Annotated in this window: 107 protein-coding genes, 3 tRNA genes and 5 pseudogenes (2 of these 115 only partly in view); 72 read left to right on the top strand and 43 right to left on the bottom strand. The window is 64.5% G+C overall.

Translation table 11 applies throughout. The features are described 5' to 3' along the window. The 7 genes from V3C33_13985 to V3C33_13955 form a co-directional block, all read left to right on the top strand. Positions 1-116: the 3' end of an ABC transporter substrate-binding protein gene (locus V3C33_13985; GenBank protein ID XAS66590.1), read on the top strand. It extends 1,081 nt beyond the left edge of the window; the window shows 116 of its 1,197 coding nt (coding positions 1,082-1,197); its start codon lies beyond the left edge, outside the window; it ends in the stop codon at positions 114-116. 77 nt (positions 117-193) lie between these two features. Further along, complete coding sequence (locus V3C33_13980; protein ID XAS66589.1) at positions 194-919, top strand: ABC transporter ATP-binding protein; 726 nt, start codon at positions 194-196, stop codon at positions 917-919. Then, positions 909-1,910, top strand: coding sequence for an ABC transporter permease (locus tag V3C33_13975; protein XAS66588.1), 1,002 nt, complete (start codon positions 909-911; stop codon positions 1,908-1,910). The genes V3C33_13980 and V3C33_13975 overlap by 11 nt, the downstream gene beginning before the upstream one ends. Positions 1,911-2,028: 118 nt before the next feature. Then, the gene (locus V3C33_13970; GenBank protein XAS66587.1) at positions 2,029-2,184 is read left to right on the top strand and encodes a hypothetical protein; all 156 of its coding nucleotides are present in this window, start codon (positions 2,029-2,031) and stop codon (positions 2,182-2,184) included. 102 nt (positions 2,185-2,286) lie between these two features. Continuing rightward, the gene (locus V3C33_13965; protein ID XAS66586.1) at positions 2,287-2,931 is read left to right on the top strand and encodes a DNA alkylation repair protein; all 645 of its coding nucleotides are present in this window, start codon (positions 2,287-2,289) and stop codon (positions 2,929-2,931) included. A 90-nt stretch (positions 2,932-3,021) separates the two neighbouring features. Then, entirely contained in the window at positions 3,022-4,293 is a 1,272-nt protein-coding gene (cobA, locus tag V3C33_13960; protein XAS66585.1) for a uroporphyrinogen-III C-methyltransferase, read from the top strand. A 129-nt stretch (positions 4,294-4,422) separates the two neighbouring features. Beyond that, a complete protein-coding gene (locus tag V3C33_13955) occupies positions 4,423-5,889 on the top strand; it encodes an FAD-dependent oxidoreductase (protein ID XAS66584.1) in 1,467 nt (488 codons plus the stop codon). Between the two features lie 104 nt (positions 5,890-5,993). On the opposite strand, the gene V3C33_13950 is transcribed toward V3C33_13955, so the two are convergent. The 4 genes from V3C33_13950 to V3C33_13935 form a co-directional block, all read right to left on the bottom strand. Continuing rightward, positions 5,994-6,611: a hypothetical protein gene (locus V3C33_13950; protein ID XAS66583.1), complete on the bottom strand. Its 618-nt coding sequence runs from the start codon at positions 6,609-6,611 to the stop codon at positions 5,994-5,996. Positions 6,612-6,786: 175 nt separating this feature from the next. Further along, positions 6,787-7,467, bottom strand: a complete 681-nt coding sequence (locus V3C33_13945; protein ID XAS66582.1) for a FadR/GntR family transcriptional regulator — start codon at positions 7,465-7,467, stop codon at positions 6,787-6,789. Further along, positions 7,464-8,720, bottom strand: coding sequence for an MFS transporter (locus tag V3C33_13940; GenBank protein XAS66581.1), 1,257 nt, complete (start codon positions 8,718-8,720; stop codon positions 7,464-7,466). The genes V3C33_13945 and V3C33_13940 overlap by 4 nt, the downstream gene beginning before the upstream one ends. A gap of 137 nt (positions 8,721-8,857) precedes the next feature. Further along, the gene (locus tag V3C33_13935; protein ID XAS66580.1) at positions 8,858-10,294 is read right to left on the bottom strand and encodes a PucR family transcriptional regulator ligand-binding domain-containing protein; all 1,437 of its coding nucleotides are present in this window, start codon (positions 10,292-10,294) and stop codon (positions 8,858-8,860) included. A gap of 158 nt (positions 10,295-10,452) precedes the next feature. On the opposite strand from V3C33_13935, the gene V3C33_13930 reads away from it, so the two are divergent. The 3 genes from V3C33_13930 to V3C33_13920 all read left to right on the top strand — a co-directional run bounded on the left by V3C33_13930 (position 10,453) and on the right by V3C33_13920 (position 14,426). Beyond that, a complete protein-coding gene (locus V3C33_13930; GenBank protein XAS66579.1) occupies positions 10,453-11,883 on the top strand; it encodes a gamma-aminobutyraldehyde dehydrogenase in 1,431 nt (476 codons plus the stop codon). A 60-nt stretch (positions 11,884-11,943) separates the two neighbouring features. After that, positions 11,944-13,299 (top strand): 4-aminobutyrate--2-oxoglutarate transaminase, encoded by a 1,356-nt coding sequence (gene gabT / locus V3C33_13925; GenBank protein ID XAS66578.1) that lies wholly within the window; start codon positions 11,944-11,946, stop codon positions 13,297-13,299. A 254-nt stretch (positions 13,300-13,553) separates the two neighbouring features. Then, positions 13,554-14,426 (top strand): universal stress protein, encoded by an 873-nt coding sequence (locus tag V3C33_13920; GenBank protein ID XAS66577.1) that lies wholly within the window; start codon positions 13,554-13,556, stop codon positions 14,424-14,426. Between the two features lie 36 nt (positions 14,427-14,462). Here the strand turns inward: V3C33_13920 and rarD are convergent, their stop codons facing one another. Continuing rightward, the gene (gene rarD / locus V3C33_13915; protein XAS69742.1) at positions 14,463-15,422 is read right to left on the bottom strand and encodes an EamA family transporter RarD; all 960 of its coding nucleotides are present in this window, start codon (positions 15,420-15,422) and stop codon (positions 14,463-14,465) included. Between the two features lie 226 nt (positions 15,423-15,648). Here rarD and V3C33_13910 point away from each other — a divergent pair, with 226 nt between their 5' ends. The 9 genes from V3C33_13910 (at position 15,649) to V3C33_13870 (ending at position 30,594) form a co-directional block, all read left to right on the top strand. Next, positions 15,649-17,085 (top strand): FAD-dependent oxidoreductase, encoded by a 1,437-nt coding sequence (locus V3C33_13910; GenBank protein ID XAS66576.1) that lies wholly within the window; start codon positions 15,649-15,651, stop codon positions 17,083-17,085. Between the two features lie 212 nt (positions 17,086-17,297). Continuing rightward, on the top strand, positions 17,298-18,668 hold the full coding sequence (locus V3C33_13905) for a GAF domain-containing protein (GenBank protein ID XAS66575.1): 1,371 nt from the start codon (positions 17,298-17,300) through the stop codon (positions 18,666-18,668). Positions 18,669-18,733: 65 nt separating this feature from the next. Then, positions 18,734-19,078 carry a DUF1801 domain-containing protein gene (locus V3C33_13900; GenBank protein XAS66574.1) on the top strand — a complete coding sequence of 115 codons (345 nt, stop codon included), beginning with the start codon at positions 18,734-18,736 and terminating at the stop codon, positions 19,076-19,078. Between the two features lie 166 nt (positions 19,079-19,244). Beyond that, on the top strand, positions 19,245-20,768 hold the full coding sequence (locus V3C33_13895; protein ID XAS66573.1) for an aldehyde dehydrogenase family protein: 1,524 nt from the start codon (positions 19,245-19,247) through the stop codon (positions 20,766-20,768). A 61-nt stretch (positions 20,769-20,829) separates the two neighbouring features. After that, positions 20,830-21,852 (top strand): alcohol dehydrogenase AdhP, encoded by a 1,023-nt coding sequence (adhP, locus tag V3C33_13890; protein XAS66572.1) that lies wholly within the window; start codon positions 20,830-20,832, stop codon positions 21,850-21,852. Next, positions 21,852-22,268 carry a DUF779 domain-containing protein gene (locus V3C33_13885; GenBank protein XAS66571.1) on the top strand — a complete coding sequence of 139 codons (417 nt, stop codon included), beginning with the start codon at positions 21,852-21,854 and terminating at the stop codon, positions 22,266-22,268. Before adhP ends, V3C33_13885 begins: the two co-directional genes overlap by 1 nt. A 349-nt stretch (positions 22,269-22,617) precedes the next feature. Then, entirely contained in the window at positions 22,618-28,089 is a 5,472-nt protein-coding gene (locus V3C33_13880; protein ID XAS66570.1) for a peroxidase family protein, read from the top strand. A gap of 341 nt (positions 28,090-28,430) precedes the next feature. After that, positions 28,431-29,963, top strand: coding sequence for an amino acid permease (locus tag V3C33_13875; GenBank protein ID XAS66569.1), 1,533 nt, complete (start codon positions 28,431-28,433; stop codon positions 29,961-29,963). Positions 29,964-29,988: 25 nt separating this feature from the next. After that, a complete protein-coding gene (locus tag V3C33_13870) occupies positions 29,989-30,594 on the top strand; it encodes a TetR/AcrR family transcriptional regulator (protein XAS66568.1) in 606 nt (201 codons plus the stop codon). An 80-nt stretch (positions 30,595-30,674) separates the two neighbouring features. On the opposite strand, the gene V3C33_13865 is transcribed toward V3C33_13870, so the two are convergent. The 4 genes from V3C33_13865 to V3C33_13850 all read right to left on the bottom strand — a co-directional run bounded on the left by V3C33_13865 (position 30,675) and on the right by V3C33_13850 (position 35,741). Beyond that, positions 30,675-31,310 (bottom strand): DUF2461 domain-containing protein, encoded by a 636-nt coding sequence (locus V3C33_13865; protein XAS66567.1) that lies wholly within the window; start codon positions 31,308-31,310, stop codon positions 30,675-30,677. 81 nt (positions 31,311-31,391) lie between these two features. Continuing rightward, positions 31,392-33,533, bottom strand: a complete 2,142-nt coding sequence (locus tag V3C33_13860) for an acyltransferase family protein (GenBank protein ID XAS66566.1) — start codon at positions 33,531-33,533, stop codon at positions 31,392-31,394. Between the two features lie 215 nt (positions 33,534-33,748). Next, positions 33,749-35,248: a catalase gene (locus V3C33_13855; protein ID XAS66565.1), complete on the bottom strand. Its 1,500-nt coding sequence runs from the start codon at positions 35,246-35,248 to the stop codon at positions 33,749-33,751. A 25-nt stretch (positions 35,249-35,273) separates the two neighbouring features. Then, positions 35,274-35,741, bottom strand: coding sequence for a Fur family transcriptional regulator (locus V3C33_13850; protein XAS66564.1), 468 nt, complete (start codon positions 35,739-35,741; stop codon positions 35,274-35,276). Positions 35,742-35,928: 187 nt separating this feature from the next. Between V3C33_13850 and V3C33_13845 the strand changes: the two genes are divergently transcribed. The 3 genes from V3C33_13845 to htpX all read left to right on the top strand — a co-directional run bounded on the left by V3C33_13845 (position 35,929) and on the right by htpX (position 39,967). Beyond that, complete coding sequence (locus V3C33_13845) at positions 35,929-37,680, top strand: putative Ig domain-containing protein (GenBank protein XAS66563.1); 1,752 nt, start codon at positions 35,929-35,931, stop codon at positions 37,678-37,680. Between the two features lie 83 nt (positions 37,681-37,763). Further along, the gene (locus V3C33_13840; GenBank protein ID XAS66562.1) at positions 37,764-39,035 is read left to right on the top strand and encodes an MFS transporter; all 1,272 of its coding nucleotides are present in this window, start codon (positions 37,764-37,766) and stop codon (positions 39,033-39,035) included. Between the two features lie 65 nt (positions 39,036-39,100). Then, positions 39,101-39,967, top strand: coding sequence for a zinc metalloprotease HtpX (htpX, locus tag V3C33_13835; GenBank protein XAS66561.1), 867 nt, complete (start codon positions 39,101-39,103; stop codon positions 39,965-39,967). A gap of 170 nt (positions 39,968-40,137) precedes the next feature. Here htpX and V3C33_13830 read toward each other — a convergent pair whose 3' ends face one another. Further along, a complete protein-coding gene (locus V3C33_13830) occupies positions 40,138-40,629 on the bottom strand; it encodes a YajQ family cyclic di-GMP-binding protein (GenBank protein XAS66560.1) in 492 nt (163 codons plus the stop codon). Positions 40,630-40,832: 203 nt separating this feature from the next. Here V3C33_13830 and V3C33_13825 point away from each other — a divergent pair, with 203 nt between their 5' ends. Beyond that, positions 40,833-41,087: a hypothetical protein gene (locus tag V3C33_13825; GenBank protein XAS66559.1), complete on the top strand. Its 255-nt coding sequence runs from the start codon at positions 40,833-40,835 to the stop codon at positions 41,085-41,087. 135 nt (positions 41,088-41,222) lie between these two features. After that, positions 41,223-41,304, top strand: a tRNA-Tyr gene (locus V3C33_13820). Positions 41,305-41,381: 77 nt separating this feature from the next. Here the strand turns inward: V3C33_13820 and V3C33_13815 are convergent. Both V3C33_13815 and V3C33_13810 read right to left on the bottom strand, forming a co-directional pair. Beyond that, complete coding sequence (locus tag V3C33_13815; protein XAS66558.1) at positions 41,382-42,605, bottom strand: tyrosine-type recombinase/integrase; 1,224 nt, start codon at positions 42,603-42,605, stop codon at positions 41,382-41,384. Beyond that, positions 42,593-43,177, bottom strand: coding sequence for a helix-turn-helix transcriptional regulator (locus V3C33_13810; GenBank protein ID XAS66557.1), 585 nt, complete (start codon positions 43,175-43,177; stop codon positions 42,593-42,595). The genes V3C33_13815 and V3C33_13810 overlap by 13 nt, the downstream gene beginning before the upstream one ends. A gap of 129 nt (positions 43,178-43,306) precedes the next feature. Here V3C33_13810 and V3C33_13805 point away from each other — a divergent pair, with 129 nt between their 5' ends. From V3C33_13805 to V3C33_13730, 16 genes are all read left to right on the top strand, one after another. After that, positions 43,307-43,498 (top strand): helix-turn-helix domain-containing protein, encoded by a 192-nt coding sequence (locus tag V3C33_13805; GenBank protein ID XAS66556.1) that lies wholly within the window; start codon positions 43,307-43,309, stop codon positions 43,496-43,498. A gap of 103 nt (positions 43,499-43,601) precedes the next feature. Next, positions 43,602-43,922, top strand: coding sequence for a hypothetical protein (locus tag V3C33_13800; protein ID XAS66555.1), 321 nt, complete (start codon positions 43,602-43,604; stop codon positions 43,920-43,922). Next, on the top strand, positions 43,919-44,098 hold the full coding sequence (locus tag V3C33_13795; protein ID XAS66554.1) for a hypothetical protein: 180 nt from the start codon (positions 43,919-43,921) through the stop codon (positions 44,096-44,098). Before V3C33_13800 ends, V3C33_13795 begins: the two co-directional genes overlap by 4 nt. Beyond that, positions 44,092-44,367, top strand: coding sequence for a hypothetical protein (locus V3C33_13790; protein XAS66553.1), 276 nt, complete (start codon positions 44,092-44,094; stop codon positions 44,365-44,367). Before V3C33_13795 ends, V3C33_13790 begins: the two co-directional genes overlap by 7 nt. Continuing rightward, a complete protein-coding gene (locus tag V3C33_13785) occupies positions 44,364-45,458 on the top strand; it encodes an AAA family ATPase (GenBank protein ID XAS66552.1) in 1,095 nt (364 codons plus the stop codon). The genes V3C33_13790 and V3C33_13785 overlap by 4 nt, the downstream gene beginning before the upstream one ends. Before the next feature lie 439 nt (positions 45,459-45,897). Then, positions 45,898-46,110 carry a hypothetical protein gene (locus tag V3C33_13780; GenBank protein ID XAS66551.1) on the top strand — a complete coding sequence of 71 codons (213 nt, stop codon included), beginning with the start codon at positions 45,898-45,900 and terminating at the stop codon, positions 46,108-46,110. Next, on the top strand, positions 46,107-46,421 hold the full coding sequence (locus V3C33_13775; protein XAS66550.1) for a hypothetical protein: 315 nt from the start codon (positions 46,107-46,109) through the stop codon (positions 46,419-46,421). Before V3C33_13780 ends, V3C33_13775 begins: the two co-directional genes overlap by 4 nt. Next, positions 46,418-46,915, top strand: a complete 498-nt coding sequence (locus V3C33_13770; protein ID XAS66549.1) for a hypothetical protein — start codon at positions 46,418-46,420, stop codon at positions 46,913-46,915. Before V3C33_13775 ends, V3C33_13770 begins: the two co-directional genes overlap by 4 nt. 40 nt (positions 46,916-46,955) lie before the next feature. After that, positions 46,956-48,398: a terminase family protein gene (locus V3C33_13765; protein XAS69741.1), complete on the top strand. Its 1,443-nt coding sequence runs from the start codon at positions 46,956-46,958 to the stop codon at positions 48,396-48,398. A gap of 17 nt (positions 48,399-48,415) precedes the next feature. Beyond that, a complete protein-coding gene (locus V3C33_13760; protein XAS66548.1) occupies positions 48,416-48,826 on the top strand; it encodes a helix-turn-helix domain-containing protein in 411 nt (136 codons plus the stop codon). Beyond that, positions 48,823-49,605, top strand: coding sequence for a hypothetical protein (locus tag V3C33_13755; protein ID XAS66547.1), 783 nt, complete (start codon positions 48,823-48,825; stop codon positions 49,603-49,605). Before V3C33_13760 ends, V3C33_13755 begins: the two co-directional genes overlap by 4 nt. Then, entirely contained in the window at positions 49,602-49,814 is a 213-nt protein-coding gene (locus V3C33_13750; GenBank protein ID XAS66546.1) for a hypothetical protein, read from the top strand. Before V3C33_13755 ends, V3C33_13750 begins: the two co-directional genes overlap by 4 nt. A gap of 10 nt (positions 49,815-49,824) precedes the next feature. Further along, the gene (locus V3C33_13745; protein XAS66545.1) at positions 49,825-49,986 is read left to right on the top strand and encodes a hypothetical protein; all 162 of its coding nucleotides are present in this window, start codon (positions 49,825-49,827) and stop codon (positions 49,984-49,986) included. Beyond that, positions 49,976-50,314: a hypothetical protein gene (locus tag V3C33_13740; protein ID XAS66544.1), complete on the top strand. Its 339-nt coding sequence runs from the start codon at positions 49,976-49,978 to the stop codon at positions 50,312-50,314. The genes V3C33_13745 and V3C33_13740 overlap by 11 nt, the downstream gene beginning before the upstream one ends. A 65-nt stretch (positions 50,315-50,379) precedes the next feature. Further along, entirely contained in the window at positions 50,380-53,094 is a 2,715-nt protein-coding gene (locus tag V3C33_13735; protein ID XAS66543.1) for a hypothetical protein, read from the top strand. Between the two features lie 420 nt (positions 53,095-53,514). Then, positions 53,515-53,934 carry a hypothetical protein gene (locus tag V3C33_13730; GenBank protein XAS66542.1) on the top strand — a complete coding sequence of 140 codons (420 nt, stop codon included), beginning with the start codon at positions 53,515-53,517 and terminating at the stop codon, positions 53,932-53,934. Positions 53,935-54,213: 279 nt separating this feature from the next. Here the strand turns inward: V3C33_13730 and V3C33_13725 are convergent, their stop codons facing one another. Then, positions 54,214-54,531 (bottom strand): hypothetical protein, encoded by a 318-nt coding sequence (locus tag V3C33_13725; protein ID XAS66541.1) that lies wholly within the window; start codon positions 54,529-54,531, stop codon positions 54,214-54,216. Between the two features lie 391 nt (positions 54,532-54,922). Between V3C33_13725 and V3C33_13720 the strand changes: the two genes are divergently transcribed. Both V3C33_13720 and V3C33_13715 read left to right on the top strand, forming a co-directional pair. After that, positions 54,923-55,306, top strand: a complete 384-nt coding sequence (locus tag V3C33_13720) for a helix-turn-helix domain-containing protein (GenBank protein XAS66540.1) — start codon at positions 54,923-54,925, stop codon at positions 55,304-55,306. A 406-nt stretch (positions 55,307-55,712) separates the two neighbouring features. Continuing rightward, a complete protein-coding gene (locus V3C33_13715; GenBank protein ID XAS66539.1) occupies positions 55,713-56,069 on the top strand; it encodes a type II toxin-antitoxin system PemK/MazF family toxin in 357 nt (118 codons plus the stop codon). Positions 56,070-56,496: 427 nt separating this feature from the next. Here the strand turns inward: V3C33_13715 and V3C33_13710 are convergent, their stop codons facing one another. Next, on the bottom strand, positions 56,497-56,718 hold the full coding sequence (locus V3C33_13710) for a hypothetical protein (GenBank protein ID XAS66538.1): 222 nt from the start codon (positions 56,716-56,718) through the stop codon (positions 56,497-56,499). A gap of 162 nt (positions 56,719-56,880) precedes the next feature. On the opposite strand from V3C33_13710, the gene V3C33_13705 reads away from it, so the two are divergent. Further along, on the top strand, positions 56,881-57,426 hold the full coding sequence (locus V3C33_13705) for an acyl-CoA thioesterase (GenBank protein XAS66537.1): 546 nt from the start codon (positions 56,881-56,883) through the stop codon (positions 57,424-57,426). 10 nt (positions 57,427-57,436) lie between these two features. Here V3C33_13705 and V3C33_13700 read toward each other — a convergent pair whose 3' ends face one another. After that, complete coding sequence (locus V3C33_13700; GenBank protein XAS66536.1) at positions 57,437-58,237, bottom strand: ABC transporter permease subunit; 801 nt, start codon at positions 58,235-58,237, stop codon at positions 57,437-57,439. Continuing rightward, a pseudogene (locus tag V3C33_13695) lies at positions 58,234-59,025 on the bottom strand (ABC transporter ATP-binding protein). Before V3C33_13695 ends, V3C33_13700 begins: the two are co-directional and overlap by 4 nt. A gap of 128 nt (positions 59,026-59,153) precedes the next feature. Between V3C33_13695 and V3C33_13690 the strand changes: the two are divergent. Beyond that, positions 59,154-59,582 carry a thioredoxin family protein gene (locus tag V3C33_13690; GenBank protein XAS66535.1) on the top strand — a complete coding sequence of 143 codons (429 nt, stop codon included), beginning with the start codon at positions 59,154-59,156 and terminating at the stop codon, positions 59,580-59,582. A 97-nt stretch (positions 59,583-59,679) separates the two neighbouring features. Here V3C33_13690 and V3C33_13685 read toward each other — a convergent pair whose 3' ends face one another. After that, positions 59,680-59,958 carry an antibiotic biosynthesis monooxygenase gene (locus V3C33_13685; GenBank protein ID XAS66534.1) on the bottom strand — a complete coding sequence of 93 codons (279 nt, stop codon included), beginning with the start codon at positions 59,956-59,958 and terminating at the stop codon, positions 59,680-59,682. A 102-nt stretch (positions 59,959-60,060) separates the two neighbouring features. Between V3C33_13685 and V3C33_13680 the strand changes: the two genes are divergently transcribed. Both V3C33_13680 and V3C33_13675 read left to right on the top strand, forming a co-directional pair. Beyond that, positions 60,061-61,737 (top strand): AMP-binding protein, encoded by a 1,677-nt coding sequence (locus V3C33_13680; GenBank protein XAS66533.1) that lies wholly within the window; start codon positions 60,061-60,063, stop codon positions 61,735-61,737. 139 nt (positions 61,738-61,876) lie between these two features. Further along, positions 61,877-62,797, top strand: a complete 921-nt coding sequence (locus V3C33_13675) for a hypothetical protein (protein ID XAS66532.1) — start codon at positions 61,877-61,879, stop codon at positions 62,795-62,797. Between the two features lie 81 nt (positions 62,798-62,878). On the opposite strand, the gene V3C33_13670 is transcribed toward V3C33_13675, so the two are convergent. After that, entirely contained in the window at positions 62,879-63,853 is a 975-nt protein-coding gene (locus tag V3C33_13670) for a 3-methyladenine DNA glycosylase (GenBank protein XAS66531.1), read from the bottom strand. Positions 63,854-64,019: 166 nt separating this feature from the next. On the opposite strand from V3C33_13670, the gene V3C33_13665 reads away from it, so the two are divergent. Further along, on the top strand, positions 64,020-64,412 hold the full coding sequence (locus V3C33_13665) for a VOC family protein (GenBank protein XAS66530.1): 393 nt from the start codon (positions 64,020-64,022) through the stop codon (positions 64,410-64,412). Positions 64,413-64,442: 30 nt separating this feature from the next. On the opposite strand, the gene V3C33_13660 is transcribed toward V3C33_13665, so the two are convergent. The 3 genes from V3C33_13660 to V3C33_13650 form a co-directional block, all read right to left on the bottom strand. Next, entirely contained in the window at positions 64,443-64,604 is a 162-nt protein-coding gene (locus V3C33_13660) for a hypothetical protein (GenBank protein ID XAS66529.1), read from the bottom strand. A gap of 19 nt (positions 64,605-64,623) precedes the next feature. Then, complete coding sequence (locus tag V3C33_13655; GenBank protein ID XAS66528.1) at positions 64,624-64,872, bottom strand: VOC family protein; 249 nt, start codon at positions 64,870-64,872, stop codon at positions 64,624-64,626. Positions 64,873-65,003: 131 nt separating this feature from the next. Continuing rightward, positions 65,004-66,137 carry an SLC13 family permease gene (locus V3C33_13650; GenBank protein ID XAS69740.1) on the bottom strand — a complete coding sequence of 378 codons (1,134 nt, stop codon included), beginning with the start codon at positions 66,135-66,137 and terminating at the stop codon, positions 65,004-65,006. A 121-nt stretch (positions 66,138-66,258) separates the two neighbouring features. Between V3C33_13650 and V3C33_13645 the strand changes: the two genes are divergently transcribed. From V3C33_13645 to V3C33_13635, 3 genes are all read left to right on the top strand, one after another. After that, complete coding sequence (locus V3C33_13645; protein ID XAS66527.1) at positions 66,259-67,644, top strand: cystathionine beta-synthase; 1,386 nt, start codon at positions 66,259-66,261, stop codon at positions 67,642-67,644. A 68-nt stretch (positions 67,645-67,712) separates the two neighbouring features. Next, entirely contained in the window at positions 67,713-68,909 is a 1,197-nt protein-coding gene (locus V3C33_13640; GenBank protein ID XAS66526.1) for a cystathionine gamma-synthase, read from the top strand. Next, a complete protein-coding gene (locus V3C33_13635) occupies positions 68,906-70,210 on the top strand; it encodes a glycosyltransferase 87 family protein (protein ID XAS66525.1) in 1,305 nt (434 codons plus the stop codon). The genes V3C33_13640 and V3C33_13635 overlap by 4 nt, the downstream gene beginning before the upstream one ends. A 77-nt stretch (positions 70,211-70,287) precedes the next feature. Here the strand turns inward: V3C33_13635 and V3C33_13630 are convergent, their stop codons facing one another. Beyond that, positions 70,288-72,420, bottom strand: coding sequence for a phospholipase C, phosphocholine-specific (locus tag V3C33_13630; protein ID XAS66524.1), 2,133 nt, complete (start codon positions 72,418-72,420; stop codon positions 70,288-70,290). A gap of 183 nt (positions 72,421-72,603) precedes the next feature. Next, entirely contained in the window at positions 72,604-72,972 is a 369-nt protein-coding gene (locus tag V3C33_13625) for a hypothetical protein (protein XAS66523.1), read from the bottom strand. A 700-nt stretch (positions 72,973-73,672) separates the two neighbouring features. Between V3C33_13625 and V3C33_13620 the strand changes: the two genes are divergently transcribed. The 3 genes from V3C33_13620 to V3C33_13610 all read left to right on the top strand — a co-directional run bounded on the left by V3C33_13620 (position 73,673) and on the right by V3C33_13610 (position 75,996). Next, positions 73,673-73,966, top strand: a complete 294-nt coding sequence (locus tag V3C33_13620; GenBank protein XAS66522.1) for a hypothetical protein — start codon at positions 73,673-73,675, stop codon at positions 73,964-73,966. Between the two features lie 135 nt (positions 73,967-74,101). Beyond that, positions 74,102-74,629: a helix-turn-helix domain-containing protein gene (locus tag V3C33_13615; GenBank protein XAS66521.1), complete on the top strand. Its 528-nt coding sequence runs from the start codon at positions 74,102-74,104 to the stop codon at positions 74,627-74,629. After that, positions 74,626-75,996 carry an MFS transporter gene (locus tag V3C33_13610; GenBank protein ID XAS66520.1) on the top strand — a complete coding sequence of 457 codons (1,371 nt, stop codon included), beginning with the start codon at positions 74,626-74,628 and terminating at the stop codon, positions 75,994-75,996. Before V3C33_13615 ends, V3C33_13610 begins: the two co-directional genes overlap by 4 nt. A 76-nt stretch (positions 75,997-76,072) precedes the next feature. Here the strand turns inward: V3C33_13610 and V3C33_13605 are convergent, their stop codons facing one another. Next, positions 76,073-77,350, bottom strand: coding sequence for an amidohydrolase (locus tag V3C33_13605; protein XAS66519.1), 1,278 nt, complete (start codon positions 77,348-77,350; stop codon positions 76,073-76,075). Positions 77,351-77,514: 164 nt separating this feature from the next. Here V3C33_13605 and V3C33_13600 point away from each other — a divergent pair, with 164 nt between their 5' ends. Then, the gene (locus tag V3C33_13600) at positions 77,515-78,288 is read left to right on the top strand and encodes an SDR family oxidoreductase (protein ID XAS66518.1); all 774 of its coding nucleotides are present in this window, start codon (positions 77,515-77,517) and stop codon (positions 78,286-78,288) included. An 80-nt stretch (positions 78,289-78,368) separates the two neighbouring features. Here V3C33_13600 and V3C33_13595 read toward each other — a convergent pair whose 3' ends face one another. The 3 genes from V3C33_13595 to V3C33_13585 are packed head-to-tail and all read right to left on the bottom strand — an operon-like array spanning position 78,369 to position 81,726. Continuing rightward, positions 78,369-79,898, bottom strand: a complete 1,530-nt coding sequence (locus V3C33_13595; protein XAS66517.1) for an APC family permease — start codon at positions 79,896-79,898, stop codon at positions 78,369-78,371. Further along, positions 79,895-81,106: a glutathionylspermidine synthase family protein gene (locus V3C33_13590; protein XAS66516.1), complete on the bottom strand. Its 1,212-nt coding sequence runs from the start codon at positions 81,104-81,106 to the stop codon at positions 79,895-79,897. Before V3C33_13590 ends, V3C33_13595 begins: the two co-directional genes overlap by 4 nt. Positions 81,107-81,108: 2 nt before the next feature. After that, positions 81,109-81,726 (bottom strand): Tat pathway signal protein, encoded by a 618-nt coding sequence (locus tag V3C33_13585; protein ID XAS66515.1) that lies wholly within the window; start codon positions 81,724-81,726, stop codon positions 81,109-81,111. Between the two features lie 170 nt (positions 81,727-81,896). Here V3C33_13585 and V3C33_13580 point away from each other — a divergent pair, with 170 nt between their 5' ends. From V3C33_13580 to V3C33_13550, 7 genes and pseudogenes are all read left to right on the top strand, one after another. Continuing rightward, positions 81,897-82,550 (top strand): MOSC domain-containing protein, encoded by a 654-nt coding sequence (locus tag V3C33_13580; protein XAS66514.1) that lies wholly within the window; start codon positions 81,897-81,899, stop codon positions 82,548-82,550. Positions 82,551-83,123: 573 nt separating this feature from the next. Further along, positions 83,124-85,403, top strand: coding sequence for a DEAD/DEAH box helicase (locus V3C33_13575; protein ID XAS66513.1), 2,280 nt, complete (start codon positions 83,124-83,126; stop codon positions 85,401-85,403). A 305-nt stretch (positions 85,404-85,708) separates the two neighbouring features. After that, a complete protein-coding gene (locus V3C33_13570) occupies positions 85,709-86,083 on the top strand; it encodes a LysM domain-containing protein (protein ID XAS66512.1) in 375 nt (124 codons plus the stop codon). A 119-nt stretch (positions 86,084-86,202) separates the two neighbouring features. Further along, positions 86,203-86,274: transfer RNA gene (locus V3C33_13565), tRNA-Thr, on the top strand. Positions 86,275-86,336: 62 nt separating this feature from the next. Continuing rightward, positions 86,337-86,410, top strand: a tRNA-Met gene (locus V3C33_13560). A 120-nt stretch (positions 86,411-86,530) separates the two neighbouring features. Then, on the top strand, positions 86,531-87,190 hold the full coding sequence (locus V3C33_13555) for an NAD(P)H-binding protein (GenBank protein XAS66511.1): 660 nt from the start codon (positions 86,531-86,533) through the stop codon (positions 87,188-87,190). Positions 87,191-87,280: 90 nt separating this feature from the next. After that, positions 87,281-88,843: pseudogene (locus V3C33_13550) on the top strand (sodium:proton antiporter). Here the strand turns inward: V3C33_13550 and V3C33_13545 are convergent. Further along, complete coding sequence (locus V3C33_13545; protein ID XAS66510.1) at positions 88,830-90,038, bottom strand: ROK family protein; 1,209 nt, start codon at positions 90,036-90,038, stop codon at positions 88,830-88,832. The pseudogene V3C33_13550 and the gene V3C33_13545 sit on opposite strands and share 14 nt — an antisense overlap. A gap of 201 nt (positions 90,039-90,239) precedes the next feature. Here V3C33_13545 and V3C33_13540 point away from each other — a divergent pair, with 201 nt between their 5' ends. Both V3C33_13540 and V3C33_13535 read left to right on the top strand, forming a co-directional pair. Further along, positions 90,240-91,952: a glycoside hydrolase family 13 protein gene (locus V3C33_13540; protein ID XAS66509.1), complete on the top strand. Its 1,713-nt coding sequence runs from the start codon at positions 90,240-90,242 to the stop codon at positions 91,950-91,952. Beyond that, positions 91,952-92,893 carry an aldo/keto reductase gene (locus V3C33_13535; protein XAS66508.1) on the top strand — a complete coding sequence of 314 codons (942 nt, stop codon included), beginning with the start codon at positions 91,952-91,954 and terminating at the stop codon, positions 92,891-92,893. Before V3C33_13540 ends, V3C33_13535 begins: the two co-directional genes overlap by 1 nt. A 76-nt stretch (positions 92,894-92,969) precedes the next feature. On the opposite strand, the pseudogene V3C33_13530 reads toward V3C33_13535, so the two are convergent. From V3C33_13530 to V3C33_13515, 4 genes and pseudogenes are all read right to left on the bottom strand, one after another. Further along, positions 92,970-93,889: pseudogene (locus V3C33_13530) on the bottom strand (TauD/TfdA family dioxygenase). Positions 93,890-93,944: 55 nt separating this feature from the next. Beyond that, positions 93,945-94,847 carry an ABC transporter permease gene (locus V3C33_13525; protein XAS66507.1) on the bottom strand — a complete coding sequence of 301 codons (903 nt, stop codon included), beginning with the start codon at positions 94,845-94,847 and terminating at the stop codon, positions 93,945-93,947. Beyond that, positions 94,847-95,723: pseudogene (locus V3C33_13520) on the bottom strand (ABC transporter ATP-binding protein). The gene V3C33_13525 and the pseudogene V3C33_13520 overlap by 1 nt, the downstream one beginning before the upstream one ends. Before the next feature lie 2 nt (positions 95,724-95,725). Next, positions 95,726-96,781: an ABC transporter substrate-binding protein gene (locus V3C33_13515; protein XAS66506.1), complete on the bottom strand. Its 1,056-nt coding sequence runs from the start codon at positions 96,779-96,781 to the stop codon at positions 95,726-95,728. 581 nt (positions 96,782-97,362) lie between these two features. On the opposite strand from V3C33_13515, the gene V3C33_13510 reads away from it, so the two are divergent. Next, a complete protein-coding gene (locus tag V3C33_13510; protein XAS66505.1) occupies positions 97,363-98,226 on the top strand; it encodes a CoA ester lyase in 864 nt (287 codons plus the stop codon). Between the two features lie 36 nt (positions 98,227-98,262). Beyond that, complete coding sequence (locus V3C33_13505) at positions 98,263-99,204, top strand: DUF2797 domain-containing protein (GenBank protein XAS66504.1); 942 nt, start codon at positions 98,263-98,265, stop codon at positions 99,202-99,204. Here V3C33_13505 and V3C33_13500 read toward each other — a convergent pair. Further along, on the bottom strand, positions 99,201-99,719 hold the full coding sequence (locus tag V3C33_13500; protein XAS66503.1) for a hypothetical protein: 519 nt from the start codon (positions 99,717-99,719) through the stop codon (positions 99,201-99,203). The two genes, V3C33_13505 and V3C33_13500, sit on opposite strands and share 4 nt — an antisense overlap. Positions 99,720-99,813: 94 nt before the next feature. Here V3C33_13500 and V3C33_13495 point away from each other — a divergent pair, with 94 nt between their 5' ends. The 6 genes and pseudogenes from V3C33_13495 (at position 99,814) to V3C33_13470 (ending at position 104,357) form a co-directional block, all read left to right on the top strand. Further along, positions 99,814-100,038 (top strand): DUF3188 domain-containing protein, encoded by a 225-nt coding sequence (locus V3C33_13495; GenBank protein XAS66502.1) that lies wholly within the window; start codon positions 99,814-99,816, stop codon positions 100,036-100,038. A 40-nt stretch (positions 100,039-100,078) separates the two neighbouring features. After that, complete coding sequence (locus V3C33_13490) at positions 100,079-100,540, top strand: MaoC family dehydratase N-terminal domain-containing protein (protein ID XAS66501.1); 462 nt, start codon at positions 100,079-100,081, stop codon at positions 100,538-100,540. Between the two features lie 2 nt (positions 100,541-100,542). Beyond that, positions 100,543-100,995 (top strand): MaoC family dehydratase, encoded by a 453-nt coding sequence (locus V3C33_13485; protein ID XAS66500.1) that lies wholly within the window; start codon positions 100,543-100,545, stop codon positions 100,993-100,995. A 14-nt stretch (positions 100,996-101,009) separates the two neighbouring features. After that, positions 101,010-101,922: pseudogene (locus V3C33_13480) on the top strand (MFS transporter). A gap of 55 nt (positions 101,923-101,977) precedes the next feature. Further along, positions 101,978-103,045: a UDP-N-acetylmuramate dehydrogenase gene (locus V3C33_13475; protein XAS66499.1), complete on the top strand. Its 1,068-nt coding sequence runs from the start codon at positions 101,978-101,980 to the stop codon at positions 103,043-103,045. A 205-nt stretch (positions 103,046-103,250) separates the two neighbouring features. Continuing rightward, positions 103,251-104,357: a winged helix DNA-binding domain-containing protein gene (locus tag V3C33_13470; protein XAS66498.1), complete on the top strand. Its 1,107-nt coding sequence runs from the start codon at positions 103,251-103,253 to the stop codon at positions 104,355-104,357. Between the two features lie 161 nt (positions 104,358-104,518). On the opposite strand, the gene asd is transcribed toward V3C33_13470, so the two are convergent. The 6 genes from asd to V3C33_13440 form a co-directional block, all read right to left on the bottom strand. Then, entirely contained in the window at positions 104,519-105,649 is a 1,131-nt protein-coding gene (gene asd / locus V3C33_13465; protein XAS66497.1) for an aspartate-semialdehyde dehydrogenase, read from the bottom strand. A gap of 71 nt (positions 105,650-105,720) precedes the next feature. Beyond that, positions 105,721-105,939, bottom strand: a complete 219-nt coding sequence (locus V3C33_13460) for an NF038396 family protein (protein XAS66496.1) — start codon at positions 105,937-105,939, stop codon at positions 105,721-105,723. Beyond that, positions 105,940-106,542, bottom strand: coding sequence for a dihydrofolate reductase (locus V3C33_13455; GenBank protein XAS66495.1), 603 nt, complete (start codon positions 106,540-106,542; stop codon positions 105,940-105,942). Next, positions 106,539-107,342 carry a thymidylate synthase gene (locus V3C33_13450; GenBank protein XAS66494.1) on the bottom strand — a complete coding sequence of 268 codons (804 nt, stop codon included), beginning with the start codon at positions 107,340-107,342 and terminating at the stop codon, positions 106,539-106,541. Before V3C33_13450 ends, V3C33_13455 begins: the two co-directional genes overlap by 4 nt. Positions 107,343-107,448: 106 nt before the next feature. Further along, entirely contained in the window at positions 107,449-107,844 is a 396-nt protein-coding gene (locus V3C33_13445) for a GntR family transcriptional regulator (GenBank protein XAS66493.1), read from the bottom strand. Further along, positions 107,841-108,428: a hypothetical protein gene (locus V3C33_13440; GenBank protein ID XAS66492.1), complete on the bottom strand. Its 588-nt coding sequence runs from the start codon at positions 108,426-108,428 to the stop codon at positions 107,841-107,843. Before V3C33_13440 ends, V3C33_13445 begins: the two co-directional genes overlap by 4 nt. Before the next feature lie 50 nt (positions 108,429-108,478). Between V3C33_13440 and V3C33_13435 the strand changes: the two genes are divergently transcribed. Beyond that, positions 108,479-108,652 (top strand): hypothetical protein, encoded by a 174-nt coding sequence (locus tag V3C33_13435; protein XAS66491.1) that lies wholly within the window; start codon positions 108,479-108,481, stop codon positions 108,650-108,652. An 841-nt stretch (positions 108,653-109,493) separates the two neighbouring features. Here the strand turns inward: V3C33_13435 and V3C33_13430 are convergent. The 4 genes from V3C33_13430 to V3C33_13415 form a co-directional block, all read right to left on the bottom strand. Beyond that, positions 109,494-110,462 carry an NUDIX hydrolase gene (locus V3C33_13430; protein XAS66490.1) on the bottom strand — a complete coding sequence of 323 codons (969 nt, stop codon included), beginning with the start codon at positions 110,460-110,462 and terminating at the stop codon, positions 109,494-109,496. 10 nt (positions 110,463-110,472) lie between these two features. Continuing rightward, positions 110,473-112,722: an RNA degradosome polyphosphate kinase gene (locus tag V3C33_13425; GenBank protein XAS66489.1), complete on the bottom strand. Its 2,250-nt coding sequence runs from the start codon at positions 112,720-112,722 to the stop codon at positions 110,473-110,475. 117 nt (positions 112,723-112,839) lie between these two features. After that, the gene (gene mshD, locus V3C33_13420; protein XAS66488.1) at positions 112,840-113,811 is read right to left on the bottom strand and encodes a mycothiol synthase; all 972 of its coding nucleotides are present in this window, start codon (positions 113,809-113,811) and stop codon (positions 112,840-112,842) included. Positions 113,812-114,053: 242 nt separating this feature from the next. Further along, positions 114,054-114,137, bottom strand: partial view of a response regulator transcription factor gene (locus tag V3C33_13415; GenBank protein XAS66487.1) — the 3' portion only. It continues 615 nt past the right edge of the window; only the last 84 of its 699 coding nucleotides appear in the window; its start codon lies beyond the right edge, outside the window; it ends in the stop codon at positions 114,054-114,056.

Genomic DNA, 114,137 nt, shown 5'->3' with positions numbered 1-114,137 from the left:
ACGGCGTGGACGCCGGCACCACCAAGCAGGCTGACATCAACGGCATCTTCGACCTGACGGCACTCAACCAGATCACTGGCAAGAAGACCTCCGCGGCGGGACTCGGCAAGGACTAGCACTCCACGCCAGGGACCATCACGCACTATGCACCATGACGCTTCACCGCCAGACACCACAAACGAAGGACGGGACCATGCCAGTCGTACTGGAAAACCTGGGCAAGCGCTTCGGCGACGGCGCCCCGGTGCTGGACGACGTCAACGCCACCATCGGGCAGGGCGAGTTCGTCGCCCTGCTCGGTGCGTCCGGCTGCGGCAAGTCCACCCTGCTGAACATCATGGCGGGGCTGGAGGCCCCGACGTCGGGCGCCCTGGAAGTGCCCAGCGATGGCGCCGCCTTCATGTTCCAGGACGCGGCCCTCTTTCCCTGGCTGACTGCCCGGGAAAACGTGGAGCTGGCCCTGAAGCTGCGCGGTGTCGGGAAGGCCGAGCGCCGGGTGAAGGCGAACGAGCTCCTGGATCTCGTGCACCTGGGCGGGGCCGGGGACAAGCGTCCGCATGAGCTCTCCGGCGGCATGCGCCAGCGCGTGGCCCTGGCCCGGTCCCTGGCTCAGGACCGTCAGCTGCTGCTTATGGACGAGCCCTTCGCGGCCCTGGATGCGATCACGCGAGACCTGCTCCATGACGAACTGGAACGGATCTGGAAGGAAACCGGCCGCACCATCGTGTTCGTCACGCACAACGTCCGCGAAGCAGTCCGGCTGGGCCAGCGCGTGTTGCTGCTGTCCTCCCGCCCGGGCCGCGTAGTGGAGGAGTGGGATGTTTCCGAGGAACACCGAACCGATGCCGGACTTGCCGGACACCTGACCGGGATCATCACCGCCCGGCTGCGAGAGGAGATCCGCCGCCATGCCAAATAAGGTTTCCAGCGACGCTGCACGCGTCGAGACGAGTCCGGTGGTTGAGCCGGCTGCGACCGCGATTTCTGCAAGCTCAATTGCCGCCCCCGCCGGAACGCGGCACCTCACCGCTGCCCTCACCCGCTCCTCGTCCGGGTCCGAAGACCTGCGCGAGCTTGAAGCCGGGCTTGACTCTCTGCAGTCGGATACGCTTCGGAAGACGCGCGTTGACTGGAGCAGGGTCCTGCTGCCGGTGGCCGCCGTGGTGGTCCTCATCATCATCTGGCAGTTCTACGTTTCGCTTGGCCTCAAGCGCCGCGACCTGGTTCCCGGGCCGTTGGATGTACTGGGCCAGTTCGGAGTTCTCTGGGGCGAGGGCAAGCTCCAGGAAGCCGTGGGGACCTCCCTGCAGAGGGGCCTGATTGGCTTCCTCATCAGCGTTGCCATCGCGACGCCCGTTGGACTCCTGCTGGCTCAGGTTGCACCCTTGCGCCGTGCATTTGGCCCGCTGATTTCCGGGCTGCAGGTCCTGCCTTCCGTGGCCTGGGTGCCTGCTGCAATCATCTGGTTCGGCCTCACGGACGCCACCGTCTACTTCGTGGTGTTCATGGGCGCCATTCCTTCGATCATCAACGGGCTCATCTCCGGCGTGGACCAGATCCCGCCGCAGTACCGCAGCGTGGGCACCGTGCTCGGCGCATCCAGAGTGCAAATGGCGCTGCAGATTGTCCTGCCTGCAGCGCTTCCGGGATACCTCAGCGGACTCAAGCAGGGCTGGGCCTTCTCCTGGCGCTCGCTCATGGCCGCGGAAATCATCGCCGTGGGGGGCACCATCGGCTTCGGGCTCGGCTCCATGCTGAACCAGGGCCGCGACCTCGCCGACATGACCATGGTGATGTCAGCCATCCTGCTGATCCTCGCCGTGGGCATCATGATCGAACTGCTGGTTTTCGCCCCGGTGGAGAAGCGGCTCCTTCAGCGCCGTGGCCTCCTGGCGGGCAGCACCCGCTAAACCCCGGACCCCCTTCAACTCCCTGCAACGCGCTGCAACGCGGGGTCACTTACGGCCCATAATCCCTGGCGACATGGGCCGTAAGTGACCCCGCGTTGCTGTCTGGCAGGCTGGTGGCATGACCGTCAGCTTTGTGTGCCGCACCGAATCCGCCATGGCCCGAGAGCGTCTCTTCGACCTCGCACGAAGCATCGACGAACACCTCGGCTCCATGCAGGCCTCGCGGGAACGCGCCGTCGGGGGAGTGACGTCAGGGCTGATCGAGGCCGGCTGATTAGAGAGCGGGGCCGCTACCTCGCCGGTCGCTAGACATTTCGGAGTCCCCGGCGCCCTGCAATCGGACGCCGAACAGGCCAAGTACCGCCGCTACTTCAAGATGGACCCCGGGGACTACGCGGAGGGCGACTACTTTATGGGCGTCCGCATGGGCGAGGTCTTCACGCTCGGCAAGGAATTCGCCGCCATGGAGCTGCCGGAGATCGAGACGCTGCTGGAGCAGGACATCCATGAGGCCCGTGCCTGTGCCGTCAAGATCATGGCGCTCCAGGCCTCGGGGAAGAAAACTCCCGAAGTCCGTTGCCGCGGGCTTTATGAGCTGTATCGGCGCCGGCATGACCGCATCAACAACTGGGACCTCGTGGACCTGGGCGCCGGACGGATCGTCGACGGCTGGCTAATGGACAAGCCCCGCGATGTTCTCTACCAACTGGCCCGCTCGGCTGACATGTGGGAGCGCCGAACGGCCATCGTGGCTACGTCCCGGTTCCTGCGCAGCGGCGACCTGGCGGACACCTTCGCCATCGCGGAACTTCTGCTCGGAGACAAAGAGGACCTCATCCACAAGGCGCTCGGCGGGTGGGTCCGCGACGCCGGCCGCGGACCGCCGTCGGCTCCTCGACTTTCTGGACGCGCACGCGGCCACCATGCCGCGGACAGCGCTCCGATACTCGATCGAGCACCTGGACAAGTCGCAGCGCGAGCACTATCTGGGCCTGAAAAGCCGCTGATTCCGCCTTTTTGAGGCGGCCCTATGTGACGCAGCGTTACCTTACGTGAACTGGTGTTTCCGCCGCCGTTGCTGGGGATTGTGGCGCCCCTCTATCGTCGATCTATGGCAATTCAGGACATTTACCCCACGGCACTGCGGCTATTGGGCCGCCCCGTGCTGGTGGTGGGCGGCGGACCCGTGGCGACGCGCCGGGCCAAAGGGCTGCTGGACGCAGGCGCCCTCGTCACTGTTGTGGCGCCTGTTGCCTCGGCCGCGCTCACCGAACTGGCCGACGCCGGCCTGCTTGTCTGGGAGCCGCGCCCTTACGTTTCGTCGGACGTCGACGGCGTCTGGTTCGTTCAGACCGCCACTGGCACTCCCGCTGTGGACAGCCAGGTGGCGGCTGACTCGGAAGCGCAGCGCATCTGGTGCGTCAACGCCTCCGACCACGAGGCCTCGGCCGCGTGGACTCCAGCTGTCGCCGTGGTGGACGACGTCAAGATTGCCGTCAACGCCGGGGGAGATCCGCGCCGTGCCATGGCCCTGCGCGACGCTGTTGCAACCGCCCTGGAAACGGGCGACCTGCCGCTGCGCCGTCGACGTGTTTCGAAAGACACCGCCCCTGCCGGTTCTGTTGCCTTGGTTGGCGGAGGCCCCGGCGATACCGGGCTCATCACCGTCCGCGGCCGCCGGCTGCTTGGCCAGGCGGATGTTGTTGTAGCCGACCGCCTCGGCCCGCGCGAACTCCTCAGCGAACTTGCCCCCGATGTGCGCGTGATCGAGGTAGGGAAGACCCCCGGCCACCATCCCGTCCCCCAGTCGGAGATCAACCGGATTCTTGTGGATGAGGCTCTCGCCGGAAACCGGGTTGTAAGGCTCAAGGGCGGCGACCCCTACGTACTGGGCCGCGGCGGCGAGGAAGCAGAATTCTGCCGGCAGAACGGCGTCGAGGTTGCAGTGGTTTCCGGCGTGACGTCGGCGATTTCCGTCCCCGCAGCCGCCGGCATCCCTGTTACTCACCGCGGGCTGGCCAAGGGCTTCAGCGTGGTCACCGGCCATGAGGAGCTGTCCGAGGTTCCGGCGCGCGCAGACCACACGATCGTGCTGCTGATGGGAGTGTCCCAGCTCCGCGAATCGGCGGCCGCGCTCGCGTTCGCGGGTCTGCCGCTGGAGACCCCGGTTGGTATTGTGGAAAACGGCTACTTGCCGGACCAGCGCGTGACCATCGGTACTCTCGGCAGCATCGCAGACCAGGCCCAGGCCACCGGCGTCGCGAATCCTGCCGTGATTGTGATCGGTGACGTGGTACGCGTCAGCCCGTTCGCGCCGTCGCACTTCAAGACCGCCGACTACAGCACCACCACCCCCAACAGCCCCCGCGTCCTCACACCGTAACCCCCGCCCGTAACCCCCGCCCGAAGCCCCCGCTCACCCAACTAGCTCGCATTAGATGTCGTTTTGAGCCGTCAAAACGACACCTGCTGCTACCTAGTTGGGCGGGACCGAAGAAAAAGGAACACAGCCGTGTCAATCAGCACCACCGTAGGAACTGCCGCCCGCCCTATGCGAGTGGCCGTCGTCGGCTCCGGCCCGGCAGGTGTCTACGCCGCGGACATCCTCACCAAGAGCGAAGCCGTCAAGAACGGCGAGCTGACCGTGAGCATCGACCTCTTTGACCGCTACCCGGCACCCTACGGCCTGATCCGCTACGGAGTTGCGCCGGACCACCCCCGCATCAAGGGCATCGTCAAGGCACTGCACAAGGTTCTGGACCGCGGCGACATCCGCTTCTTCGGCAACGTGGACTACGGCACGGACCTGTCCATCGAGGACCTGCGCACCCACTACGACGCCGTCATCTTCGCCACCGGCGCCATTAAGGACGCGGACCTGAACATCCCTGGCATCGAGCTCGAGGGTTCCTACGGCGGCGCAGACTTCGTGTCCTGGTACGACGGGCACCCCGATGTTGCCCGCGAATGGCCGCTGGACGCCAAGGAAGTCGCGGTGATCGGCAACGGCAACGTGGCACTTGATGTGGCCCGGGTCCTCTCCAAGCACGCCGACGATCTGCTGGTTTCCGAGATCCCGGAAAACGTCTACGCCGGGCTGAAGGCCTCGCCCGTCACGGACGTCCACGTGTTCGGCCGCCGCGGCCCCGCCCAGGTGAAGTTCACCCCGCTGGAGCTGCGCGAACTGTCCCACTCCAAGGACGTGGACATCATCCTGTACGCCGAGGACTTCGAGTTCGATGAGGAATCGGACCGCCAGATCCAGAGCAACAACCAGATCAAAACCATGGTGGGCACCCTCACCAACTGGATCGCCGAGCAGCCGGAAGACCTCTCCGAACTCACGGCCTCCCGCCGCCTTCACCTGCACTTCCTGCACAGCCCTGTAGAGATTTACGACGACGCCGATGCCCCCGGCCGCGTCACCGGCATGAAGTTCGAGCGCACCGAGCTGGACGGCACGGGCAACGCCCGCGGAACCGGCGAGTTTGTGGACTACCCGGTCCAGGCCGTGTATCGCGCGATCGGCTACTTCGGTTCGGCCCTTCCGGAGGTCGAGTTCGACCACAAAAAGGGCGTGGTCCCGAACGCCGGCGGCCGCGTGCTGGATGCGTCCGGCGAACACATTCCGGGCATCTATGCCACCGGCTGGATCAAGCGCGGCCCAGTGGGACTCATCGGCCACACCAAGGGCGACGCCCTGGAAACCGTGACCTACCTCCTGGAAGACCGCGAAAACCTGCCGGTTGCCGAGGCACCCGGGGCCAGCGCCGTCGTCGAACTTCTTGAAAGCCGCGGCGTGCAGTACACCAGCTGGGAAGGCTGGCTGGCACTGGACGCGCACGAACTTGCTCTGGGCGCCGAGGCCACAGCGGCCGGCGGTTCGCACGGCGTGGAGGTCAAGCGCGAACGCATCAAGGTTGTGCCGCGCGCGGACATGGTCGCTATTTCCCGCGACGGGGTTGCCGCAAACGTCTGAGCTGACTTAAACGTCGACTCAACCTCAACGCGGGGTCACTTACAGCCCATTCCAGTCGGATTAATGGGCGCTAGGTGACCCCGCGTTGGTGTTTGGAGGCGTGTTCAGAACAAGGCGTTGGCGAATCCGATGAGGATCGCCGACCACCAGCACAGCTGCGACACCGACAGGCACGCCAGCATGTGAAAGCGCTGGCCAGGGGTGAGTCCTCCGAATGACGTGGTGGGCGGCATAATGACCAGGCGCCGCATCAGGGGAATCAGCATGATGCCATTGATGATGAGGACCAGGACGGCAACCAGCTTGAACACAGTCAGCGGGTTGCCCAGATTCGGGCTCAGAAATACTCCGGTGACCAGCATTCCGCCGATTCCGATCCAGATGAGCGGACTGGCTGCACCGTCCAGGCGGATCGTCTCGGAAAGTTCACGGCGGCCGATCAGCCAGAGGAATCCGTGCCAGTCGACGAGGAGGATGGCTCCGAAAGCAACAACCATGGACAAAATATGGACGGCTGAGGCAATTGCATGGGTCGGACCTTGTACATGGACCACGGTGCCGAGCAGGACGGAGATGGCCCACGCTATGGCGGCGCAAATGCTCAGAATTGCGACGAGCCGGCGGCTCCTGTCCGGGATGCGTTGCCGGACAGCTCCAGCAGTTCCGGCAGCTCCAGCAGTTCCAGCAGCTCCAGCAGTTCCAGCAGCTTTACTGTAAGTCATGGGGGTACCTCCAACTGGTTGAAGGACTATATGACGGAGCCAGCAGGCGCAGACGCCGGTCCCCGGGTGCTGGCCCCATTTGTCAGAGCATGGGTTCAGAACCTTGTAAAAACCTTGGGAAAACCCTGGGAAGGCACCGGCAGACCCCACGAATGGGCCCCACGAATGGGTCCCCCTATTCGTGGAGCCACTCCGCGCAGGAGTTCAGGTTGCGGTTGACGCTGGCGACGGCGGCTGCCTCATTCCGGGCCTCGATGGCCTCCACCAGTTCGCCATGGCCTTCGTGCGGCAACCCGTTGAAGCCGCCGCGGCGTTGCTGCCGGAGGAGGTCATCGTGGAAGACGCCGCCGAAACTGACATACAGTTCGTGCAGCAGCGGGTTGCCGGAGGACTGGGCCACCAGTTCGTGGAAATCCCAGTCGGCGCGGGCCCAAGCGGCGTAGTCTTCGGAATGCCAGGCGTCCCGGCGGAGGTCCAGGAGCTGGCGCATGGCAGCGGCGTCAGCGGCCGTGGCGTGGCGTGCGGCCAGCCTCGCGGCCTGTGTGTCCAGCCCCACCCGGACTTCCAGGATGTGCTCCTGCGTATGATCCTTGTACATCCGCTGGGCCGCGCCGGAGATCTCGCTGGTGGAGCGCACATAGGTGCCATCGCCGCGCCTGACCTCCAGCATCCCGCTGTGGGCAAGGGCCTTGATGGCTTCGCGCAGGGTCCCGCGGGAAACGCCGAGCCCGGCCATGAGTTCGGGTTCGGCGGGAATCCGGTGCTGCACGGGCCATTCCCCGGAGTGGATCATCTGGCGCAGTTTGGCCGTGACTTCCTCGGCGAGGGGCTGTCGATGCGAGGGCGTGAGGCTCATGCGACGCTCCGGGGCCCGGCGGTCAGCCGGGTGCGCTTGCTGGTCAGCAGGTGGCAGGACACCATCAGTGCTCCGCCGATGACAATCAGCAGCCCCAATGGCAGGGTCCAGGTGCCTGTGGCACTGTGCAGGATTCCGACGCCGAACGGGCCCAGAGCAGCGATCAGGTAACCCAGTGACTGCGCAATGGTGGAGAGGGCGGTGGTCTCCGCGGTCGAACGGCCGCTGCGGCTGATGATCATCAGTACCAGCGGAAAGATGCCCAGCCCCACGCCCACCAGCACGGCGGGAACCGCTGCAAGTGACGTCGGCAGCCACAGCATGGCGGCAACGCCTGCCACCGTGGAGCCGCTGGAGATGTACATGGCCGGGCGAAGCATCCCCCTGCGGGATCCGAGAGCCAGCAGCAGCATGCCTGCGGCGACAGAGACGAGTTGCATCAGGCCGAACTGCAGACCGCTTTCGGCCGCGCCCAGGCCTTCGCTGGTCAAAATGTAGGCGAACCAGCTCATCAGGCCATAGGCCAGGAAGGCCTGGAACGTGAAGATTGCGGTGATCAGGAAGCCCAGCCGAGTGCGCAGCAAGGGCAACATGGACACCCGCGCCGTGTCTTTCCGGGACGAGTTCCGGTGGGTATGGAGCACCACGGGCAGGAAGCCGAGCAGGGCAGCGACGCCGAGGATCCCCCACATGGCCAGGCCCAGGGACGGCGAGCCCAGCTGTTGCGCCAGCGGCACGCTGACTGCGGCCGCCAGTGTGGCTCCGCCTGACATGGTGAAGGTGTACAGCCCCGTCATCAGGGAGGTCCTGGACGCGTAGTGCTCGCGGATGAACGACGGCATGGCCACATTGCAGACGGCAAGCCCCGACATGGCCACGACGGTTCCCGCCAGCAGCGCCCCGGTGGTGGGAACCGCGCGGATCAGCAGGCCGGCCGCGAGCAGGAAGAGTGCCACCAGGATGGACTTCTCCACGCCGATCCTTCGCGCCAGCCAGGACGTTCCCAGTCCGGCAAAGGCGAAGCACAGCAAGGGAATGGCGGGCAGGACCGAGGCCACCAGTGCGCCGTAGCCGAGCATTTCCTGCAGGTCGTGGAACAGGGCAGCAGCGCTGGTGATACCGGCGCGGAGATTCAGGCCGATCAGGACTACAGCGACCAACCCCGCGACGACTACCACCGGTCGACGGCGTGCTGCCGCGCCGGGAGAGGGTGTTGGTGAGGTCTCTGTGGATGCTTCCGTGCCGTTTGCCATTCTTAAAGATTAGACGTTAGACGTTTGATGTCTAGCCTTCTGTGGGGAATGTCTCCAGCAACGCGGGGTCACTTACGGCCCATCTGAGGACCCGGCATGGGCCGTAAATGACCCCGCGTTGCTCTTCAGCGGAGGGATCAGACCGGGTGCCGTGCGCCCAGCCGGGACACCGCCAGCGCCAGCCACAACTGCACCCGGTCTGCCGTGACCGAGGGATCATAGCCGGTCATTTCGGTGATCTGCGCCAGCCGGTACCGGACGGTATTCCGGTGCAGCGTGAGGGCTTCGGCGACGGCGGCCACCGAGCCGTTGTTGCTCAAGTAGCTCTCCAGCGTGGTCATCAGCTCCGAGCCGTGGGCGGCGTCGAAGTTCCGCAGCGGATCCAGGGATTCATTGGCCATGTCCGCCAGAGGCACGTCCTCACTTGCCAGCAACAGCGAGGTCAGGCTCAGGCGTTCCGGCTCATTGACCGGCAATCCGCGGCTCGCGGCGTCACGGGCTTCGAAATAGCTCCAGCGCAGCCCGTTCGGTTTGGTGTAGGCCCCGCCGATGCCGATCGTGGCGTGGATTCCGGCCTCGGCCAGGTGATCGCCCAGGCTCCGGGCCAGCGCGGCGGCACCGCTGCCGTCGTCGTGAATAACAACAACCAGATCCTTCCCGACGACGGCGGCCACTGCGTTCTCGAGCAGCCGCGGTACCGATGTGCTCACCACCTGCTTGTGGTGCGCGGCGGACACGGCAAGGAGGACCACGTTTTTCCGGGTGCTGTTGACGCCGATGCCGGCGAGCCGGCGCGAGGCTTCGCTGGGCTCCAGCGTCCCGTGGATCACGTCCTCCAGGACCTGGCCGGCCAACGCCCGTTGGGCCTGGCGCTGTTTGACCATGTTGTTGAGCTCAACGCTGATGAGGTTCTGGGCGTAACCCACTATGCCGGAATCCTCGAAGGGCTGCTTTGCCCACAGCGTGCAGGCATCCCGGCGACCGGTGGGAATCGGGTAGGAGGACCAGCTGTCCGCTGTGGGGTGCCCGGTGCCGCTGTTGTACAGCTGTGCCGTGAACTGGGTCAGCACAATGTCAGTGCGGAGCATGGTGGCGAGATGCTTGAGCAGTTCGGAGAGCCCGCCGCCGGTCAGGAGGGCGCGTGCGAGAATCTGGTGCCCGGCTATAAGCCGTTCCAGCTTGGCGTAGTGATCTGCCGATTGCGCGTCGGCCACGAGCTTTCCGATGGCAATAAACGGGGTCTCGTACGGGACCTCGACCACCGGCAGGCCCCAGCGGTTGGCTTCGGCGATCAAAGCCGGCGGGACGGCGTCGTGCGTTAATCCCACACCGAATCCGATCCCCACGGCGCCGGCGCGCTGGACCTGGCGCACAAAGCGGCGCTGCTCCGGAGCGCTCCGCAGCCGCATGCCGGTGGTGAGGACCAGCTCGCCGCCGTTCAGGAAGCGCTGCGGATCCTCCTGCTCGGTGACCGCAACCCAGTGGATGTCCTGATGCCAGGTGGTCTCGGCCAGCCCTGACTTCTTCAGTTTCAGCGAGTTCACGGCCAACAGGGCGGCGAGGGAGATTGCCATGTCCACCAGAATAGCCGCAGGCTGGTCAACCGCACTAAACACTTCCCTCAAGGGTGTGCAGGTGGCTATTCCCAGTGTTCATGCCCTGGCATAGGCTCGAGGCAGTCGCATCACCAATGCTCACACCTGATGGGCCAGTACGAAAGAGGTTGTACACCGTGGTTCAAACCTTGCAGAACTTCATCAATGGCGAGTTCGTCACCCCCGCCGGCACAGCGCTGCTCGACGTCGTGAATCCCACCAACGGCGAAGTGGTGGCCAAATCGCCCATCTCCGTGGAGGCCGATGTCGACGCCGCAATGACGGCCGCCAAGGATGCCTTCAAGAGCTGGAAGCACACCACTCCAGGCCAGCGGCAGCTGATGCTGCTCAAGCTTGCCGACGCCGTGGAAGCCAACAGCGACGAACTCGTGGACGCCCAGCACCGCAACACGGGCCAGGTCCGTTCCCTGATTGCCTCGGAGGAAGTCGCGGCCGGCGCGGACCAGTTGAGGTTCTTCGCAGGCGCCGCACGCATTCTCGAAGGCAAGTCCGCCGGCGAATACTTCGAGGGTCACACCTCTTACGTCCGGCGCGAGCCGATCGGCGTTGTGGCCCAGGTGGCACCGTGGAACTACCCCTTCCTGATGGCTATCTGGAAGATCGGTCCCGCCCTCGCGGCCGGCAACACCGTGGTGCTGAAGCCTTCCGACACCACACCGGAATCCACTCTGGTGCTCGCCAAACTGGCGGCGGAGATCTTCCCAGCCGGCGTGCTCAACGTTGTCCTGGGCACGGGTGCAACCGGCGCCCTGATGGTGGAGCACAAGGTCCCCGGCCTGGTCTCCATCACCGGTTCCGTCCGCGCCGGCATCGCGGTTGCCTCCGGCGCCGCCAAGGGGCTCAAGCGCGCGCACCTGGAACTGGGCGGCAAGGCACCCGCCATCGTGTTCAAGGACGCCGATATCAAGAAGAGCGCCGCGGCGATCGCCGAGTTCGCGTTCTTCAACGCCGGCCAGGACTGCACGGCGATCACCCGCGTGCTCGTTGAGGATTCGGTCCACGACGACGTTGTGGCAGCCATGGTGGAACACACCAAAACGCTGCACACCGGCTCGCAGAACGATGAAGACAATTACTTCGGTCCGCTCAACAACGTGAACCATTTCAACGCGGTCAACGCCGTGGTGGAGTCGCTCCCGGCGAACTGCAAGATCGAAACCGGCGGCCACCGCGCCGGGGACAAGGGCTTCTTCTTCGAGCCCACCATCATCACCGGCGCCAAGCAGACTGACAGCGTGGTCCAGCAGGAAACCTTCGGCCCCGTCATCACAGTCCAGAAGTTCAGTACTGAGGAAGAAGCAGTGGAGCTGGCCAACGACGTCGAATACGCCCTCGCGTCCAGCGTCTGGACCACCGACCACGGCACAGCCATGCGGGTGAGCCGCGATCTGGACTTCGGCGCGGTGTGGATCAACACCCACATCCTGCTCACCGCCGAAATGCCCCACGGCGGCTTCAAACAGTCCGGCTACGGCAAGGACCTCTCCATGTACGGCGTCGAGGACTACACGCGCATCAAGCACGTGATGTCCGCGCTCGACTCCTAGTTCACTCTTCCCGTGGTCGAGCGTGCGGCGACCCAGGCACAGATCCAGAAAGGCAGTCCCATGACTACAACCGCCAATGAAATCACCTACCGTCTCGAGCAGAAGCGCCGCGTCCAGGCCGACTTCCCGGGTCCCAAATCCGTGGCCCTGGCCGAGCGGCGCAAGGCAGTTGTTGCCGCCGGCGTCGCCTCCAGCGTCCCGGTTTATGTGGCAGACGCCGACGGCGGCATCATCCACGACGTCGACGGCAACTCGTTCATTGACCTGGGTTCCGGCATTGCCGTGACCAGCGTCGGAGCGTCTGATCCCGCCGTCGTGGGTGCCGTGAAGGAAGCCGTGGAGCACTTCACGCACACCTGCTTCATGGTCACGCCCTACGAAGGCTATGTCGCCGTCGCCGAGCAGCTTAACCGCCTCACCCCGGGCAGCCACGAAAAGCGCACCGTGCTCTTCAACTCCGGTGCCGAGGCCGTGGAAAACGCGGTCAAGGTGGCCCGCCTGGCCACGGGGCGTGACGCCGTCGTCGCCTTTGACCACGCCTACCACGGCCGCACCAACCTGACCATGGCGCTGACCGCCAAGGCGATGCCGTACAAGACCAACTTCGGCCCGTTCGCGCCCGAGGTCTACCGCATGCCCATGAGCTACCCCTTCCGCGAGGAAAACCCGGAGATCACTGGTGCCCAGGCGGCCCAGCGCGCCATCACCATGATCGAAAAGCAGATCGGCGGCGAGCAGGTTGCCGCGATCATCATCGAGCCCATCCAGGGCGAGGGCGGCTTTATTGTCCCGGCGGACGGCTTCCTGCCGGCGCTGGCTTCCTGGGCCAAGGACAAGGGCGTTGTGTTCATCGCTGACGAGGTCCAGTCCGGGTTCTGCCGCACCGGTGAATGGTTCGCTGTCAACCACGAGGGTGTTGTCCCGGACATCATCACCATGGCCAAGGGGATCGCCGGCGGCATGCCGCTGTCGGCCATCACCGGCCGCGCGGAACTGCTCGACGCCGTGCACCCCGGCGGCCTGGGCGGCACCTACGGCGGCAATCCGGTGGCCTGCGCCGCGGCACTCGCCGCAATCGGCTCCATGGAGGAGTACGACCTGAACGCCCGGGCCCGCCACATCGAGGAAATTGCTGTGGCGCGCCTGCGCACTTTGGCTGAGGAGGTCCCCGTGATCGGTGACATCCGCGGCCGCGGCGCCATGCTGGCCATTGAGCTGGTCAAGGCCGGCACCAACGAGCCGGCTGCGGACCTCACCAAGGCTGTGGCTGCCGCGTGCCTCAAGGAAGGCGTCATCATCCTGACGTGCGGCACCTACGGGAACGTGATCCGTCTGCTGCCGCCGCTGGTCATCAGCGACGAGCTGCTGAACGACGGCCTGGATGTCCTTGCCGCAGCCATCAAGGCCAACGCCTAGCCCTCACCCGCGCAAAGAAGGATGGACATAGCCCCGGCTCTGTCCATCCTTCCTGCGTTTAAGTGGCCGTGCGACGCGCAGGCGGGCTGGAATCGCCCGGCAGAATCGCCCGGCAGAATCGCCCCGCAGAAGGGAGCGCCCGGGCAGCTGCTGCGCGGGTAGAGTCATCCCTACCACTGCACGAACGCAGACCGGACAGCGTCGCCGGGAAACCTGGCGCTGCTGGCGTCTGCCTGAAACCGAAGAGGGGTTCCATGCGATACGTAGTTGGCTACACACCAAACGAGCGCGGCGCGGACGCCGTCGCCCTGGCATCATCCATGGCCCGGGCGCAGGGCGCCCATCTGGATCTTGTCTATGTTGTGAAAAAGGACGCCCCGTATGTGGCGCTGAACCCGGACGGCAGCCGGGTCAGCGCTGCTGAGCAGGCCGTGCTGACAGCCCGGCGTGAGGGGCTGGCGCTTGTGCCGGAGGGCATCGACGCCGAATTCCACGTCCGGGATGCCGAATCGTTTGCCGCCGGCCTCATTGACGCGGCGGTGGAACTCCAAGCCGGCCTGATTGTGGTGGGTGCGGCCAGGAACGGACTCTTCAAGCGTTTCACCGTGGGCAGCGTGGCCAACGCGCTGCTGCATGCCGCGCCCGCACCGGTGGCACTGGCGCCGCGTGGCTACCAGCGGACCGAGGCCATAACACGGCTGACTCTTGCCGTGGGGAAGCGCTCCGGGGCCACTGAAGCAATTGACACGGCGATCGGCGCCGCCAACCGGCGGGGCGTGCCGCTGCGGCTGGTGTCCCTGGTGGAGCTCGATGCTTCCGGCGACAGCGGCGAACCAGTCAACGCCGCACACATCCACGCCAACACAGTTCTCACCAATGCAGCGCACCGGCTCCCCGCAGGGCACGATGTCAGCGTTGTGGTGGCCCACGGGCGCACTATCGAGGAAGCCATTGACGGCCTGGAATGGGACGATGGCGAGATCCTGGTGGTGGGATCTTCACGTCTCGCGGAAAAGAACCGGATGTTTATCGGCAGTACCGCCAACAAGGTGCTGCGCGCTCTGCCTGTGCCTATGGTGGTTGTGCCGCGGGACTATGTCCGGGTTGACTCCATCCCGGAAGCCTGAGCCAGCAGTACCGGTACTCGCGTGGGTGCGGGAGCGTCAGGCGGACCGGCGGGTCAGCTTCTTCGCGATGGAGTTCTTCCGGGCCGTCAGCAGCATGTCCACCGTAAGGACCAGCAGTGCCAGCCAGACGATGCTGAACCCGATCCAGCGGTCCGTGGTCATGGCTTCCCTGAAAACAACCAGTGCCACAACAAACTGCAGCAGCGGAGCGAAATACTGCAGCAGGCCGATGGTGGTCATGGGCAGCCTGCGGGCCGACGCCCCGAAGAACAGCAGCGGTACGGCGGTGATGATTCCTGAGGCCGCCAGCAGCCAGAAGTGACCGGCGCCGTTGTCGGCCAGTGTGGCGGTTCCGCTGACGGCCAGGAAAATCATGGTGGCGGCTGCCAAGGGTGTGAGGACCACGGTCTCCACAGTGAGGCTGGTGATCGCGTCCACCTTGCGGCCAACACGCTTTTTTACGAAGCCGTACAGGCCGAAGCTCAAAGCCAGGGTCAAGGCGATCCAAGGCAGCTTTCCGTAGGACACGGTGAGTACGGCCACGGCAATAAAACCGATTCCGACGGCGGCCCATTGCAGGGGGCGGAGCGTCTCCTTGAGGACGAACACACCGAGCAATACGGACACGAGGGGGTTGATGAAATACCCGAGCGAGGCTTCTACGGCCTGCCCGGTGGTCACGCCGTAGGTATAGGTCAGCCAGTTCACCGCGATGAGTCCGGCGGCAATGCCGAGTGTCGACAGAACTGAACGGTCCCGGAATGCCGCTGCCAGTACCCGCCAGGACCGGGTGACGGTGATCAGCAGGGTGCAGAACAAGAGGGACCAGACCACACGGTTGGCCACGATTTCAACGGCCCCCGCAGGCTGCAGCACAAAGAAGTACAGCGGCAGCAGCCCCCACAGCCCGTAGGCGCCGATGCCGAAGAGGATCCCCGCCCTCGACTCCCTGTCCACGGCCTTGACCGCCGTTGTGGCCGGACCGGGGGACTTCAAGACCGGAGCAGCTACGGCGGAACGGGACTGGGACGTATCGGGGGTAGGCACAAGATCAATAACACCATCTTCCGGGACAGTATTCCTCCCGTTCAGCTGTGCCCCGGGAGATCAGTCGGGTGCGATCTGCGTCACGGGGTTCACCGCGGGATCCCGTGGACAATTAGAATAGGAAACTGTGCGCTAACTGATCAGGCGCAGTCTCCATGTTCCAGAAGGGCTCCCGGTGTCCAACTCAGCCGAAACCACCTCCAAACGTCCTCTCCGCGTCGCCATTGTGGGCGCAGGACCGGCCGGTGTCTATGCTGCGGACATCCTGACCAAGTCCAACGAGGTCAAGGACGGCGACTTCGAGGTCAGCATCGATCTCTTCGAGGCTTACCCGGCTCCCTATGGACTGATCCGTTACGGCGTGGCACCTGACCATCCCCGCATCAAGGGAATCGTGAATGCGCTCCACAAAGTCCTGGACCGAGGCGATATCCGTTTCCTGGGCAACGTCACCTATGGCCGCGACGTCACACTGCACGACTTCCGCGCCTTCTACGACGCAGTGATCTTCTCCACTGGAGCCATCAAGGACGCTGACCTAAACGTGGCCGGCGTCGAGCTGGAAGGCTCCTTCGGCGGCGCGGACTTCGTCTCCTGGTATGACGGCCACCCGGACGTCCCCCGCGACTGGCCGCTGGATGCCAAGGAAATAGCGGTGATCGGCAACGGGAATGTGGCCCTGGATGTGGCCCGCATGCTGGTCAAGCACGCTGACGAACTACTGGTCACCGAAATTCCGGACAACGTCTACCGGGCCCTGAAGAACTCCCCGGTCACTGATGTGCACGTCTTCGGCCGCCGCGGCCCGGCCCAGGTGAAGTTCACACCCCTGGAACTGCGCGAACTAAGCCACGCCGAGGATGTGGACATCGTGCTGTACCCGGAGGACTTCGAATTCGATGAAGCCTCGGACGACGCCATCCGCAGCAACAACCAGATCAAGACCATGGTCAACACCATGACCAACTGGCTCGTGGAGGAACACGCCGAAGCGGAGCAGCCTTCCTCCCGCCGCCTGCACCTGCATTTCCTGCACAGCCCCGTTGAGATTGTCGACGACGCGGCGCACCCCGGGCGCGTTACCGGCATCAAGTTTGAGCGCATGCAGCTGGACGGCACGGGAAATGTCAAAGGCACCGGGGAGTTCCCGCAATACCCCGTGCAGGCGGTGTACCGCGCAGTCGGCTACCACGGCTCCCCGCTGGACGAGCTGGAATACGATGCCAGGCGCGGTGTGGTCCCCAACGAAGGCGGCCGTGTCCTGGATGCCGGCGGCAACCCTGTTCCCGGCATCTACGCCACGGGCTGGATCAAGCGCGGACCCGTGGGCCTGATCGGGCACACCAAGGGCGACGCCCTGGAAACCATTGGATTCCTGCTCGAAGACCGGCTGACGCTGCCCCCGGCGAAGAACCCGGATCCGCAGGCCATCATCCACCTCCTGGAAGAACGCGGCATCGAATACACCACCTGGGAAGGCTGGAACAAGCTCAATGCGCACGAAGCAGCCCTCGGGGCCGCATGGTCGGAATCCGAGGCGGCCGACGGCGTCGTGCGTGAACGCGTCAAGGTTGTTCCGCGCGAGGAAATGATCGACATCTCCCGCGCCTGATGCACACTGCGTCAGGCGGACAGGAAATTAAGTGGGGCCAGACGGTCTCCTACGTCCGCTGCCCGGACGGAACCTTCGTTGACCTGAGTTCGCCGGTCGCCCCCGGTAGGGTGCCCGGCGGGTAACGCCATAGCCGGGGAGGGCAAGCCCCGGTAGACTGGCCGGACTAGATTTTGTCGGGCTTTTTCATGTGCCCGGCAGGTGGGAGTTCGATGAGGAACCTGATCCATCCGGCGGCACCCGGCGGCGACGCTGCGGAGCTGATCCAGCGCAATGCCCTGGCGGGTCATGAGCACCTCGGTGTCAAGAGCCTGGTTTCCCCCCAGGCACAGGAGATTCCGGGTCTGCGGAGCCTGATCCAGGAATCGTGGCAGCGGTCTGCCGAGCTCCACGCAAATCCGGACAACCCCGAGGCGCCGCTGGCCATGGACCGGGAAGAGCTTGAGGAATACCGCCGCCAGCACCCGCTCGCCGCCATCATGCCGGTGATCCACAAACTTCTGGTCCAGCCCAGCCATGACAGCGGACTGCTCGTGGCCGTCGGCGACGAAGTGGGCCGGCTGCTCTGGGTGGAGGGCGATCCCGTGATGCTGCGCCGCGCCGAGGGCATGATGTTCGTCCCGGGCGCCGACTGGTCCGAGGCCACGGTAGGCACCAGCGCCCCCGGCACCGCACTGGCGCTGGGCCGGGGAATCCAGATTTCCGGTGCAGAACACTACAAACGCTCCGTTCACCCGTGGAGCTGCACGGCCGTCCCGTTCCACGACCCGGACTCCGGCGCGCTGCTGGGGGTTGTGGACATCACGGGAACGGCGTCGGCGGTGGCCCCGCATACGCTCTCGCTCGTGGAAGCAACGGTTGCAGCAGCGCAGGCGCAGCTGCGCGTGGAACGGCTTCAGCTGGCGGCATCCCAGTCGCGGACACCCGCACGACGGCGGAACTCCGGTTCCGCGGCAAAATCCGGAAACGCCTCTGAAAGCAGCCTGTACCGCAACAGCCTGCAGGTTCTGGGGCGCGACCAGGCGCTCCTGAGCATTGAGGGCCGGACCATGCCGTTGTCCGCGCGGCACAGCGAAATCCTTGCCCTGTTGAGCACCCATCCCGACGGACTCAGCGCCGAGGAACTCAGTGTCCTGCTCTATCCGGGCGACGGCTCCACCATGACCCTGCGCGCGGAGATGGTGCGGCTGCGCAAGATCCTGCAGCAACTCAACCCCGCTGCCGTCCCGGAATCGCGCCCCTACAAACTCACCATGGACCTGGTCCCGGACAGCGGACAGGTGCTGAACTGCCTGCAGCGCGGAGCGCACCGGATCGCCCTGGAAATCTACCGCGGGGCCGTACTGCCACGTTCTGAAGCTCCCGGCATCGTGGAACTGCGGGACCGCGTCTCCTCGCTGATGCGCGAGGCCGTCTTGACGGACGGCAGCGCTGAGTCGCTGCTCAAGTACGCCGGGCTGCCCGAGGCAAGGGACGACGTCGGCGTCCGCATTGCCGCGTTGAAGCTCCTGCCGCCGCGCTCGCCCAAGCGGGCCGCCGTCGTCGCAGATCTTGAACGCCTGGAAACCGAACTGAGCGCGTGACGCCCGCGGCACCGCACTGTTAGTCAACACATCTAATCAACACGCCGCCAGCGGAAGGAAGCACCGTGCCAGCCACCATCGAGGAATTCAACCGGGGCCTTGACGGAACCATTGCCGAGGTTGCCAGGAAACTTGAGCCGCTGATCGGGCGCGGGCTGCCCGGGAGCGAAGCGAAGGTGTGGCACGGGCATCCCGTGTGGTTCCGGGGCAAGGACCCGTTGGTGGGCTACAAGCCTTATCCCAGGTTCGTGACGCTGATGTTCTGGCAGGGCCAGCAGTTTGCCGATCCGGGCGACCTGAAGCCGGCATCCAACCAGATGGCCGTGATCAAATACGCCAGCCCGGATGAAGTGGATGAGGCGGCGGTCCTGGAGTGGGCGCGGCAGGCACAGTCCCTGGCAGCGGAGTAGCCGCGCGGCACCCGCCGCAGGGCCGCCGCGCGGCACCCGCCGCAGGGCCGCCGCAGGGCATGGAACGTGAGCTGACTCACAGGGTTGCAACCTGACTGCAACCTCCCGGCTCCTACGCTGAAGGCAACGGTGATCGCCACCATCATGCGCAGCAAAGGAGCTAGCAATGACTGTCTATGCACAGCCCGGTACGGAGGGCTCGAAGGTCACGTTCAAGGACCGCTACGAGAACTGGATCGGCGGCGAGTGGGTCCCTCCCGTCAAGGGCCAGTACTTTGAAAACATCACGCCCGTCACCGGCAAGGCCTTCTGCGAGGTGGCCCGCGGCACCGCGGAAGACATTGAACTGGCGCTGGACGCCGCCCACAAGATCGCACCGTCCTGGGGCAAGACCTCCGTGGCCGAGCGGGCCGCGATCCTGAACAAGATCGCCGACCGGATCGACGAGAACGTCGAAATGCTGGCTGTGGCCGAGTCCTGGGACAATGGCAAGCCGATCCGCGAGACGCTCAACGCCGACATCCCGCTGGCAGCGGACCACTTCCGCTACTTCGCCAGCGCCGTCCGTGCACAGGAAGGCCGGCTTTCCCAGCTGGACGACGACACCACGGCCTACCACTACCACGAGCCCCTCGGCGTCGTGGGCCAGATCATCCCCTGGAACTTCCCCATCCTGATGGCCGTCTGGAAGCTGGCGCCGGCACTCGCGGCAGGCAACGCCGTGGTCCTCAAGCCCGCTGAGCAGACGCCGTCGTCCATCCTGGTGCTGATGGAACTGATCGGCGATCTGTTGCCGGCCGGCGTTCTCAACGTGGTCAACGGCTTCGGCGTGGAGGCCGGAAAACCGCTGGCCTCCAGCCCCCGGATCCGCAAGATCGCCTTCACCGGCGAGACCAGCACCGGCCGGCTGATCAGCCAGTACGCCAGCCAGAACCTCATTCCGGTCACACTGGAACTGGGCGGCAAGAGCCCCAACATCTTCTTCAACGACGTTGCGGACTCCAACGATGCGTTCTACGACAAAGCGCAGGAAGGCTTCGCGCTCTTTGCCTTCAACCAGGGCGAAGTCTGCACCTGCCCGTCCCGCGCCCTGGTCCAGGACGACATCTACGATTCCTTCATGGCCGACGCCGTGGCCCGGGTGGAGAAGATCATCCAGGGCAACCCGCTGGACACTCACACGCAGCTCGGCGCGCAGGCCTCCAACGACCAGCTCGAAAAGATCCTTTCCTACATCGACATCGGGAAGCAGGAGGGTGCCAAGCTGCTCACGGGCGGTGCCCGCGCCGAGCTGCCCGGGGACCTGGCCGGTGGCTACTACGTCCAGCCCACCATCTTCGAGGGCCACAACAGGATGCGCATCTTCCAGGAGGAGATCTTCGGACCGGTGGTCTCGGTGACGCGCTTCAGCGACTACAACGACGCCATGGGAATCGCCAACGACACCCTCTACGGCCTCGGCGCCGGCGTCTGGTCCCGCAACGGCAACGTGGCGTACCGCGCAGGCCGCGAGATCCAGGCCGGCCGCGTGTGGGTCAACAACTACCACGCCTACCCGGCCGGTGCCGCGTTCGGCGGCTACAAGTCCTCGGGCATCGGACGTGAAAACCACTCCATGATGCTGGACCACTACCAGCAGACCAAGAACCTCCTGGTCAGCTACAACGAAAACAAGCTCGGCTTCTTCTAAGCCGCACTTCCTGCACCTGCCACAACAACACCCAAGCTCCAACGACGCAAGGATTTCGCCAATGATGACGACAATGCAAGCAGCCGTAGTAACTGAATTCGGCAAGGATCTTCAGATCCAGACGCTCCCCATCCCCACGCCTGGCCGCGGGGAGGCGCTGGTGAAAGTACTCACCACAGGCGTCTGCCACACAGATCTCCACGCCGCAGAAGGCGACTGGCCGGTCAAGCCGACACCGCCGTTCGTACCCGGCCACGAAGGCGTAGGCGAAGTGGTTGCCCTCGGAGAGGGGGTCACGGACCTCGCCGTAGGTGACCTCGTAGGCAACGCCTGGCTCTGGTCCGCCTGCGGCGACTGCCAGTACTGCCGCACCGGCTGGGAAACCCTCTGCGAAGCCCAGCAAAACGCCGGCTACAGCGTGGACGGTTCCTTCGGAGAGTACATGCTGGTGGACACCCGCTTCGCCGCCCGCATCCCTGCCGGCTCGGACCCCGTTGAAGTGGCACCGGTGCTTTGCGCCGGCGTCACCGTCTACAAGGGCCTGAAAATGACCGAGGCCAAGCCCGGCCAGTGGGTCACCATCTCCGGCATCGGCGGGCTGGGGCACATCGCCGTGCAGTACGCCGTGGCCATGGGGCTCCGGGTCGCTGCCGTGGACATCGCTGATGACAAGCTGGCTCTTGCCAAGAAGCATGGCGCCGAACTGACGGTCAATGCACTGCACGAGGACCCAGTGGAAGTCATCCAGCGTGAAACGGGCGGCTGCCACGGCGTGCTCGTCACCGCTGTCCACCCGTCCGCCTTCGGCCAGGCGATCGGCATGGCCCGGCGCGGTGGAACCATCGTGTTCAACGGCCTGCCGCCGGGTGACTTCCCTGCTCCGATTTTCGAGATCGTCCTCAAGGGGTTGACTGTCCGCGGTTCGATCGTGGGCACACGGCAGGACCTCGAGGAAGCCCTGGATTTCTACGCTCAGGGCAAGATCCACCCCACTGTATCCACTCGGGAACTTTCCGAGGTCAACGCGGTTCTTGACGAGATGAAGCACGCCAAGATCGATGGCCGCGTGGTGCTCAGGTTCTAATGTCCCAAACCAGGCTCGACGCCGCAGTGACGCTGCCCGGGGAGGAGTTCTCCCGGGTGGCGCTCACCGCCGAGACGGTGGAATTGCTCAGGAAGCTGTGGCTCCAGCACGGACCGCTGATGTTCCACCAGTCCGGCGGCTGCTGCGACGGCTCCTCGCCCATGTGCTACCCGGCCGGGGAGTTCATCACCGGCGACGCGGATGTCTTGCTCGGATCATTTGAGATTTCCGACGGCGGTTCTTCCGGGGGAGCCCAGCCGCTGGAGTTTTGGATGTCCCGGGAGCAGTTCAACTACTGGAGCCATACCCACCTCACCGTTGATGTGGTGCCTGGCCGGGGGAGCGGCTTCTCGGTGGAGGCGCCGGAAGGCAAACGCTTTCTGATCCGCTCCACGCTGATGAACTGGCCCGTATGAGCCCTCACTGACGGTCACAGCTGACTCCCACCCACCCCCCATCCTCTTGCTCTCCTGACGCCCGGGCGAAGCCGCGAACAGCGGTTTCGCCCGGGCGTTCTTGGCTGTTCCGGGTGCGGGGCCCCCCATATGGGTGGCCCATATGGGTGGGACACCACTTCGAGGCATTCAAAACCACCAAGGTTTTTATGGGTGGGGCGGAACACCATGGCACTGTTCCATCCCTCCTAGCGGCAGGCGTGCCATGAAACTCTTAGCCTGGAAGTCCGACGGTGCGGCAGAGCAATACCGGTCTGCCGCCCACAGCAACCCACCACCGAATCGCAGTCAGCGACGGAGACGCGGCAAGATGCCCGTCCCCTTCCGTCTGATGGCAGCGGCAACCACCCTGATGCTGCCGATTGCCATGGGGCTGCCCGTGGTGGCAGCCAATGCAGTGGCGGCTCCCGTCGGTCAAGGGTTTACAGTCACCCCCTCTGATCTGTCCTTCATCCTGAAGCAGATCAAGATCGCCGAAGCCCATGTGGCCAACACCACCTCGGCGACGGGCCCGTGTGGTGCGCTCGTTGGCAACGGCCCCAACCAGCTTGCCAGCCCGCTGCTTTCGTTCGGTCTGCGGACGGTGGACGGCAGCTGCAACAACCTCCAAGCAGGCCAGGAAACCTTTGGTTCCGCGGACCAGACATTCCCGCGTCTGGGATCCAAGTCCTTCCGGCCCGCTGAGTCGGGATCGTTCGGCGGTCCGCCCACGGCGACCAGCTATGCGCAGAAGTCCGGAAGCGTGTTCGATTCCCAGCCGCGCGTGATCAGCAATCTGATCGTCGACCAGACCTCCACAAACCCGGCAGCCATCGCGGCGGCTGGCTTCCCGGTCAGAACCCAGGGCAACCAGGGTGTCGTCCCGTGTACTACGGACCCGACGCCCACGGCCGCCGGAATCCCCGCAGGCTGCGTGCCGTCACACAACACGTTGTTCATTCCCAACGTCACCACCGACGTCGGGCTGTCGCCACCGTACAATTCCCTGTTCACGCTGTTCGGCCAGTTCTTTGACCACGGTGTGGACCAGACCGTCAAGGGCGGCGGAACCGTCTACGTTCCGCTGAAGGCCGACGACCCGCTCATTCCAGGTCCGGACCATATCCTCGGCACCGCCGACGACCTCAATCCGAACCTGCGCTTCATGGTGCTGACCCGCGGCCAGAACCAGCCCGGTCCGGACGGCATCCTCGGCAACGCGGACGACGTGCAGGATGCGACCAACACGGACTCGCCCTGGGTCGACCAGAGCCAGACCTACACCTCGCACCCCTCGCACCAGGTATTTGTGCGTAAGTACGTGAATAACACCGCTGGCCGGCCGGTATCCACCGGCGAGCTCCTTGGCGGACCGGCCGGCCCAACAGCCGGTGGCATGGCCACCTGGACCACGACAAAGGCCCAGGCGAGGACTCTTCTCGGAATCCAGCTTGTTGACCGGGATGTAACGAAGATCCCGATGATGGCCGCCGACGCGTACGGCAAGTTCATTCCCGGCCCCGCCCGGGGTCTTCCGCAGTTCGTGACGGCTACTGGCCTCGTGGAGGCAAACCGTGCCGCCAATGGCGGGCGGGGAACCTTGGTGCCGTCGAACGTGCGGTACTTCAACACCCCGTTCCTCACCGACATTGCAAACAACGCTGATCCGTCACCGCAGGACACGGACCACAACCCGGCCACCCCGCCGGTTGCCCCCGTCCCGGACGCGGATACCACGGCTTCGGCTGACTTCGCGAGCCAGCCGGCGGGCACCTACGACGACGAGATGCTGAACGCGCACTTCATCGCCGGTGACGGCCGGGTCAATGAGAACATTGGGCTGACCACCATTCACCAGATCTTCCACTCCGAGCATGACCGCCTGATCGGCGACATTAAGAAAGTGCTCACCACCGACACCTCAGCAAGCGGTAATGCAGCTCTCGCCGAATGGAAGTCGGCTGCCGGCGCAAGTGGCTGGAACGGCGAACGGTTGTTCCAGGCAGCACGCTTCATCACAGAGATGGAGTACCAGCACCTGGTCTTCGAGGAGTTCGCGCGCAAGATTCAGCCCGCGATCAACCCGTTCGCGGTGTTTGCTTTCACCCAGACGGAACTCAACCCGGCGATCAAGGCCGAATTCGCCCATGCCGTGTACCGCTTTGGTCACTCCATGCTGACGGAGACGATCTCCCGCCGGAACGAGGATCTGCCCGGTCCTGACGCCGTGTTCGGTACTGCCGACGACGTGAGGGGAACCGAAAACGACATCTCCCTGCTCCATGGATTCCTCAACCCGCCGGCTTACACGGATGGCGGCCCAGCTGGTGTCCTGACCTCGAAACAGGCCGCAGGCAGCGTCATCATGGGCATGTCGGACCAGGTCGCTAACGAGCTCGACGAGTTTGTCACCGACACGCTGCGTAACAACCTGCTCGGCCTTCCGCTGGACTTGCCGACCATTAACATGACGCGTGCCCGGTCCGAAGGCATCCCGACGTTGAACGTCCTCCGCCGTGAGCTGTTCAACTCGACGAACGACGGCCAGCTGAAGCCCTACATCAACTGGATCGACTACGGCGAAAACCTCAAGCACCCGGAGTCGCTGATCAACTTTGTGGCGGCCTACGGCAAGCACCCGTCCATCACCGGCGAAACGACGCTGGCGGGAAAGCGGACTGCTGCACGGAAGATCGTCAGCCCCGATGCCCTCGCAGGTGACGTGGCTCCTGCCGACGCCGCGGCGTTCATGAACAGCACGGACGCCTGGGCGAACAACGGAACCGCATCGATCACGGGACTCGACAACATCGACCTCTGGGTCGGTGGTCTTGCCGAAAAGACCAACCTGTTCGGCGGCCTGCTCGGCAGCACCTTCAACTACGTGTTCGAGAAGCAGCTGACAGATCTGCAACAGGGTGACCGGCTGTACTACCTCGCGCGCACCCCCGGGATGAACCTGAGGGCACAGCTCGAAGGAAACTCCTTCGCCGAACTGATGATGCGCAACACGAACGCCCACAGCCTGAAGGCCGACGCGTTCGCCACGGCGGACTGCAAGTTCGAGCTAAAGAACCTGGCAGGTACCGCTGCCGGCTTCACGGCGTCCGGCAATACTGTTGCGGACGATCCGGCATCAGAGTGCAATGAGACGGCTCTGCTGATCCGCATGCCTGACGGCACCATCAAGTACAAGGCCGTCAATAGCGTTAACCCTGCCGGGATCAACGGCCAGAGCGTCTACAACGGCACTGCCGGCGTGGACCGAGTTTCTGGCGGCAACGACAATGACACCTTCTGGGGCGGCCTCGGCAACGACATCATCGAGGGCGGTGGCGGCGCCGACATCGCACTTGGCGGTGAAGGAAACGACATCATCACCGACTTCGCCGGTGACGACGTGCCCAAGGGCGGACCCGGTAACGACGCGATCGACGCCGGCCCGGGCCTGGACATCATTATGGGCGGCGACGGCAATGACTTCACCAACGGCGGGGCAAACATCAACGAGACCTTTGCCGGGGCGGGCGATGACTTTGCCATCGCAGGTCAGGGCGAGGACGCAGTCTTCGGTGACAGCGGGAATGACTGGGAAGAGGGCGGCGACAGTCCCGACCTTCTGATCGGTGACTCCAGCAACCTGTTCTTCCTTGATGATTCGCAGAAGCCAGGGCATGACATCCTGATCGGCCAGGGAGGTGACGATGACTACGACATGGAAGGTGGCGACGACATCGGTGTCGCCGGTCCGGGCGTCGAGAAGGTCGCCGGTGCATCGGGTTATGACTGGGAAATCGGCCAAAGTGACCCGCAACCGCAGGATGCCGATCTGGCCCTGCCCATCGCGCCCCTCGGCATACTTCAGGTGGGCGTACGTGACAGGTTCAACGAGGTCGAGGCGCTCTCCGGCGGAAACCTCAACGACACCCTCCGCGGTGACAGCATTGTGCCGTCAGCGCGCGGCGGCGCAGGGTTCATCGGGTGCGACGTTTTGGATCAAGCAGGTCTTGACCGCATTGCCGGTCTTGACGCACTGGTGCCGGCGCTGAACACTCCGGCGGATTCGGTCATTGCGGCGTCGGCATCGAAGGACTGCCCGCTGCTGACTCCCGGTACGAACGTCTGGGGCGATGGAAACATCCTCCTCGGCGGTGCCGGCAGCGACCTGATCGAAGGACGTGGAGGCGACGACATCATCGACGGCGACGCATACCTCAGCGTCCGGCTCAGTGTTCGCACTGACCCGAACAACCCGGCGACACAGATCGGCAGCGCCGGTATTGAAGGGCCAGGGCAGAGCGCCATGACCAGCCAGTACCTGCGCGATGCAGCCGGCGCCCTCACGGGCCCGACGCTTCAGGAGGCTGTCTTCGCGGGAACCGTGAACCCCGGCAACATTGTCGCGGTCCGCGAGATCCTGACAGGCTCTGGTGGAACCGACTCCGCAGTGTTCTCCGACATCCAGGCCAACTACACCGTCACCACGGTCCCGCTTGGCGCCGCTCTGGGCTCGCCGGGATCCGTGACCACTGTGGTCCACAACGGCGGAGGCGCCGACGGCACCGACACCCTGAGGAACGTCGAACGCCTGGTGTTCTCCGATACGGTCGCTCCAGCTGCTCCGATCATCGGCGCGGCAACGGCCGGCAACGGCCAGGCTACGGTGAACTTCACTCCTGCGGCGGGTGGTCTCGCCACGGGCTTCTCGGTTCGTGTGGTCAACGCAGCCGGTACCCAGCTGGGCGCTCTCCGGAGTGCTCCAGCAGGCGCTACCAGCCTGGTCGTCACCGGGCTGGCCAACGGCACCCCTGTGCGGTTCCAGGTGTCGGCATCCAACGCCATCGGGACGAGCGCTTTCTCCGCTTTCTCAAACACCGTGACTCCTGTGGCTCCAGTGGTTCCGGGGGCTCCCCGAATCGGCACCTCCGTCGCGGGTAACGCCCAGGTCACCGTCAACTGGCTTGCGCCACTGCCGGTTGCCAACGCAGCACCCATCACGGGATACCGGATCCGGACCTTCGTCGGTGCTAGCACCACGCCGGTCCGCACAACGGCCGTCGGCAATGTGACCAGCGCGGTAATGGGCACGCTGATCAACGGAACGAGTTACACCTTCATTGTCAATGCCGTCAACTCGGTTGGCACGAGTGTGAATTCGGCCCCCTCAGTGGCAGTGACTCCGCGCACGGAGTTCGTTGCCCCGACTGTGACGGCGAGGACCCCGGCCGCGGGTGCTACGTCGGTCAGCCAGACGGGCAACCTCACGGTGACGTTCAGCGAACCGGTGACGAATGTCAGTAGCACAACGTTCGTCCTGCGGCTCGGCGCCACGGTGATTCCTGCAACGGTGACGTACAACAATGCGACGCGGACCGCGACGCTGGATCCGACCAGCACGCTCACCGCCGACCGGACGTACACGCTGGCACTCTCGTCGATCCGTGACACGGCCGGGAACACCATCGCGTCCACGTCGTGGCAGTTCACTACCGGACCGGCTCCGACCATCGTCGCAGTCACCCCGGGGTTGGGTGCCACGAACACCAGCCGGACGGCAAACGTGACGGTTCGGTTCAGTGAACCGGTCACGAATGTCACCGCCGGAACGGTGGTCCTGCGGCTCGGCACCACAGTGGTCCCGGCAACGGTTACGTACAACAGTGCGACAAACACTGCCACACTGAATCCGTCGTCGACGCTGCTTGCCAACCGCACGTACACCATGGCCGTCTCCTCGGTCAGTGACCTGGCAGGCAACCGGATAGCGTTCCGTTCCTGGACGTTCACTACGGGGGCGGTGTAGGCCAGTAGGACGGCTGGCGGCTCTATCCGGGGCCGCCAGCCGGACTTCACTAATTAGCAATTGACAAAGTGAGGGGTGTGACATCAGTCCGGGCGCCAGGGGCATGATGTCACACCCCTTACTATCGCAACCGTGTTGCCGTTGCCGCCTGATAACAGCACGGCCGCAGCAATCCAGGCTCCACGTCCGGCCCCCACAGCGCAGCCGCAGCGCTGGGGGAGCCGGACGTGGTTTTTGCGTGTGACCGTCTCACTATTCGGGACAACTATGACCGCCCGCTGGCTGGACATTACGGTTGATAAGTCTGTTTCCAACACGCAATCAGGATTGTGGAACTTCTTATGAACCTTCTCCGGACCAAATCAATCGAGCAGTCAATGGCCGACGCCGATGAACCCGGACGCAAACTCAAGCGGTCCCTGAGCACCTGGGACCTGATGATCATGGGCGTCGCCGTTGCCGTCGGCGCCGGTATCTTTTCGGTAGGCGCAAAGGCCGCCGCGAACTTCGCCGGGCCGGCCGTGACGGCTTCCTTCGCTGTTGCCGCGGTCACCTGCGCACTGGCCATCATGTGCTACGCCGAATTCGCCACGGCCATCCCTGTTGCGGGCTCGGCCTACGTCTTCACTTACGCCACCATGGGCGAAGTCCTGGCCTGGATCATCGGCTGGAACCTGATTCTGGAACTGTTCACCGCAGCCGCCGTGATCGCCAAGTACTGGGGGATCTACCTCAGCAAGGTGTTCGCGCTGACGGGCATGGATATTCCCCCTGCCATCGCGCTGGGCGGCGTTGACCTCTACTGGGGCGCTTTCCTGATTGTCGCCATCTTCACGGTGCTGCTGGTGCTCGGGACAAAACTGTCCGCGCGCGTCGGAAACATCTTCACCATGGTGAAGATCGCCGTGGTGGTGTTCGTGATCATCGCCGGGTTTGCCTACGTCAAGTTTGAGAACTACACCCCGTTCGTGCCGGCCTCGGAGCCCACCGGCGGGACCGCGGCAGCAGACGTGCTGAAGCAGTCCTTCTTCGGTTTCCTGACGGGAGCTGCACCGGCCCACTACGGCACCCTGGGCGTCTTCGCCGGCGCCGCAGTGGTCTTCTTCGCCTTTATCGGATTCGATGTTGTTGCCACCTCGGCGGAAGAGGTCAAGAACCCGCAGAAAACCCTGCCGCGCGGTATCTTCGGCGGCCTCGCCCTGGTGACGGTCCTGTACATCCTGGTGTCCCTGGCACTGACCGGCATGGTGCCCTACACCGAGCTGGCCAAGGCGGACAATCCCACGCTGACCACGGCCTTCGAAGCCGTGGGGAACACCGACGCCGCAAAGATCATCGCCTTTGGTTCGCTGATTGGCCTCACCACGGTGATCATGGTGCTGCTGATGGGCCTGTCCCGCGTGGTGCTCGCCATGAGCCGCGACGGACTGCTGCCTCGCTCGCTGTCCAAGACCAGCGCCAAACGCTCGACGCCGGTGCGCCTCCAGATCATCTGTGGCGCCGCCGTTGCACTCGTGGCCGGTCTGACCGAGGTGGACCTGCTCGAGGAAATGATCAACATCGGGACACTGTCCGCCTTTGTGATGGTGAGCCTGGGCATACTGGTGCTCCGCAGAAAACGACCCGATCTGAAGCCCGCCTTCCGCGTGCCGTTCGGCAAGGTACTGCCCGTGGTTTCCGCCGTTCTGTGCCTGTACCTCATGACCAACCTCACCGTGGAGACATGGATCTTCTTCGGCATATGGATGGCGATCGGTCTGGTCATTTACTTCGCGTACGGCCAGCGTCACTCCCGGCTGAACGAGAAGTTCGCCGAGGCCAGGGCGGCCGTCAACGGAACTAGTGCCGACGAGGATGACCTGGCAAAAGTCTGACGTTCCGGCCGAATAAGATGTAAGCATGGCCCGCCCAGCAAAACCGGAACGCAAGGCAGAACTGCTGTCCGCGATTCTGGACTATCTTATGGACAGGACGCTGGCCGGGCTGACGTTCCGGACCCTGGCTGACGGGCTGGGCATCAGCAGCTATGTCCTGGTGTACCACTTCGGCAACAGGGAACAGCTCGTGAACGAGATCATCCGTTCCATTGAGTCCCGGCTGGACAGCATGCGGGGCACTGACATCCGGGACATCAGCCGCGATGCCTGGAAGTCCTTCCTGCTGGAGTCATGGCAATGGACCATGGCCCAGCGAAACCGCCACCTGGCGAGGCTCGAGTTTGAAGCCACTGCCCAGGACATCGTTGCCGCTGAACCCCGCGGTACATCCCAGGAGCACTTCCGGATGCTGCACGAAAAAGCCAGGGACTGGCTGGTGGAACAGGGTATCCGTGAAGAGTTCGCGGACACCGACGCCCGGCTGTTTACGTCCACGTTCTACGGGCTGCAGTTCGACTTTGTGGTGATGAACCAGGCTGAGGCGGCCACGAAGGCGTTCGAGCTGATGCTGACAGTATTCTTCGGCAACCTGGACCACAGGCTGGCCACCGAGGGCCAGCACACCTGACACGCGCCCAGCCCTGCTGAACAGGCGGTCGCACGTGACAACCAGCCAGCTCCCGAGCAACACCAACACAGGGCGCCCGCTCAGGGGGCTGCATGCCGTCCCACCCAGTCCACCAGCGGACGCAGCTGCTCCCAGAGCCGGGCGATCTCCCGGCCGGCCGACGCCGTGGACAGCCAGTCCGGCTGGCCCAGGGTGACGCTGGCGGACAGTGACTTGTGCTTCAGCAACTCCGCCCTCGGATGTTCCCGGGGAAAGCCATGCGGCACGGTCTTCAGCCTTTCGCCCTCAATCTCAAACCCGGCTGCGATGATGGCGTCCACTATCTGCTGCAGGGATTCTCCGGTCCCCGATGCATCCGCTGAGTTCCGGTAGCGGGCCAGTTGCGCGGGGGAGTGCGAGTGGTAGCCGCCGCCCACCAGCAGGCCGTCCGCACCCAGTTGAAGGTAGTACCCGACGCCCTCCTGGTAGGAGGCGAACGCTCCCTGGACCGTTTTGTAGGGTGACTTGTCCAGGGAAAAGCGGATGTCCCGGTTGGGCCGGAAGATCTTGCCCGGACCGAACCGTGGTTCCAGCTCGGCCAGGAGGGCAGCCAGCGGCTCCTTGACCGACTGGTTGTAGGCGGTCTTGTGCTCCAGCCACCAGTCACGGTTGTTGTTGAGCTCCAGCTGCGCATAAAACCCGATGGCAGCGGCGGGGATGCCGTGGAATGTGGTCATGAATCAAGCCTAGGGACCCCCAACCCCTTCAGGCCACAGCCCCGGGCGCCTATGTGGAAAACAGTGCCGAACCGCCGGACGTCAACTGATCCTGTCCAGCAGGATCGGAGCCAGGAGTTCGCTGTATCCACGGTTCAGGTGGTTGGCGTCGTAGTAGACATTGACACCGCCTACAACCGTGTAGCACTTGCCCGGCGTACAGAAGAAGTCGGTGAAGTCCAGCAGCCGGACATTGCCGTTGCTTGATATCCGGGCCGCAAGGGTCAGGGGGTCCTCGGGCTGTGCCGCTTTGCGGTCAACTGCGCATTCGGCAGGCGCTGCGGCGTGCAGGGTCGTGCAGTCAGGTGGGCGGACGGCCTGATTCAGCGGCGGGTCGGCCAGCACGTAGACCTTGGCGCCGGCATCGGTCCAGTGTTTCCACGTAGCGTTCAGGCCGGTGGCGAATTGTTCATTCCGGGGTTTCCCCGAGCCGTCATCGGCTGCCTGCTTCCGCGCGAACATGGAGGTGAACACGGCCGAGGGACGGTCGGCGGCGACGGCGTCGGTTACCTCATGGGCCCAGCCCATGCAGGCCTCTGCGACGGCCGGGTCCTTGTTGCCGTCATATCCCTTGAACTTGATGTCCGCTACCGGGCAACCGCCCAGGAGCGCGGTCTTGACGATCCAGTGACGCGTCTTGGCGGCCGCAAAGACCATTGCCTGCCACTGCTGGCCGTGGGAGTCGCCCACCAGCCAGACAACCGGCGCGCCGTCACGGCCTCCGGAGAAGTCACAGCGCAGGTGCGTCTTTGTGCTGCGGGACATCAGCTCGTCGCGGGCCTGTCCGCATTCCGGCGGCAGGTTCCAGTATTGGTTGGGTTTGGCCATCACGGGCGTGGCTGACGGGCCAAACCTGTCCGCGCAGTCGGAGCCAGGGAGGAGCGCCCGTGGCCCGTGGCATGGCTGCAGGGCTGCCGCCGCGGCTGCCCGTTCCGCGGTGGCAGTGTGCTGGTCGGTTGCCTGCAGCTGGAAAACCACGAGGCCCGCGAGCAGCGCCATGCCGGCGGACATTGCCACGAAAGTCCGCAGATTCGAGGAGGTGAGGAACTTGGAGGACTGGCCCCGGTCCTCCACGAGAACCTTCGTCAAGCCGGCCAGCAGGACGGCAGCCACGATGATGAGCCCCTTGTCCAGCGTGGCCAACGGACGTCCCAGTGCGAACGGCGCAATCACAATGATCGGCCAGTGCCATAGGTACAGGGAGTATGAAATGTTGCCGAGGTACTGCAACGGCGCCCAGCTGATCAGCCCGTTGAGCGCGGGGCGGCGGTTGTCGCTTCCCGCAATGATGGCCATCACGGTGCCGAGCACGGGGATAACGGCCAGCCAGCCCGGAAAGGGAGTGGCTTCGCTGAATGCCAGCGCCGAGTATCCGATCAGCAAATAACCGGCCAGGCCGGCGGCCTTCGCCGGAAGGGACGGCAACCGGACCCTGCCCGCGGCCAGCGCAGCAAGGGCCCCGGCTCCGAACTCCCAGGCCCGGACCGGCGTGACGAAATAGGCCTGGTTCGGCGAGAGCTCCGTGGTGAGGACGGACGCCATCAGCCCCAGGACAGTGACGGCGGCAATGCCGGCAAAGACCGCGCGCACCATCGGTTTTCCTCGCCTCGCGGCCAAACCGAACAGCACCATCAGGAGAACGGGCCATACGAGATAGAACTGCTCCTCCACAGACAACGACCAGTAGTGCTGGGCCACCGTGGCAGACGCGGTGGAAGCCGAGTAGTCAACCGATTTCGCCGCCAATACCCAGTTCTCGGCGTAGAGGGCGCTGGCAAGGACCTCGCAGGCTGTATCCACCCAGCGCGAAAACGGCAGCCAGATCATCGAGGCAGCCAGGGATACGGCCAGGACGAGGAACGCGGCCGGCAGCAGTCTGCGGATCCGCCTGGCATAGAAGGACGCCAGACGGACTTTGCCTGTGGCCGTCAGTTCTTTGAACAGGTGCGAGGTAATGAGGAACCCGGAGATCACAAAAAAGACGTCGACGCCCACGTATCCGCCCGTTATGCGGCTGGGCCAGAGGTGGTTCAGCACTACGAGAACAACAGCCAGAGCGCGGAGGGACTGTATGTCGGCTCGGAAAGAGCCTCGCTGACGCGGCCCGGCGCCGGGCCTGGCCTTACTCGCTGTGGCTGTGGCGGTTTCCGCGGCGTCGCGGGGCGCCTCGTCGACAATACTCATGGTTTCCTCACTGTTCCAGCCATGATTTTGTCATGATCGGCCCGCACCTTCGGTTTACGGCCGCAGGTGCGGCCCGAAATACCCGCAGGTGCGGCCCCAAATACCCCGCAGGCGCGTTCCCTGAATCCACATCCCCACAGCCCGGAAACCCCGCCGCGGTCAGACCGCGGCGGGGTTTCGGATGCCGGTGAGGGGCATCCACAGGATGAGCGGTATCAGCCGATCTTGTTGGCTGCTTCTGCGTCGGAGCCCAGCTGTGCAACGCCGAGGTTGGCACGCAGCTTGGTACCCAGATCCGCGTCCACGTTGGTCCAGTACTGGATGGCGCGTTCCTTGATGTCGGCGTTCTTCACGCCGCCCACGGCACCGGTGATGGTGTCCAGCAGACGGGCCTTGGCGCCGTCGTCGTACACCTCGCGGTACAGGGTGCCGGCCTGGCCGAAGTCGCCGTCCTCAACGTGCAGGGAGTGCGCGGCGAGCGTCAGCGCGCCGTCGTTCTCCCAGCCGCCGCCGGCAACAGCCGGCTCGACAGCAGCAGGGCCGCCGAAGGAGTTCGGTGCGTAGACCGGAACGGACGCGGCGTTGAAGTGGAAACGCCCGGCGCCGTCCTGGCTGTAGTTGTTGACCTGGTTGACGGGCTGGTTCACCGGGATCTGGGCGTGGTTGGTGCCCACGCGGTAACGGTGTGCGTCGGCGTAGGAGAAGATTCGGGCCTGCAGCATCTTGTCCGGCGATGCTGCAATGCCCGGGACGAAGTTCGACGGCGCAAAGGTGGCCTGCTCGATCTGGGAGAAGTAGTTCTCCGGGTTCTTGTTCAGCTCCATGGTGCCCACGTGGATCAGCGGGTAGTCGGCGTGCGGCCACACCTTGGTGAGGTCGAACGGGTTGAAGCGGTACGTCTTGGCGTCCTCGTACGGCATGACCTGCACGTGCAGTTCCCAGGACGGGAAGTTGCCGGCCGTGATGTTTTCCTGGAGGTCGCGGATGTAGAAGTCGGCGTCGGAGCCGGCCAGTTCTTCTGCCTGGTCGCCGCTGATGGACTTCACGCCCTGGTTGGAGCGGAAGTGGTACTTGACCCAGAAGCGTTCGCCTTCGGCGTTGATCCACTGGTAGGTGTGTGAGCCGTAGCCCTGCATCTCGCGCCAGGAGGCCGGCAGGCCGCGGTCGCCCATGAGCCAGGTGACCTGGTGTGCGGACTCGGGGGACAGCGTCCAGAAGTCCCACTGCATGTCGGCGTCGCGCAGGTGGGTGCCCGGGAGCCGCTTCTGCGAGTGGATGAAGTCCGGGAACTTGATGCCGTCCCGGATGAAGAACACAGGGGTGTTGTTGCCCACGAGGTCGTAGTTGCCCTCGGTGGTGTAGAACTTGACGGCGAAACCGCGCGGATCGCGCCACGTGTCGGGGGAGCCTGCCTCACCGGCAACCGAGGAGAAACGGATGAGCATGTCCGTCTCGGTGCCCGGCTGGAAAAGGGCTGCCTTGGTGTACTTCGAGACGTCCTCGGAAGTCTTGAAGGTACCGAAAGCGCCGCCGCCCTTGGCATGGACCACGCGCTCCGGCACACGCTCGCGGTTGAACTGGGCGAGCTTTTCCACCAGGTAGTGGTCGGTCAGCATGATGGCACCGTCAGCACCGACGGACTGTGCGTGTGCGTCGGAAGTGACGGGGGCGCCCGACTGGGTAGTCGAGATGGGCGCAGAGATGTTCGCAGTCATCTTTCTCCTATTTCTTGATTACTTGTTATTTACGTTCAGAAGGAAGTTTTTGGGTCCGCTGACAGTCCTGGCAGATGCCCTGGTACATCACATCGGCGATCTGGATGGTCATCGGCTTGGAGTTTTCATCCCAGTGCGGGGTCAGGCAGGGGGCGTGGCCCACCGCGCAGTCAACGTCCTCAACCCGTCCGCAGCTGATGCAGATGGCGTGGTGATGGTTATCGCCCACCCTGGTTTCGTACAGTGCGGGGGAGTGCGGGGGCTCAAAGCGGCGCAGCATTTCGAGATCGGTCAGGTCGCCAAGAACCACGTAGACGGACTGGGCGGTCAGCTCCGGAAGGTCCTCACGCGCAGCGGCAAGGATGCTTTCCGCGGGGGAATGAGGGTGATGTTCGACGGCGGCCAGCACCGCCAGCCGCTGTTTGGTCACCCGGCGGCCGTGGGTGCGCAGAGCAGCAGCCCATGCGTCCTGGCCGTCATGATGTTCCGTCATGACTCCATTGAAGCACTTATTATGACTACTTCACAATAAGGCCGGGCTAATTTCCGGGGAATGCATTTTGTATTGCCCTGGTTGGGTCGCCTGCCTAGACTGATTTTATGGCCACCGGGCTGACTGGTGGCGGGGCGGAATGCATGCCATGTTAAGAGTATGTTCGGCCAGTATTTTCCAGGGATTTATGCGGCGGTCCGCGATCGCCGCTGCGCTCCTTCTCGTCTTGTTCTCCACTTTTATTGTCGCTGGGCCTGCTTACGCCGCAGTCTCGGTGTCGCGGGCTGAAATCAGCGGTTCCAACCTGCGCATCGAGGGCACCGCGATTGCGAGCCGGGACATCACCGTCGACGGCGTGATCATGGGCAGGAGCGACACCGGCGGGCAGTTCCGCATCGAACGCACCCCCTACACCCCGCCCGCCGATTGCACTGTCGACGTCAATGACGGCTCCGCGACGCCGCGGGTGGCGACGCTGTCCGGGTGCACGGTGACCCAGCCGCCCCCGCCGAGCACCTTTGTCATCGGCGCCGGACCGCTCCCGGACGGCAACGTCGGAACCGACTACAACAACTTCGTCACCGCGACCGGCGGAAACGGCACGCCCTACCGCTGGTCGATCGCGGCAGGAGCCCTGCCCGCCGGGCTGGGGATCAGCGACTTTGCGTCGGCATCGGGGGTCATCTCCGGCCGGCCCACCACGGTGCAGGTCTCGACGTTCACGGTCCGTGCCACCGACCAGGCAGGCAACAGCACCACCCGCCAGTTCACCATCACGATCAACCAGGCCCGGCTGCTTGTCATCACCAGTCCGAGCCAGCTCCCGGCAGGCACTGTTGGCGCTGCCTATGCGATCGGGGTCTTCGCCGACGGCGGCACCACTCCATACACCTGGACGCAGACCGCCGGGACGCTCCCGCCGGGCCTGACATTGCAGGCTTCGCCGGGACGCATTCAGGGCACGCCCACGACAGCGGGGACGTTCAGCTTCACCTTGAGGGTCAATGACTCCGCCACTCAGTCGGCAACCGGGACGTTCAGCATCACCATCAACGCGCCAGCGCCGCCTCCGGCGCCGCCGGGAACACCGACCTTGGTCAGCCCGGCCGACGGTGCCTCCGTCGTCACGCCGTTTACCATTTCGTGGACGGCGGTTTCAGACCCTGTGGGCATCACGGCCTACAACTGGCAAGTCAGCTCGTCGTCGACTTTTGCGACCACGGCTGCCGTGGGTACCGCCCCGGGTGATGTGACTCAGGCGACCGTGAACAACCTCGCGAACGGCACCTACTTCTGGCACGTTCAGGCGGTCAATGCCGGCTTCGGTGCGGGTTCGTATTCGGCGGCGCGGAGCTTCACCGTCACGGGTACAACAAACCCGCCGGCGCTCGCCGGATTCTCGGTGAACCCCACGAACGTGACCGGGGGCAGCCCCGCGACAGGCACCCTGTCGATCACGCTGGCCGCACCGGCAGGAGGGACAACCATCGGCCTGACGAACAGCGAGCCCGCGGTTGCAACGGTGCCGGCATCCGTCACAGTCCCTGCGGGCCAGACGAGCGCCACGTTCACGGTGACGACGCAGCCGGTGACGTCGTCCTTCACCGTGGTGATCACCGCGACCCTGGGCGGCGACAGCCGGTTTGTGTTCCTCTCAGTTGCCCCGCCGGCGCCGCCGCCGGCAGCCGACAGCGTTGCCATCCAGCGGGCCGAATACAACGCAGGCAAGCGAACGCTGGCGGTCGAGGCCACCAGCACCAATGCATCGGCCATCCTGCGGGTGTTCAACACAGCGACGGACGTGCAGATAGGGACGCTTGCCAATCAGGGCGGCGGGCGCTACAACGCAACGTTCAGCAACGTGGCCACGAACCCGGGAAACATCACTGTGAAAAGCAGCCTGGGCGGGTCGGCGTCGAGGACTGTGACGGTGAAATAGTCCGCTCGGTTGATTCGTCAAGCGGCTCGCAGGTGTGTGTACCCGCCATCGGAGCGTCGCCGGACCGCGGCTAGAGTTGCGAAGTGGGAAAACTTCTGGCTGACATCACTCCGCTGCGGGAGAGCCCGGCATTCCGCCGCCTGTGGCTGGGATCAGCCGTTTCCAATGTGGGAAGCCAGCTCACCCTGGTGGCTGTGAGCCTGGAGGTCTACCGGCTGACCCAGGACAGCCTGTATGTGGGTCTGCTGAGCATTTTTGCGCTGGTTCCGCTGGTGGTGGGCGGGCTGCTGGGCGGATCCATCGCGGATTCGCACGACCGCCGCACGGTGGCGCTGCTGGCGTCCTCCGTGCTGTGGCTGACCACCGTCTGCCTGGCCCTGCAGGCCTGGCTGCAGCTGGGAAACGTCTGGCTGCTGTATGTCCTTGTAGCCATCCAGAGCGGTACACAGGCCATCAACCAGCCGGCCAGAAGCGCCATCATTCCCGTGCTGGTCCGGAAGGAACTGCTCCCAGCGGCCAACGCCCTGAACATGATTGCCTTCGGACTGTCCACTACGGCGGGGCCGTTGCTGGCCGGTGTGCTGGTGGCGTGGGTGGGCTTCGGCTGGACGTACACCATTGACGTCGTCAGTTTCGCTTTTGCATTCTGGGCCCTCCTGAAACTCCCCGCCATGCCGCCCGGGAAGGAAGCCGGCCGCGCGGGCCTGAGGCCGGTCGTTGAGGGCTTCCGCTTCCTGGGCACCCGTCCCAACCTCCGAATGACCTTCATCATTGACCTCGTGGCCATGATCTTCGCCCAGCCAAGAGCCCTCCTGCCGGCCATCGGGGCGCTGATGATCGGCGGCGGCGAGACCACCGTGGGCCTGCTGCTGGCCTCCACCGCAATCGGTGCCTTTCTGGCCGGGCTGTTCTCCGGGCCGTTGGGCCGTGTCCGTCGGCAGGGCAGCGCGGTTGTGTGGTCGGTGATGGGCTGGGGCGCCTCCATTGGCGGGTTCGGGCTGGTGGTGGTCCTGGCCGGGCGGTCCGGCGCGGACGGCGTGACACTGTGGCTGCTGCCGGCGGCCTTGTGCTGTGCGCTCGCCGGCATAGCGGACTCCGTCAGTGCGGTCTTTCGGACCACCATCCTGCAGGCTGCCGCGCCGGACCATCTCCGCGGGAGGCTCCAGGGAGTTTTCATTGTGGTGGTGGCAGGCGGACCGCGCATCGGGGACATGCTCGCAGGTGGCGGCACTAAACTGCTGAGTGAGGGCTGGGTTCTGCTCCTGGGCGGCGGGCTGTGCATCGCGGTGGCATGGCTGGTTTCCCGCTGGCAGTCCGGTTTTTTGGCATACGACGCCCGGGGCCCCGTTCCGTAGCAGGTTCCGGCGGAGTGATTTCACATAGACGCACTTCTTTTGGACGCAATTCTCCTGGAGGCACTGTGCACAAGCACTACAACGGACTGAAGACCACGGCTCTTTTTGGCGTGCTGTGGGCGGTTCTCCTGGGCCTGGGAGGCCTGATAGGTGTCAGTACCCGCAGCCTCGCACCCATCTGGATCATGGCTTTGATTGGCGTGGGCACCACGGCGTACGGCTACTGGAACAGCGACAAAATCGCCATCCGCTCCATGCAGGCGTACCCCGTAACGGAGGCGCAGGCGCCGCAGCTGCACCAGATTGTCCGCGAGCTCTCCATCCGCGCCAACCAGCCCATGCCGCGGATCTACGTTTCACCCACCATGGCGCCGAACGCCTTTGCCACCGGCCGGAATCCGAAGACCGCGGCCGTCTGCTGCACCGCAGGAATCCTCCAGCTGATCGACGCCCGCGAACTCCGCGGAGTCCTGGGCCACGAGCTGATGCACGTCTACAACCGCGACATCCTGACGTCCTCTGTTGCCGCCGCCGTGGCAGGTGTGATCACCTCGGTGGGCCAGATGCTGCTGTTCTTCGGCGGCGACCGCCGCAATTCGAACCCCCTCGCCATGATTGCCATGGCGCTTTTGGCACCCTTTGCGGCGTCGCTGATCCAGCTGGCCATCTCCCGCACCAGGGAGTACGACGCAGACGAGGACGGTTCGGAGCTCACCGGAGAACCGCTGGCGCTCGCCTCAGCCCTGCGCAAGATTGAGCAAGGTGTCCGGCTTGCGCCGCTGCCGCAGGAACAGAAGCTGGTCAACACCTCACACCTCATGATCGCCAACCCGTTCCGGGGCGGGGTCATGACCAGGCTGTTCGCCACGCACCCGCCCATGAAGGAACGCATTGCCCGCCTGGAGCGTATGGCGGGCCGGCCGCTCAGCTGAGTGACGCCGTCGTGCGTTCGTTCCCGGAGAGGGCGGTGCATACGCCGACGAGCAGCGGGCGTGGCTGGCGACGCGGGAATTTCCCGGCGACACAAAAAAGGGCTGGCGACACTGGAATTCCAGTGTCGCCAGCCCTCTCTCGAGTCGATCGGCCGTTTGTGCGTCGAAAACTAGCTGCGGAAGTTCACGAACTGCAGGTCGGCTTCGTCGAAGTTCTTCAGGAGCGCCATGGTGTCCTGGAGGTCATCGCGGGATTTGGAGGTCACGCGGAGTTCGTCGCCCTGGATCTGGGACTTGACGGACTTGGGGCCCTCGTCGCGGATCAGCTTGTTGATCTTCTTGGCGAGGTCCTGGGCGATGCCCTCCTTGATGGAGGTCTCCAGCCGGAATTCCTTACCAGATGCATAGGGTTCGCCGGTGTCCAGGGACTTCAGCGAGATGCCCCGGCGGATGAGCTTGGACTGGAGTACGTCCAGCACGGCCAGCACACGCTCTTCGGAATTTGCCTTCATCAGGATCTTTTCGTCGCTGAAATCGACCTCGGCGCCGACGCCCTTGAAGTCGTAGCGCTGGACGAGTTCCTTCTGCGCCTGGTTCAGCGCGTTGGCCACCTCCTGCTTGTCTACTTTGCTTACGACGTCGAATGTGGATTCGCCTGCCATGACTCTCCTTATGCAGATGGGTGCTCGCCCGGGCAGGGCGGGATATCTGCATTCCAGCCTAGTACGAATGGAGCGAGTACGGATGGCGCAGATGTGAAGTTGCAGCTGCTTTCACAGTTCGCTCATAGCGGACGCATGGCGGGAACGAAGCTTGAACCTCCAAAGTTGAATGAGTTGGGAAGCCGCTCCGGAGAGGAATGCACATGAACCGCAAGGCCGTCCGTTACGTCACCAGAACCACGGGTGCTGCCGCCAGTTCCATTGCCACGGCGGCCACATCCGTTGCAGCTGTTGCCGTGGCGGCCTCGATTATCCTCAGCCCTGTTGCCGCTGCCTCGTCCCGAATAGATGGTGTGCACGCGGATCTGCTGCGCGCGGTCCAGCTGAACCAGATCACTGAGGAGCAGGCCGTGAAGTTTGAAGCGAAACTCGCTGGCCGCATCCTCGGCGAAGCCTGATTTTCCGGGCTTTTGGAGCTGTCCGGGGCCCGATTCGTTTCTTCGGCAGAAGTTCTGTAAAGTTGTCTTGCTCCCAGTTACTGGAACGGAAATTTTCTGAAACAGCGGCCGGGAGTGATCTTCTTTTTGAAGTTCGGCAGATTACCCGAGCGGCCAAAGGGGGCTGACTGTAAATCAGCTGGCAACGCCTACGGGGGTTCGAATCCCTCATCTGCCACAATCCCCGGATTTACGGGGAATTTAGACCCGTTCGGATCTCTTCGGAGGTCCGGGCGGGTCTTTCTTTTTGCCCTTTTACGGGTCGGTGATCACACTTGTGAGCACAGTCCTGCGCGCAGGCAGCAATGAGGCGGCCCCTTCGACTGCTGTGCGGGCTGCATCGCCCACCATGTGCGCGTACAGGTCGCGGGTGATCTGGCTGTTGGAGTGCCCCATGGACTTGGACACGATGGTTAGGTCCTGGCCGCTGGCGAGCATGAGGGACGCGTGAAGGTGGCGCAGGTCGTGCAGCCGCATCATGGGCAGGCCGAGCTTCTTCACGGTCAGTTCGAACAGCTTGGACACGTACCCCGGGCGCAGCTGCCGGCCATCCTCGTACGAGAACACCCTGCCACCCTCGGTGTACGCGTCGCCCCATTCCTGGCGTTCCTGCTCCTGCTGGAACTGCCAAGCGATCAGCGCGGCCACGGCACGGTCTGAGAGGGCCACAACGCGGTCCTGGCCCGCGTCGGTCTTGATGGTGCCCTCAATGACGTTCTTGCCGACCTGCACCAGCTGGACGCGGACAATCAGCCGGCGCCCGGGGAGGTCCACGTCCTGCCAGCGGAGCCCGCACAGTTCACCGCGGCGCATGGCGGTGAGGACGGCGACCTCGAACAGTGCCCCCAGGCGGTGCTCTGAGGCCCCGTCAAGGAACAGGCCCGCGTCGGAGGGCTCCCAGACCTTAATCCTCTTCTTCTCGATCTTGGGCAGCCGTGCGCCCGCGGCCACGTTCTCCGCCAGGAGCCCGTCTTGCACAGCATCGGTCAGGGCGCTCGAGAGCGTGGCGTGGATCCGCTTGATCGTGACGGCCCCGCGCCCGGAGTCCTGCAGGGCCTTGATGAGTCCGGCCACGTGGGCCCGCCGCAGGTCCTTCAGGAGGATCTTGGAGCCGAAGGCCGGCACGACGTCGTTGTGGACGTAGCGCTTGTACATGCGCAGCGTCGACGGTTTCAGCTGGGCGTGGCGTTCCTGTGCGTCGAGCCATTCGGTGATGTAGGCGGCCGCCGTCGTCTTCTTGAAGTCGTACACCTGCCCCCGGAGATGCTTCTCCGCCTCCCGCATACCTTCCTCAGCATCCCCGGATGAGGTGTAGCTGTAGTCCGTCAGGTAGCGGCGCTTGCCGCTCACAGGGTCAAAGCCGGCCGACAGCCGGAATCCCCACGTGCCATGCCGGTAGTTCTTGAGCTTGGGGCAGCTCGCCCCGTATTGTTTGCCTCTCTCATCGCGGCATCCGCAGCGCCTGGTTACCTTGGCCACGACCCGATTCCTTTCAATACGTCTCGAGCAGTAAACATCGATGCCGTTGCGTAGTGGTCCCAGAGGTAGGTTTCGAACTTTTGGTCAGTCGTGACGTCAACGTCGTCCTGTGCTGCCATCTCCCGGGCCTTCTTTTCTTCCATTGCGAGGTGACCCCTGAACCGCTCCAGGATCCTGTCTCGAAGCTCGGCGTTGACGGCGGCTTCCTTCTGGACGTCAAGAATCATTTCTCGGTACGACCGGTGGGCATACGAGTACAGGCGATAGAACTCTTCTGCTGCCAGCAGGGTTCGCCAAAACTCTTTGGTCGAAGGTTGGGGCATGCGGGCGTCTATCAGGGCTTCTATGGGCACTTCGAAGGCCCGGGAGTAACCAATGAATTCATCGACGGTTATGCGCCGACCCGACTTTTCGGTCTTTTGAATGCCGCTGGGGTGGATCTTGCACCCCACGGACTCCATGCGTTCAGCAAGCTCCTCGTATGTCCACCCCTTCTCCTTGCGTAGGTTCGCGATCGTAGACGCCATTTGGATTTCGGTTTCCAAGGTGCGCTGCTGGGTCTTGTGAGGCATCGGCTTCCCTTCATATTCCGCTATGGAAAAAGAGTACTCCCGTACGGGTTGACACGCAAGGTACCCATAGTGTTCCATAGGGGTATGAAAGCTTTCCAAAGCGGAATAACTCGGACGAAAGGCAAAGAGATGGCGACAGGAATTGAACCTCAGACCTTCACGGTGGATGAGGCGGCGAAGATCCTCGGAATCGGCCGTCGGCAGGCATACGAGGCCGTGCGGACCGGCACAATCCCAAGCCTGTCGATCGGGCGCCGAATCCTCATCCCGAGCAAGCGCCTACTGGCAATGCTCGAAGGCCACCCCCAAGATGCGGCCTAACCGGGCCGGGACGGCCGGCAACGCTCCAAAGCAAAAAAGAAGGGCCCCAGCGCGAACTGAGGCCCAAGAATCCAACCACCCACCACAGGAAGTAAAGATTATTATGGAAACCAGCCTAGCACCCGCAACGATCAACCTCACCGACTACTACACGGCCATCGACCAGCCCGCCCCCGCGGGGTTCGCATTCAACTACCGGGCCTTCATTGAGTGCGGCGAAGTGTCCTGGGTCGGCCCGGTCGCCTCCACGGCCGATGAGCGGCTGAATGTCACGTTCGAGTGGGACCCGAAGAGGGGAGCCGTCGCAGAACTCGATCTGTTGCCCGAGGCCCAGTACACGGTGGAGCAGATGCGAGAGCTGCACGCCTCCCTCGGCGCCTCCCTCGCCGCCCTGGCGCCGGACGCCGAACGGACCGAACTGTGAGCACGCTAAGCGACGTCACCGTCGGCGCAGCGAACTACATGCTCGGCTACCTCCAGATGGCCATCGCCGGCGGGGAAAGCATCACGCCGGACAAATGGCAACAGGCCATCGAAGAGACGGTGGCATTCCAGCACCGCATGATCTCCACGGAGAAGCCACTGGAGCCGCCATGCTGACGGACGAAGAGATCCAGCAGCTCATCCAGCAGCACCCCCGGGCCTGGGACGTCTGGCTCAACGGCTACCAGGCCGGGATCATCCAAGGCGCAAACGACACCAGGCTCAGCAATGAGCAGGCCGCCGAACTCGCGGCCCGTCGGCTCTTCGCCCTCCAGTTGGACGAGGAGCGGCACCTCACCTTTGCCCGGAGCGCCGTCCAGGCAATCGAAATTCAGCAGGCCAGGCAGCGGCCGGACTCCTGCTATATCCCACGGAAGGCAGCATGACCCAACAGGCAGAGACACCGGAAGACCTGCCGACGTGGGCCCCCATGGACCTGAGAAGCGATCTGGACGGCACGCGCCAGGCGCCACAGCCCACCTACATGGAGCGAGACGACGGCGTATGTCTTGGGTACCCGGGCCTGGTGCACGCGCTCAACGGCGAATCCGAGTCAATGAAGTCCATGGTGGCTCAGGCCGAATCAGCCCGCAGCATCAATGAGGGCGTCGACGTGCTCTACATCGACTGTGAATCCGACTCGGGCGCGGTAGTCGGGAGGCTCCTCATGCTCGGCGCGCAGCCGACCCGCATCAGGGACCACTTTCACTACGTGCGCCCGCAGTTGCACCCGAACGGAACCACCCAGGAGCGCATAGCGTTCCGCAGCCTCCTGCAGGGCACCTACGGACTCGCCATCATCGATGGTGTAACGGAAATGTTCGCCATCTTAGGTGTCAAGTCCATGGATAACGACGAAGTGACCGCATTCGGCCGGATGGTGCCCCGCAAGATCGCAGACTTCACCGGGGCGGCCGTGTTCCTCATCGACCACGTCACCAAGTCCGAGGAAGGCCGCGGACGGTTCGCCATCGGCGCTCAGGCCAAACTCTCCTACCTCACCGGGGCCGCCTACGGACTCGAGGTCATCGAGCCCGGCGGCGTCGGCATGATCGGGCGGATCGCCCTACGCGTCGGCAAAGACCGTCCCGGGCAAGTCCGCCCGCACGCAGGGCCCTGGCGCAAATCAGACCGGACCCAAGAAATCGCTGTCGCCGTGTTCGACTCCACCGAACCGGGCAAGATCCACTACCGGCTCGAAACGCCCCGGAACGGTGAACAAAACGCCGGCGCAGACTGGCAGCCCACCGCAGTCATGGAGCAAGCCTCCCAGGCTCTCCAGGACGCAGGGAAGCCACTGAGCTACAGAGCCATCAGTGCATGCGTCCGCGGCAAACAAACCACCATCAGGGCCGCCATTGACGAACTCATCCGCTTAGGCCACATCACCGTCACCCCCGGCCCCAGGAACTCAACACTCCACCAACTCATCAACCCCTACCCCGGGGAAACACTCACCGGCCTAAAAGCAGTGTGAGTGTGTCCCGTTCTAAAGAACGGGAAACGGGAAACACTCACTCACCGTTTCCGGGAAACGGTCGGAAACGGTGGGAAACACTCAACGAAAGGAAACGCGAAATGACCATGGAACCACCACGAGGCACAGCCCCGCCAACAACAGCACCCACAAAGAACGCCCTGAGGAAGAGTGCTGGCCGCCCGGTCCGTGGCTCCTCCGGTGAAGCACCAAACCCCGCGCACGCGAGAACCATCACCAGTGACATCCAGGGCGTCGGGCAGAAGCTGGCCCATGCCGCCGACCATCCCACGCACGGTACGTGGCTGCGCCCTGGCCCTCTTACTGTGCTCACCATGTGCTCACGTCGTGAAAGTTCCCAGCAATTGTGCAGCTTTTCGGCATGGGAACTGTCTCCCAATCAGCTCACATCCCCTTGGCGGGCCCGTGCGGTGTCCGCATGAGTGCCGCCGACTCCGCAATGAGGGACTGGGCCGCTGATTGGGGGCTGGGTGGTGCGGTCAACGCGCTGGAGGACATCGAGAAGCTGCACGGCATCACTGACACCAAGGCGCACGTCGCGGGACTCGCGATCACAGCAGCACTCCGCTCGCTGGGTCTGGCCTCCGGCTCGACGTACCGCGCCCCCGACGTGTGGAGGGCTGAGCCGTGATCGATGATCCAAGCTACGACGTGCACAGCATCGGCTTCCTGAGCAACCCAGCACTCGCCGGCCTGACGGCAGACTTCACCGGGGCCGGCGTCATACGCGCCACACAGGAGGGGACCGGAGCAAGGTGCACGTTCATCGTCGAGCACGACTACGCTGCCCTTTCGCTAGCGGCTCGGCGTGACCTGGACGGCTTCATCCCCCTGGCCATCACTGCGGTTCGGTGGCTGCGCTTAGGGTGGCCCGAGGACTGGGCTGATGGGGCACTGAACCCGGCATGGGCACGGGTCTACCCGGCAGGCGGCGCAGCATGACCGGGCCCGAGGGCTGGGTTTCCGAGTTCCCCGGGCAACGTCCGCCGTTCACTGAGGGCAATGAGCTCGCAGTAAAGCACGGTGCGGGCTCCCCACGGCAACGTGACCCTATCGCTCAGGCGTTGGCCGCTGACTTGCTGGCCGATGATTCAGTGGCCTACCTGAGGGCACCCCGTTACGCGGCGGCGGTGAAGGCATGGGCTGTCGCGGAAGCAAAATGCGGTCTGATCTCAAATTGGTGCGACTCGATGCCGATTGAGGTTGCAGCTAGTTCGCCCAAGCCTGGCACCAGTGCGCCCTTGGAGCTGCTTAGGCGATGGGAGGCCACAGCCCAAAACCACCGCTCCCGCCTGGGGCTTGACCCGTTGTCCGCGGCGCGTCTCGGCAAGGACGTGGCACAGGCCCGCCAGGCCGATACTGCATCCGCGTTGACCCGAATGCGTGAGGACTACGAACGTGCAATGAAGGGGGAAGTTGTTGAAGACGCTGAGTGAGTTCAGTCCGGCTACGGATCCGGGGGCATTCGCGGTTCAGGTGTTGGGGCGCCCGCTGTGGCCGCACCAGTTGGAGGTGGCAAGGTCTAAGGCCCGCTACCGTGTGATTTGTGCTGGTCGTCAGGTGGGCAAGTCCACGACTCTTTCGACGGTGGCTTTGTTCGAGGCGGCGACCCGCCGCAACATCACGGTGTTGCTGGTGTCAGCGGGCGAGGTTGCTTCCCGGCGTTTGTTGGAGGAGTGCCAGGTCCTCGCTCACGGTTCGCCGTTGTTGGGCGGTTCGGTTCTGGATGATTCGAAGTCCTTGCTGACTCTGTCGAACGGGTCCCGCGTGATCAGCGTGCCGGCGTCTTCGCGGCAGATCCGTGGCTGGCCGGTGGATGTGTTGATCCTGGATGAGGCCGGGTTCATTGACACGGAGATCTGGCGTGCTGCTGAGCCGGCGATCATTGCCCGGCCGGGGTCGCGTGTGATTCTGGTTTCCACGCCGTGGGGCGGGGTGGATCATTTCTTCCGGGCCATGTGGCAGCGGGGGATGGATGCTCCTGATGAGCAGGTGGAGTCGTGGCATTGGCCTTCCACAGTGTCCCCGTTGGTGGACTCGGTTCTGTTGGAGCAGATCCGGCTGCGTGAGTCGGCGGAGTATTTCCGGCGGGAGTTCCTGGCTGAGTGGACTGATGAGGCCGGGGCGTATTTCTCTGAGGCGGAAATCATGAATGCTGTCGCGGATTACGAGATGTGCCCGCCTGAGGATCTGGAGTCGTGGCTGGACCGGCCTTATGCGGCCGTTGCAGGTCTTGACTGGGGTTTCGCGCAGGATGCTTCGGCTATGGCCTTGGTGTCGGTCCTGGAGGATTACGGGACGAACACGGGCATGCTGGGGGATGGTCTGGCGTTGTTCATTCCGTGGCTTGAGGTCCGGCATGGGTGGCCGTACAGCCGATTCATTGACCGGGTCGTGGAGACTGCGGGCCGGTACTACTTGCCGGCGGTCGCGTCTGAGGTGAATGGGCCCGGTGAGCCGGTGACGCAGAACCTGCGGGAACGCGCCGCGGCGGCCGGGCGCGATTGCAACGTGTTCAAGGTGTGGACGGACAACCGGCGGAAGATGTCGGGCTTTTCGAAGATCAAGGTCTTGCTGCAGCGCAATGCATTGGTGCTCCCGCGGGAGCCTGAGCTGTTGAAGCAGTTGCGGAGCCTGGAGTTTGAGCAGCTGCAGACGGGTAGCCTGCGTATTTCCGTTCCGGAGCGGGCTGGCCATGATGACGCGGTGATGGCGTTGATGCAGGCGGTTTCGAGCGCTGATATGCGCGGGGCCTTGCGGTCGTATGCACCGTACGGGGTTGCTGACGGTGTCCCTGCTGACGTGGAAATGACGACCACGAAATCCGGGCTGCAGGTGCCGGTCAAGGCTCGTCCGGTGAAGTTCCACCGACTGGCTTTCACTGCTCCTACGGGCTCGGAGCGGGGGAGCACGTGGTAAGGCCCAATATTCCAGCCATGTACGGCCGCCTGGTGCGTCCTGATGGCTCTGTTGTGGTGCCAGGGGAGATCGCCGATGGCCTGTTGAGGTTGCTGGTGTTGGGTGTGACGACCGCTTCGCAGAGGAACGCCGGCGGCAGGCCGTCGCCCGCGGTGTTGGAGGTGCTTCATGCACTGAATATGGCGGCGGTGAAAGCCGACGAGGCCCCGGTGTCCGTCAACGGACCCAGTATTGGCGAGATGGGCATTATAGAGGTACATAGCAAATATTGGAAATCCTCTGCTGAGGCGGCTGGACTGTTGCAGTGTACGGAACGTTCTGTGCGCAGGGCCTGCGTGGCGGGAAAGCTTCCGGCCCGCAAGGTTGGCAGGCAATGGCTGATCAGTGAGGAAGACCTGGATACCTACAGATTTGGAAAGGCCGCATGATGGCAAATGAAGTAGCAGTGACCGACGTTGACGTAACGGCGGCTGAGGCTGAGGCTCGGGAGGCTGAGGCCCTGGTCTCCGAACTTGAGGCCAAGGTGATCGCGGGGGATGAGTCGGTCACGGCCGAGCACATCACCGCTCAGGAGTCGTTGTCCCGGTTCGCCAGGTTGAGGGCACAGTTCACGGCCAACAAGGCAGCCAAGGCACAGGAGGCCGCACGCCTGGCCGCGGCTGAGGCGCTCCATGCGGAGATCACAGACCATGCCAAGGGTGACGGTGCGGAGCTCGCCAAGAAGCTCAAGACCGTGACCGATGCCGTACGGGCGTTCGGGGATGCGGTGGAGGCCAGGAATACCCGCGTCCTCGAATACCGGGCGCGTGCGGTGGAGCTTGGGATCCCCGAACACATACACCCCACGGCGCCCCCGGCCCTGCATGGCCGCGTGGGACTCACGGCGGACGGCGGCGCCTACGGTATTGCCGGCGTCATGGCAGGCAGGCGCCGCGTGGAGCAGATCAACCGTGACGTGTTCCTCAACCGGACGCTGGACCTGTTGACCCGCGAGGGCAAGTTCAAGCACCTGGACAACGTCGACGCCGGTGCGGACATCTTCGCCGACCTTGCAAGCATTGATGCGGAGGTTGCCGGCCCAGCAGGTAATCACTTCTACCTTGCCCCTAACGGTGGAGTGATTGCCAAAGACGACCCGTTTACGGCTGAGGAGATCCAACGCATGGGTCTCACCATTGTGTCCAAGGCCAAGGCCTACGGGGCATGAGCGGGCAGGTAGGCGCGGATCAGTTGAAATCCATGACGCCTGAAGAAATCGTCAAGGCCTACGATGAGGGCCGCCTCCGTGCCTTGTTAGGCGCACCGGACCCTGACGCATGGAAGAAAGTTCAGGCGAAGGCGCGCCGAGACGAGCACATCACCGACGCGGAGGCCGCCAGGATAGACGGCGCCCACGAACCCGGTGCCCGTGCCTGAGGTAGGGAGCATGAGCACCGAACGACAGACCGTCTACCAGCGTTCACAGGTCACCGCTGAGCAGATCAAGACCATGACGCCGGAACAGATCCTTGAAGCCCAGGAACGCGGGCGGCTGAACACCCTGCTAGGCCGCCCGGAACCGAGCGGGGGGACCCCTGATGGGCAGTGAAGGCTTTGAGGCCATGCTGGACAGCATCACGGACGCTGTGGAGGCGGGGATTCCGGCCGCCGCGTTCAAGGCAATGGAACATGTGAGGGAAGTCGCCGTTTCGAGGGCCCCATTGGAAACCGGGGACCTCCGTGCCAGTGCCAGCACCGAACTGACCCAGGACGGTGCGAAAGTGACGTTCCCAGGCCCGTACGCCCGCCGGCAGGAGTATGAGCTGGACTACCGCCACGAAACAGGGCAGGCGCTTTATCTGACGTCAACGATCATCCAGGAAGAACAGGCGGTGCTGGATATCGTGGCCGCCGAGCTCCGCAAAGTCATCGAATAACACGCCGTCTGCCGCCGGGAATCCGGACCCGGCGGCAGACACCCAACCACTCAGGAGAAACAACCGTGACGACGACGACCGGCAGTATTGACGCGAAACTCACCGTAGACGACTCCGACTTCAAGCGCGGCATGGCCGAGGCCAAGGCCGAAGCCCGGGAGGTCGGGGCACTCGAACCGACCGTCAAGGTCGACGCGAACGTCGGGCCCGCCCTGGCGAAGCTCAATGCGGTGGCACTCGCCGAACGCAACCTTGACGTCGCGTACCAGCGGTCCGCGATCGCGCAGACGAAGCTCGACGCCATCACCAAGAAGTACGGCGACGACTCTGTCCAGGCCGCTACGGCACGGCTGGGAATGACCCGGGCGACGAACGCCGAGTCGGACGCCGAGGCAAAGCTCGCCGGGCACCGGCACGCGGCCACCGCGGCGCAGGACAAAGACACCGAGGCAACCCACCGGGCCAACGGTGCGAACAATCAGCGCATCCGGGGATTGCAGGTCCTGATCGCCCTGTCCCCGGCGATCCTGGCCGCCGCGGCGCCGATCGGGGCCGCGGCCCTCGGTCTGGGTGCGGCGTTCGGTGTGATGGCCGTCTCCGGTGTCCTCGCGATCAAGGGCATCAAGGACGAGATGGCGCACGGCACCGTCGTCGGGAACGAGTACGCGGCCGGGCTCGGGTCGCTGAAAACGGACCTGAACCAGCTCTCCCAGACCTCCGCGGTGGCGATGCTGGGGGCGTTCAACACCGTGGTGGGTGACATCAACGCCCGGATGCCGTTCCTGAACCGGCTCGTCGGGGACTCCTCCGCGGCACTCGGGGCCATGGGCGGGACCGCCCTGCACGGCGTCCTCGACGGCATGCAGGCCATGACCCCGCTCATCCAGGCCGGAACCGTGGAGCTCTCCAAGTTCGTGACCTGGCTGTCCTCCTTCAGCAACACGAACGGGTTCTCCCAGTTCGTCGGCTACGCGGTGGACAACCTGCCTGGCGTGATGGTCCTGATCGAGAACCTTGTCACCACCGCAGGGCACATCCTTGCCGCGTTCGCCCCCCTCGGGCCCGTCGTGCTCGGGTTCCTGAACATGCTCACGGACGGCCTGAACTCCCTCCCGCTGCCGGTCCTCGCGGGTCTGGTGACCACGGCGGCGCTGCTGGGCACGACCCTGAAACTTGCGTTCAGCGAAGCGATCGCCGCACGCATCGGGGTGGTCGCCGCGCAGATCGGCCTGACCGGTGTCATGGCGAACCTCGCCGTCCCCGTCGTGGGCATCCTCACCGCCGTCATCGCCGGACTGGGCATGGCCGCAGCAACCTCAGCGCTCGGCACGGACACCGGCACCGCCGCCATCCAGGACTACACCCAGGCGCTCAAGGACGACAACGACGCCCTCGGCGAGCACATCCGGGCGCAGGCCGCGAAAGCCCTCTCGGATGCCGGGGCGTTCGATGCGGCCCGTGATCTCGGGATCTCACAGAAGACCCTGACGGACGCGACACTTGGTGTCGCCGGGGCCCAGGATATCGTCAACGGCGCCATCAAGCGTGGCCGTGAGTTCCAGAACGACTGGTCCCAGGGTGTCGTTGACGTCACGACCGGGATGTACCAAGCCACCGGGGCGCAGGACCAGATGGGCAAGTCCATCGAGCTGGTCACCGGCCAGGTCAGGGGCCAGTCCGGTGCCATTGACGGGGCGAAGCAGAAGAACGCCGACTTGGCGGCGGCCATGGACACCACGGCCGGTGCGGCCACCGGGCAGGCCGCGGCGTTGCAGGCTTCCGCGGCGCAGTACGGGACCTCCGTGGGCATGTATCAGGCAGCCACCGCGGCACAGGAAAAAACGGCTGCGCAGCTGGCGCAGACGACCCTGAACATGCAGTTGCAGAACAACGCCGCCGGGCTGCTCAAGCAGTCCATGGATTCACTCAACGGCACGTCGCTGTCTCTGGAGCAGGCCCAGACCCGCTCGGCGGCGGCCACGAACTCTGTCACGGCGTCGTTCGTCCAGAACGGCACCGCGATCCGGGGCGGCACGGCGGCCGCGGTGTCGAACCAGCAGGCCCTGCAGAACAAGGCCGCAGCCGACCAGGCCGCGGCGGAGGCCGTCGCGAAGTCCACCGGCAGCACGAAGGCCGGCACCAAAGCCTACGGGGCGTCCAAGACCGCGCTGGAGAACTCCATGCGCGCCCAGGGCCTACTCACCGGTGGGGTGCAGGCGTACATCAACAAGCTGTACAACGTGGACAAACTCAAGGTCAAACCCACGAAGCTCGAAGTGGACAAGGCCCGGGCCGAGGCGGACCTCGCCGCGTTCCAGGCGCACGTCGATGCGTTGCGGGGCAAGGTCATTGATGTGATCACCCGCAACTCTTCCATCGGTGACGGCACGGCCCCCTCCTCGGGGACGGCCGGGCGGGGCATCATTCAGGGCTTCGCGACGGGCGGTGAAGTTGCCTACCTTGCGTCCGGCGGCCAGCCATGGCAGCCGCGGGGCACGGACACGGTCCCGGCGATGCTCACCCCGGGCGAGATCGTCGTCAACCGCGCCTCGGTCCAGTCACTGGGTGCCGGGAACGTGCTGGAAGCCAACCGCACCGGGCAATGGCCGGTGCAACAGCAGGCCACCGGGCCGGTGACGGTCGGCTTCAGCGAGGGCGACCGGAAACTGCTGATGGCCGTCGTCCAGCTCGCACACCGGCCCGTGGCCGTCAAGGTCGGGGCGGAAACCATCGCCACGGCGAACATCGTGGGGCGCAAGAAACTGCGCCTCCCCGTCTAGTAGGAAACCGTGCCCGCATCCCCCCAAGCAGCGGAGGGCCACTCTAGAAGGCAAGGCCCCGGTGACAACCGCCCGGGGCCTTTTCCTCATCTGGTTGGCACAAGCGGGCCAATCCCCGTGACGTGTGTGATCACAGCCCAAAAGTCCTCGGTGATACCAGGGTTCTTAGCTGTGATGGCTGATACTAAGTCAGCTCAAACGGCGCGTGGGATCGACCGAGTCGCCGATTGGGTGACGCATCGTCAATATTGTCGGCGATAACACGTATTCTGCATTTATCACTTGATCAATTTGGGGGAATAAATGAAAAAGGTCTTGCCCGTCTTTGCGCTCGCCGCCTTAGTGTTGACCGGTTGCGGTGGGGGAGCGGTAGCGGAAAGCACATCGGTTCCTACCGCTACGCCGACTCCCACGCCGACCGTGGAACAGACTGCCAGCGCCAAGCAGTTTGCCAGCATCCTCGCCGAGAACGAATCCAGCTGGCGGGCCTATTCGAAGGACATCGCCAGCTGCGCATACGACGAGATTGTGGCGACGGACACGGCCGCGAAGATCCACGCCATGACCTGCACCATTACTGCCGCGACCGTGACAATGCAGGCGAAAAACGCCACGCGGGACATCTTGAAGCTTCCCAAGCCGGCCCCCGAGGTAAAGGACCTAGTGGACCGGACTATTGCTGCCCTGGGCCCGCTGTCAAAGACCGGTGCGGACACTGCGTGCATGGGGTCGGGTGCTGCGACGTCGTCGAAATGCGATGACGCAGAGACGGCCGCCAATGGGGCTATCCGCGGCGTGATCTCTGTGCTGGACGCCTGGCGCCCCTACATGGGCAACTAGGGGTTTTAGTTCGGGTGTCCGCCTTCGGAAACTTTGCGGGATCCCGCAAAGTTGCCGGCCAGCGCAGGACGGCGGCCGGCGGTCTTTCCGGTGGATGCAACGAAAAGGTCTGAGCCCGGGGAGGCCATGCGACCAGGGGAAGTCGAAGACAAGGGGGTACGCAGATTGACACCCCCCCCCGGGGGCCACGACCTTTTTACGGGCAATCTTGAAAAGGTCAGCCCCCGCACGGGTTCGGGGGCGTTTTTTCGTGCGAGTCTTGGGACTTTAGCAGTTGGACTAGGGGAGGTGCTGGACGAAGCCGCGGAGGGCGTCCGCGATCTGCTGGGACGTCGCTTTCTCGCCGGTTAGGTCCGCAGCCGGCGTCGCGTGATTCTCGGAGGCGTACCGGATCAGGCTCCCAGCGTCATTTGTCAGCTGCCACTGGAAGGTCATGTCGCGGCGCACGTGGGCCGTCCAGCCCGTCCCCTCGGCATAGTAGACCTCGGCCTTGTTTGCCCGCACGACGTCGGACACACCGCGGGCGGCCGCAGCGTCGCTCCAGCTGTAGAAGTCCAGCGTGCGGCCCCCGACCACGCAGGACGCTGTGGAGGCCATGCCCGGGCCTCCCTTCCCCACGTCGCCCGCCTGAATGGCGTTACAACCGGGCACCAATGCGGCAATGGCGGACGCGGTCTGCCCGAAATAGGTCGTTGGCTTGGGCGCCGGCGTAGAGCTCGACGTTCCCTTTTGATCCGTGGCTGATGCAGTCGAACCGCAGCCAGCAAGTGTAATCGCCAGCAGCGCACCGCCAGCAGCCCCTGAAATTGATTTCATGGGCAGAGCCTAACGGCAGGGCCCGGCAATTAATAGCCCCGACAGCCTCCATGCCCGACCGTAGGCCAACTCTGGGGGTCTAAGAGGAACCTAGCTAGGGAACTCTGGGGAGCCTCGCCCAGCAGCCTACGGAACAACGTCAATGCGCGTCATGCGGCTGTATGTTCTGGCCATGAGTAACGACGTAAATGCCGGTGACGGCACAGTGAAGCAGGTAGCAGAGTTCCTAGGGATCCATCCGGAGGCGGTCCGCATCATGGCCCGCTCCGGCCAGTTTCCACACGCGTACATGCCCGGCCAGGGAGCCCGCATCAAAATCCCGTGGACTGATGTTGAGGGCTATTGCGAAACACACCCAACGGGGGAGGGCGACGCGACCGTCAACCAGGTTGCCGCCTTCCTGAACCACCACCCCGAATCTATCCGCATCATGGCCCGCTCTGGAGCGTTCCCCAACGCTTACAAGGCCGGGATGGGCCGGAAGAACTCACCCCTCCGCATCCCGTGGGCGGACGTGGACCGGTATCGCCAACTGCAGCCTCGGGTGAACCGGTGAAATCCCGAGTCAAGCGCCGATGGTCCGCCAGCCGCAAATATTACGATGTGATGAATGACTCAGCTGCCATGTGGACGTGCGGCACTTGGTGATGCAATAGTTGATGCATGCCCAGTACCCACTACGTCGAATTGCCGACCTCTCGCCGGCTGTCAGTGACGATGACAGGCCGCGACTTGGCTGACCTGGAGCTCATTCGCCGTTCGCCCGAACGGCTTCGATCCCTTCCTGCCGATGTATCCGAGAATTCCAGTGAGGCGGCACTCGTGCATGCAGTCTTTGAGGCAGGCCTTCAATGCTTGAAGGAGGAAGCGCAGGGATCTGCCTACGCGCTCCTCGCTCAGGACCCCGAGTACGTGGATTACCGTGAGGCTCGCCGTAGAGCTCCGGTCCGTCGTCGCTCCGAATGATTCACCCCGGACCTCCGCCGTCGGCATCCTCCGATCTGCCCTTTCTCCGCGGCGAGGTCTACCTGATCGAACCGTCAGGAATTGAAGAAAATAAGTACTACTTGGTTGTCTCCAACAACGCCAGAAACAGTCATCTAGGGACGGCCCTCATGGTCCGGATTACGACGTCTGTCAAGCCTGAGATTGCTTCCATCATCATCCTTCCCCATGGGGAGTGCGTTAGCGGTCGAGTATTGTGTGATGACATTGAGGAAGTATGGAGTGACCAGGTAGTCAGGCGGATCGGCGCCCTTTCTATCTCCACCATGGCCGCGGTGAACGAGGCACTGAAGTCCGCGCTGGGACTGTCTTAGCACGTCACCCCTACAACCCTGCACCAGACGCTTACCGGAACGTAGCCCAGCGGATCGAAAGGTGGCGTGTGATCACTAGGTGAGCACACACCACCCAACCCATGCGGACACAGTAAGTCACAGATCCAATCTCGGCCCTCCGAAAAAGCCATTGATTCCGCACCCAACGACCCCATCGCACACCAGTGGGCATGCTAGTCAAATCACTGTAAATCAGCTGGCAACGCCTACGGGGGTTCGAATCCCTCATCTGCCACCCAAGGAAAAGCCTCCGGAACCTGATGGTTCCGGAGGCTTTTTCGTGCTCGGAGAGCGGTGCTTCACCGAGGCCTGCCAGCACCTGGGCTTGTCCGCGGCTCCCGGTCTTGAAGTTTAGGATTCCCGGACATGCCTAGGAATAGTCAGCCGCCGGGTTTGGCCCCGTGGATCAGTGGCCGGCGGGTTCCAGCCAGTACCCGTCCTGATGATGCACCAGGCGCCGGCCCAGCCCTCCCATCAGCTGCACCCAGATGGTGCTGCGGTCATCGGTCATGCCATCCAGGGTGCCCACGATCCTGCTTCCGCGGCCGTCCGCCAGGATCAGTTCCTGGTGGAGTGGAAGATCGGGCCAGAGCGCGGCGGGTGCCGCGATTGTTTCGGTGGTGCTCACCATGACTCCTAGCTCGCCGCTGACGATGTAGACGTTGTATTGGAGAAATTCTGCAGGAGATCCATGAACTGCCGGTGAACTCAGGGGCAACGTCCGGCGCAGAATCCGGCGCGGGATCCAGGAGCCTTCCAATGGAAGTTACTGGCGGGTAACATCGCAGGCATGCACTTGCTTCTTCGCACTCTCGTGATGCTTTTTACCTCGGCCAGGCGTTCTTCCCTGAGTATCTGGGATACGTCCTCGCTTCCCCTGCGTGTGCTGCCCACGGACATAGACATCGCCATGCACGTCAACAACGGCATGTATTTTTCGCTGATGGACCTGGGCCGGTTCGATCTGATGGTGCGGAGCGGCGTCTGGACAAAGATGCGAGAGCGCGGCTGGAGCCCGGTGGCAGCCGGTGAGACCATCGCCTTCCGCAAGTCCCTGCAGCTGTGGCAGCGTTATGCCATCGAGTCCAAAATCATCGGGCTGGATGCCAAGGCCATCTATTTTGAGCAGCGCATGGTGGTGGACGGCGAAATCTACGCGCGGGCGTATATCGCTACCCGGCTGGTCCGTAAAGGAAAGCCTGTCAGTCAGGCGGAAATCCTCCGCGAGTTCGGCGAACCGCCGGCAGACATGGAGCTGCCCCAGTGGATTCACGACTGGCGCGAAACCAACGCCCTGCCAGGTGCCCGGCGGCCGGCCCCGCACTCGTGGAGCTGAAACCGCAGGACTACGCCCCGACGTCGCGCCGGTGCAACGCAACCGCGCTGAGCACGACGAGCCCGGCGGAAATTCCCCACAGCCAACCGGCCGCCGCCCAGTCTGCGCCGTTGGACACCGGAGAGTTCCCGTAGGCCCAGTGATACGGGCTCAGATTCAGGAGCCACTCGACGTCCGGGCTCTGCCGGCCCACGGCGTTGAACACGTACCCCAGCACACCCACCGCGGCGCCGGCTGCCAGACCACATGTACGCCGGCCGGACAACGCCCCTGCGAACAGGGCGGCGGTTCCGGTGAGCAGTGCGAGGCCTGCGAACAAAACCACAGCGCCAAACAGGTTTTCCGGCTTGATCCGCAACTGGGCAGAATCGTTGAGCAGACGCACCAGAACGAACACCAGGGCGGAAAGCAACACCACCCGCAGCGCCAGCGCCATCGCCCGTTCCAGCACCACCTGGACGCGTGTCACTGCGTGGGCAAGAGTGAGTTCCAGCTGGCCGGATTCCTCGTCGCCGCCCACTGCCGTGGCGCCCCACGCCACGGACGCGTTGGTCATCAGCAGGAACCCGATCAGACCGAAAAGTGTGCCCTGCGTGTAGCCGGGGCCGGTGGCGATCTGGTCATAGTTCAGCGCCTTGGTCATCTCCGACGGCAATGCGTTGATCATGTCCTGCATCTGCGAGCTGCCGCCGATGGACGGGTACAGCGGCAGGTACAGGAAAGTGGCGGCGGCCAGGCCCGCGGCCCAGCCCAGCGTGGACCGCCAGGAATCAACGAACGCCCTCCGGAAGAGGGGGAGCGACTTGTTCATGGCCGGTCACCGTTTCCTCCCACGGTGCCGTACATCTTCAGCACCGATTCCTCCAGATCAGGTTCCTCCAGGACCAGGTGAGCGAGGTGGAACGAGGCCAGAGCCTGGACGAGCGGCTGAATGGCGCCTTCCAGCGTGGCGGCGAGTTCGACGCCGTCACCCGCCTGAAGTACCTCAAGATGCCCGACGCCGGGTACCCGGCCCAGCCGCGCACCGGCGTCGTCCGTGGTAATTCCGGTGGCGCTCAACCGAAGGTGCCGAACCGCGCTTTCGCGGAGTTGGTCCACTGACGCCACCGTGACGATCTGGCCGTCGCGCAGAATGGCCACCTCATCCGCAGCCTGCTGGATTTCGCTGAGCACGTGCGAGCTGAGGAAGACGGTCTGACCCTTGTCCTTGGCCTCGCGGACCATGGCCAGGAATTCCTGCTGGACCAGGGGATCCAAACCGCTGGTGGGCTCATCGAGGACCAGGAGCTCGGGATCGTGCATAAAGGCCTGCACCAGGCCCGGCTTCTGTTTGTTTCCCTTGGAGAGCTTCCGGGTGTGCCGGTCCAGGCCAAGGCGCTCGGCCAGTTCATTGATCTTGCCTGGCTTCACCGGCCCGCTGATTGCCTCGTAGTGTGAGAGTAGTTTCCGCCCGCCGATCCGGCCTTCCAGGAACAGCTCGCCGGGCAGGTAGCCGATCCTGCGCCGCAGCTCAGGGCCGGCCGGCCGGGGGTCCTCGCCCAGCACCACGGAGGACCCCGAACTTGGCCTGATGATGTCCAGCAGGCACCGCATGGTACTGAACAATTGTTCAGCGGCTGTAAATAACCCTGCGGAACAGCACGGTGCGGATTATTCCCGGTGACGCGGGGAGCGAACAATCCGGCTCCGGGGGGGACTTCTGAATCCGGCTCGCGTACCGTTGAACCATGGCTACAGTTGACATAACAGGTGAACAGTTCGCAACTACCATCGAGGGCAATGACATTGTCCTGGTGGATTTCTGGGCTGCGTGGTGTGGTCCGTGCCGTCAGTTCGCGCCCACCTACTCAACCGTCTCGGAGAAGTACGACGACATCGTTTTCGCCAAGGTGGACACGGAGGCTGAACAGCAGCTCGCCGCCGAGGCGGGCATTACCTCAATCCCCACCCTGATGGCCTTCCGCGAAAAGGTGCTGGTCTTCTCCCAGCCCGGCGCGCTCAACGGCCCGCAACTGGAGCAGGTCATCGACGCCGTCAAGGCCCTGGACATGGAAGAGGTCCACGCCCATGTGGCGCGATCGCAAGCTGAAACCGCCGCTGCCGGAAACCAGCAGGACGGTACCCAGCAGGACGGTACCCAGATCCCCGAGGCCTAGGTCCGCCTTAAACTCCAACGCGGGGTCACTTACGGCCCATTAACCAGTGGTTGATGGGCGCTAAGTGACCCCGCGTTGCTTGTTCTACGAGGAGGGCCTAGAGACGGTCCAGCCTCACCGGCTCGGCAAGAAGTGCGCTGAGGGATTCGTTCAGATCCTGGACTGCCGCGCCCTTGGAATGCCTGGCCAGGTCTTCCTCTGAAGACCACTGCTCGGTCAGCATCAGCTTTTCCTCAGTTGCCTCGGTGAGCTCGTAGCGGATGCAGCCGGGCTCGTTCACCACCTCGTCGATGGCGATTTCCAGGGCGAGCTTCACGCGGAAGAACTCACCGTCGTTGGGGATGAACGTGGCCAGCAGGTCAATGGGTGCACTCATGGATTTCACAATACCGGGCGCCGCACCCCTGCTGGCTCTGTTTCCGCCGGACACCCTTCTGTTGCGCTTCTATTGCCGCTGGCGAGTTGGTAGCGTGCCATCATGCGCGCTTATACAGCCGGGGACACTGACGTCCCGCTGCTCGAGGAAACCATTGGCGAGAACTTTGAGCGGGTGGTGGCACAATTCCCCTTCCACGATGCGTTGATTGAGGCGGCCGCTGTTCCCGGCGCTGACGCCCGCCGCTGGAGTTACACCAAACTGAACGACGACGTCGACCGCCTGGCGCGCTCGCTCCTCGCCTTGGGAGTGGCCAAGGGCGAGAGGGTCGGCATCTGGAGCCCCAACTGCGCTGAGTGGACCATCCTCCAGTACGCCACAGCCAAAATCGGCGCCATCCTGGTCAACGTAAATCCGGCGTACCGCACCCACGAGCTTGAGTTCGTGGTCAAGCAGAACGGGATGCGGATGCTTGTGACGGCGCCGTCGGACAAAAACAGCGACTATGTGGGAATGGCCCGCCAGGCGCTCGCTGAGTGTCCGGAACTCCGTGAGCTGGTGTTCCTGCCGGACGCCGGTTCGAAGGAGCTCGACGCCGGCGTCGCCCAAGGCGATGAGGAGCGGACTTACGCCGAGCTGCTCAAGCGGGCTGACGACGTCGGGCATTCCGGCCTTAAGGCGCGGATGGCCGAACTGGGCCCGCATGAGCCCATCAATCTGCAGTACACCTCCGGCACCACGGGGTTCCCCAAGGGCGCCACGCTGACGCATCACAACATCCTGAACAACGGCTACTCCATCGGCGAGCTGCTGGGTTACACGGAGCACGACCGGGTGGTGATTCCGGTGCCGTTCTACCACTGCTTCGGCATGGTGATCGGCAACCTCAACGCGCTGAGCCACGGCGCCGCCGCCATCATTCCGGGGCGATCTTTCACACCGGCCGCAGCACTGGAAGCGGTGCAGGATTTCGGCGGGACGTCGCTGTACGGCGTGCCCACCATGTTCATAGCCGAACTCGCCCTGCCGGACTTCGCCTCCTATGATCTGTCCACGCTGCGCACGGGCGTCATGGCAGGCTCGCTGTGCCCCATCGAGGTGATGAACCGGGTGATCTCGGAGATGAACATGTTTGATGTGGCCATCTGTTACGGCATGACGGAGACCTCGCCGGTGTCCACCATGACGCTCAGCAGCGACACCCTCGCCCAGCGTACCGAGACGGTGGGCCGGACCATGCCGCAGCTGGAAAGCCAGGTGGTGGATCCGGGCACCGGGGAGGTGCTGGAGCGGGGCGAGATCGGCGAGCTCTGCACGCGTGGCTATGCCGTGATGCAGGGATATTGGGATCAGCCGGGCAAAACAGCCGAGGCCATCGATGCGGAGGGCTGGATGCACACCGGTGACCTCGCACGTATGGATGAGGGCGGGTACGTGGTGATCGAGGGGCGGATGAAGGACATGGTGATCCGCGGCGGCGAGAACGTCTATCCGCGCGAGATCGAGGAGTTCCTGTACGGGCACCCGTCCATCCAGGACGTGCAGGTGATCGGCGTCCCGGATGCCAGATACGGCGAGGAGCTGATGGCCTGCATCATCCTCAAGCCCGGAGCCGAACCGCTGGATGCGGAAGGCATTGCCGAGTTCTGCCGGGGCAAGCTGGCGCACTACAAAATTCCGCGTTACGTGGACGTGCGGGACAACTTCCCCATGACGGTGTCCGGCAAAATCCGCAAAGTACAGATGCGCGAAGAAGCGGTGGCCCGGCTGGGGTTATAGGGTCCTAAGGCAACGCGGGGTCACTTACGGCCCATGTTGGTGCCTGACTTGGGCCGTAAGTGACCCCGCGTTGTTCTATTTCAAATTCGGGCTGTGGATAACTCCAAACTTGGGGAACATTGTGGACAGAATTGGCCACATGGTCCGCCTCACCCCGCTCCCGCCGAGCATCCGACTGGTTCCGTTTACGTACGCTGAGTCGAAGGCGCTCGGCGTCCCTCCCAAGAGGCTCCGCGCAAATGACTTATCCGACGGCGGCCGGCTGGTCTACCTGCCGGCTGGCAGGAGGCTGGAGATCACCGAACGTGCCAGGGTATTTGCAGCGGCCACGCCGGATGCATGGGTGTCGCATCAATCCGCCGCCACGCTGGCCGACCTCGGGCTGCCACCCTGGATGGATTTCGAATCGACGGTTCACCTCAGCAAACCGCACCACCTCCCCCGAGTCAGGCGCGGCGGCATTACAGGCCATCGCGTCCACGTGAACCCCGGCGAGGTCATTGAAATCGACGGCATCCCGGTATCGGCACCGCCGCGGACATGGCTGGATCTCGCCAAGGAGCTGCCTCTGAAAGATCTGATCGCAATGGGTGACCAATTGATCCGGATGCCGCGGCCCGGCCTGGAATTCAGGTCCGAGCCGCACGCCTACAAGGAGGGACTGCGCCTGCTGATCCGCCAGCATCCCAATATGAAGGGAGTTGAAAAGGCCCGGCTCGCCCTCGACGAAATGCGTGTCGGAGCGGACTCCTTCCCGGAAACGTTCCTGCGGCTGGCGATGCGCGAGGCTCACCTGCCCGAGCCTGAGTTGCAGCTCAGGCTTGATCCGCAGGACCAATGGTCGCCGGCCGCCGATCTGGGCTACCGGCGCTTCCGGATTGCCGTGCAGTACGACGGCGCCCACCACCTCGCGCGCGAACAGCAGTCCCGCGACAATCGTCGCGATGAATTGTTCCTCAATGCAGGCTGGTCCTATTTCAAGGTCAACGCCGACGACCTCGCCGAAGGATTCGAAAACGTCATCGTGAGGATCAAGCGAGCCAAACGACGCTCCGCTTAACCCAACGCGGGGTCACTTACGGCCCAAGGTGGCGTCTGACATGGGCCGTAAGTGACCCCGCGTTGCTTGAAAGAGGGGAGGTCAGTGCTGGCGGTGGTCCTGGATGGTCATTCTCGGTCCGAAGGCGGGCTTGCGGAAGCCGCTCAGCCCGATCATGCGGACCACCCGCTGCCTGTGGCCCTGCCACGGCGCCAGCAAAGCCAGCATGCCGGCGTCGTCCGTCTTCCTGCCCGTCAGTGCGTAGCCCACATAAGACGCCAGATGGTAGTCGCCCACGGCGATCGAATCCGGGCAGCCGTGCGTCCGCTGCACCACCTCTGCCGCGGTCCAGACGCCGATGCCGGACAGGGTCTGCATCTTCATCGCAGCTTCTGCCGCCGGAAGTCCTGCCAGGCGTTCAAGCGCGACGGCGGAGTGCAGCACCCGCATGACGGTTGCCGAGCGCTGTGGCCCCACCCCGGCCTTATGCCATTCCCAGGACGGGATGCGGAGCCACTGCGCAGGCGTGGGTTGAACCAGCAGGCCGGCAGGCGCCGCGGTCCCAGCACCCGGGGCCGGAGTGCCGTGGCGGTGCATCAGGTACCTGTATCCGCGGCGGGCCTCGATGACCGTGACCTTCTGTTCCAGGACGGTGGGGACAAGTGAGTCAACCACACGCCCGGTGGAGGGGAACCGCACTGCCAGGTTCCGGCGTCGGGCCTCCGTGACCAGACGGGGGAGTGTTGCCTGGAAGGCCGGTTCGTCAAAGGTTGACCAGTCATCACATGCGCCGAGGAGGGCAGGCACGCCGTCGATCGCGGCTTCAGCGCCCGGCCCCCAGGCCAGGGCGTCCACTGTGCCGTCAGCCCCCGAAGCCGTGAGCCGCAGCGAAACCGGCCCTTCCGGCGTTGCAAACGCCATCCAGAAACCGTCAGCGCGCATCCCGACGGAGGGGTCGGAGTTGCCGCGCATCAGGATGCCGAGGGTCCGGGTCAGCGAATATGGCGTCCCGGGGTTCCAGCGCAGCGAAGCATCAGCACCCGCAGCAATGGCGGCTGGAACTTCGGCGATGGTCATTGGAATATGCTCCCATGCCGGGCTGGCAGGAAAGCCCCCGGCACCGGATTCCGGACCCGCAGTCTTACCCTTACCGGGGCCCTTACCGGCGGCGTACCGCGGGACTAGAATTTTCGTGTGGCGTGGACCGCCCGCGCCGGATCATCAGAACTGTCAGGAGAGCGCAATGGCCGGAGTAGTGCATTTCGAAATCCCCGCGGACAATCAGGAGCGGGCCAACAGTTTCTACCAAGGTGCGTTCGGCTGGACGCTCAACGCCATGCCGGAGATGGACTACACGATCGCCATCACCACCCCATCGGATGCAGAGACCGGCATGCCCAGCGCGCCCGGAGCAATCAACGGCGCCCTGTTCCCGCGCACGGGGGAACTGAAAACCCCCATCATCACGGTGGACGTTGAGGACATCGACGCCGCACTGGCACAGATTGAGTCCGCAGGGGGCTCGGTGGCCAAAGCCAAGGATGCCGTTCCCGGAATGGGCTTCTATGCCTACTTCAAGGACACGGAGGGCAACACCCTGGGCCTGTGGCAGAACGACACTTCAGCAGGAAGCTAGGGCGCCTGTGCCCGGCGCGGGCCGGGTTCCCTAATCCGAACCGAAGCGGCCGCGTGCGTCTACCGGGAGCAGCGGCTTTGCGGCGCGGACCTTCAGTTCCTGCACAGCCCAGGCGTTTCCGTCCGGGTCGCTGAAGCCGAAGAACGTGCCGCCGTCGCGTTCGTCAAAAACGGTGATTTCGCTTGCCTCCACCCCTCGGCTGAGCAATTCCTCACGCGGCGCGGGCGTCCGAAACCACCAGCTGCAGCCCCCGCATTGAGCCGGGCGCCATTTCATTCTGCGAGGGAAGGTCCCCGATGACAATCGAGCAGCCGGAGCCGGGCGGCGTCAACTGGACCACGTGCATGTGCTCGTTCACAGTGTTGTGGTCCAGGTTGAAGCCAACCTTGTCGCGGTAGAACCCGATGGCCCGGTCAATATCACTCACCGGGAGTGCAACCACTTCGAGGGTCCGGTCCATGGCGGGGGGGGCTTTCGACGGGGGAGTCCGGCTCGACAGGGGGTCGAGTGGGAGTGCCAAGGCCAGCTTGCCGTGCCGCGACCGGCCTTGGCTAGGACTTTCTCCGAAAAAACGCATCTGCCGAGGCGGCCTTAGTGCATCCCGCTGGTAACCCACAGAGCCAGCACAGCCAGCGGCAGCGTCAGCACCACGGCGGCCAGGCCTGCCAGGGCGAAGCCGCCCCAGCGGACCCGCAGGTTGAGCGTCTGAAGCCGCTCATGCCACAACAGGGTGGCCAGCGACGCCCACGGAGCAACCAGGGGGCCAAGGTTTACGCCAATCAGCACGGCGGCCAGCCGCACGGGTGATCCGGCCACGGGCTCCATCGCCAGGTATGCAGGCAGGTTGTTGGCAACATTGGCGGCACCCGCACCCAGAGCAGCCAGCCGAAGCAGATCCGCCAGGCCTCCGCCGGATCCAGCGGCTGGGGCCAGGATTTCCGTGAGCCCGTGGGCGTGGAGTGCCTCCACCACCATAAAAAGTCCCGAAGCCAGCATCAGCGGGCGCCACGGCACCATGGACCAGTGCAGCGTCGAAGGCCGGCGCCAGAGGAATACAGCCAGCAAAAACACGGCCGCGGCGACGGCGGGGATCACCACCGGAATGCCGGACACGAGCGCCGGGAGCAGCACCAGCACCGTTCCTCCCGACACATAAAGCAGCCTCCTGTCCCGCACGTGGTGGGGAGTCTGCGGTCCATAGCGGCCACGGAAATCCTTGCGGAACGCCAGCCACAGCAGGGCCACCGGAACCAGCACTCCCACGAGGGCAGGCGCCCACACCAGCCCGGCAAATTTCAGCGGGCTGAACGCGAGCAGGTCCTGGGCAAGCAGGTTTGTCAGGTTGGACACCGGCAGGAGAAGCGAGGCGGTGTTGGCCAGCCACACCGTGGTCAGGGCGAACGGCAGCGGCGGAATCCTGGCATGGACTGCCAGCAGCACCACCACTGGAGTGACCAGCACAGCCGTGGTGTCCAGGGAAAGGAAGACCGTGGAAACGGTGGCCAGGGCAATCACCAGGAGCCACAGCAGAAAAACACTTCCGCGGCCCAACCAAGCGATTCGGTCCGTCACCACACGGAAGAGCCCTGCGTTGTCCACCAGTTCGGTCACCAGAGTCATGGCAACCACAAAAGTGAGGACGGGAACAGTACGGCCGGCGAGCTGCAGAAATGCCGGCCACGGCAGGAAACCCGAGACCAGACACCCTGCCCCGGCCAACAGCATGCCGCCAGGCAGGAGATAGCTCCTCCGGTTCTTCGGCCAGTGCAGGTGCTTCACTGCATAATCTTCGCACCGGTGGCTTCCAAGGCAACCCCTGCAGCGCTGAGACGGTAACTTTGTACCTATGAAGTACGCCCAGTCCATCCTGGACCTCATCGGCAATACGCCGCTCATCAAGCTCAACCACGTGACTGACGGCATCAAAGCCACCATCCTGGTCAAGCTGGAATACCTGAACCCCGGCGGTTCCATCAAGGACCGCATCGCGGCCAAGATGATCGACGAGGCGGAACGGGACGGCAAGCTGCTGCCGGGCGGGACCATCGTTGAACCGACGTCCGGGAACACCGGCGTCGGTCTGGCCCTCGTGGCCCAGCAAAAGGGCTACAAATGCATTTTTGTGGTGCCGGACAAGGTGGGCGAGGACAAGCGCGCCGTGCTCCAGGCCTACGGTGCGGAGGTAGTGGTGACACCCACCGCCGTGGCGCCTGACAGCCCGCAGAGCTACTACAGCGTTTCGGACCGCCTGGTCACCGAGATCCCAGGCGCCTACAAGCCGGACCAGTTCTCCAACCCGGCCGCCCCCGGCAGCCACTACGAATCCACCGGCCCGGAAATCTGGAAGGATACGGACGGCAAAGTCACGCACTGCGTCATCGGCGCCGGAACGGGCGGCACCATCACCGGCACCGGCCGCTACCTCAAAGAGGTTTCCGCCGACCGTGCGGAGTCCGACGGCGGACGGGTCCGGATCATCGGGGCGGACCCCGAAGGCTCTGTGTACTCGGGCGGCACCGGGCGACCGTACTTTGTTGAAGGCGTGGGCGAGGACATGTGGCCCGCGAACTACGACAAGTCCGTGCCGGATGATGTCATTGCGGTGAGCGATGCCGACTCCTTCGCCATGACGCGCCGCCTGGCCCGCGAGGAAGGCCTGCTGGTGGGAGGCTCGTCCGGCATGGCTGTGGTGGCAGCGCTGCAGACGGCAAGGGATCTCCCTGAGGACGCCGTGGTGGTGGTGATCCTGCCGGACTCCGGCCGGGGCTACCTGGCCAAGATCTTCAATGACCAGTGGATGCGCTCCTACGGCTTCCTGTCCGGCGGGGAAGAAACCTCCGTGGGCGAGGTCATCAAATCCAAGAACGGCGAGCTTCCCGACCTGGTGCACATCCATCCCAACGAGACCGTCCGTGACGTCATCAACATCATGAACGAGTACGGCGTCAGCCACATCCCCGTGCTCTCCCAGGAGCCGCCGGTGGTGATGGGCGAGGTGCTCGGTGCCGTCGATGAACGGAGCCTCACCTCCAAGCTGTTCCGAGGCGAAGCGAAACTGACGGACAAGATTTCCGAGCACATGGGGGAGAAACTGCCCGTCATCGGGTCCCTCGAAACCATTTCGGCCGCCCGCGAGCTGCTTTCCGACGTCGACACTGTGATGGTCACGTTTGTCGGCGCCCCCGTGGGCATCCTCACCCGCCACGACCTCCTCGCCTACCTCAGCAACTGACCCGGTGGTTGAGCCTGTCGAAACCGCGGATCTCCGACAGGCTCGATCACCAGCCGAAAGGATCTTCAATGTCTGTCTCAGACAGTGTCAATTCAACTAAGAGTCCAGGATTCAACACCCGTGCCGTCCACGCCGGCCAGGCTTTCGAGCCACGCACCGGCGCCGTTGTACCGCCCGTGCATTTCAGCTCCACCTATGCCCAGGACGGCATCGGCGGGCTGCGTGACGGCTACGAATACGGCCGCGGAACCAACCCCACCCGTGATGCCCTGCAGGAACAGCTGGCGGCTCTCGAAGGCGGCACCCACGCATATTCCTTCAGCTCCGGCCTGGCTGCGGAGGACTCGCTGATCCGTGCCCTCACCCGTCCGGGCGACCACATTGTGCTCGGCAACGACGCCTATGGCGGCACCTACCGGCTCATCAGCCGCGTCCTGGGTGAGTGGGGGATCGGCAACACCCCGGTGGATATGTCCGATCCTGACGCCGTGGCCACTGCAGTAGCAGCCGGCGGATCAGCAGCCAACAAAACCCGCCTCGTGTGGGTGGAGACGCCGTCCAACCCGATGATGAAAATCACTGACATCGAGGCCCTCGCCAAGGTAGCGCACGACGCCGGTGCCCTCCTGGTGGTGGATAACACCTTTGCCTCCCCCTACCTGCAGAACCCGCTCGCGCTGGGCGCCGACGTGGTGGTCCACTCCACCACCAAGTACATCGGCGGCCACTCCGACGTTGTGGGCGGAGCAATCGTAGTCAATGACGCCGAACTGGCCGAGAAGATCGGCTTCGTGCAATTCGCGGTCGGTGCCGTGTCCGGCCCGATGGACGCCTTCCTCACCACCCGCGGCCTGAAGACCCTGGGCGTGCGGATGGACCGTCACAGCGACAACGCCCAGGCCGTGGCCGAATGGCTGCTCCAGCGCCCTGAAGTGGAGGCAGTGCTGTACCCGGGCCTGCCCTCACACCCGGGCCATGAGCTCGCAAAGAAGCAGATGAAGAAGTTCGGCGGCATGATTTCCGTGCAGTTCAAGGGCGGCGAGGCTGCGGCCCGCAAGGTCGCCGAGTCCACGTCCGTGTTCACGCTGGCGGAGTCGTTGGGCGGCATCGAATCGCTGATGAACTACCCGTCCGAAATGACCCATGCCTCCGTCAAGGGCACGGAGCTGGCGGTTCCCGTGAACCTGATCCGGCTCTCCTGCGGCATCGAGGACGTTGAGGACCTCATCGCGGACCTCGAGCACGCCTTCACGTTCCTCCGGTGACAGCGCCACCCCGGGCACTTTCCCCGACCACACGCGGCTGGATCGCGACGGCGGCCGGCGCGCTCGCCGTCGTCGTCGCACTGGTGGTGCTGTACTCGGCCTACATACCTCTCATGAACGACTTCGAGGTGTACTACTACGGCGGCAGCCGCGTGCTGCAGACCGGCGAGACCGGCGTCAACGAGCTGTACGCTCCGCGCGACGGGCTGCCCTTCACCTACCCGCCGTTCGCGGCCCTGCTGTTCGCGCTGCTGGCAACCCTTAGCCTGAGCGCAAGCAGCCTGATTTTTATCACGACGGCGCTCGTCGGGGCAGCCGTCGTGGCCGCCTGGCTGACGCGGCACTACTTCGGGCTGCGCGGCTGGCGGGCTGCCTTCGGAGACTGGCGCTTCCGGGCGGTTGCGCTTGCCGGAACCGCGGCGATTCTGCTGCTGGGGCCGTGGCGGGACACTTTCGATTTCGGTCAGATCAACATCATCCTGATGGGCCTGATCCTGGCCGACTTCGCCCTGTACAGGAAGTCCCGGGCCGGTGAACTGAGGTGGCCTGCGGGGCTGCTCATCGGCTTGGCAGCGGGGATCAAACTCACGCCGCTGGCATTCGGGCTGTACTTCCTGGTCCGCCGGGACTTCAAGGCGCTGGGGTGGATGGCGGCCGGGTTCCTGGGATCCATTGCGTTTGCCTGGGCCATGCTGCCCAACGCGTCCAGGACATTCTGGACCAGCATCCTGCCGGACACGGGGCGGATCGGCGGCCCGGCCTACATGGACAACCTGTCCGTCAAGGGCCTGCTTCTGCACCTTGGCTTGCCTGACTCCGGGCTGACCAGCGTCCTGTGGCTGGTGCTGTCCCTCATGCTGGTGGCCGTGGCTGCGCTCGTGATTAAATGGGCCGTGGCCGCAGATGAGAACTTCGTCGCAGTTTCCGCCACCGCGGTGCTGATGCTGCTGATCAGCCCCGTTTCATGGTCGCACCACTGGGTGTGGATGGCGGTGGCGCTGCCGTCCATGGCTTTCGCAATGCACCGGGTCCCCTCCCGCTACGGCAAAATGCGCCTGTGGGGCTGGATCATTGTGGCCGTGACCGCGGTCTCGTTCTACCTCACGCCCAAGTATCTGGCCGTGATGGCCGGTGCCCGCGAATGGGGCAAGGATCCGCAGACGCAGTGGCAGCTGATCGTTGCCAGCCTTGGTGTGCTGTGCGGAATCGCGCTGCTGGTCTACTGGGCGCTTGCCTACCGGCCGTCCCGGGCAGGGATCACGGCCGGGGCCGCCACGGCCAGCGGATCCTCGGCACCCTGACGCCGCATTAAGCCGGTGTTCCGGTGCCGTGCGGGAGAGGCTCCCGCACGGCACCGGAGTTTCTCGACCGGGCTGCGTCAGCCGGAGATTCCCACGTTGCCGTCCTCTTCGCGGCCCGTCAGGCGGCGGCCGAACGAGGCATCCTCTGGCGAACTGATCTGGACGTCATACCAGCCCTCGAACGTTTCCCAGCCGATCTTCTTCTTGTGGCCTGCCTTCAGCACCACCTTGTCGCTCGAATCGACGTACTGCAGGGAGGCCAGCAACAGAGTGACGGTTTCCGTACCGCTGTTATGCAGCTCCAGCTCTACGTCGTTCTTGCCACGCCGGCCGTTGACGGAAACGTCGACGCCGGAGGCGGGCCCCGCCGTCGAACCCTTCAGCCCGTACTGGAACCGGTTGGGGCCGGTGACCACCACGTCAAAGCTGCCACCCGGAACCGGAATCTCAGTACCCAGGTGCCCCTTCACGTCGAAGTGCCGCGGTTCGGTGACCTCGCCGGCGTAGCCGTACACGGTGAAATGTGTGGACTGGGTGCCGCTGTTGTCCAGCGAGAGGGCAATGCTGTTGCCCTTGACCACGGCGGATGTCCGGGGCCGATAAGGCAGCGGGCGGGCCGGGCGGGTGCCGGACTCCTGTATCGGAGCCACCTGCACCGCCGGCGGGTCCGGCCTCCAACGGGAGATCCTGGCGGGCACCGGGCCCGGCTGATCCAGCACAGGAGGCGTGCCGGCGGCATCGAAGTTGAACACTCCGGTGAGGTCACCGCATACGGTGCGGCGCCACGGGGAGATATTCGGTTCCTCGACTCCGGTCCAGCGCTCCAGGAATCTGATCACCGAGGTGTGGTCGAACACCTCGGAGCTGACATAGCCGCCGATGGTCCATGGCGAAACGACGGTCATGGGGACGCGCGGGCCCAGGCCGATGGGCAGGGCTGTGGTCCAGTCGCTGGACTCGCCGGTGGCGGGACGTGGCTGGACGGGCGGCGGCACGTGGTCAAAGTAGCCATCGTTTTCGTCGAAGTTCAGGAAGATTGCGGTGCTGGCCCAGGTATCCGGGTTGCTGGCCACGGTGTCCAGGAGCCTGTAAACGAAGTTGGCGCTGCCCACCGGAGTGGAGGAACTCGGGTGCTCGGAGTCGGCGGCGGACGGCACCAGCCAGCTGACCTGCGGCAGCGTGCCGGCGTTAATGTCGGCGCCCAGGCGCTCCAACAGAGTGTCCGGCCGGCCGCGCCGCATGGCCTTGTCGAAGAGTGCCTTCTCGGCGTCCGTCAGGCGTTCGTGGCCCTGCTCCAGCTGGGCGAGGAGGATCTCCCTGTCCGCGGGCGTCTTGCCGGCAAGCTGGTCGTAGAACTCCTCGGTGGTGCGCAGCTTCCCGTCCACGCCTGCAAGCATCTTGTGGCCGATCGCCTTGAAGCTCTGGAAGTACTCCACGGCGTTGTCCCCGAAATTGTCCCAGTCCTGGTAGATCTGCCACGAGACGCCGGCTTCTTCAAGGCGTTCCGGGTAGGTGGTCCAGTTGTAGCCGCCGTGGTCATAGCCGTAAGCGGCGTTGCTGACGGCGCGGCTGCTGCTGCCGGGCTCGTTGCCCGTGGTGCCGCTCCAGAGGTAGTTGCGGTTGGGGTTGGTGGAACCGTTGACGGAGCAGTGGTAGGCATCGCAAATGGTGAAGGTGTCCGCGAGTTCGTACTGCAGCGGGATGTCCGGGCGTTCGTAGAACGTCATGGTGGAGGCGCTTTTGGCGGGGACCCACTTGTCGCACCAGCCCTTGTTCCAGGCGGCCGTGGTGCCGGAGAAGGAGTGGTCCAGCCCGTTCAGGTATTGGATGTCCGAGTCCGGGCGGCCGGCGAGTTCCGCGGCCTTGCGGAGTGAGAAGGGCAGGACGCTTTCGCCTGCGGCCCGGGGTTGCTCGAACATCGATTTGCCGTTGGGGAGGCGGGGCACGGACTTGTCGCCGTAGCCGCGGACGCCTCGCAGCGAACCGAAATAGTGGTCGAATGACCGGTTTTCCTGCATGAGGACGATGACGTGCTTGATGGATTGAAGGCTTCCCGGCGGGACCGGCTTTGCCATGGCAGCCTGAACCGACGGCGGGAGCAGCGAACCGGTGGCTGCCAGAGCGGTGGCTGCCGCAGCCGTGCCGAGGAAACCTCGCCGGGAAAGTCCTGGGGTTGAACGGTTCACCGGTATTGCGTCATGCGTTGTCATGTTAGGGATTGCCTTTCATGGACCAGAGTTGACCAGACGAATCTAGACACCGCGCATGAACCGGCGGTGAACTGGGGGAAGCCGCCCGGTGCGGCCCCCACCCGCTGGCTCCGGCGTCCCTGTGCCGGAGTCTTCGTTGCCTCATTGCAATACCTCCGGGGGCTCAGTTGTTCCAGGCCCTGTTTACGGGTCTGAGATGCGCTGGTTTTTCGCCAGGGCAAGTGCTTCCAGCTGGGCGGTGAGGGCCAGGATATGGCGTGAGAGGGCCGCCGGTTTGATCTGTTTGAAGGCGGCGTTCATCTGGATGATCGCGCGTTTGCGCATCGTCTCGTGTCTGATCGCTCTTTGGCGGGGTGTAGACGGTGCGTCATGCTTCTTGGTGACCTTCGCCCGGTGGCGCTGCTTTTCGATGAGTTTTTGCTGCGGCAGCAGGTAGTTGGTGAAGACGCGGTCCAGCTCCCAGATCTCATTGAGTTTGTCCAGCTCGGCGGCGGTGTCGTAGCGCAGGTAGCCGACCAGTTCCCGGACCCTGGCCCAGTTCTTTTGCTCCACGTGGGCGCCGTCGTTTTTGTTGCCCGGCCGGACCGGGTGAACGTGATCTCCTGCGCATGGCAGTAGGCCGGCAGATGATCGTTGATGAACTCAGACCCGTTGTCCGAATCGATCCCGATTATGGGGAACGGGAACACGGCGGTGACGTGCTCGAGGGCTTCAAAGACCCATTTGGCGGCCTTGTTCCGCACGGACCGGTTCGCCGTCCATCCTGTTGAAATGTCCGTCACCGTCAGGGTGAAACAGAACTCGCCGAAGCTGTTGCCTCCCTCGTGGCCGACCAGGTCGATCTCCACAAACCCCGGGACGGCGTCGTCCCATTCGGCCCAGGTGCGGATCCGGATCTGGGACTTGAGCAGCGTGCCGGGCTTGGTATGGGACCGTCCCCGTGCAATCAGGACCGGCAGCATCGGGGCCAGCAGCCTGCCGGCACGATCGGCGCTCTTATAGGCGAGGGCTTTCTTCTTCGTCACAGCTTGGCGCTGGGCCATCGTGAGCTCCATGAAAACGGGCATAACCCGCATCCGCCGCCACAACCGCGAACCACGCCGCTACGCGGAGGTTTTCATATGAGGCAACGTATCCGGCTACGCGGAGGTTTTCTATGAGTCAACGCGGTCTATTGACCGTGATTTGGGTCAGGTCTAGCCTTGCGATTGGCAGCGAAAAGTTCGACTGCCGGATTCTTTGGAGGTCAATTATGGCTATTGCAGTGGTCATGGATTTCGACGGCGGCACGCTGGATGACTATGACAAAGTGGTCGAGGGGATGCAGTTCACGCCCGGTGGGCAAGGCGCCCCGGGCGGGTTGTTCCACTGGGTGGCGGCCACCGAGGGCGGCACCCGGATCGTGGACGTGTGGCAGACCAAGGAACAGTCCGATGCGTTCTACCAGAACCAGCTCGGCCCCGTCACCGCCGAGCTCGGCATTGCCCAGCCCGTAGTGACCTCCTATGAGGTCCACAACTTCCTGACAGCAGGACCTGACGCCTGACACCTGGCCCAATGCAAGCCCGATGGCGGCGGCGCGGATCCCGTGGGAGGGGCGCTGCCGCCGTCGTCGTCCTATTCTTCGCGTCGTGCGGCATCCGGACTAGCTTTCTTTAGAATAGTTAGCTACTCTCATGCCATGCCTTTGCGATCTGACTGGTCCGCGCGTACCTGCAGCCTGGCCCGTGGCCTCGATGTCCTCGGCGACCCCTGGGGGAGCCTGGTGCTTCGTGAGGTTTTCTTCGGCAACGGGCGATTCGACGCCATCAGGAAGCGGTTGGGGGTAGCGGACAACGTCCTGAGCAAGCGGCTTGGCTGGCTGCTCGACGCCGGGATCCTGGCCCGGCGCCCGTACGTGGACGGCGGCCGCACACGCCAGGAATACGTTCTCACCCCAAAGGGCGAGGACTCCCTTCCGGTCCTGAACGCCATTATCATCTGGGCCGAAAAGCACCTTGATGCGCCTACCGATGTCGCCCACATGAGGGTTATCCACACGGACTGCGGGCTGCCCACGGCCTCTGCCGATACCTGCACCCATTGCGGGGCCCCGCTGACCGCGGCCAACACCAGCTGGCACAGCCTCAAACGCACCGAACACCCGGTGCCGCTCGCAGTCGCACCCGTTCCCGCCGTACCCTCCCACGAAACGGAGCTCCCCGCATGACCACCCCCGATGCCATCGAGCTGCCTACCGGCAAGACCCCGCGACGGAAACTGCACCCGGCCTGGATCGTGGCTGCGGTGGCATTCCTGGCCTTGGTCGGTGCCGCCGGTTTCCGGGCGGCACCCGGGGTCCTCATGGTGCCGCTGCAGCAGGAATTCGGCTGGTCCACCACAGTCCTCTCGGCCGCTGTGAGCATCAACCTGGTGCTGTTCGGGCTCACGGCACCGTTCGCCGCGGCCCTCATGGAGCGGTTCGGCATCCGGGCGGTGACATCCGCGGCGCTGGTCCTGATCGGTGCCGGAAGCGCACTGACCGTGTTCGTCAGCGAGTCCTGGCAGATCCTGCTCACCTGGGGGCTGCTGATCGGGCTTGGGACCGGATCCATGGCACTCGTGTTTGCCGCCACCATCGCGAACACATGGTTCTCCAAAAACCGCGGCCTGGTGATCGGCATCCTCACCGCCGGCAGTGCCGCCGGTCAGCTGGTGTTCCTGCCCTTCATCGCAATGCTGGCACAGGAACCCGGCTGGCGCCAGGCCTCGCTGCTGATCGCCGCAGGGGCGTTTGCAGTGGTCCCGCTGGTCATTAAGTTCCTTAAGAACTCACCGGCCGACGTCGGGGTGTTGCCCTACGGTGAAGAGGCACCGGCCGCGGGCGATCAGGAAGACGGCGAAGCGGCGGCTCCCGCGCCCGAGGCGCCACCCGCTGCGGAACCCAGCCGGAACGCGGCCATCCGTGCGCTCCAGGTGCTCAAGCGAGCCAGTAAAGTCCGCACCTTCTGGGCGCTCGTTGCAGGCTTCGCCATCTGCGGCGCCACCACCAACGGGCTGATCGGAACCCACTTCATTCCCTCGGCCCACGACCACGGCATGCCGGAGACCACCGCAGCGGGGCTGCTGGCCGTCGTCGGGATCTTCGACATCCTGGGCACCATCGCATCCGGCTGGCTGACGGACCGCTTCAACCCGCGGATCCTGCTGGCGGTCTACTACCAGTTCCGTGGCATCGGGTTGCTCGTGCTCCCGCTGCTCCTGAGCGCCACCGTGCAGCCCAGCATGATGGTGTTTGTGGTGATCTATGGCCTGGACTGGGTGGCCACGGTGCCGCCCACCGCGGCGATCTGCCGCAAGACATTCGGCGCAGACGGCAGCGTGGTGTTCGGTTGGGTGTTCGCCGCCCACCAGCTGGGTGCGGCCGCGGCTGCACTGGGGGCGGGCGCGATCCGCGACGCCACCGGCCAGTACACCTACGCCTGGTTCGCCGCGGCCGCCATGTGCACCGTCGCCGCCGTCATCAGCGCCACCATCCGCAAGGACAGGAGCGTTCAGGAGCCAGTGCCGGTTCCGGTTCCGGTTCCATCGAGGTGAGACTTCGCGCCCGTGTTGGCAACCAACACGGGCGCGAAGTCTCACCTCAGCGAGGCGCTAGCCCCATGACGCAGCGTTAGCCCCGCGCCGCAGCGACACCCTCCCGCGCATCGGCGTCGTAGTGGTACACCGGCTTGCCGCCGATCCACACCTTCAGTGCCCGCTGCATCACATCCAGGGGATCGCCGCTCCACAATACGAGGTCGGCGTCCTTGCCCTTTTTGAGTGACCCCACGCGGTCTGCGAGCCCCAGGACCTTTGCCGGGTTGATGGTGATTGCCCTGAGCGCCGTTTCGCGGTCCAGGCCTTCCTTGATGGCCAGGGTGCACTGGTGGACCAGGAAGTGGATGGGGATCACAGGGTGGTCCGTGATGATGGAAATCTCGACGCCGGCCGCCGCGAGCTTGCCCGGATTCTGCATTGAGCGCCCCCGCAGCTCTACCTTTGACTTGGTGGTGAACAGCGGGCCGATCAACACCGGAATACCGCGTTCGGCGAGGACATCGCCCAGGACGTGGGCTTCAGTGCCGTGGTCCAGGACAAGCTCATAGCCGAACTCGTCCGCGAGCCTGAGGGCAGTGGCGATGTCGTCCGCGCGGTGGCAGTGCTGGCGCCACGGGATCTCGCGGCGCAGCACCATGGCAAGGGCTTCCATGCGCGGATCAATCGCGTTCTTGTCCTTCTTGGCCATGTAGTTCTGGGCGTCGATGAAGGCCTTGCGGATCACCATGGCCGTGCCGAGCCGGGTGGAGGGCGTCTGCTTCTTTTCGCCATAGTTGCGCTTGGGGTTCTCACCGAGAGCCGATTTCAGGCCGCTGGGGGAACGAAGCACCATTTCCTCGATATACCGGCCGTGGGTGTGCAGGGCCACGGCCAGGCCTCCTATCGGGTTCCCGGAGCCGGGGTTGACGTTCACGGTTGTGATACCGCCGGCCAGCGCATCGTCAAAGCCAGGGTCGAACGGGTCCACGGCGTCAATCGCGCGGACCGCGGCCATGATGGGATCCGTCATCTCGTTGACGTCCGAAGTCGCGCTGACTTCGCCTTCCGGGTGCATGCCCAGATGCACATGGGCATCGATGAAACCGGGCAGCAGCCACTGGCCGCCGGCGTCGATGGTCTCGGCGTCCCCTGGGATTTTGACGGCCGGGCCGAGCGCGGCGATCTTGCCAGCCCTGACCACTACGGTGCCGTCGAAGGGTTCGCCTTCGATCGGGACCACATGGGCGTTGGTGATGGCCACGGTTTGGCTGTCGGTGACAGCAGAGGTCCTGACGGCAGCGGTCCTAACGGTGGTCCTGACACTGGTTGTGACACTTGTCCTGGCGGCGGCAGCTGCGGCGGGTGTTCGCATGTGCGGGAGTCCTTTCGATCGCGGAAGTCTTCCCGGCCAGCCTAGCCCTCCGGCCGAACGCGTGGGGCGGCTCGGTACAGCCGGGAATTGCATATGCACCGCAGCCGGCCGGCCAGGCGAACGAGCCGCTGACACAGCAGGCTGCCGCTACTAGGCTGGGGCATATGGGTTCCTCACCGCGCGAAGACGCTTGGCCCAAAACAGCGCTGATCACCGGAGCGGGCCGGGTTGCCGGGATCGGCGCCGGGATCGCCCGCCGGCTCGCGGCCGAGGGCTGGGACCTGGTCCTGACGTACTGGCAGGACTATGACGCCCGGATGCCGTGGGGGATCCAGCCGGACGACGTCGGGATCCTCACCGCGGAGCTCCGGGAAACCGGTGTCCGTGCGGTGGCGCTGGCCGCTGACTTCCAGGATCCGCAGGCTGTGGAGCGGCTCATGGCCGAGGCGGCAGAGCACGCAGGCCCGTTGCACGCCATGGTGCTCTGCCATGCAGAATCAGTGGATTCCGGCGTCCTGGACACCACACTCGAGGCATTCGACCGCCACTTCGCGGTGAACACGCGTGCCAGCTGGCAGCTGATCGCCGCGTTCGCGCAGCAGGCAACGCACGACGGCGGCGCCATAGTGGCGCTGACCAGCGACCACACGGCGTTCAACCTTCCGTACGGTGCGTCCAAGGGTGCGCTGGACCGGATTGTTATTGCCGCTGCCAGGGAACTGGGTCCGTTGGGAATCACTGCCAACGTGCTGAACCCCGGGCCCGTGGACACCGGCTGGATGGGCCCGGAGCTGAGGGAGGACCTGTCCCGGCGCCAGCCCGGCGGCCGGCTCGGGACACCGGACGATGTTGCCGGAACCGTTGCATTCCTGCTTTCGCCGGCGGGCCGCTGGGTATCAGGTCAGCTGATCAAGTCCGACGGCGGTTTCTCGGCCTAGCTGCCCGGCAACTCCTGTCCCGGCCTCCCGCCGAGGTGAGACTTCGCGCCCGTGTTTTTGCAGAACATCGGCGCCAAGTCTCACCTCGGCGCCAAGCCGCCGGGCTGCTTCGCCAGGAAGTACCCCCGGGCGGACGGCAGGAACCGGCACACAATGGCGAGAACAACGCCGAGGGCCAGCAGCACCACGCCGCTGACGAAAGCCCCGCCGATGCCGAAGATCTGCGTGTTGCCGTAGGCGGGATCCCACATCTGCACGGCCGAGATAAAGAAGGCCGCGGTCAACATCAGCGCCCCCAGCAGCGGCAGGATGCCGCGGAACCACAGGCTGCGGGCTGATCCGCGGAGCGTGCCGCGGAAGTACCAGACGCATGCGAAGCCGGTCAGCGCGTAGTAGAAGGCGATGAACAGGCTGATGGCGCTGATGGAATCGGACAGCAGGTTCTCGCTGAGGAAGCTCATCACCACGTAGTACACAATGGCGGCGGCACCCATCACCTGGGTGGAGAAGCCTGGTGTCTGATTGCGTTTGTGGACCTCGCCGAACCTGGCCGGCAGTGCGCCGTGGACCCCCATGGAGAGGGTGCCGCGGGCCGTCGGGAGAATGGTGGTCTGGGTGGAGGACAGCACGGAGGCCAGCACAGCGACCACAATCAGCCAGCCCCACGGACCCAGCACCACGTCCTTCATGGCCAGGAAGACGTCATCCTGGTTGGCGGTATTGCCCAGGCCGATGCCCTCTGTGCCCGCGGTGGCGTACATCATGACCAGCAGGGCCACCGATACATAAATGGCCACCAGGACAAAGGCCGAGATGATGGCGCCGCGGCCTGGTGTGACGGAGGGGTTTTCAGTTTCCTCGTTGACGGCCAAGCAGGTGTCCCAGCCCCAGTAGATGAACAGCGCCAGCAGGGCCCCGTGGACCACGGCGCCGGGGTCCGCAAAGGCTCCGGCCGGGTTGAACCACTCGACGTCGAACGCCTGGCCTTCCGGCGCTCCGCCGGAAGCGCCGCCCACAATCCGGACAATGATGGCCACCGCAAAGATGCCCAAGGCGATGTACTGGATGTATGTCAGGACGCGCTGGACGTGCTCACCCAGCCGGATGCCGCGGTAGTTCACAAGGGTCATAAAGGCAATGAACACGACGCCGGTAACGGTCACCACGGCCTTGTTCGCAGCCAGTGAGCCGTCGCCGATCAGCAGCCAGAGATACTGCCCGGCCACCTGCGCCAGATTGGCAAGGACCACGATGCCCGCCAGCGCCACACCCCAGCCGCCCAGCCAGCCGGCCCACGGACCGAAGGCTCGTCGCGCCCACGTGAACGTGGTGCCGCAGTCCGGCATGGCGCTGTTGAGTTCGCGGAAGGCATAGGCAATGAACAGCACGGGCACAAAGCCCAGGAGCAGGATCAGGGGAGTGTAGTTGCCGTTCACTGCAACGATCAGGCCGAGCGTGGCCGCCAGCGAATACACGGGTGCGGTGGAGGCCAGCCCCAGCATGACGGAGTCGCCGAGATCCAGGATCCCGGCGTGGAGCCCCTTGGCGGGGACAGCGCCACCGGACGGGCCCCCGGCGCCGCCGCCCGCCGTCGTGGTCTCTGTGCTCATAGTGCGATACCTGCTTTGCTGGAATAGGCCTTTGCTGAAAGCGGAGCGGCTGCGTCGATGGTGTTGGGCACAAAACGGCAGAAGTAATCGGTGATGGGGCCGTCGGATTCGCGGATCCCGCAGCCCACGGACTCGCCGTCCACCACCCACAGGCCCAGGACCGGGTGGTTACCGTCGAAGCTGGGGAGTGAGTGGAACTGTTGGTAGCACCAGCCCTCGCGACCGTACCCGCCAGTCTGCTCCATGTTGATGCCGTCGGCGTGGATCTTGATGTTGTCGCCTTCGCGCCCAAGCAGCGGCTTGGCCACCCACTCCTTCAGCGGCCCCGGTTCGTTGAGGTAGGCGGGGAGCAGATTGGGATGATCCGGATAGAGGTGCCAGAGTGCGGCCAGCAGGGCCTTGTTGGACAGCAGCATCTTCCAGGCAGGCTCAACCCAACGCGGATTGTGGGCACGCTGGAGCAGCCGGTGGCCGAAGGGCTCCTTCATCATGAGCTCCCACGGGTAGAGCTTGAACATGGTGCTGATCATGAAGTTGTCCAGGTCCACAAAGCGGTTCAGGTTGGGGTCCCAGCCGATGTCCGACATGTTGATCCCGATGGTGGTCCAGCCCGCCTGGCCGGCCACATCCCGCATGTAGGCGGCCGTCATCCAGTCCTCGCCGGATTCCTCGGCCTCCGAGTGCGCAATGTGCAGTGTGCTCATGCCGGTGCGGTACTGCAGTTTCTTCCACTGCCGGATTAGGGCCTCATGGATGCCGTTCCACTGGTCCTTCTCGGGGAAGACGTCCTGCAGCCAGAACCACTGGGCCACGGCGGCTTCGATGAGCCCGGTGGGGGTGTCAGCGTTGTACTCCAGCATCTTGGCCGGCCCGCCCTGGCCGTCGTAGACAAAGTCGAAGCGCCCGTAGATGTCCATATCGCCGGCCAGGAGTGATTCGCCGGCCAGCTCCAGCGCCTGCGGGCCGATCCCGATCTCGCCCATGGCGCCCGTGGCCAGGAACTTCGCCGCCTCGAGGCACATCCGGTGCATTTCCTCGGCGGTTCCCTCGAGGGTCTCCACCTCGTCCATGGTGAACTCGTAGTAGGCGGATTCGTTCCAGTACTCGATCTTCTTGCCGTCAGGCATGGTGGTGGTGGAAAAGACCAGGCCCTGCTCTTCGATCTTCTGCTTCCAGTCCGGCCGGGGCTCCGATGACAATCGCTTCACGCCTAGCCCCCCGTGCTTCCGCCTTTGGAGCTGCTGCCAAAGCCGCCCCTGCTGACGGTGCCGCCCTTGGTGCTGTAGCCCGTGGCCGTCTTGGCTCCGCTCGGAACGGTCTTGGTTGCCGCGGGGTAGCTGGAACGGTTCTGGCCTACGCCGGGAACACTGGCTCCGCGGGCATAGAAGTACCACGCGTACAGGGCCCCGCTGCGTCCGGCTGAGCTGTTGCACTGGGTATCGTCCACGCGCTCGCCGGTTTCGTCGTTGAAACAGACCTGCGCATAGTCAGCCTCGTCCTGGTTGCTCGCCACCACGGCGGTGATGGTCCCGGCCAGCAGGGCAGTCACACCAAGACCGACGACGACGGTGCGGCGCTGCGAACGCTTCTTACGCACCGCAGCGGAATGCACCTCGCGCTCGCGGTCCCTGGCGAAGGGATCCAGCACAGGAATGGGCTGGCCCAGCAGGTCAGGGCGGAGTTCCGGCTGCGGTACCTGCCATGGGGGAATCTGTCCGCTCCCGGGATCGCCGTGTGGCGGGGTGAAATCGGACGCGGCGGTTTTGTCTTGGTCCTTCTTCGCCGCGCCCTTTTTCGGGTCCTTATGCGGGTCCTGTTTCGGGCCCATGGTGTCCCCCTCGATGGTCCATGCCGGGATCCAGGCGTGCCAAAGCGCCGGAACTAAATCCTGAATTCAGCCTAGCCGTTGCCCGGACGCGCCGCTAACGAATTCCGGCGCGGAACTGCCCGTCCTGGCGGTCTGGTAACCGGGACCGCCCGGGAACCTAGACTGGTCACATGGACACCGCATCATTACTTGCAGTCTGCCGGGTACACCAGCTCCTCAGCGATGAGGGGAGCGTGGGTGTCACGGCCATCGATAAACGGCCTGTGGACGGACCCGTGAAGGTCCACAAGCTGGGGCTTCACGGCGATATCCAGGCCAGCCGGATCCACCACGGCGGCGAGGACCAGGCCTTGTACGCCTATTCCCAGGCCGATGCCGACTACTGGGCGGGGGAGCTTCAGCGGGACATGCCGCCCGGGATTTTCGGGGAGAACCTCCGGGTCTCCGGCATCGGAACCACTGAAGCCGTGATTGGTGAGCGGTGGAAAATCGGGCTCCAGGTGGAAGTCGAGGTCACCTCGCCGCGCACACCGTGTGCCACATTCCAACGCCGCATGGATGAGCCCCGGTGGATCAAGCGCTTCGCCGAGGCCGGCCTGGTGGGAACCTACCTCCGCGTCGTCAGAACGGGGAGCATCCAGGCAGGGGACCATATCCACCGGCTTTACGTGCCCACCCATGGCGTGACCATCGGCAAATGGTTCAGCGACCCCGATCTCGAGTCCATGGAGGCGCTCCGCGACGCCGAGGCTGACGGGGAAATCCGGCTCCAGCCGGAATTCCACGACGCCTTCGATGGGCTTCTCCGCCGGCTCGGCAGCTGAGCTGACCGCCGCGGGCGGAACGCCGTGTGCGAAAGTCCACCGCCGCCGTCGGCATTTCTGCACCTCTTGACCGCGCACGCCAGCCGGTCCCGGGGATGGAGGGGCAGCCGGATCCGGCAGGACTGGAAAGTGGCGCAAATCCGCCGCAGGGTGGCTGAAACGGCCTGTTGCGGACCTGAAATTACGACGCCGGCGGGCGGCCATGTGCGCAAGGTCACCGCCGCCGTCGACAGTTCTGTTACCCAGCGGCCGTTCTTTGCCCTACACTTGGAATATCCCCCACTCCGGAAATCCCTTATTCCTGCCCAATTTTTGAGGCAGGACTGGCAAGTGTTGGGGCCCGCTAATGTGATGCGGGCATTTTCATAGGGAGAGCCGGCTAAAGAAAACGCTGTACAGACTGCTGGGATAGCAGCCAAGAGTTGCAGCGGGAAGTCCTGCCACGGGATTGCGAAAGCGCCGGACTTCTAGTGACCGGCCGGGCAAAGATCGCCCGGCACCAAGGCACGTGTACTGCGGCTCCGCTCACCTCGGGTTGTGCCGCTGGCCCCCTATGGATGAGGAAATTTCCCTATGCCCGAAAATCAGAACGACTCCTTCGAATCGGCAAACGCCGAAGCTACAGTGATCGACGTCGAGACTTCTGAGACGGTTGCCGACGCAACTGAATCCACCCCCGCCGTAACTATCGAGGCCCCGACAGAGGAAGCCCCGAAGGCTGAAGCTGTTGAGGAAGCCCCGAAGGCTGACGCTGTTGAGGAAGCCCCGAAGGCTGACGCCGCCAAGGAAGAGGCCCCCAAGGCTGATTCCTCCAAGGGCGACGACACCGAGGCTGAAGGCGTCCGCTTTACGGACTTTGGCCTTGACGGCCGCGTTCTGGCTGCCCTGCTGGATGTTGGCTACGAAAAGCCGACCCCCATTCAGGCCGCCACCATCCCGCCGCTGCTCGAAGGCCGCGACGTTGTGGGCCTGGCCCAGACCGGAACCGGTAAGACTGCAGCTTTCGCAGTACCGGCGCTGTCCCGTCTGGCTGAGCTTCACGATCTCAATGGCCCATCCCGCAAGACCCAGGCCCTGGTGCTGGCTCCCACCCGTGAGCTCGCCCTCCAGGTTGCCGAGGCCTTCACCTCCTACGCCAAGCACATGGCCGACTTCACCGTCCTCCCTGTCTACGGTGGCTCCGCGTACGGCCCCCAGCTGGCCGGCCTGCGCCGCGGCGCCCAGGTTGTTGTGGGTACCCCCGGCCGTGTCATCGACCACATCTCCAAGGGCTCACTGGACCTCTCCGAACTCCAGTACTTGGTGCTGGACGAGGCTGACGAGATGCTGCGGATGGGCTTCGCTGAAGACGTCGAGCAGATCTTCCAGCAGACCCCGGAAGGCCGCCAGGTTGCACTGTTCTCGGCCACCATGCCCAGCCAGATCCGCCGTATGTCCAAGCAGTACCTGAACAACCCGGCCGAGATCTCGGTGAAGTCCAAGACCACCACCGGCGCCAACACCAAGCAGCGCTACCTGCAGGTCATGGGTCCGCACAAGCTTGATGCCCTGACCCGCATCCTTGAGGTTGAAGAGTTCGACGGCGTCATTGCGTTCGTGCGCACCAAGATGGCCACCGAAGATCTGGCCGACAAGCTGAAGTCCCGCGGTTTCCAGGCTGCCGCCATCAACGGCGACATTCCGCAGCAGCAGCGTGAGCGCACTGTTGACGCACTGAAGGAAGGCCGCATCGACATTCTGGTTGCCACCGACGTGGCGGCCCGTGGCCTTGACGTGGAGCGCATCAGCCACGTCATCAACTACGACATCCCGCACGACACCGAATCCTACGTCCACCGCATCGGCCGTACGGGCCGTGCCGGCCGCTCCGGCGACGCGATCCTGTTCATGACGCCGCGTGAGAAGTACCTGCTGCGTTCCATTGAGAAGGCAACGCGCCAGCCGGTGGAGCAGATGCACCTGCCCACGGCGGAAACGGTCAACACGCTGCGTCTGGGCAAGTTCGCCGAGAAGATCACGGAAACTCTCGAGTCCGAGGATGTTTCGGCATTCCGCGACCTCATCTCCTCCTACGAGGAAGAGCACAACGTCCCGGCCTCTGAGATCGCTGCAGCGCTGGCCGTCATGGCACAGGGCGGACAGCCGCTCCTGGTCAAGGAACTGCCGTCGGCTCCCGAGTACCAGAAGCGCGAGCGCTCCAACGACGGCTTCGGTTCACGTGGCCCAACCCGCACCCTGACCGCGGGCAATGCGACCTACCGGATCGCCGTCGGACGCCGCCAGCGCGTCATGCCGGGCTCCATCGTGGGCGCCATTGCCAACGAGGGCGGCATTTCCTCCGCACAGATCGGCGGCATTGACATCCGCTCGGACCACTCCCTCGTGGAGCTCCCCGCGGACCTCAGCGCCGACCAGCTGCGCGCACTGTCCCGCACCCGGATCGGCGGCGAGCTGATCCACCTCGAGCTGGACAACGGCCGCAAGCCGTCCGGCGACCGTGGCAGCTACTCCGGCGGTAGCCGCGGTGGCGACCGCGGCGGTTACTCCGGCGGTGGCGACCGCGGCGGCAACTTCAAGGGCAACGGCGGGTTCAAGAAGGAATTCCGCAAGTCCGACGGCGATCGCGGCGGCTACGCCGGTGGCGGCGAGCGCTCCTCGGCGGATCGTGGCGGACGCTCCTACAGCGACCGTTCAGAGCAGCGCAGTGCGGGCGCCGAGCGTCCCGCAGCCAGCGGCGCTGACCGCGGCCAGGCCAGCGATTCACGCGCCGGCGGCCACGGTGACGGTGCACGCAAGCCGCGCCATGGCAATGAAGGCGGACACCGCGATTTCAACCGCAAGGGCAAATGGTAAGTCTTAGTTAGCGTGCAGACCCCGGAATTGATCCGGGGTCTGGGGATGGGCCGGCTTTCGAGCCGGCCCATCCTGGTTTAACCGCGTAACTCCCGGCGCCATCCATGCGTTTATTGGCGGTTCCACGGGTGAATTTCCGCAGGCCATTTCGTGAAGTTCTGGCTGCCTGGTGACAAAACCCTTGAAGCACCCTTGCTGCCGCCGTACTATCGAGTGGCTACGGACGGCGTGGCTGCGGTGCTTTTCCGCCGGAGACGGCCGTAACTGTCTTACTGACGCAACTGACTTACTGAAAGGTTTGTCCCATGGGATTCCTTGACGATTTGAAGAAGAACCTCGGTTTTGCCGGGAAGGACGAGCAGAAGCCCGCAGAACAGCAGCAGAAGCCCGAGCAGCAGCCCGCCGCAGCCGACGCTGAGGCAGGGAACGATTCCCAGGCTGATGCCCAGATGGGTGCCGGGGTGGGCACCGGCACCGGAGCCCAGCAGCAGGCCGCCACAGCACAGGCAGCGGCAGCTCAGCCTGCCCGCGTCACCGAGGTGGTTGTGGAGCCGGGAGACACCCTGAGCGGCATCGCCGTCCAGTTCGGTGTTGACCTGAACGCGCTCATCGCCGTAAACGCGGATATCGTGCCGAATCCCGACCTCATTTACCCGGGACAGGTGCTGCGCCTGCCGTAGATCCCGGAGCTCCAAACGCGCCACAAAAAGGGCGACGATGCAACTGTTTCGGCGCCCTTCGGCCGACCCTCAAGCCGATTTGTTGGAAGGGGTATCTTCCGGTAAAGTATTTACTCGTTGCCCCCCTAGCTCAGTGGTAGAGCGCGTTCTTGGTAAGAACGAGGTCACCGGATCGATTCCGGTGGGGGGCTCTGGATGAGGGCCTGTGTCAAGGCGGTTATTGACCGGCTTGGCACAGGTTATTCTCATTTATGGCGGTGTAGCTCAGTTGGTTAGAGCGCACGACTCATAATCGTGAGGTCGGGAGATCGAGCCTCCCCACCGCTACAGTCCAGGACCCCGCAGGCCACGCCTGCGGGGTCTTTTTTCCCAACTGAGTAGCAGCACACGTCGTTTTGAGCGCTCAAAACGACGTGTGCTGCTACCTACTTGGGACACAATGGGTGCATGACCCGCATCGCCATCATCGGCGGCCACGGCAAAGTGGCCCTCCACCTGTCCACTCTCCTCGCGGCAGAAGGACACAGCGTCACGTCGTTCATCCGCAATCCCGACCATGCTGCCGACGTCGCGGCAACCGGGTCAACGCCGTCGGTCCTGGACGTTGAAAACTCGACGACGGCGGAAATGGCCGCCGCTTTCGGCGGCCATGACGCCGTGGTCTGGTCGGCCGGTGCCGGCGGGGGCAGCCCCGAGCGCACTTATTCGGTCGACCGGGACGCCGCGATCCGTTCCATGGACGCGGCGGCCGAGGCCGGCGTCGGGCGTTATGTCATGGTGTCCTATCTGGGAGCCGGGCCGGATCACGGCGTGCCGGCCGACAACAGCTTCTTCGCCTACGCGGAAGCCAAGGCGGCCGCGGATGAGTATCTTCGCGGGACGGAGCTGTCCTGGACCATTCTTGGCCCGGGCGCGCTAACCGACGGCCCGGGCACGGGACTCATTGAAGTTGATCCCGCCGATCCGGCCACAGGGACCAACACCTCCCGCAGCAACACGGCGATTGTTGCTGCCGGTGTGCTGGACCTGCCGGGAACCGCAGGCCGCACCATCAAGTTCCGCGACGGAACGCTGCCGGTGGCTGCAGCACTTGAACCGCTGGGGTAGCACCCGCGGACTTCCCGATAAAGTGGTGGGGGCGGCCGGAGCATCCATCAAGGATTGCTGCCGGCTCCGCACTCCGGGGAAAGTGAGCACCTGGATCAGCTGGCACTCATTGTCGGACTCCTGCTCGCCACCGTGGTGGCGGTTGGCCTGGGGACCGGCTCCGCCTGCCGTACCCGGTACTGATGCTCATCCTGGCTGCGGCGCTGACATTTATCCCCGGCTTCCCGGATCTGGACATCTCGCCGGAACTGATCCTCCCCATTTTCCTGCCGCCGCTCCTTTTCACCACAGCACAGCGAAGTTCCTGGTCTGTGTTCCGGGTCCGCTGGCGGACGCTCATCATGCTGGCCGTGGCGCTGGTGGTCATCTCCACTGCTGTGGTTGCGGGCGCCGCGTGGCTCATGATCCCGGGTATCGGCATTCCGGCCGCGATCGCGTTGGGCGCCATGGTGGCCCCGCCGGATCCAGTGGCGGTGGAATCCATTGCCGGCCGCGTGCACATGCCCTGCCGCCTCATCACCTTTCTGCAGAGCGAAGGCCTGTTCAACGACGCCGCGGCAATCGTCATGTTCCAGGCCGCAGTGGCGGCCACGGTTTCCGGGACGAAAATATGGTCCGACGTCGTTCTGAATTTTGTGATCGGTGCCGCCCTTGCCGTGGTGGTCGGCATGGCCATGGGCTGGCTGACGGCGCTGATCACCCGGCTGGTGACGTCCATGGTGGTCCGCAGTGCGGTTACCCTGGTGGTGCCGTTTGCGGCGTACATCCTGGCTGAAGAAGTGCACGCGTCGGGTGTGATCGCCGTTGTGGTCACTGCCCTTGCGATGCAGCGGCATTCCAGGCCGCAGGACGCCGCCGAGCGGGTGACCCGCGCGGCTTTCTGGGACGTGGTGGAGCTCCTGGCGACCGGGCTTGCCTTCGGCCTGGTGGGCTGGAAATCCGGCACGTCGTTCAGGATGAGGGCAGCGGCATCTTCGGTATGATCGGCACCGCATCGGTGGTGTGTGCGCTGGTGTTTGTGGTGCGGTTCGGCTGGCTGGGGCTCTTGGCTATGTCCGCCCGAAAACGAAAGAACCTGCTGCAGCCCACGTCTGTCAAGGAGGTGCTGATACTGACCTGGTGCGGCATGCGTGGACTGGCAACCCTGGCACTGGCACTGCCGCTCACTCTGGCGGATGCCACACCCTTCCCTGAACGGGATCAGCTGCTGGTCATCGCGTGTGCAGTGCTCTTGGCCACGCTGGTGCTGCCAGGACTGACGCTTCCCTGGCTGATGCGCGTGCTCAATGCTTCGCAGGACGGTTCCGAGGAACGCGATGCAGCACGGGTCCTGGCCCGGCGCGCGCAGGCAGCGGCAGTGGCGGCGCTCAAAGACAATGAGCTGATGAAGGAACTCCCGGCTGAAAAGGTAGCACTCGTCAAGGACAAAATGACCCGCTTCACGCGGAGCTCCTGGACGGCAGCCTCCGGAACGAAAGTGTGGCGGAAAAGCGGAGGCGTGGCCGCGAGCTGGCTATCGCCGTTCAGACCATCGCACTGGACGCCGCACGCCAGGAAGTGGTGGCCGCCCGGAATGAGCCAGCTATGGACCCCGAAGTGGCGGACCGGGTCCTGCGGCAGCTGGACCTGCGGACCATGATCATGCCGGAATAGGGAGGACCAGGTCGAGTGAGTTTGCTTCGACGTAGTCCAGGGCGTGCCGGATGGCCCCCGCGGTGACAATTGCGTCGCCCAGCGGGGAGACGGTCACCCGCGGCGGGGTGGCGGTGAAACGCGGCAGCAGCTCAATGATGCGTGGCAGCAGGGCGGCGGCGGATTCGGCCACCGCCCCGCCGATCACCACCTGCTCCGGATTGACCAGGCTCGCGAGCGAGGCAATGATCCGCGCCATCCTCTCGGACAACCGGTCAAGAATTACGACGGCGGTCCGGTCGCCGCGCGCCGCGGCGTCGAAAACCTGCCGCGCGGTCAATGGAGCCCGGGATGCGGCAGCGGGCCGGCCCCGCGCTGGACCCGGTCCCGGGACCGCTGCGGCCGCGAACCATTCAGGCGCGAGTTTGGCGATGCCGTCGGCGGAGCCCACACCCTCCAGCAGGTCCAGGTAGCCCAATTCCCCCGCGGCCCCTCTGCTGCCGTGCAGAAGTCGCCCGGATTCGATGATCCCGGCGCCAAGCCTTTCGCTGGCCAGGAGAACCACCAGATCATTAACCCCGGACCCGGATCCGCGCCAACACTCACCAAGCGCGGCCAGATTTGCGTCATTTTCCAGGAGTACCGTCCACTCATGGAGGTCTTTCAGTGCCCCCCTGAGGCCGACGTCGAACAGGCTCCAGAAATGCTGGGCCGCCAGCACCTTGCCGTCACGGTCCACGGGTGCCGCAATGCCAGCCCCTACGGCCAGGACTGTGCCGGGGGTGGCTCCCGCGGCATGTAGAGCCAGGCCAGCGGCACGGTCCACTGTGCTGATCCGCTCTGACGCAGGAATGTCCGTGGTGCGGAAGGGGAGGCTGGACCGGCCAACAACGTTGCCCCGGAGATCGGCCACTGCGGCGGTGACGGTGGCGGCGCCTATGTCCATGCCCATGACGAATCCTGCGCGGGAGTTCAACTCAAAGCGCCTGGCAGGCCTGCCTTGCCGGGGGGCGGAGTCCTGTAAGGGGTCACGTTCCAGGATCCAGCCGCGGCGGATCAGGTCCTCGCAGACGGCGATGACCGTGGCACGGGTGAGGCCGGTGCGGGCCATCAGCTCTGTGCCGGTGGCCACGTCAATGCTTCGGATGACCTTAAGAACCGCGCGCGCATTGACCCGCCGCAGCATCTGCGGGGTTGCGGCGCCTGCTTCCGGCATCAGTCCTTGACCTCCTGTTGAGCCCGGCCCATAATATTCGAGTGAGTATATTTAGATACTATCTAAATATACTCGGACCGAACATGGTCGGGCACATGCATACTCCGGCCAAAACAGTCCGGCCGATTCCGGCAATCCCAGCCGCGGCTACAGCCCCGCCCACACAAGCAGCCCCCGCCCGACTCCCGAAGGAACTTCCTTTTGTCCACCACCGCCACGCTGGCAACCCTGTCCTATGCAAACCTTGCAGCCGATCCGAACTGGTGGCGCCAGGCCTCGGTCTACCAGATCTACCCGCGGAGCTTTTCCGACTCGAACGGCGACGGCCTGGGTGACATCAAGGGCATCACTGCCAAGGTGCCGTACCTGAAATCCCTGGGGATCGACGCCGTCTGGCTGAGCCCGTTTTACCCGTCAGCGCTCGCCGACGGCGGGTACGACGTCGACGATTACCGCGATGTGGACCCGAAGCTGGGCACCCTGGCCGACTTCGACGAGATGGCGGCGGCCCTGCACACCGCCGGCATCAAGCTGATCGCGGACATCGTCCCCAATCACTCTTCCAACCGGCACGAATGGTTCAAGGAAGCTCTCGCCGCACCGAAAGGCTCCGCCGCACGCGAGCGCTACATCTTCCGTGACGGCATGGGTGCGAACGGTGAGTTCCCGCCGTCGGACTGGGACTCTGTCTTCGGCGGGCCCGCCTGGGAGCGCATCACCGAACCGGACGGCACCCCCGGCCAGTGGTACATGCACATCTTCGCCAAGGAGCAGCCGGATCTGAACTGGGCCAACCGTGAAATCCGCGACGACTTCCTCAAGACCCTGCGTTTCTGGTCCGACCGCGGCGTGGACGGCTTCCGGGTCGACGTCGCCCACGCCCTGACAAAAGACCTCACCGAACCGCTGCTCTCGAAGCTTGAGCTGAGCGCGGCAAACACTGGTACAGACGGCTTCGACGACGGCTCGCACCCGTTCTGGGACCGTGACGAAGTCCACGGGATCTACGCCGAGTGGCGTGAAGTCTTCAACGAGTACAACCCGCCACGCACCGCAGTGGCCGAGGCCTGGGTGCACGAAACCCGCCGCGCCCGCTACGCGAGCCCCGAAGGCCTGGGCCAGGCGTTCAACTTCGACCTGCTCCAGGCCGACTTCGATGCCGGGGACTTCCGCGAAATCATTACCCGCAACCTGGCCGAGGCCAAGGCCACCGGAGCCTCCTCCACCTGGGTTTTCTCCAACCACGACGTCGTCCGGCATGCCACGCGCTACGGCCTGCCCAAGGACCCCACGGGCAAGAAGCACGTCAGGGGCCAGGACGGAAAGGGCTGGCTGCTGGCCGGCGGACCGAGGGAGGAGCTGGACGTGGAGCTCGGGGAGCGCCGCGCCCGTGCAGCCACGCTGCTGATGCTCGCGGTCCCGGGCTCGGCCTACCTGTACCAGGGGGAGGAACTGGGCCTCCAGGAAGTGGCGCAAATCCCCGACGCCGAACGCCAGGACCCGTCGTTCTTCCGGAACAAGGGTGTGGAAGTTGGCCGCGACGGCTGCCGGGTGCCGCTGCCGTGGTCTGTTGAAGGAAGCTCCTTCGGTTTCGGCGACGGCGGGTCCCACCTGCCGCAGCCGGACTGGTTCAGCAAGTACGCCGTCGAGGCGCAGGACGGCACCGAGGGATCCACGCTCGAGCTTTACCGCGCGGCGCTGAAGCTGCGCCGCGAACTGCAGACCGAAGAGCAGCTGGATTGGCATGAGACCGGCAGCGCCGACGTGCTGCACTTCAGCCGTCCGGGCGGCTGGCAGACCGTCACGAACTTCGGTGACGAGGCAGTGGAGCTTCCGGCCGGCGAGGTGGTGGTCAGCAGCGGTCCGCTGGAAAACGGCAAGCTGCCCGCCAGCACCACTGCCTGGATGCGCTGATGCAGGAACTGATTTACGGCTGCATGGGGCTCGGCGGCAGCTGGTCCGATGAGCCGTATGGGGCGGCGCAGGTGGATCAGGCCGGCGCCGCCATAGACGCTGCCCTGGAGATCGGCATCACACTGTTCGATCACGCCGACATTTACCGCAGCGGAAAGTCCGAGGCAGTCTTTGGCGAGGTCCTGGCAAGCACGCCCGGATTGAGGGAGCGGATCCGGCTGCAGACCAAGTGCGGGATCAGGCTCAACGAACGTGGGCTGGATACGCACTACGACCTGAGCCGGGAGTCCATCCTGGAACGGGTGAACGGCAGTCTGAAACGGTTGCGGACGGACCATGTTGACGTCCTGATGCTGCACCGCCCAGATCCGCTGATGGTCCCCGCAGAGGTGGCATCCGCCGTCGGGCAGTTAGTCGACGAAGGCAAGGTGCGCCAACTGGGTGTGTCCAATATGTCCGGCGCTCAGATCGCTGCCCTGCAGGATCACCTTGAGATGCCGGTGGTCGCAAACCAGCTCGAGATGAGCCTGCTCAAGCGTGCCTGGCTGGAGAGCACCGTCCTGGTGAACCATGTGGAATCAGTGGACTACAGCTTCCCGCACGGCACCCTGGAGTTCTGCGCGCGGGAAGGCATTAACCTTCAGGCCTATGGTTCCTTGGCTCGCGGAGTGTTCACCGGGGCGCCGTCGGAAACTCCGACGGCGGCGGAGACTGCCACTGCTGCGCTGGTGGCTCAGTTGGCGGACGACAAGGGGGCCACCGGCGAGGCGATCCTGCTGGGATGGCTGATGAAGCATCCAGCGGGCGTCGCGCCGGTGATCGGGACCGCCCATCCGGAGCGGATCCGGGCGTGTGCCGGAGCAGCGGATGTTGCGGCGGCCATGACCCGGGCCGAGTGGTACTGGTTGTGGGCCACGGCCCGGGGAAGCAACATCCCTTAACCCAACTGGCTCGCATTTGTGGCCGTTCCGAGTGCTCGGAACGGCAACAAATGCGAGCTACATGGGTGAATGGCATCTAGAGCGGCGCCACCACGGAATACGTGCTGGAGTCGCCCTGGATTGCCTGGCTGGGCCGGCCGTCCACGCCCACCGGAATGTCGCCCGCGATGGTGACCCGGTTGAGCTGCGGGGCTGGCCGTCGTAGTTGTCCGGGGCGTAGTGCTGGGTGATCCGGTTGTCGAACAGCACCAGCTGGTTCGGCTCCCAGTTCACCCGCACCACGTTTTCCGGGCGGGTGACGTAGGCCTGGAGCAGCCGGATGATGTCCTTGGACTCGGTGTTGGAGAGTCCCACGATCCGGAACCGCTGCGCGAAGCCCCCAATGAACAATCCGCGCTCGCCGGTCAGGGGATGGACACGGACCACAGGGTGCGCGGTCTCGAACGTGAGGCGGGTGAACTCCTTGCGGCGCTCCTCGGCGTTCTGGTGCTCAAGGTTCTTGGGCACCGAGTAGTCGTAGTCGTTGGTGTGGATGGCCCAGAGCGCGTCCGCGAAGTTCCTCAGCTCGTCCGGCAGATCCCGGTACGCTCCGGCCGAGGACGCTATCAGCGTCTCGCCTCCGTAGGCCGGAAGGTCGATGCTCCGCAGCGTGGAGGCCTGCGGGGGATTGACCACAAAGGTGACGTCCGTGTGCCAGTGGTTGGCCGAGCCGTTCTCGCTGTCCACGGGAAGGACGTTTTCCTCGCCCTCCACGGAAGCCACCGTGGGGTGGGCCTTCGTGAGCGGTCCGAAGTGGCCCGCAAACTTCACCTGGGCTTCGTCGGTGAGGATGTTTGCCGCCCGGAACACGAGTGCCTTGTGCTCGTTCAGGGCCGCGCGGATCCGCGACACGGTGTCATTGCTCAGTTCTCCGCTGAGATCCAGGCCCCGGATTTCCGCGCCGATCCGGGATCCCAGTTTGGCGAATTCAAGTTTGGTCTCGGTGATTGCGGTCATTGTTTTTTCCTTACTTTCCGGATGTTCGAGGTGGAGGAGTGTTTGGTCTGGGGAGTCAGCCGGACTGGGACCCGACGGCGGTACGCCAGCGTGAGAAATGCCGCTCCAGGGCCACCAGGATGAAGTTCACCAGCAGGCCCAGGATGGATACGGTCAGGATGCCCGCGTACATGTCCGGGATGAGGAAACTCATCTGGGCGTTGACAATGAGGTAGCCGAGGCCGGCCTTTGCGCCCACCATTTCCGCCGCGATCAGCACCAGGATCGAGGACGTTCCCGCCATCCGGATGCCGGTGAAAATGGTGGGAACGGCGGACGGCAGGATCACCTTCTGGAACAGCCGGAAGCTGTTGAGCCCCAGGGATCTGGCGGCCCGGATCAGCAGCGGGTCAACGGTCCGGACGCCGGCAATGGTGTTCAGCAGCACCGGGAAGAAGGCTGCATAGCCCACGATGGTGATCTTGGATTCCTCGCCGATGCCCAGCAGCAGCGTGAAAACCGGCAGCAGCGCCAGCGTGGCAGTGTTGCGGAACAGCTCCAGCAGCGGGTTCAGGAACGAGTTCAGCCAGCCGTACCAGGCGATCAGCAGGCCGAGAATCACAGCCAAGACCACGGCGATGCCGAAGCCGGACAAGGAGCGGGTGAGGCTGGCCTGCAGGTGGTTCTGCAGCTGCCCTGTTTCGATAAGCTTCGCCCCGGCCGCCAGGACTTCATGCAGCGGCGGCAGGAACACCCGGGTGGACGGGCTGGCCAGGTACAGCGGCCCGAACTCCCACAGCGCCAGGAACAGCACCACGGCGAGGGATTTCCGGCCGGCCCTGCCGGCGACTCCGGCAGCCACGGAAAGCCGGGCCGCCGCCGTCGTACGTTCTTGGCTTTCCGGAAAAGACTCTCCAGGCGGGAGGGAAGGCCCGACGGCGGCACTCGCCTCGGGGGATTTGGTCAATACAGCGGTCATCAGGCGGCGCTCTTTTCCGGTGGGAGTTCGTCGGCGGCAGTCCCGTCAGGGAGGATCTTCCGGTGGCCGCATCCTGGGCCAGACGGACCTCATCATGCAGCAGGGACCACACCTGGTGCCGGTGTTCCACAAACGCCGGATGGGAACGGATGTCCGCATCGCCGTCGCGGCCGGGGATATTGATGTCCACCATCTCCTTGAGCCGGCCAGGCCTGGCACTCAGCACGGCCACCCGCTGGCCCAGGTACACGGCTTCGTCGATGCCGTGGGTGATAAAAACGATGGTCTTGCCCGTGGCTTTCCAGATCCGGAGCAGCTCGTCCTGGAGCTGTTCGCGGGTCTGGGCATCCAGCGCGGCGAAGGGCTCGTCCATCAGCAGAACGTCCGGCTCATAGGCGAGGCTTCTGGCAATTGCCACGCGCTGCTTCATACCGCCGGACAGTTCATGCGGATAGCGGTCCTCGAACCCGGCCAGGCCCACCAGGTCAAGGAATTCGCTTGCTTCGCCGCCCGCTGCGTCCTCGAAAGGCCTGAGTTTTCCAGGCCGATGGAGACATTGGCCGAGGCTGTACGCCACGGGAACAAGGCGTACTGCTGGAAAACCACGGCGCGGTCCGGGCCCGGGCCGGTCACTTCCCTGCCGTCCACCAGCACCTTTCCGGAGGTGGGGCGGGAGAGGCCGGCGAGGAGATCCAGGAGGGTGGTCTTGCCGGATCCGCTGGGTCCCACCAGGGTCAGGAACTCTCCGGCGGCCACGTCCAGGCTGAGGTCATCCAGGGCCGTGAGTAAAGTCGGCCCCTCCTGCCGGCGCGCGCCCTTTCCCTGGCGGACGGTGAAGTCCTTGGTGACGTTCCTAAGGCTGATCTTCGGAGTCATGGCTATCCTTTCGAGGCGGGGGCTGTGGCCGGGGCGGAGGCCGTCACCAGGGAGTTGAACTCATTGGTGTAGAGCTTCTTCGGGTCCAGGTCGCCTTTGGTGATGCCGGTGTCCTTGAGCCACTTGCCCCAGCGGGTGAAATCCTCGTCCTTGATTTCGCCCTTGGAGGGCACGCCGACGCTCTTCCAGTACCGCAGGGCGGCCGGGTTTTCGCTGCGTCCGCGGTCGGCCATGATCTTGGTGAATCGGGCAATGACTTCTTCACGCGGGGTGCTGCGTTCCCATTCGATTCCCTTGGCCACACCCGTGGTGAAGGTCTTGGTGGTGTTGGGGTTCCTGGCGATGAAGTCGTTCCGCAGCACGTAGGGTCCGCCGGCAAACGTGCCGAAGAATTCAAAGTCGCTGAAGACGGAACGCAGCCCGCCGTTGGCCACGGCCTTGTCCTGCAGGATGCTGCCCAGCGAGCCGGCATCTACCTGGCCGCGGCGGATCGCCTCTTCGGTGTCGTTCGGCGGGACAACCACCAACTGGACCTGCTTGATCTCGTCCGCGCTGAGGCCGTTCTTCTGCAGGTACGTGTTGATGACTGCGTCCGAGTGGGCGCCCAGGGTGTTGACGCCGATCTTCTTGCCGATGAAGTCCCGGGCGTTGCGGATGTTGCTGTCTTCCTTGACGTAGAAGCCGTTGAAGGTCTTCCCGTCCTCGCCGTAGTAGTTGACGACGGCCTTTACCGGCGCTCCCGCTTCGATCAGCTTGACCACGGCTCCCGCGAAGGCGCCGCCGAAGTCTGTCTGTCCGGTGGCGGCCGACTGGATGTCCTGCGGGCCGCTGATGGTGTTGCCCACCCAGTTGAGCTTGACGTCGCCCAGGTAGCCGAGATCCTGCGCCAGCTCCGGGAGTGTCACTGTGTTGGCCCACCCCTGGTAGCGCAGTTCCTTCACCTCGGCCGGGGTGCCGGCCGTGCTGCCGCCGGCGTCGGCGGTTCCGCCGCAGCCCGACACCGTCACCGCGATGACGACGGCGGTCGCAGCGCTGAGGATGGTCATGTGTCTTTTCATGGGGGTTCCTTTTCGGCTGTTGCGTTATGCGGGTGGCTGACCGGACGTCAGGCCGTTGGAACGATGTAAGCGCAATTGGCCAGCGGAGGAAAGCAGGCGTGTCATGGCGGGAAACCCTTGGAAATCCGCGGAAACAGGGCGCAAAAAGGGCGTCACAAGTCACAGCGTTGAGGCGGATGAAGCCACGTGACGGCAGGGAGGCGGAACGCCGGCGAATTTCAGGAAATGACCGCAGGCCACTGATCAATTAAATTGATTGACAAGGTGTGGATTCGGGCGCAGCATTCAAGCGCGCATTCAAGGTCTCCACTGGAGTGCCTTGGCGCCAGACGGGGTTCTCATGACAACTGTGCCGGAAGCTCCGGTCCGGCAATTGAGCAGCCTGCAAAGCCTTGAGGCGGCTCAGCGAGTGGACACTGGGCCCTGTGGCCCCGGCTCGACCCTGCACTGGAATGCCTTGGGCGCCCCACAGGCTGTCCCCAGAGCCCGGCGGGGCGGGCCGGCGCTTTTTGTTCGTATTGGTCTCCGGTCAGGCCCCGTTATCTTCGCGTTCGCAGGGCCCGGGCGGATACGGTAGAACCATGACGTCTACCACCGCCGCCGAGACAGTGCGCCCCGAACGCAATATCCCCGCCGAAATTGCCCGTTCGTGGCTCCTGGTCAATGCAATGAAAACCGAGCTTTTTGACCAGTCGGCAATATCCCGTGCGGATTCGATCATTCTGGACATTGAGGACGCCGTTGACCCGTCGCAAAAGGACGAGGCCCGCGGACACGTGGTGAACTGGCTGGCCGGCGGCGGCAAGGCCTGGGTCCGGATCAACGATGCCACCAGCCGGTTCTGGGCTGACGACCTTGCCGGCCTCCGGGGCACCCCCGGCCTGCTCGGCGTGGTGCTGGCCAAGACCGAATCCGCCGATCAGGTTACGGAAAGCTTCCACCGGATGGACGGCAAGACTCCCGTCATCGCACTGGTGGAATCCGCCCTCGGCATCGAGGAAGCCAACCACATCGCCAGGGCCCAGGGTGTGTTCAGGCTTGCCTTCGGTTCCGGTGATTTCCGCCGCGATACAGGTATGTCGGCCACGGCGGAAGCCATGGCGTATCCGCGGGCCAAGCTGGTTGTGGCCAGCCGCGTAGGCAACCTGCCCGGCCCCATCGACGGCCCCACCGTGGGCACCAACCACCCGATCCTGCGCGAGCAGACCGGAGTGACCGTCATGATGGGCATGACCGGCAAGCTCTGCCTCGCCATCGACCAGACCAGCATCATCAACGAGGTCATCAGCCCCACACCGTCAGACGTCGCCTGGGCCACTGACTTTATGTCCGATTTCGAGGCCAACGGCCGAGTGATCCGCGACGGCTCGGACCTGCCGCGTCTGGGGCGCGCCGAGAAGATCATGAAGCTCGCGGTCGCCTTTGGGGTGCAGCCGGCGCTGTAGCATGCCGTGCCAGCAGACCCGGCTTCAGGGGGCCCCATGACCGACTACCGCTATCTGGTGCACGGGGTCTTTTGGGATGGTCCGCCGCCGCTTTCCGTGAATCACGACGGCGGCCGCCCGGTTCTGCGTCTGCAGCAGCTTTCCGGCGGGTTCCGGGAGCTGGACCTGGGAGCCGGCGCCAGGCTCGGCTTCCGGTCGGCCGCTGAAGGCAAATACTGCCTGGGACACCACAAGGTCTTCTCGCCCACGGAGCGGGACCATGTCCTCTGCCCGGACACGTCTCCGGCCGTCAAAGGCAGTCAGTGCGAACGCTGCTTTGTCAGGGATGATTCCCGCCTGATCCACGATTTCCACCGTGGCGGCCGGGTCCCGCCCGGGCTGAGGTCGTACCTGATGCAGCCGCATTGGCTTTATGTGGCCACATTTGCCAGCGGCAGCAGCAAGGTGGGCACAGCGTCGCACCTTCGGAAGTGGAACCGGCTGGCAGAGCAGGGCGCCGTGGTTGCCCGATACGTTGCCGCGGCGGACGACGGCCGTGTGGTGCGCGTCCTGGAGGACATGGTCACGCGTGAAACCGGCCTCGCCCAGCAAATCCGCTCCGCCGCGAAAGCTGCCTCATTCACGGGACCGCTTCCCGGTGCTGAACTCGACCGGCTCAACCAGCGCCTCGCCGGCGAGGTCAGGGAGACTCTGGCGCAAGCCGCCGTCGAAGGCTTTGAAACGGTTGACGAACAGTGGGTGCGGCCTGCCCAGGCCGCGGATCTCTGCAGGCCGGAATTGAGGCACGCGTACAGGCTCGGGCTGTCCGGCGGCGCCCACGGGTTCGCCCTCGGATCCTTGTGCGGGAGCTATGGGCTGGCGATGCTGGCGGGCTCGGAGCTCTGCTTTGTGGTGAACCTGGGGCTGCTGAAGGCGCGGCTGATCCAGCTGGGGGACTTCACATCGGAGATACCCGGCGTGCAGGAAGCCCTTTTCTAATTCCGGAATCTCCACGCACCGGTCAACAGAAAGGCAGCGGCGACTACCAGCACGGAGCCCAGCCAGCCTGCCGCCAGATAAGCCAAGGTCTGCCCGGCACGGACCTCGGTGGCTTTCAGCGATTGCCCCGCCACGATCACCCGGTCTTCGGCGGACCGGGCCGTCACCGCATAGCGCACGCCCTCCTGTGGCTGCCAGGTCACCGTGTCCATGCCGTTTGTGCGGGCTTCGTCGAGCACCCCTCGGGGGAGCCGGGCCAGCCGGCCGTTGAGGAAACCGGTTCCGCTGAGCGGAGTTCCGTCCGCTGCATAGACGTTCACGAAGGGCGGCCCGTCCTGGGCCAGGTCCAGATGCGGTCCGGGCAGTACATCCGGGTGCTGGAGTGCGAAGGCCACGAGTTCCCCGGGCCGGTCATTCGCTGACTGGCGTCCCAGTTGCTGGAGGGTCACGTACACAGCACCGCACACCAGTGTCAGCACCGCCACAACGGCGAGCCACCTGATGAGGCTTCTCATGGACTGAGCATAGGCTGTCGGCCCCGGCAAGTCATCAGCATGGGAGGGATCCCGGCCCTCCGACGCTTTCTGCTTCCGCCGCTAGAATAGGTGGGTGCTGAACGAATTCTGGGCCACGGCGTCCACGTCCTACAAAGTCCTCGTCTTCAGCGCGATGGGCCTGATCGCCGTCGGCATCATCCTGAATCTGGTGGGCAACACCACTCACAACCAGGGGCTGATGGTGGCTTCCCTTCCGGTCATTGGATTGGGCCTCATCCTGCACGTGGTGGGCCTGGTTGTCCGCGGGCAGCAGATCCGGAAGAGCTACAAAAAGTAAGCCGCGTTTCATGCCGACCCCGCGCGATAGGCTTGAGGCCATGACTATCAATCCGGATCTGCAGGGCCGTAGCTACCCTGCCGCAGAGGTGTACGACGTCGGCCGCGAGAAGATCCGTGAGTTCGCCCGCGCTGTCAAAGCCACTCACCCCGCCCACTTTGACGTGGATGCGGCCAAGGCTCTCGGGCACAGCGATCTGGTAGCTCCGCCCACTTTCGCGATCATTGTGGCGCAGCGGGCGGACGCCCAGCTGATCGAGGATCCGGACTCCGGAATTGACTTCACCCGCGTAGTCCACGCCGACCAGCGGTTCACTCACCACCGCCCTATTGTTGCGGGGGACCGGCTTGTTGCCGAACTGCACGTTGACGGCGTCCGCGCCATGGGCGGCGGGGCCATGATCACCACCCGCTCGGAAATCTTTGCAGTGACCGACGGCGCAGACCGCGAAAGCGTAGCCACCACAAAATCTTCCATTCTGGTCCGCGGAGAGGGACAGTAATCATGACCCCTACATCCACGCGCCCCGCCTTCGCGGAACTTGCAGTCGGCCAGGACATCGGCAGCAGCAGCATCAGCGTCACCCGCCAGGACCTGGTCAGGTACGCCGGCGCCTCCGGTGACTTCAACCCGATCCACTGGAACGAGGCCTTCGCCACCGCGGTCGAGCTGCCGGGGGTGATCGCACACGGCATGTTCACCATGGGTGCTGCCGTCCAGCTGGTGACCGACTGGGCTGGCGACCCCGCCGCCGTCGTTGATTTCCAGACCCGCTTTACCAAGCCGGTCCCGGTGACAGATACCACCGGTACAACGGATGCCGGTGCCGTGATCGAGGTCAGCGGCGCCATTGGAGCGCTCGACGCCGCTGCCGGCACCGCCCGCGTTGACCTCACCGTGGTGTCCGCCGGCCAGAAGGTGCTGATGAAAGCCCAGGCCGTGGTCAGGCTGGCATAGTCCGTGAAGCTGACTTGAGCCGGAACGGCACGGTCCAGACCGTTGAGGTCACATACTGGCGTAACGCAGTGGTGGCCGCGTACGCCGCGAGCGGCATCGCCTTCTCCTCGTGGGTCTCCCGGCTTCCGGCCATCCGCGACGGCCTTGGTCTGACGCCAGGGAACATCGGTCTGCTGATGCTCTGAATGACGCTTGGGTCCTTTGTCTCGGTGTCCGCGTCCGGGCTGATCGTGTTGCGGCTCGGCTCGAAAATGACAACCCGGATCGGAAGCATCATGGTGGGCTGCGGACTGGTCCTGGCCGGGTTCGGGACATCTGTGCTGCCCAGTCCGCTGGCTGACGGTGGCCCCGCTGGAGAACAAGCGCAAGGTCGCCCAGGCCTGGGGGGACAAACGCACCCCGCTGCTGGGCCTGCTGGTGCTTGGCCTGGCTCTGGCCGAAGGCGCCGCGGGGGACTGGGTGGCCTTGGCCCTCGCCGACGGCCACGGCCAATCCGACGCCGCGGGCGCTGCCGGCTATGGTCTGTTCGTCACGTTCATGACCATCGGACGATTCGGCGGGACCCTTGTGCTGGACAGGTTCGGCCGGGTGCCGGTGATGCGCTGGTGCGCGGCGCTGGCAGTACTGGGCCTGGGCCTGTTCGTAGTTGCCCCGGTCCCGTGGATTGCCTTCGTGGCGTTGGCCATCTGGGGCCTGGGCGCCTCACTCGGATTTCCGGTGGGGATGTCCGCGGCAGCCGATGATCCGCAGAAGGCAGCAGCCCGGGTTTCCGTGGTGTCCACCATCGGATACGGTGCATTCCTCTGCGGGCCGCCGCTGCTTGGACTGCTGGCCGAGAATGTGGGGATTCTGCACTCGCTGCTGGCCGTGATGGTCATGCTGGTGATGAGCTTCCTGCTGTCCCCGGTGGCACGGAAGCTCTCCTGACCGAGCGGTTGCATGATGGGTTTTGGTGAGGTTTGATGCCGGTTAAGCTGGACAGGTGACCCAGACAATGCTTTCCGACCTGACCACGGCTGCCGTCGGCGGCCCCGCCGGCACGTACATCGAGGCCCGGACGGAGGCTGAGATCATTGATGCCGTCCGCACGGCGGACTCGGCGGGGGAGCAGCTGCTGATCATCGGCGGCGGATCCAATCTGTTGATTGCCGACGGCGGCTTCCCGGGTACCGTGCTGAAGATCGCCTCCGAGGGGTTTGTGGTCAACGCGGAGGATTCCTGCGGCGGGGTGGCCGTTGTGGTCCAGGCGGGCCACAACTGGGACGCGTTGGTGGAGCACGCGGTGCTGCACGCCTGGTCCGGAATTGAGGCACTGTCCGGCATTCCCGGCGCCGCCGGCGCCACTCCGGTGCAGAACGTGGGGGCCTACGGCGCCGATGTATCCCAGACCATCGCGGCTGTGCGGACGTGGGACCGGGAGCGCAACGCCGTGCAGACGTTCACCAGCTCTGAGCTGAAGTTCGAGTACAGGGACTCCGTCCTCAAGCAGACCACTGTCAACGGTTCGCCGCGCTACGTGGTGCTGACCGTTGAGTTCCAGCTGCCGCTGGGGCGGATGAGCGCGCCCATCCGGTACACCGAGCTGGCACGGGTGCTTGGTGTGGAGCTCGGTAAGCGCGCCTACTCCAACGATGTCCGGCGCGAGGTCCTGCGTCTTCGGGCGTCCAAGGGCATGGTCCTTGATGCGGCGGACCGGGACACGTATTCCACCGGCTCCTTCTTCACCAACCCGATTGTCCCCGCCGAGGTTGCGGCAGGGCTGCCGGAGGATGCACCGCAGTATCCGGCGGGCACGGACGGACTCGTCAAGCTTTCTGCGGCGTGGCTTATCGACCAGGCCGGATTCCGCAAGGGCTTCGGGCTGGAGACCGGAAGCGTGTCCGGTGGCCGCGCCTCGTTGTCCACCAAACACACCCTGGCCATTACCAACCGCGGCTCAGCCACCGCAGCGGACATGCTGGCGGTCGCACGCGAGGTGCGAGGCGGCGTCGTCGAACGTTTTGGCATTGAGCTGCAGCCGGAACCGCTGCTTATTGGCCTCGAGCTCTAATCTCACCTTCCGCGGCGGCGTCATGTTCCGCTGCCGCGGCAGCCGTGGCTTTTTGCCGTGCGCGGCGAGACTGTGCCGCACCGGCCAAGGCGGCGGCCGCGCCCAGCGACCGCATGCAAGTTCTGCCAAGCTCAAGACAGGAACGGCTGCCAGGCCTGGCATTTGCGGACAGTAATTGACCGCCACTCGTTCTAGGATGAGTGGCATGGCAACTGCGGCGGGGATCCGGGTCACTTCGAAAATCATGGGCAGGCTGCGCCTGGCCTCGCAGGGGTTGCTGGGTCCGGGTTTCGCGTCCGTCCCCGATGCCGTCCAGTGGATGACAGCAACTCAGGCGCAGGATCTCGCGGCGGCGATGTGGGCCATTGGCCTGCGGGTGCCCGGAGCAGGGCAGAGCGATGTCAGGGCTGCACTTGATTCCGGGCAGGTGGTCCGCTCATGGCCCATGCGCGGCACGCTGCACCTGGTGATTCCCGAGGACCTCCAATGGATGCTGGGCGTAACCAACGAACGCCTCATGCGGGGCGTGGCCACGAGGCACCGCGAACTCGACATCTCGTACGCCGACGTCGAAAAATGCCGTGATCTCGCCCTGGAACGGGTTTCCGGAGGCGGGGCTGCCACCAGACAGGAGCTGTTTGATGTCTTTGAAGCTGCAGGGCAGGCCACCCGTAACCAGCGCGGCATCCACCTGATCGCTTCCCTGTGCCAGTACGCGTGGCTGGTGCAAGGCCCCATGGCCGGGAATCAGCAGCTGATGGTTGCCTTCAACGAATGGATCCCCGTTTCACGCAAGTTTGAGCGGCGGGAGGCCACCGCTGAGTTTATGCTGCGGTACTTCGCCAGCCACGGGCCGGCCACTCTCCGGGACTTCTCCTGGTGGACGCAGATTCCGCTGACCGAGGTCCGGGACGTCTTCGAAGACGTCCGGAGCCAGCTCGTTGAGTTGGTTTTCGGCGAAAGCAGCTACTGGCTTTCGCCGGAGACTGCGGCACTGCTCGACGACGGCGTGCCCGGCCAGCGCACGGTTTTCGCCTTGCCGGGGTTCGACGAGTTTCTGCTGGGTTACGCAGACCGCAGCCTGGTGCTGGCGCCGGAGCACGCCCCGAAGATTGTCCCTGGCAACAACGGCGTGTTCAAGAAGACCATTGTGGCCGGAGGGGACGTAATCGGCACCTGGGCGCGGCAAGGCGCCAGCCGGACGGCCGCCGTCGTGCCTGTTCCGTTCGACGAGGCGAAGCCGCTGGGACCGGCTGTGGCGGCGGGCTTCCGGAAGGCGGCCGGGCGTTACACCCGGTTTCTCGCCGGTTGATCAGGCCTGCTCCGCACAAGCTGCCGTGCCCCGCAGAAGCGGTGCCGGCCAATCCGGAAGCTGCTTGTGCGAGGTCCGGCATGCAAGAACGGCCCTGGCCCGCATAAGCGGCCTTGGTCCGGACCGTTCAAGCGGGGCAGGGCCGTGTAAGCGGCAGAACCCTAGAGCGTGCCCGTGGCGATGTTCAGCATGCGGCGGAGCGGCTCGGCAGCACCCCAAAGGAGCTGGTCACCCACGGTGAAGGCGCTGATGTACTTCGGGCCCATTTCCAGCTTGCGTATACGGCCAACCGGGATGTCCAGGGTGCCCGAGGCCGCCACCGGGGTGAGGCCGGCCATGGAGTCGTCCTTATTGTTCGGAACCACCTTGGCCCACTCATTGTCTGCGGCCAGGAGGTTCTCGATCTCGGCCACGGAGAGGTCTTCACGGAGCTTGAGGGTGAGCGCCTGGGAGTGCGAGCGCATGGCGCCGATCCTGATGCACAGGCCGTCCATGATGATGTGGTCTTCGCCGGAGGTCCCCAGGATTTTGTTCGTCTCCACCCCGGCCTTCCACTCTTCCTTGGACTGCCCGTTGCCCAGATCCGCGTCGATCCAGGGGATCAGGGAACCGGCCAGGGGGACACCGAACTGGCTGGCGTCCATGTCGGTTCGCTGGTGTGCCAGGACCTTGCGGTCGATTTCCAGAATGGCCGACGCCGGGTCGTCCAGTTCCGTGCTGACCTCGGCGTTGAGCGTGCCGAACTGGCTGAGCAGCTCGCGCATGTGGCGCGCACCGCCGCCGGAGGCAGCCTGGTAGGTCATGGACGTACCCCATTCAACGAGGCCGTTCTTGAACAGTCCGCCGAGGCCCATAAGCATGCAGGAGACCGTGCAGTTGCCGCCGATGAAGTCCTTGGTGCCGCCGGACAGGCCGGCGTCGATGGCGTCGCGGTTGATGGGGTCGAGCACGATGATTGAATCGTCGTTCATGCGCAGGGTTGAGGCGGCGTCGATCCAGAGACCGTCCCAGCCGCGGCTGCGAAGCTCGCCGTGGACCTGCTTGGTGTAGCCGCCGCCCTGGGCGGTCACAATAATGGGCAGCTTGGCCAGCGTATCGATATCAAACGCGTTCTCGAGCTTGCCGGCTGCACCCCCTGCAGCACCAACAAGCGTCGGGGCGGCACCACCCGCGTTGGAGGTGGAGAAAAATACCGGGTTGATGTTGGCGAAGTCGCCCTCATCCTGCATACGCTGCATCAGGACGGAACCGACCATGCCACGCCAACCGACGAGGCCAACTGAATGTGTCATTAGAACAGCTTAGGGCTTCGGGGCCGGCCACCGCTGTTGGTTACGTCACTGCGGAGTACCCAACGTGGCTCCTACCCGGGGTCGCGCTCTTCAAGCAGCGCACCCTTGCGCTTGCGGAGCGCAAAAACGGCGCCGAAGGCGAATACCTGCGTGATGACCACGAGCACAATCGCGCCCATGATTTTGTTGCCGCCCAGAATCATGGTGAGACCCACAATGGCTGAAAGAAGCGCAAAGAGGGGCAGGAGCATGTAGCCCAGGACAAAGAGTGTTTCCGGCTTCTTCAGCATCTAGCCCTCCATCCGGCGCCACATCGTGAACCGATACTGCGTGCCGTTGGCGGCGGTCATCCAGCCTTCCGGCGGCACAATGGTCCCGGACTTCCAATCGTCGCCCAGCTCGGGGGCAAAGGTATCGCCTTCAGCCTCCGAATCGATCACGGTGACAATGGCGATGTCCGCGATGTCCATGGACAGCTTGAAAATCTCGCCGCCGCCGATGATCCAGACCTTCTGTCCGCCCGGCGCGAACTGCGATTCCAGCAAGGCATCGTCCAGGGAGCCAACGGCCATTGCGCCTTCAGCCTCGGGCGTCTGTCCCCAGCCTTCCTGACGCGTGATCACAATATTGGTGCGTCCGGGCAGGGGCCGGTACTTTTCGGGGAATGACAACCACGTTTTGCGGCCCATGATGACGGGGTGGCCGGTGGTGAGCTTGTTGAAGTGCTTGAGGTCCTCGGGAAGGTGCCACGGCATGTCGCCATCCTTGCCGATCACACCGGCTGTGGTCTGTGCCCACACCAGACCGATGCCCGTCATTGTGGCGGCGACATCCTCCGTGAAAATCAGGGGGATCGGGCCAATGGCTGACTCAGGGGAATCGTTGGTGCTCATACTGCTATCGGCGCCTTGATGGTGGGGTGGTGCTGGTATCCGACAACTTCGAAATCGTCCAGGTTGTAGTCGGAGATGGACTCGGGCCTGCGGGTGATCTTGAGCTGCGGGTATTCGTACGGCTCGCGGTCCAGCTGCTTCAGCACCTGGTCCATGTGGTTGTCGTAGATGTGGACGTCGCCGCCGGTCCAGACAAACTCACCGGGCTCAAGTCCCACCTGCTGGGCGATCATGCACGTCAGTAGTGCGTATGAGGCAATATTGAAAGGCACACCCAGGAACATGTCCGCGGACCGCTGATAAAGCTGGCAGGAGAGCTTGCCGTCAGCCACATAGAACTGGAAGAAGGCGTGGCAGGGCGGAAGCGCCATGTCCTTGAGCTCGGAAACATTCCACGCGGAAACGATGTGCCGGCGCGAATCGGGGTTCGCCTTGAGGTTGTCTATGAGTTCGGCAATCTGGTCGATGTGGCCGCCGTCCGGTGTGGGCCAGCTTCGCCACTGGACGCCGTACACGGGACCGAGCTCGCCGTCGGCGTCTGCCCATTCGTTCCAGATGGTGACACCCTGCTCCTGCATCCACTTCACGTTCGTGTCGCCGCGAAGAAACCACAGCAACTCCACGGCCACGGACTTGAAGTGAACGCGTTTGGTGGTGATCAGCGGAAAGCTCTGGCCCAGGTCAAAGCGCAGCTGGCGTCCGAACACACTGCTGGTGCCCGTTCCGGTACGGTCGGATTTGTGCGTGCCATGAGCCATGACATCGCGCAGAAGGTCTTCGTAAGGCGTTGGAATAGTCACGGCTAAAGTCTACTTGCCGCTTGCAATATCAATCCCAACGGAGGCCATAACGCGCGAAAATGCTCTGCGCCGCACGCTGGCCGCCGTCTTGGCGCCGACTTTGCCATCAGTGATTCCGCAGTCTTCCCCTCAGCAGGTCCATCAGTGTTTCGTCACTGAGCAGTGCGTCCCGTCCTGCAAGGATAAATCGGTCGACGGCAGCGGTCACCACTGCGGGGACCGCACCTCCGGCTGCGCTTCCGCCGGGACCAGGGGTCCCGGGCTGGGAAACAATCGTGCCGCGGCCCCGTCGGGATTCAATGAGCCCCGACGCTTCCAGCTCCTTGTACGCCCTTGCCACCGTTCCCGCCGCGAGCCCCAGGTCCGCTGCCAGGCTGCGGACCGAGGGCAGCCGTGCGCCCGCGGCCAGTGTGCCCAAAGCTATCAATGAGCTGATCTGGGACCGGATCTGTTCGTACGGGGGAGTGGCCGAGCGGAGGTCAACAAATATGCCTGCATTCATCTGGCAGGTTCCGCTTCACTTCGAGCTGCCGGGCGTGCAGGTTTCCCCGTCAGGTTCCGCACCGGAATCCCCGCAATCACTACCGCCACTGCAATGATCAGGGTTCCTGCCGTGACAGCTGGCTGCCAGGATTGTGGCCCCGGATTTTCCGGGATGCCCAGGACAGGTGGCCACGCCCGGCTGGCAGTCGAGAGCAATACACCGGCCTGGGCCGTGAAGAAGGCCGCAAGTGTGCGGACAATCCTGTACATGGTGATGGCCTGCAGTGCCCCATCCAGTCCGGAAATCGTTGACTCGATGCCGCTGCGGAGTCTCGCAATGAGGAGTGCCGGCACAGAAACGAGCCCGACGACGGCCGAAGCTACCGTCGTCGGAATCCAGCCGGGCTCCTGTCCCGGCCCTGATTCGCCGACGGCTGTAACGATCAGTACAACCGCCAACAGGAGGATTGCCATGATGGCTGCGGTGAGCAGCGCGGGGCTTAGCGCCTGTCTCGGCCAGTCACTATGGGCATCGACGGTGCCGTAATTCCGTTGGAGCAGCAACTCCCCGCCGATGATGGCGAGCAGGATCGCCGTTGCCATCAATGCGACGAAGCCCGCCGGGGCCATAGCCTCCCGGAATCATGGCGCCCGTGAGCAGAAAGGTACCAGGAATCGCCGGGACCACCGCCGCCAGCCCCAACGCCGCGCCACTGGAAACGGAAAGCCTGGTAGCTGGGTGGGCGGATCCCGGACTGCCAGCCACGGTTTTTTGCTGGAACCGGGTTGCGCGCTGGGCAGCCGGGGCGGCTGCCACCACCACATAACCAGAACTGCAGCTGTGGCCCATATGGCAACTGCATTGGTCCACGACATCGTGCCAGCTGTGGGGTCCGGGCGGGCGGCGAAGTTGCCGGCTATCGCGGCGAGTCCAGCGGCAACAGTGGCCACCGTGCGCAATAGGCGGTTCATGGCGATGGTCCGGAGCAGGCTGTTTTCATTGGCATCCAAGGCCTCAATTTGCCGCCGACGCCAATGCTCGTGCTGCTGTTGGGCCCGTCGGAAAGAGCACCGTATGACACTGGACGGATTCCAGGCAGCGTGGCCACCCACGCAATGGGACCGGTCGCAGCTGCGAAGATCGCCGCGGTAGTCCATGCCAGGGGGCGCGGGAGGAAATCTTTCACCCGCCTGACAGAGAGTGTGGCAAGCCGGCGCGGACGCTTAGGCCCCGGATAGCTGACCTGGCCGATCGCATGAACCACCAGGCAGCCGATGACGGGCCAGGCAAGCGCAGGAAGGAGTGCCCCAGGCGTCAGCAGGGTAGGACCCCCGGCATTTACAGGGATGATACCCGCGTTACCGGCGGTCTGAAGCGAACTTGCCATCCAGCCGATGACGCCCACCCACAGGGCATGCTGTGACACCGAGACCGCCGAGGTACCGCCGCCGGGTGCCCAGACCGCCCAGCGCAGGAGCCGATACAGGCCTACTCCAATGGCCAACGGCCACAACAAAACCATCGGCGGCAAAGGAAATTCAGACGGCATGGCTTCCCCCAAAGAGCTTTGACTCAACCAAAGGAGCCTTGTTCTCCCGTTGCTCTATCACTTTTCGTCCCTAAAACCGGCAAATGGCTACTAAAAGTGATAGAGCAACGGGACGTGCTCAGTCGTCGAAGGGCTTGAACTGCTCCACGGCCACGATCCTGTGCTTGCTGCCGTGGGCCACATGGCAGACGATGATTTCGCCGGGGGCCAAATAGGGGTCCGAGACGGGCAGCAGGGCGCGCCAGCGCGAAGTCATGTGTCCCGCGAGCTGGTCCAGCACAGTCGGCAGCGCCGGACGATGTGTGCACAGCGCAATGGCCCGCTGCTTATCAAACAGGGACTCCACCACGGCAGCAGTCTTGCGGGGACTGCGGGTGTGCCGGTGCTCCGTCAGCGAGTCCACGAGTTTCACTTTCGCGTCCACTGCCTTGGCATACGGTGCAATGGTGGCGACGCACCGGAGCCATGGGCTGCTGACCACCCTTGACGGCTTCCACACCAGAAGCAGCCGCCCCACGGCCTGCGCCTGCCGGATGCCCGTGACAGCAAGCGGACGTTCGCCTTCGGCCTTGCTCCAGGACGACCGGGGCTTGGCCTTTGCATGCCGCACCACCACCAGCGGCCAGGTACGGAGTTCCTTGCGCTCGTGTGCCGCCACCAGATACGTGAGAGGAGCGACGTCGGACGGATTGCTGAGCAGCCCGGCCGCCTTCTCCGGCGCGCACCACATCACGCTGTCCACCTCCTTGCCGTCAGGTCGCAAGGTGCTGCCGTTGACTTCCACAGCCCAGTAATGGACAACCTTCAGCCCGGCCGGGACATGGTAGTGGATGGGCGGGAGCGGGACCCCAAGAGTTGCCGTCAGCCCGATCTCTTCCTCAACCTCACGGACGGCGCATTCGGGGATGGTTTCGCCGGCGTCGAGTTTTCCTTTGGGCCAGGACCAGTCATCGTACCGGGGCCGGTGGATCAGCAGGACTTCCAGCTTGTCCTTGTTGATGCGCCAGGGCAGTGCGCCGGCAGCCGTGACGGCTACGGCCTCGCCCGGATGGTCTGTCTGGTCGCTTATAGGTGAATCGCTCTTCAACGCTGTGGCCTTACCGCCGGCTCGACGAACGCTGGCGTGAGCGGGATGCGAGCAGCCACGACTGTACGTCATCAAGGTCGGTGCCGTCCTCCGCCAGGTGATGGCGGGCCCATTCGCCCTGGTTGTCCAGGTGCCAGCTCGCCGTGTCCGGATCCATATACCGGCGCAGCATGTCCAGCACGTACCTCGTGTCATCTCCGCTGGCCAGCTGAACCAGGGCCTCGACCCGGCGGTCAAGGTTGCGGTGCATCATGTCCGCGGAACCGATGTAGACCACCGGATCCCCGCCGTTGGCAAAGGCGAATACACGGGAGTGCTCCAGGAAGCGGCCGAGTACGGAGCGGACGGTGATGTTCTCACTCAGCCCGGGAACTCCCGGACGCAGCGAGCAGATGCCACGGACAATCACGTCCACCTTTACCCCCGCCTGGGACGCCCGGTAGAGGGAATCGATGATTGCCTCGTCCACGATGGAGTTGACCTTGACCTGGACCCGCGCCGCAATGCCTGCCCGGGCGTTGCGGATCTCGGTTTCAATCCGGTCGATCAGTCCCGAGCGGACCGAACGCGGCGCAACCAGCAGACGCTTGAAGGTGGACTTGGGAGCGTACCCGGAGAGCTGGTTGAAGAGCTTGGACAGGTCCTCGCCCACCTGCTCATTGGCCGTGAGCAGACCAAGGTCCTCGTAATAGCGGGCGGTGCGCGGGTGGTAGTTGCCGGTGCCGATGTGGCAGTAGCGGCGCAGGCCGTCCACTTCCTGGCGGACCACGAGGGAGAGCTTGCAGTGGGTCTTCAGTCCCACAATGCCGTACACAACGTGCACGCCGGCCTGCTCGAGTTTGCGCGCCCAGGAAATATTGGCCTGTTCATCAAAGCGCGCCTTGATCTCCACCAGCGCCAGAACCTGCTTGCCCGCTTCGGCGGCATCGATCAGGGCATCCACTATCGGGGAATCGCCGGACGTGCGGTACAGGGTCTGCTTGATGGCCTGTACCTTCGGATCCGCCGCTGCCTGTTCCAGGAACGCCTGGACCGAGGTGGAGAAGGAGTCGTAGGGGTGATGAAGCAGGATGTCCCGGCGGCGCATTGCGGCGAAGACATTGGCGGCCTTTGAGGTCTCGGATTCGTTGAGGTGCCGCGACGTGTGCGGCACGTGCTTGGGGTAGTGCAGGTCCGCACGGTCAATTCGGGCAATGACCGACAGCCCGCGAAGGTCGAGCGGCGCGGGGACCGAGTAGACCTCGGATTCCTCGACACCCAGCTCGCGGATGAGCAGCGCACGGATGTTGGGGTTGATGTCGTTGGTGACCTCAAGACGGACGGGCGGCCCGAAGCGGCGCCGCAGCAGTTCCTTTTCGAGCGCCTGCAGGAGGTTCTCGGCGTCGTCCTCTTCCACCTCAACGTCCTCGTTGCGGGTGACCCGGAACGTGTGGTGCTCCAGGACCTCCATGCCGGCGAAGAGTTTGTCCAGATGGACGGCAATGATCTCTTCCAGGGCGATGAACCGTGCCACACGGCCCGGAACCGCACCCGCACGTGGGCCGTCGATGGAGATCAGGCGGGGCAACTGGTCAGGCACCTTGACGCGGGCAAAGAGCTCTTTATCGCTCACGGGGTTCCGGACCACTACGGCCAGGTTCAGGGAGAGCCCGGAAATGTACGGGAAAGGGTGGGCGGGATCCACAGCCAGCGGCGTCAGGATGGGGAAGACCTTCTCCGCAAACATGGCGCTGAGCTGCTCCTTGGCCTGATCATCCAGCTCATCCCAGTGCATCAGGTGGATGTGCTCGTACGCCAGGGCGGGCCTGATCTGCTCCGCGTAGACCTGCGCATGGCGCTGCTGGAGCCGGTGTGCCTCTTCACCAATCTGTTCAAGTACTTCCACGGGGCTCAGGCCGGCGGGCGAGGGAACGGCCAGGCCGGTGGCGATGCGGCGTTTCAGGCCTGCCACACGGACCATGAAGAACTCGTCCAGATTGGACGCAAAAATTGAGAGGAAGCTGACGCGTTCCAGCAGGTGCAGATTGTGGTCCTCTGCCAATTCCAGGACGCGGGAGTTGAAGGCCAGCCAGCTCAGTTCGCGGTCCAGGAACCGGTCCGGCCTGATGTCGCCTTCGGGCTCCGGGTTCGGGGCAAACTCAGGGATATCGATCCGGTCCTGGGTGGCGCGCGAGGCAGGAACTTCGGAGGAGCCGAAGCGGGCGCGCACAGGCGCTGCCTTGGCTTCAGCCGTGGCTGTTCCGGCGGATTCCGGTTGCATGGTCTCTCCTTAGTGCAGGCGCGTGCAGCTGGCGCGATTTAGCTTCAACCTTACAATCAATCGCCTGTCCACATACCAAGATTCCGCCTGCACGCGGCCGCACATCAGGTGCCTGGATTAACCTTTGGCTAACGGCCCGTACATTACGTCCACGTCCCACCGGGTAAAGCCCAGCTGCCGGTAAAGCGAAACTGCCGGTATGTTGTCCGCATCCGTGTAGAGCATCACGGCATGCAGGCCCAACTGCTGCAGGTACCGGATGCCGGCGACGGTGAGTGCTTTCCCCAGACCCATGCCCTGCGACGCCGGTGTCACTCCCACAACGTAAACCTCGCCTACCGCTGGATGGCTGCCGTGCCTCGGGTGGACCTTGGTCCAGTGGAACCCGAGCAGCTGCCCCGAGCCGTCCTCGGCCAGCAGGAAGCCGGCGGGATCGAACCAGTCTTCTGCCATCCGGGCCTCCAGATCCGCCAATGTCATGGCGCCCTGCTCGGGGTGATGCGCGAAGGCGGCCCGGTTGGCTGCGAGCCAGGCGCCTTCGTCCTGTCCCGGCACAAAAGTGCGGAGGACCACTCCGTCCGGCAGGCCGGCGTCGGGCAGTTCTGCGGCGGCAGAGGTGAGCCGCATTTTCCACAGTTCACGGACGGGGCCGTAGCCATACCTTGCTGCGAGGTCGGCGGCTGCTTCGTGGTTTCCGTGGGACCAGGCTTTGAGCCCGTCAAACCCGCGCGAGGCCTTCAGGGTGCCCACTAGCCTGTCGGCCACGCCCTGATTGCGGTAGCTGGGATGGACCGCGATTTCCAGGACCCCGGTGCCGTCGGCTTCCTGGACCACAACGGCAAAACCGGCGAGGTCCTGGCCGGAGGCCGGATCAGAGTTCTCATCCGGCGAATAGAGGGCGAGCGTCAGCAGGGAGTGGACACCGGCGTCGGCTGCCCGCAGCGTCACGAGCGTCTGTTCGGAAAGGGACGGGTTGCCATCTGACTCCTCGGCGGCAACCAGGAGGGCTTTGAAATCCTTCAACAGCTGCTCATCCACAGCGCCTTTGACAACGAGTACGGGCCAGTTTTCCGGGTGCGCAGAACTCATGATGCAAGGCTATACGTCCGGCAGGAATTGTGGGGTGGATTTGATGAAGCCGGCCGCTGGCACGTATAGTCGTTATCTCATCCGGCTTTCCGAAGCCGTTTGCGAGGGGGATCCACCACTGGGGTGGCCTCGATACGTTCGACCCGTATGTCCTCCACAATTCAGAAAGCACAGAAAAGCAGCCCCGGACTGAAAAGTCCGGGGCTGCTTTCGTCTTGGCGTCACTGGTGCCGCAGAAGTCTTCAGGCTTCAGTCAGCTCGTCTTCCTGCTGCCGCACCAGGGTCAGCCGGTAGCCGACGTTGCGTACGGTGCTGATGAGGTTTTC

It is taken from the genome of Micrococcaceae bacterium Sec5.7, from assembly GCA_039636785.1.
Classification (GTDB): domain Bacteria; phylum Actinomycetota; class Actinomycetes; order Actinomycetales; family Micrococcaceae; genus Arthrobacter.
This window is presented reverse-complemented; position numbering and strand designations above follow the sequence as displayed.

Excerpts from the sequence above, each read along its gene's own strand:
- V3C33_13670 (XAS66531.1), bottom strand. The coding sequence starts at position 63,853 with ATGACCATCGCCGAAGTTCCAGCCGCCATTGCTGCGGGTGCTGATGCT.
- V3C33_13715 (XAS66539.1), top strand. The coding sequence starts at position 55,713 with ATGATTCACCCCGGACCTCCGCCGTCGGCATCCTCCGATCTGCCCTTT.
- V3C33_13595 (XAS66517.1), bottom strand. The coding sequence starts at position 79,898 with ATGAGCACAGAGACCACGACGGCGGGCGGCGGCGCCGGGGGCCCGTCC.
- V3C33_13490 (XAS66501.1), top strand. The coding sequence starts at position 100,079 with ATGACTATCAATCCGGATCTGCAGGGCCGTAGCTACCCTGCCGCAGAG.
- V3C33_13950 (XAS66583.1), bottom strand. The coding sequence starts at position 6,611 with ATGACTTACAGTAAAGCTGCTGGAACTGCTGGAGCTGCTGGAACTGCT.
- V3C33_13720 (XAS66540.1), top strand. The coding sequence starts at position 54,923 with ATGAGTAACGACGTAAATGCCGGTGACGGCACAGTGAAGCAGGTAGCA.
- V3C33_13585 (XAS66515.1), bottom strand. The coding sequence starts at position 81,726 with ATGGGCCCGAAACAGGACCCGCATAAGGACCCGAAAAAGGGCGCGGCG.
- V3C33_13485 (XAS66500.1), top strand. The coding sequence starts at position 100,543 with ATGACCCCTACATCCACGCGCCCCGCCTTCGCGGAACTTGCAGTCGGC.
- V3C33_13750 (XAS66546.1), top strand. The coding sequence starts at position 49,602 with ATGAGCGGGCAGGTAGGCGCGGATCAGTTGAAATCCATGACGCCTGAA.
- V3C33_13515 (XAS66506.1), bottom strand. The coding sequence starts at position 96,781 with ATGAAAAGACACATGACCATCCTCAGCGCTGCGACCGCCGTCGTCATC.
- V3C33_13445 (XAS66493.1), bottom strand. The coding sequence starts at position 107,844 with ATGAATGCAGGCATATTTGTTGACCTCCGCTCGGCCACTCCCCCGTAC.
- cobA (XAS66585.1), top strand. The coding sequence starts at position 3,022 with ATGGCAATTCAGGACATTTACCCCACGGCACTGCGGCTATTGGGCCGC.
- V3C33_13535 (XAS66508.1), top strand. The coding sequence starts at position 91,952 with ATGCAGGAACTGATTTACGGCTGCATGGGGCTCGGCGGCAGCTGGTCC.
- V3C33_13505 (XAS66504.1), top strand. The coding sequence starts at position 98,263 with ATGACCGACTACCGCTATCTGGTGCACGGGGTCTTTTGGGATGGTCCG.
- asd (XAS66497.1), bottom strand. The coding sequence starts at position 105,649 with ATGACACATTCAGTTGGCCTCGTCGGTTGGCGTGGCATGGTCGGTTCC.
- V3C33_13860 (XAS66566.1), bottom strand. The coding sequence starts at position 33,533 with ATGAGTATTGTCGACGAGGCGCCCCGCGACGCCGCGGAAACCGCCACA.
- V3C33_13970 (XAS66587.1), top strand. The coding sequence starts at position 2,029 with ATGACCGTCAGCTTTGTGTGCCGCACCGAATCCGCCATGGCCCGAGAG.
- V3C33_13425 (XAS66489.1), bottom strand. The coding sequence starts at position 112,722 with ATGCAACCGGAATCCGCCGGAACAGCCACGGCTGAAGCCAAGGCAGCG.
- V3C33_13525 (XAS66507.1), bottom strand. The coding sequence starts at position 94,847 with ATGACCGCTGTATTGACCAAATCCCCCGAGGCGAGTGCCGCCGTCGGG.
- V3C33_13965 (XAS66586.1), top strand. The coding sequence starts at position 2,287 with ATGGACCCCGGGGACTACGCGGAGGGCGACTACTTTATGGGCGTCCGC.
- V3C33_13850 (XAS66564.1), bottom strand. The coding sequence starts at position 35,741 with ATGACGGAACATCATGACGGCCAGGACGCATGGGCTGCTGCTCTGCGC.
- V3C33_13940 (XAS66581.1), bottom strand. The coding sequence starts at position 8,720 with ATGGCAAACGGCACGGAAGCATCCACAGAGACCTCACCAACACCCTCT.
- V3C33_13705 (XAS66537.1), top strand. The coding sequence starts at position 56,881 with ATGCACTTGCTTCTTCGCACTCTCGTGATGCTTTTTACCTCGGCCAGG.
- V3C33_13810 (XAS66557.1), bottom strand. The coding sequence starts at position 43,177 with ATGCCTCACAAGACCCAGCAGCGCACCTTGGAAACCGAAATCCAAATG.
- V3C33_13645 (XAS66527.1), top strand. The coding sequence starts at position 66,259 with ATGAAGTACGCCCAGTCCATCCTGGACCTCATCGGCAATACGCCGCTC.
- gabT (XAS66578.1), top strand. The coding sequence starts at position 11,944 with ATGACTACAACCGCCAATGAAATCACCTACCGTCTCGAGCAGAAGCGC.
- V3C33_13680 (XAS66533.1), top strand. The coding sequence starts at position 60,061 with ATGCGCGCTTATACAGCCGGGGACACTGACGTCCCGCTGCTCGAGGAA.
- V3C33_13935 (XAS66580.1), bottom strand. The coding sequence starts at position 10,294 with ATGGCAATCTCCCTCGCCGCCCTGTTGGCCGTGAACTCGCTGAAACTG.
- V3C33_13855 (XAS66565.1), bottom strand. The coding sequence starts at position 35,248 with ATGACTGCGAACATCTCTGCGCCCATCTCGACTACCCAGTCGGGCGCC.
- V3C33_13700 (XAS66536.1), bottom strand. The coding sequence starts at position 58,237 with ATGAACAAGTCGCTCCCCCTCTTCCGGAGGGCGTTCGTTGATTCCTGG.
- V3C33_13920 (XAS66577.1), top strand. The coding sequence starts at position 13,554 with ATGCGATACGTAGTTGGCTACACACCAAACGAGCGCGGCGCGGACGCC.
- V3C33_13875 (XAS66569.1), top strand. The coding sequence starts at position 28,431 with ATGAACCTTCTCCGGACCAAATCAATCGAGCAGTCAATGGCCGACGCC.
- V3C33_13460 (XAS66496.1), bottom strand. The coding sequence starts at position 105,939 with ATGCTGAAGAAGCCGGAAACACTCTTTGTCCTGGGCTACATGCTCCTG.
- V3C33_13655 (XAS66528.1), bottom strand. The coding sequence starts at position 64,872 with ATGGACCGGACCCTCGAAGTGGTTGCACTCCCGGTGAGTGATATTGAC.
- V3C33_13740 (XAS66544.1), top strand. The coding sequence starts at position 49,976 with ATGGGCAGTGAAGGCTTTGAGGCCATGCTGGACAGCATCACGGACGCT.
- V3C33_13440 (XAS66492.1), bottom strand. The coding sequence starts at position 108,428 with ATGGCAACGGCGATCCTGCTCGCCATCATCGGCGGGGAGTTGCTGCTC.
- mshD (XAS66488.1), bottom strand. The coding sequence starts at position 113,811 with ATGAGTTCTGCGCACCCGGAAAACTGGCCCGTACTCGTTGTCAAAGGC.
- V3C33_13580 (XAS66514.1), top strand. The coding sequence starts at position 81,897 with ATGGACACCGCATCATTACTTGCAGTCTGCCGGGTACACCAGCTCCTC.
- V3C33_13545 (XAS66510.1), bottom strand. The coding sequence starts at position 90,038 with ATGCCGGAAGCAGGCGCCGCAACCCCGCAGATGCTGCGGCGGGTCAAT.
- V3C33_13845 (XAS66563.1), top strand. The coding sequence starts at position 35,929 with ATGCGGCGGTCCGCGATCGCCGCTGCGCTCCTTCTCGTCTTGTTCTCC.
- V3C33_13785 (XAS66552.1), top strand. The coding sequence starts at position 44,364 with ATGACCCAACAGGCAGAGACACCGGAAGACCTGCCGACGTGGGCCCCC.
- V3C33_13640 (XAS66526.1), top strand. The coding sequence starts at position 67,713 with ATGTCTGTCTCAGACAGTGTCAATTCAACTAAGAGTCCAGGATTCAAC.
- V3C33_13455 (XAS66495.1), bottom strand. The coding sequence starts at position 106,542 with ATGAGCACCAACGATTCCCCTGAGTCAGCCATTGGCCCGATCCCCCTG.
- V3C33_13975 (XAS66588.1), top strand. The coding sequence starts at position 909 with ATGCCAAATAAGGTTTCCAGCGACGCTGCACGCGTCGAGACGAGTCCG.
- V3C33_13885 (XAS66571.1), top strand. The coding sequence starts at position 21,852 with ATGTCCCAAACCAGGCTCGACGCCGCAGTGACGCTGCCCGGGGAGGAG.
- V3C33_13665 (XAS66530.1), top strand. The coding sequence starts at position 64,020 with ATGGCCGGAGTAGTGCATTTCGAAATCCCCGCGGACAATCAGGAGCGG.
- V3C33_13895 (XAS66573.1), top strand. The coding sequence starts at position 19,245 with ATGACTGTCTATGCACAGCCCGGTACGGAGGGCTCGAAGGTCACGTTC.
- V3C33_13605 (XAS66519.1), bottom strand. The coding sequence starts at position 77,350 with ATGCGAACACCCGCCGCAGCTGCCGCCGCCAGGACAAGTGTCACAACC.
- V3C33_13675 (XAS66532.1), top strand. The coding sequence starts at position 61,877 with ATGGTCCGCCTCACCCCGCTCCCGCCGAGCATCCGACTGGTTCCGTTT.
- V3C33_13770 (XAS66549.1), top strand. The coding sequence starts at position 46,418 with ATGACCGGGCCCGAGGGCTGGGTTTCCGAGTTCCCCGGGCAACGTCCG.
- V3C33_13510 (XAS66505.1), top strand. The coding sequence starts at position 97,363 with ATGACGTCTACCACCGCCGCCGAGACAGTGCGCCCCGAACGCAATATC.
- V3C33_13755 (XAS66547.1), top strand. The coding sequence starts at position 48,823 with ATGATGGCAAATGAAGTAGCAGTGACCGACGTTGACGTAACGGCGGCT.
- V3C33_13500 (XAS66503.1), bottom strand. The coding sequence starts at position 99,719 with ATGAGAAGCCTCATCAGGTGGCTCGCCGTTGTGGCGGTGCTGACACTG.
- V3C33_13945 (XAS66582.1), bottom strand. The coding sequence starts at position 7,467 with ATGAGCCTCACGCCCTCGCATCGACAGCCCCTCGCCGAGGAAGTCACG.
- V3C33_13725 (XAS66541.1), bottom strand. The coding sequence starts at position 54,531 with ATGGCCTCCACAGCGTCCTGCGTGGTCGGGGGCCGCACGCTGGACTTC.
- V3C33_13780 (XAS66551.1), top strand. The coding sequence starts at position 45,898 with ATGAGTGCCGCCGACTCCGCAATGAGGGACTGGGCCGCTGATTGGGGG.
- V3C33_13685 (XAS66534.1), bottom strand. The coding sequence starts at position 59,958 with ATGAGTGCACCCATTGACCTGCTGGCCACGTTCATCCCCAACGACGGT.
- V3C33_13555 (XAS66511.1), top strand. The coding sequence starts at position 86,531 with ATGACCCGCATCGCCATCATCGGCGGCCACGGCAAAGTGGCCCTCCAC.
- adhP (XAS66572.1), top strand. The coding sequence starts at position 20,830 with ATGATGACGACAATGCAAGCAGCCGTAGTAACTGAATTCGGCAAGGAT.
- V3C33_13825 (XAS66559.1), top strand. The coding sequence starts at position 40,833 with ATGAACCGCAAGGCCGTCCGTTACGTCACCAGAACCACGGGTGCTGCC.
- V3C33_13600 (XAS66518.1), top strand. The coding sequence starts at position 77,515 with ATGGGTTCCTCACCGCGCGAAGACGCTTGGCCCAAAACAGCGCTGATC.
- V3C33_13805 (XAS66556.1), top strand. The coding sequence starts at position 43,307 with ATGGCGACAGGAATTGAACCTCAGACCTTCACGGTGGATGAGGCGGCG.
- V3C33_13870 (XAS66568.1), top strand. The coding sequence starts at position 29,989 with ATGGCCCGCCCAGCAAAACCGGAACGCAAGGCAGAACTGCTGTCCGCG.
- V3C33_13570 (XAS66512.1), top strand. The coding sequence starts at position 85,709 with ATGGGATTCCTTGACGATTTGAAGAAGAACCTCGGTTTTGCCGGGAAG.
- V3C33_13790 (XAS66553.1), top strand. The coding sequence starts at position 44,092 with ATGCTGACGGACGAAGAGATCCAGCAGCTCATCCAGCAGCACCCCCGG.
- V3C33_13690 (XAS66535.1), top strand. The coding sequence starts at position 59,154 with ATGGCTACAGTTGACATAACAGGTGAACAGTTCGCAACTACCATCGAG.
- V3C33_13745 (XAS66545.1), top strand. The coding sequence starts at position 49,825 with ATGAGCACCGAACGACAGACCGTCTACCAGCGTTCACAGGTCACCGCT.
- V3C33_13865 (XAS66567.1), bottom strand. The coding sequence starts at position 31,310 with ATGACCACATTCCACGGCATCCCCGCCGCTGCCATCGGGTTTTATGCG.
- V3C33_13800 (XAS66555.1), top strand. The coding sequence starts at position 43,602 with ATGGAAACCAGCCTAGCACCCGCAACGATCAACCTCACCGACTACTAC.
- V3C33_13620 (XAS66522.1), top strand. The coding sequence starts at position 73,673 with ATGGCTATTGCAGTGGTCATGGATTTCGACGGCGGCACGCTGGATGAC.
- V3C33_13905 (XAS66575.1), top strand. The coding sequence starts at position 17,298 with ATGAGGAACCTGATCCATCCGGCGGCACCCGGCGGCGACGCTGCGGAG.
- V3C33_13980 (XAS66589.1), top strand. The coding sequence starts at position 194 with ATGCCAGTCGTACTGGAAAACCTGGGCAAGCGCTTCGGCGACGGCGCC.
- V3C33_13880 (XAS66570.1), top strand. The coding sequence starts at position 22,618 with ATGCCCGTCCCCTTCCGTCTGATGGCAGCGGCAACCACCCTGATGCTG.
- V3C33_13760 (XAS66548.1), top strand. The coding sequence starts at position 48,416 with ATGTACGGCCGCCTGGTGCGTCCTGATGGCTCTGTTGTGGTGCCAGGG.
- V3C33_13575 (XAS66513.1), top strand. The coding sequence starts at position 83,124 with ATGCCCGAAAATCAGAACGACTCCTTCGAATCGGCAAACGCCGAAGCT.
- V3C33_13630 (XAS66524.1), bottom strand. The coding sequence starts at position 72,420 with ATGACAACGCATGACGCAATACCGGTGAACCGTTCAACCCCAGGACTT.
- V3C33_13830 (XAS66560.1), bottom strand. The coding sequence starts at position 40,629 with ATGGCAGGCGAATCCACATTCGACGTCGTAAGCAAAGTAGACAAGCAG.
- V3C33_13650 (XAS69740.1), bottom strand. The coding sequence starts at position 66,137 with ATGCTGTTGGCCGGGGCAGGGTGTCTGGTCTCGGGTTTCCTGCCGTGG.
- V3C33_13470 (XAS66498.1), top strand. The coding sequence starts at position 103,251 with ATGGCAACTGCGGCGGGGATCCGGGTCACTTCGAAAATCATGGGCAGG.
- V3C33_13610 (XAS66520.1), top strand. The coding sequence starts at position 74,626 with ATGACCACCCCCGATGCCATCGAGCTGCCTACCGGCAAGACCCCGCGA.
- V3C33_13615 (XAS66521.1), top strand. The coding sequence starts at position 74,102 with ATGCCTTTGCGATCTGACTGGTCCGCGCGTACCTGCAGCCTGGCCCGT.